Genomic DNA, 115,343 nt, shown 5'->3' with positions numbered 1-115,343 from the left:
TTTGCCGCCTCGAACACGTTGATGCTGCCTAGAAGATTGACGCGCGTGCCGAGCGCCGGGCTGCGGGCACAATCGACCGTCATCAGGCCGACGAGATGGACAATTCCGTTGCATCCATCGGCAGCTTTCGCCACCGCGGCGGCATCGGTGATGTCGCCCGAGACGATGTCGACGCCATCCGTGAAAGATAGTCGTTCCGGCTTCGGAGCCAGGTCGAAGATCCGGACCCGGTGCCCGGCCGCCTGCAATGCCCTGACGGTTCGCAGGCCGACGAAGCCGGTTCCGCCGGTCACAAGGACGAGGCTCATGCAGCCTCTCCCTTGCGAGCAGCGACGGCGCGGCGGGCTGCATGACGGGCGGCGATGGCCCCGAACACGATCGCCGGGCCAACAGTGATGCCTGGGCCGGGATAGACCCCGCCCATGATCGACTGCAAATCGTTGCCGCAGGCGTAAAGGCCTGAGATCGCCGATCCGTCGCGCCGCAGAAGCTGGGCATTTTCGTCGCCGACCAGGCCTATGGCCGAGCCGATATCGCCAGGCCAGAGTTTGACGGCATAATAGGGAGCCCTCTCGAGCGGCCCGAGCGTCGGATTGGGCCCATGCGTCGGATCGCCATTGGCCTTTTCGTAGACGGTGGTGCCGCGGGCGAAATCGGCGTCCGTGCCGGTCCTTGCATAGGCGTTCATCCTGGCCACGCTGTCGTTCAGACCGGCAGCGTCGATGCCGAGCTTTCTGGCGAGTTCGTCGAGCGTCGCGGCCTCGGTCAGGTAGCCATCGGCAAGATAGGGGGCAATGTTCGCACCGCTGGGCCGGATCATCCCCATGCCGTATTTCTTCAGCGCCGCAGCGTCGGCAATCAGATAGGTGGGCACATGGCTGCCGTCCTTGTTCGCCGCATACATGGCCGACACGAACAGGTGGTAGCTGGTGCTTTCGTTGACAAAGCGACGCCCGTCGCGGCCGACCGAGATGATGCCGGGTTTGGAACGGTCGAAGACGAAATGCGGAAAAACCGCCATCGAGCCATCGGCGCGCTTGCGATGCGAGACCGGCGCCCAGAAGCACGGCTGCGCCGCCGTGTCGCCGTGATAGGCGCCCGCGGTAAAGGCGAGATCATGCAGCGTGCCCGTATGACCAGGTGCCGACGGGCTGAATTCGGGCAGTGGTTGCGGCAACTTGTCTGCACGCATGGTCGGGTGACGGGCAAAGCCGCCGGAGGCGAGGATCAAACCGCCCGTGACGTGAATCTGCCGTTCGGTATCCTTCTGACGGAGTGTCACGCCTGTTACGCCGTGAGGCCCGGTCGTGAACGCCAATGCCTCGGTTTCGGTGAGGATGGTGACCCCGAGCTTGCGCGCGGCAAGCAGCATCCTGCCGATGAGAGCATTGCCCATCACCAGCCGCGTTCCGCGGCCATGGCGGATCTTGTCCAGGTAGTAATGTCCGATCAGTCGAGCCGAGTAAGCGGTCGACTTCGCCGATTTGCCGATTTTCATCAGATGGGCGATGTCGTCACGGTCCACCATGAGGCCGCCGAGAATAGTAAATTCCGGGATGGGCGGACGGATGAGATGCAGGTCTTTCCCGAGCGCCGATGCATCGAACGGCAAAGGTTCGAGAGCCCGCCCGAAGGACGTGGCGCCCTCGAGCTCGTAAAGATAGTCGGGGTGAAACGGGCGCGCACGGAATTTGACGTCCGTTTTGTCTTCCAGCGCATCGACCACACCAGTCCCGGCTGCAACAAACGCATCGCGCACGGATTTGGAGCTGTGGTTGCCGACAGCGCGATCGAGAAAGCCTGAAACCTTATCGCGGCTGTCGTCGGCACCCATTGCCTGCGCGTGACGGGTAAGCGGGATCCACGTGGTCGCGGCGGAATAGGAGGTCGTGCCGCCTAGATATTTGGTGCGCTCGACCAAAAGGACACGTGCGCCTTCCATTGCGGCAAAGATGGCGGCAGACATGCCTCCTGCGCCAGCTCCCAGTACGACGACATCGTAATCCGGCCCGACCTCCGTCAATGCATGTTGCATGTGGCAATCCTCCCAAAAGACGAGACAGACCAATCTTCTATGGCCACCATCACAAATAATGGAATGACATTCAAGAATAAAAACCAGTTCCATTTTCGTTATTCGTCTGATACCTCACATTCGATCGGGGAGGATTTGGATGGGACGTGTAATCGACATTGCGGTAATTGGTGCCGGTGCCATCGGCCGTACGCATATCGATACGCTGGCCGGAATGCCCCGTTTTCGCCTGACCTCGATCGTCGACCCGATGCCGGCGGGAGCTGTTCTCGCTGCCTCGCTCGGCCTTCCCTGTCTTCCTTCCGCAGAGGCGTTGATCGATTCGGGTCTCGCTCACGCGGCGATCGTCGCCACGCCGAACGAAATGCATCTTCCCGTATCCGAAGCCCTCTTGCGCGCCGGCATACCCGTGCTTCTGGAAAAGCCGGTCGCCGAAAGCCTGGCTTCGGCTCTGAGGCTGATCGCGATTGCCGACGAGACCGGTCTGCCGCTTCTGATTGGCCATCACCGCCGCCATAACCCGATCATCCGCGCAGCCCATGCGGCGATCCATGCCGGCCGGATCGGTGATCTGGTGATGGCGACCGTAACCTGTTCGCTTGCCAAGCCGGCCGGATACTTCGAGGCCGCGTGGCGTAGAACTCCGGGCGCCGGTGGGCCGTTGCTGATCAACATGGTTCACGAAATCGATCTGCTGCGGCATTTCTTCGGCGAGATTGCGCAGGTCCAGGCGATCGCCAGCCATGCGCGCCGCGGGTTCGCCGTCGAGGATACGGCGGCGGTCAATCTCTCCTTCGTCAATGGCGGGATCGCGACCCTGTGCATATCCGATACCGCGGTCGGCCCCTGGGCCTGGGACCTGACAGCGGCCGAAAATCCGGCACGCTTTCCGGCTCATCCGGTAACCGCCCATCATTATGCCGGCAGCAAAGCTGGCCTCTCGCTGCCCGATCTGACGCTCTGGGAACCGAAGGGCGAGGCGGACTGGACTAAAGAATTGCGGCCGACCGTACTCGATGTCATCCATGCCGACCCCTACGAGCGCCAGCTTTCCCATTTTGCCGATCTGATCGATGGGTCAGGCACACCGATCGTGTCAGTACGAGACGCGACGGCTAACCTGATCGTGCTCGATGCGATCCGCGCGGCCGCCGATACCGGACAGTCCGTCGCAGTTGACCTTTCGCCGCTCGAAAGCCTTAGTGGAACCGTGTTCAACAACGGAATGGGTCCATGAGCAGCGTTCTCGGAAAATCCCTCGCCATCATCGAACTGCTGGTCAATCATCCGGCCGGCCTCACCGTGTCGGCGATCGCCAGCGAAATCGATCAGCCGGCAAGCGGCGTACACCGGACTTTGCAGGAGCTCGCGCGGCTCGGTTATGTGCGCCAGGCGCAGGCGCAGGGCGATTACGCCCTGACCATCAAGCTGCCGGCCATGGGCGTCGGGTTTCTCGGCCGTGCCGGCATTACGGATGTGGCGCAGCCGGTGCTCGACGAACTGGCGGCGCATTCCGGCGAGTTGATCCGGCTTTCCGTCATCGATGGCGACCGTCTGACCTGGGTGGCGGTGGCGCAGGGGGCAACACGTGGCCTCCGTTACGATCCGGGCCAGGAACAGGGCGTGGTCGTGCATCTGGCGAGTTCCGCCGGGGGTAAGGCGTGGCTTTCGTCGATGAGTGATGAAGAGGCGCTGTCGCTTGTCTCCGGCCAAGGGCTTTTGCGACAGGCGGAAGGCACGGGACCGAACGCCCCGCGCAGCCTTACGCTGCTGTTGGAACAACTGGCTGAGGCCCGCGCCCTCGGTTACGCGACGGCGGTGGATAGCTATATCGCCGGCATGGCGGCTATGGCCGTTCCGGTCCGGTATCACGGCCATGGTCAGGTGCTCGGAAGTCTCTCGATCGCCGGCCCGGCCGTGCGGATGACCGCGGAGCGGATGGCGGTGCTCGCACCCCGGCTCCAGGCCGCGGCCATCGAACTCGGCGAGGCAGCCTCGGGATCGCAATATTTTCAGGCAGTCGTGAAGGCGGTTGAGCCGGCCAGAGGAATGGAACGGAAGACCGCGTAGCAACGCGCCGTTCCACTCTCTTGTCCGGGCATGCACGTAAGGCGGGGATGGATGGAACGGCAATCTGTGATTACCATGACCTGTGATGTTCTCGTCATCGGTTCCGGCGCTGCCGGGCTCGCGGCGGCGGTGACGGCAGCGCACTACGGCTGCAAGGTCATCGTCGCTGAAAAGGCTTCTGTTTTCGGCGGTACATCGGCTTGGTCGGGCGGCTGGCTCTGGATACCCCGCAATCCCCTCGCGCGCGCCGCCGGAATAGACGAACCACCGGACGGACCTCGCGAATACCTGCGCAGCGAACTCGGCAACCGTTACGGTGATCCGCGCGTCGCGGCCTTCCTGGACAAGGGTCCGGAAATGGTTTCCTTCTTTCAGGATCATACGGAGGTCCGCTGGGTGGACGGCAATCGCGTGCCGGATTTCCACGACACGCCCGGTGCTCTGAAGGGTGGCCGGTCGGTGACCGCGGCCCCGTATGACGGGCGGCGTCTCGGTCCATGGATCGACAAGCTCCGCCCGCCGCTCGACGTCGCCAGCCTCTGGGGCATGGGGCTCGCAAGCGGTGCCGACATCGGACATTTCTTCAAGGCAACCCGCAAGCCGCGTTCGGGGCTTTACGCAGCGGGCCGGCTCGTCCGGCATTTTCGCGATCTTGCATTGCACCGCCGCGGCATGCATCTCGTCAACGGCAATGCTCTTGTTGCCCGTTTGCTGCGCTCGGCGCTCGATCTCGGCGTTTCGATGATGGAACAGGCGCCGGCAAAAGAGCTGTTGCAGAATGGCGATCGGGTCGTCGGCGCGCGGCTGGGCAATGAAGGTGGCGATACGATCGTTCATGCGGCGCGCGGCGTCGTGCTGGCGACCGGTGGTTTTCCGCATGACCGCGACCGTCTGACTGCGCTCGCCGGATCGGCCGGCGGCGGCGAGGGGCATTTTTCGGCCGCACCCCGCAGCAATACGGGCGACGGATTGCGGCTGGGGGAAACCGTCGGCGCCACCGTTTCGGCCGATCTCGCCTCGGCCATGGCGTTGGCGCCGGTGTCGCTGGTGACACGGCCGGATGGCAGCGTTGCCCATTTCCCGCATCTGATCGAACGCGCCAAGCCCGGCATCATCGCGGTTACAACGTCGGGCAGGCGGTTCGTCAACGAGGCGGACAGTTATCACGACTTCACCAAGGCGCTGCTCGATGCGACGCCGCAGGCAAGCCCGCCCGTTGCCTGGCTGATTGCCGACCACAAGGCACAGCGGCGCTGGGGCCTTGGATGGGCAAAGCCGTTTCCGTTTCCTCTCGGCCCCGCGATCCGTTCCGGCTACCTCAAAAGAGGCCGAACGCTGGCCGAGCTTGCCGCGGTCTGCGGCATTCTCGAAGCAGCTCTCACAGACACGGTCGCGACTTTCAATCGACATGCCGAGCGTGGCGAAGACCCCGAATTCGGGCGTGGCCGGTCCGCCTACAACCGGGTCCAGGGCGATGCCGACCACGCGCCCAATCCATCGCTTGCACCGCTTACTCATGGGCCGTTTTACGCGGTGAAGATCGTGCCCGGATCGCTCGGAAGCTTCGCCGGTCTGCGCACCGATCCGCAGGCGCGGGTTCTGGACGCGGGCGGCGAGGCGATACCCGGGTTGTTTGCTGTCGGCAACGACATGTCGTCGATCATGGGCGGCAATTACCCGTCCGGCGGCATCACACTCGGTCCGGGCATGACGTTCGGATACATCGCCGGTCGGGTTCTGTCCGGCCAGTCCGTCACAGTATCCGAGACAATTTCACAGGAGGAAATGGAATGAGCCTTTATGAACTCGCGACGCTCGACACGGTGATCTTCGGCGCCGGCAAGGCAACGCCTGGGATCGAAGCCTGGGTGGCATCAGGGGAAGGGCGCCTCTGCGGAGCCTGGGGCACCGATATCGGCTCGCTGAACCGTATCTTTCTGCTGCGGGCCTTTGACAGTCTCGATAGTCTCTACGGCGAGCGCGAGCGGGCGTTGCGCAGCGACAACCCCTTCGGCTGCGTCGAGCAACTGGTGTCGCTCAACATGGAAAGCTACCGGGCGCTGGAATTCCTGGCTCCCGTCGAGGCGGGCACGTTTGGCCCGGTCTATGAATTCCGCACCTATCACACCCGGATCAACGGCATCACGCCGACCGCGGAAAAATGGGCCGATGCGGTGCCCGCGCGCGAGGCCTATTCGAAGCTCACCGTTGCCATGTACGGGCTCGACGGCAGACCACGGCTCACCCAGATCTGGCCCTATGCCAGCCTTGCCGCCCGCACAGAGGCACGCGGGAAATCGGTCACCGACGGAAAATGGCCACCGAAGGGCGGGCCGGACTGGCTGACACCTGAAATGACCAGCCAGATCGCCATGCCGCTGCCCTTCTCGCCGCTGAAGTGAAGGCACTGATCGGGCAGGCCGTCGTCGCGACGGCCTGGTATGATACGTCTGGACGTCATCCTACGGCTCTCCGTGTCCGGCGAGCGTTGCTTTTCTCCGTGAAGGCGGACCGGCATCAGTCCTATAGATTGGCCGTATAATCCATTGTTCAAACGCCTGCGGGTGCGCTTAAAGAGACCCCAAGATCTACGGAGGATTTCATGCGCACCCAAGTCGCCATCATCGGTTCTGGCCCTTCGGGTCTCTTGCTTGGCCAATTGCTGACCAATGCCGGTATCGAAAACGTCATTCTCGACAGGGTGAGCAAGGACTACATCCTTGGCCGGGTGCGGGCGGGCGTGCTGGAGGAAGGCATGGTCAGCATGATGGAGCGTGCCGGTGCGGCGGACAGGATGCACAGGGACGGCCTCCCACATGACGGGTTCTCGCTTGCCTTCGACGGCCGCGACCACCGCATAGACCTGTTCGGGCTAACAGGAAAACGCGTGCTGGTTTACGGCCAGACCGAAGTCACCCGCGACCTGATGGATCAGCGCGAAGCCTCCGGCGCAACCACGATCTATAGTGCCGAAAACGTAGCGCCGCATGACTTCGATGGAACGAACCCGTACGTGACATTCGAAAGAGAGGGCGTCAGCCACCGGATCGACTGCGATTTCATCGCCGGCTGCGACGGTTACCACGGCATCAGCCGTAAATCGGTGCCGGAGCACAGTCTCACGACGTTCGAACGGGTCTATCCGTTCGGCTGGCTCGGGATCCTGGCGGATGTGCCGCCGGTCAGCCACGAACTGATCTACGCCAATCACAGCCGCGGTTTCGCACTGTGTTCGATGCGCTCGGCCAGCCGCAGCCGCTACTATATCCAGTGCGGACTGGACGAGAAGATCGAGGATTGGTCGGATGAGCGCTTCTACGACGAACTGCGTCGGCGGCTGCCGGCGGAGCATGCGGAAAGCATGGTCGTCGGCCCCTCATTCGAAAAATCGATCGCGCCGTTGCGGTCCTTCGTTGCCGAGCCGATGCGGATCGGCCGCCTGTTCCTGGTCGGCGATGCCGCCCATATCGTGCCCCCGACCGGCGCCAAGGGGTTGAACCTTGCAACCAGTGACGTGTTCTACCTGTTCGAAGGTCTGCAGGAGTATTTCTCAGAGAAATCAGCCGCGGCAATCGACGCCTATTCGATGCGAGCCCTCAAACGGGTATGGGGCGCCGTGCGCTTCTCCTGGTCGATGACGACGATGATGCACCGCTTTCCCGAAGCCGGCGAGTTCGACCGGAAAATCCAGGAAGCGGAACTCAATTACCTCGTAGGCTCGAAGGCTGCCGCAACAGCACTCGCCGAAAACTATGTCGGCATTCCCTATTAGGCTCCGTCGGAAAGAGTTGTAGGCCGAAGCTGCGGAGCGGCCGCCATACACGCCGATCGCGATCATTGCCCATCGCAAACGTGATAATATGTTGTATTCGTCGACATGCGTCATACACTTGGCAGGATGGTTGGGCGTTCCTGATCGTCGGCATCCGCAATATCGGTTGTGTGTCCCACTGAATATTTTATGTTGAAGTGACAGCAGACGAGAACGATCGATTGGTAGATACGCACGACAGTCCTTTCACCACTCAGAAATCGGTACATCGGCGGAAAGCGTGCAGCGCTTGTGCCAACTGCGATGTGCGCACAATGGCTGTTTGTGCTGCGTTGGCTGACGAGGAACTTTCCGAACTCGACAAGATCATGACCTCTCGGCATCTTGCTCCCAACGAGATGCTTGTGAGTGAAGGCGACCCTTTGCATCGGACCTACAGCCTTACTGCAGGCATGTTGCGACTATCGATCGCGCTCCCCGATGGACGCCGCCAGATCACCGGCTTTCTGCTGCCGGGCGACTATCTTGGCCTGGCGGATGAGGACGTCCATTCCTCCACGGCGGAAGCGATTGGTTCAGTCCAGCTCTGTTCGTTCTCGACGCGCGAAATGCATGCGCTGATGGAACGCTACCCCAAGCTGAAGGACCGGCTGCATTCCTTTACCCGCTCGGCGCTTCGCCAGGCCCGTGATAATCAGATGATCCTCGGGCGCCTGGCGCCGGTCGAAAAGCTTGCGAGCTTTCTTCTGGCGCTGTCTGCAAGGGCTGCGGAGCATAAGCTTTCCGCCAATCCTCTGTCACTGCCAATGTCGCGGACCGACATAGCGGACTATCTTGGGCTGACGATCGAAACCGTCAGCCGCTCCTTCACCAAGCTGCGCAATACTGGCATGATCCGGCTGCCCGATCCGCAAACCGTCGAACTGATCGACATGTCCGCGCTTGAGGCCGTTGCAGGCATCAACGTTCACTGATCTTCGCGCAGACGTCCGTCCGTCAGATGGAGGATGCGGTCAACGATCCCGACCGGCAAGTACGCATGGCTTATGAGGAGGACGGTTCGTCCCACCGTCGCGTTCCTGAGATCACTGAAGAACGAGAGTTCGGTTTCCCGGTCGAGACCGCTGGTCGGCTCATCGAGAACGAGGATCTCCGCCTTGGACAGAAGTGTTCGGGCGAGGCAAAGCCGCCGCGCCTGTCCAACGGAGAGTGTATGACCGGCTTCTCCGACCGGCGTTTCCAGACCGGAAGGCAGACTGCGCACAAAGTCGGCGAGACGCGCCTTGCCGAGAGCGAACCAGCATTCGTCATCGCTCGCTCCGTTGCAGCCGATCCTCAGATTGCCACCGATCGTGCCGATGAAGACCGGCGCGTTCTGTTCGAGCAGGGCGATCCTGGCGTGAAGATCGGACTGCGCGATGTCGCGGATATCCGTACCCGCAACGCGCACGGCTCCCGCGATGGGATCAGCGAGGCGCAGGAGAAGGGCGCCGAGTGTGGATTTTCCGGCGCCGCTTTCCCCCATGATGGCGACGCTGCTTCCGGCGTTCACCGTCAGATCGAGGTTCCGTAGGACAGGCCGCCGCGGATTGTAGCCGAAGGTCAGGCCTTCGATTGAGATACTTCCCCCGGCGGGAAGGGCTGCCGGGTGGAGCGTATCGACGACAACAGGTGGTGTCTCCGCCAGTCTCCTCAGTCGCTCCGCCGCGGCGATCGCGCTACCGAACTTTGCGACCTGACGGGTGACGGCCGCCGTTGCCTCGAAGCTCCCGAGCGAGGCGAGAAGAAGGCCGACGAGAATAGGGCCGCTGATCAGGCCACGTTCCAGAGCCGTCAGCCCGGTCAGCAATGTGCAGACGACTGCAAGTCCTCCCAGGACGGCGATTGCTGCTGACGCCGATGCCGAGGCACGGGCGAGACGCAGCCTCGTCCTTGAAAGATCTGCAGCGATTGCATCGGAGCGTGCCCGCATCCGATCGGCAGCACCGAATGCAATCAGATCGGCGTGGCCGTCGACCATGTCGAACGCCGCCACACGCAGTTCGGTCGAGAGGTCTATGACCCGGGCGCCCAGCCGGCGCGTTCCGCTTGAAAGCATTATCGGAACGACAAACAGCGCTGTCGCCATGACGACCGCGTAGAGGATGGCAGCTGCCGGCAGCATGACGGACAGGAAAACGGTCACTGCCGTTGCTGTGAGTACACCCGTCACGAGCGGACCGGCTGCGACGATGAACACACTGTCGAGCGCATCCACGTCTGCCGTCAGACGGGAAACCGCATCGCCTTTGCGGAGCGCTTGGTTGGCTTGATGCACGCCAGGACCGAGGCGTCTGAACAGCCATTCTCTGATGTCGGCCAGTACTCGAAGCGTCGTGTCGTGACCGACGAGCTTTTCGCCGTAGCGCGACAGGATGCGCAGCATCGACAGGCCTCGGACGGCAGCCGACGGACCGAAAAGATTGAAGCTCATGGTAGCGGTGGTCAGGAATGCCGCGGTCAGGAACCAGCCGGAAATGCCCAGCAGAGCAACGCCCGCGAGAAGTGTCGCAAGCGAAAGGCCCAGGGCAATAGCGAAGCCTGCCAGATGGCGCCGAAACAGCGGGTGGAAAGACAGGAGCGCTCTCATGCGGCAAACTCCCGACCAGAGGAAACGACAGACAGGGTCGGCTTCATTGGCAAGAGATGTCCGTTCTCGAACCGCACTGTCGCGTCCATGCGGGAAGCGACCGTCATCGAATGCGTGGCAATGATCATCGTCCGCCCTTGGGCGAACCCCTGGAGGCGATCGAGCACGGTCGCTTCCGTCTCGGGATCGAGATGCGCGGTCGGCTCGTCAAGCAGGATGATGGACGGATCCGTGAGATAGAGGCGGGCCAGGCCGACGCGATGCGCCTCGCCGCCCGACAGGCCGAGCCCACCTTCTCCGATGCTGGTGGCAAGGCCGTCCGGAAGTCCATCGCTGAACGCGGTGACCAGGGCCAGATCGGCCGCGCGGCGCACTGCGTCGTCACTGGCCCCGGGATCAGCGAGGCGGATATTGTCGGCGATCGTGCCGTGGAAGAGATGCGGTTTCTGACTGACGAAGGTCAGCATCCGGCGGAGGTCGCGCTCATCGATGTCATCGAGCCGGCGATTGCCGAACTCGATTGTTCCCTCAGTGCGCGCAAGCCTTGCCAGCACATTCAGCAGCGTCGACTTGCCGATGCCACTGCGGCCGACGAGAGCGATATGCTGGCCAGCCGGGATGGAAAGTCTGCTCGATGTGAGCAGAATGGAGCAACCGTCCGGCGTTTTGATGCTGAAATTGGTGGCGAGGATCGGGACCGCGGAGGAGACAAGCCGCACCGGTGCCGGAGGGATGATCACAGCCACGGGCATGGGAAGCTCGCCGAATTGCCGCACGATCTCTGCGACCGCCCCCTTGGCATGGGCGCGGTCGTGGTAATGTGCGGCGAGCGATCTAAGCGGAAGATAAACTTCCGGAGCCAGCAGCAGACAGAAAAGCCCGGATTGGAGCGACAACTGCGTACCCGGCAGGTCGACCATGCCGAGATAGCTGAGGCCGACGTAAAGTGCGACGCCGGCAACGCCGAGCGCTGCGAAGAATTCGAGCACCGCCGATGACAGGAACGCGATGCGCAGCACGCGCAGCGTCCGCCGGCGAAGCTGGTCTGTCGCTTCGTGCATGGCTCCAGCCTCGATCTCCATTCGTCCGAACAGCTTCAGCGTGAGGAGACCACCGAGACGATCGGCGAAATATTCCGACAATCGCGACAGCGCATTGGCCTGTGCATCGCTCGCGGCCTGCGCCCCGAAGCCGACAAGCGCCATGAACAGCGGGATCATCGGCGCCGTGAACAGGAACAACAACCCGACTACCCAGTCGAACGGCATCACTGCCGCAGCAAAGACGATGGGCAGCAATGCGGCCTGAATGGTTGCGGGCAGGAACCGTGAGAAGAAGCCGTCCAACGCCTCGACCTGATCGACGACCGTGCTGGCAAGCGCGCCGGACGACCGGTCTTGTCTCCAGTCCGGACGAGGGGCAAGCAGCCGCGTGGTCAGGCTGTCGCGCACCGTTCGCTTGATCTTTTCGGCGGCGAGCGATCCCGCCCACTCGGCAGCAAAGGCAAGCGCGATCCGGAGAACAAGGAGGGAGGCGAAACCGAAGATCTGCGGAAAGAGCTGTTCGAGGGGAACACCATCCTCGATGGCCCGGCCAAGCACCTGCGACAACAGGAGCACCTGCCCGATCAGCAGCAGGCCGGAGAGTATAGGGAGTGCGACCGCGATGCCGAGGGCGATGCCGCCGTGTCGGCGCAGGGCGGAAAGCGCTTTCCGGTCGCCGCCATCTTCACCCATTTCCTGCTCGTCTGTGCTTGTGGTCATCGGTTTCCGCACTGCCCTGATCGTCGTGGGACTATCTAATCCGGCATGCAGGCGGGCTCATTGATTGCAATCAATGCACGGGGCCCGTGCGGTGGATTATGCCGCTTTCAGACCGGGGATTTCGAACCGGAAAACCTGAAAACAGGCGGGTAGACACATGATCGACTTTACGGTTGTCGACCTTTCGCGACTGCAGTTCGCGGCGACGGCAATGTACCACTTCCTCTTTGTTCCGCTGACCTTGGGGCTGTCGTTCCTGATGGCCATCATGGAAAGCGTCTATGTGATGACCGGGCGCGAAATCTGGCGGCGCATGACGCTTTTCTGGGGCACGCTGTTCGGCATCAACTTTGCGCTGGGCGTCGCAACCGGCATCGTCATGGAGTTCCAGTTCGGCATGAACTGGAGCTATTACAGCCACTATGTCGGCGATATCTTCGGGGCGCCCCTGGCGATCGAGGGCCTGATGGCCTTCTTCCTGGAAGCCACGTTTATCGGCATCTTCTTCTTTGGCTGGGACAGGCTTTCCAAAGTCGGCCATCTGGCCGTGACCTGGCTCGTGGCGCTCGGCGCCAACTTCTCGGCCCTGTGGATCCTGATCGCCAACGGCTGGATGCAGAACCCCGTCGGCTCGACCTTCAATCCCGATACCATGCGCATGGAAATCACCGATTTCGCCGCTGTCATCTTTAATCCCGTGGCGCAGGCAAAGTTCGTCCACACGGTCAGCGCCGGCTATGTCACCGGCTCCATGTTCGTCATGGCGATCAGCGCCTGGTTCCTGCTGCGGGGACGCCATCTGGATCTAGCCAAGCGGTCGATGGCGGTCGCTGCGAGCTTCGGCCTCGCCTCGGCTCTTTCCGTCGTCGTCCTTGGTGACGAGAGCGGCTATGTCGCGACCGAGCACCAGCAGATGAAGATCGCTGCGATGGAAAGCATGTGGGAAACAGAACCGGCCCCTGCCGGCCTCAATGTCTTTGCCATCCCGGGCGTCCGCGAGAACAGCTATGAGGTGAAAATCCCTTACGTCCTTGGCCTCATCACCACGCGATCACTCTCCACCGAGGTGCCCGGCATTCTGCCCTTGGTCGAGCGTGCGGAAGTCCGCATCCGCAACGGCATGACCGCCTATGCGGCGCTGGACCAGATTCGTGCCGACCGCAACAATGCTGCTGCCCGCCAGACCTTTGCCGATACCTGGCATGACCTCGGTTATGCACTCCTGTTGAAGCGTTACGTCGATGACGTGCCGGCGGCGACCGACGAGCAGATCGAAAAGGCCGCCTGGGATACCGTGCCGGACGTGCCGACGCTGTTCTGGAGCTTCCGGTTCATGGTTGCGATCGGCCTCTACCTGATCGTCTTCTTCGCGGTGGCTTTCTATCTGGCCTCCCGCCACAGGCTTGGTGAAAACCGCGTGCTTCTGTGGATCGCCCTGTTCAGCCTGCCGCTGCCATGGGTTGCCATCGAACTCGGCTGGCTCGTTGCCGAATACGGGCGTCAGCCCTGGGTGGTCGAGGGAGTGCTGCCGACTTTCTATGCCGCGTCGGGCCTAACCCTCGTGGATCTGGCGATCAGCCTCGGCTTCTTCCTCACGGTCTACACGACGCTTGCCGTCATCATGGTTCTGCTGATGCTCAAAATCATCAAGGCAGGTCCGAGCGAAAGATACGTGCTGATCGACGGCATTCGCGGATCGGCAGTGGTTCCCGAACGCGCCGCCGCTGCGCCGCAACGCTGACCCTCTCATTCGAAAGCAAGGTCCATGTCCCATTTACCTCTCGATTATGAAACATTGCGGATCATCTGGTGGCTGCTGCTCGGCGTCCTCCTGATCGGCTTTGCCATCGCCGACGGCTACGATCTCGGCGTTGGCGCCCTCCTGCCATTTGCGGCCAAGACGGACGAGGAGCGGCGCATCCTGCTCAACCTGATTGGGCCGACCTGGGAAGGGAACCAGGTCTGGCTCGTTCTGGGCGGCGGCGCCATCTTTGCCGCTTGGCCGGCGCTATACGCGGCTTCTTTCTCCGGCTTCTACCTTGCCATGATCGCCATCCTGCTGGCCCTCATCCTCCGGCCGGTCGGTTTCAAGTTCCGCGGCAAGGTCAAGGATCCGCGCTGGAGAAGCACCTGGGACTGGGCGCTGTTCATCGGCGGTTTCGTGCCGGCGCTGATCTTCGGTGTAGCGGTTGGTAACGTGCTGCTCGGTGTGCCCTTTGGCCTCGACGGTACGATGAGGGCCCACTACGACGGCAATTTCTTCGGGCTTCTTCGTCCCTTTGCCCTGGTCGCGGGCCTCACCAGCCTGTCGATGCTGGTCATGCACGGGGCCGTCGTCATCGCCATGCGCTGCGCCGGACCGGTCGCCGAACGTGCAACGCGCTTTGGCCGGATGGCGGCCGCAGCCACCGTTGCTCTCTTCGCGCTCGCCGGCTTGTGGGTCGCCTTCGGTATGGACGGTTATGTCGTCACCAGTGTTCAGGAAGCTGCCGGTCCATCCAATCCGCTGGCGAAAACCGTCGTCACGAAGGCTGGAGCATGGCTGAACAACTACCATGCATATCCCTGGATGATCAACGCGCCGGTTCTCGGCTTCGTCGGGTCGCTCGTCGCCCTGGCAGGACTCGGCAGCCGCCGGTTCAAGATCGCACTCGCTGGATCGAGCCTTGCCATCTTCGGCATCATCTCGACCGCCGGCCTGTCGCTGTTTCCCTTTCTTCTGCCATCGTCGATCGATCCGGCCGTGAGCCTCACGGTCTGGGACGCGTCATCCAGCCACCTCACCCTGTTCATCATGCTGCTGGCGACCGTCGTCTTCCTGCCGATCGTGCTCGCCTACACGGCCTGGGTCTACCACGTGATGCGCGGTCCAGTGAACGCGGCTTCGATCGGTCGCAATCCGAACGCTTACTGAAGGAGATCATTCATGTGGTATTTTTCCTGGATCCTCGGCGTCGGCCTCGCCTGCGTCTTTGCCATCCTCAACGCCATGTGGTTCGAGATGAAGGAAGACCGGCGCCTCTCGGCGCTTCCGGACCCCTCAAACAAGCCAAAACGCAGCGCCGTCGGAGATCCGGCCGCATGAAACCGGATATGGTCGAGCGTCTCGCGGAAATGCCGGTTCCACGATACACATCCTACCCCACCGCCGCGGATTTCAGCGAGGCGGTGGGGCCCAAGGAACAGGCCGCCTGGCTCGGCCAACTTGATCCGGCCGAACCGGTCTCTGTCTATCTGCACGTTCCCTATTGCCGGCAGCTTTGCCACTATTGCGGTTGCCATGCCAAGGCGGTTCGGAAGGCCGAGCCGGTCGAGGACTACCGGACCACGCTGGAGGCAGAGATCGCGCTGGTTGCCGCTCACCTGCCAGCCCGGCTGAAGATCGGCCGCATCGCCTGGGGCGGCGGCACGCCCTCCATTCTGGGCGAGGCAGGCTTGAGCTCCGTTCTCGGTATGCTCAAGAAGCATTTCGACCTGGAAGACGACTACGAGCATTCGATCGAACTCGACCCGCGGATGCTCGGGCGCGATCTTTGCCAAGCGCTCGGCCGGCTCGGGATCAACCGCGCCAGTCTCGGCGTCCAGGATCTCGACACCGTTGTGCAACAGGCAATCGGGCGGGAGCAGCCGGAAGAAAAGGTGGCCGCCGCCGTCCGCGACCTGCGCGACGCCGGCATTTCACGCATCAATTTCGATTTGATCTATGGTCTTCCGAACCAAACCCAGGAAAGCTTGCTGACCACCTGCCGTTCCGTCTTGGACCTTAATCCGGATCGCATCGCCTTTTATGGATACGCCCATCTACCATCACGAAGGGCCAACCAGCGCCTGATCGATAGCGCATCGCTTCCTGGACCCATCGAGCGTTTGCAGCAGGCAAGCGCGATCGCGTCTTTCTTCATCCGCGAGGGCTATCAGGCGATCGGCATCGATCATTTTGCCAAGCCTTCCGATCGGCTGGCGGCTGCCGCAAGAGAAGGTCGGCTCCGCCGCAATTTGCAAGGCTACACGGACGACGATCGCCCGATCCTGCTGGGGTTCGGGTGCTCTTCCATCTCGCGGCTCCCCGGTGGCTACACGCAGTCGGAATCCGGTATCGAGGCTTACAAACGCCATATCGCGGAGGGGTCTCTACCCACGCGACGCGGCCACGCCTTTGTCGAGGACGATCATGAACGCGCGACAATCATCGAACGCCTGATGTGCGATTTCTCCGTCGATCTGGGACAGAATGCCGCCGGTTATGCCGACGAATTGGCCTTGCTGCGACCGTTCGCTCTGAGCGGTCTGTTGACGGTGCGGGCGAACCGCATCTCGATGACGGCAAAGGGGAGACCCTATGTTCGCACTGTTTCGGCGATCTTTGACCGGTTCAGAAGCCAGGGGCAAAATCTGTTCAGCCCGAGCGTATGAACGTCACCACTGAACGTCATCACTGACATAATGAATTTGAGGATTTCGGCTTGAGGAGCGGAAAGCGCGCCCTCACGAAAGGCAGACGGGATGAATATAAGAGAACTTGATTATCAGGAGTGCATGGCATTTCTTTCAAAAACCCGGATGGGGAGACTGTCCTGCGTCCTCGAAGGCCGCCCGTACACGGTTCCGATTTCTTTCATCATTGAGGACGACTGGTTCTACAGCTTCTCGCTCGAGGGCAAGAAGATCTCGTGGATGCGCGAGAATAACTCCGTGTGCATTCTGGCAGACGAAATCTCCAGTCCACAACAATGGCGAACCGTAATCGCAAATGGTCAGTTCAAGGAATTCGATCAGGCTGCCGAATGGCCGAAATATGCGCGTGCATGGTCTCTTCTGCAGTCCAGCAACGCAACCTATTGGTTGCCTGGAGGACTGAAAACAGCAGCGGCCGGGGTGCAAAACAAACCCGTCTACTATGGAATTCGGATCGAAAGCGTCTCGGGGAGAGAGGCCTATCTCCCGACCGAAACCGGACTTGTGTCCGGCATGCATCCGCATTGATGCGCGCGATGTCGCCCGGCTCACGCGCCAGCCGGGCGACATCAAAGCCGTCCGGCTTCGGCTGCCGCCAGACTTAGACTGGCGCTACTCTGCGGGGTGCTGCTTGCGCGAGTGGAACCGTCCCTTCAGCCAGACCAACAGATCATCCAGGAATGTGAACACGACTGGGATGACCAGCAAGCTCAGGAAGGTTGAGGTGATGAGGCCGCCGATCACCACGATGCCCATCGGCTGGCGGAAGCTTGAATCGCCGGATACGAGGCTGAGGGCGGCGGGTAGCATACCGCCGGCCATGGCGATCGTCGTCATCACGATCGGCCGCGCCCGCTTGTGGCAGGCATCCACCAGCGCGTCGTAGCGTGACATACCGGCGCGCCGCGCCTCGATCGCGTATTCGACGAGCAGGATCGAGTTTTTCGACACGATGCCCATCAGAAGCAGCAGGCCGATGACCGCAGGCATCGAGAAGCTTGTTCCCGTCAGCACCAGTGGCAAGAGCGCGCCGCCGAGAGCCAGCGGCAAGGCCATCAGGATCGTGACCGGCTGCAGGAAGTCATGGAAAAGCAGGACCAGCACAGCGTAGACGCAGAAGATGCCGATCGCCATCGCCAATCCGAAACTGCTGAACAGCTCGCTCTGGCGCTTCAACTCTCCCTGCTCGACGAATTTCACGCCCTGCGGAAGGTTCTTGTAGCCGGGCAGCTGCGCTGCCTCGTTCGTCACTTCCGAAAGGCTCCGGCCGTTGAGCTCGATCGTGAGCGAGACGTTGCGCGACCGGTCGAGCCGATCGATCTGGCTGGGGCTAGAGCCTAGCGATATGTCGGCGATGGCGCCGAGCGCGACATTGCCGTCCTTGCCCTCGACCGGGATGAGCGACAGCGCATCCAGCGATTGCCGGCTCGCCGTGTCGAGCATGACCCGGATGGGGACCTGGCGTTCCGGCAGGTTGAGCTTCGACAGGGCCGCATCATAGGCGCCGGCCGTTGCGACCCGAATGGCGTCGGCGATCGCCTTCGAGGTCACACCCAGAGATGCGGCTTCCGCGAGATTAGGGCGGATGGTGATCTCCGGCGATTGGGTCGCGGCCGACGAGGTCACGTTGCCGATGCCGGGTAGCGTGCGCAGATCGGATTCGAGGCTGGCGGCCGCTTTTTCCAGTAGGTCGGAATCGTCGCCGGCCAGCGTCAGCGTCAGCTGCGTACCATTGCCGCCGGATCCGATCTCAAGACGGACGCCGGGCAAGGTTTCCAGCGCCTTGCGCAAATCCGCTTCGATCTGAGATTGCTTGACGTCGCGGTCGTCGATCGACGTGAGGTTGACGACGAGCGTCGCACTGTTGGTGCTGGCATTCGAGGTGCTGTTCATCCCGCCTGTGGAGGCCGTGCCCGTTGCCTGGAAAACCGAGGTGACGTGGTCGCCGCCGGCAATGACCGCGGACGCCTTTCGCGCCGCTTCGTCGGTCGATTCAATGGTCGAGCTTGGAGGCGTCGTGATCGTGACCTGGGTCTGGCTGCTATCGGAAGCCGGAAAGAACCCGGTCGACAGATGGCTGAGCAGCAGGATCGTGAAGGCCAGAAAGCCGACCGTGCCGAGCACTGGTATCCAGCGCCGACGAAGCGCGCCTTTGACGGCCCAGAGGTAGGACCGCATCAGGCGGCCGTCGCCTTCGTGTGTCTTGCCGCTCGGCTTCATGATGTAGGCCGCCATCATCGGCGTCACCAGACGCGCGACGAGAAGCGAGGCGAGGACGGCGACGGAGGCCGTGATGCCGAACTGCTTGAAGATGATGCCGGGAATACCGCCCATGAAGGCTGTCGGCAGGAACACGGCGACCAGGGTGAAGGTGGTGGCGATCACGGCGAGGCCGATCTCATCGGCCGCTTCCATGGCTGCATCCATGGGGCTTTTCCCCATGTTCAGATGTCGCTCGATATTCTCGATCTCGACGATCGCATCGTCGACCAGGATCCCGACCACAAGAGACAGCGCCAGAAGCGTGATCGTGTTCAGTGTATAGTCGAGGAGATACATCACGAGGAACGTCGGGATGATCGACAAGGGCAAGGCAACAGCCGCCAAAAGCGTCGCCCGCCAGTCACGCAGGAAGAGCCAGACCACGAAGATCGCAATCAGCGCGCCCTCATAGACCATATGCATCGACGATTCGTAGTTCTGCTCGATCGGGACGATCGTGTTGTAGGCCTCTTCGATCGTCACTTGCGGATTTTCAGCCGCGAACGACTTCATCTGTTCGCGGATACTGTCCGTGACGGCGACGTCCGAGTAGCCCTTGGACCGCTTGATCTGCGCGGCAATGACCGGCTTGCCGTTGATATAGGCAAGCGAGCTGAGATCGCTGTGGGAATCGGTGACCGTGCCGAGTTCGTCCAGCCGAACCCAGTTTCCCTCCGGCAATGGTATCGGCAGTGCGCGGAGCTGTTCAACGCTGCCGACGGCCGCCAGCGTTCGGACAGACTGGCTTTCGCCGCCGATCCGCCCCTTGCCGCCCGACAGGTCAGACTGCACTGAATCGAGCTGCCCGTTGACGTCGTTTGCAGACAGACTGAGGCCATCGAGCAGATTGGCGTTGAGTTCGACGCGGACCTCCCGGTCGACGCCACCCAGGCGCCCGACTTCGCCGACGCCTTCGACAGCCATCAGGGCACGCGACATATTGTTGTCGATGAACCAGGAGAGTTCCGCCGCATCCAGCGTGTCTGACCGCACCACATAGGTAATCAGCGGCGATGCATTCAGCGACTGTTTGGAAACCGTCGGTGCGTTCATTTCTTCAGGTAAGTCGTCCTGCGCCTGATCGACGGCGCTCTTTACCTCGTCGAGTGCCTCTTGCGTGTTCTTTCCAACTTCGAAGGCGACGGAAATGCTGACGGAACCATCGGTGACCGTCGTGGTCACGGAATCGAGCCGCGTCAGTCCCGTCAGTTCGTCTTCGATCTTGCGGGCGACCTCGGTCTCAAGCTGTGAGGCTGCGGCCCCGTCGAGCGACGCACTGATCTCGATCGTCGGAAGATCCATGTCGGGAAAGTTCTGGATGTCGAGACGGTTGAACGCCCACAGGCCGCAGGCCGTCAGTAGGACGAACAGCAGGATTGGCGGAACGGGATTGCGGATGGACCAGGAGGAAAAATTCACTTCGTCGCCTCCGTCTCGGCTGCGGCGACCGTATCGACCACCCGCACCACGGAACCGTCCGCAAGAAACGCGCCGCCGGAGACGACGACTTCCTCGGTCGTGTCGATCCCCGATACGATCTCGACCCGGTCGCCTTGCCGCCGGCCGGTCTCGACACGCTTGCGTGTTACCGTCGGCTGATCTGTCGCGTTGAGGACGAACGCGTAGGAAAAGCCGTCCCTCAGGGTGACGGCCGTTGCCGGAACTGTCAGCGCATCGGTGGCGCTGAATTCGAAATTGCCGCTGACGAGAATGCCGGTCTTCGGTTGTGGCATTCCGACTGCGGGCTGCAGGGCTACATAGACAGTGACCCGACCGTTGGCGGTCGAGCTCGTGGGCGAAACAAGCCGCACCTCGCCACTGATATCGCCGAGCGGGGTCGGGATGACCGCTTTGGTGCCTTCCTTGACATCGGTCAGCCGCTTGACCGGCAGCTCCGCCTGCCACTCGATGCGGTTCTGGCGGATCAGCTTGAACAGTTCGTCGCCGGCGGTCACCACTTTGCCAAGCGACGCGGACCGTTCAGAGATCACGCCATCGTCGTTCGCGTAGACCTTCGTGCGGTCAAGGGTCAGCTGCGCGGATGCCAGCGCGGCCTTCGACGACGAGAGCGCCGCTTTCGACTTGCGCTCCGTGATCAGATACTCGGTCGTCTGCTGGGCGGAGATCGCACCGGAGCCGGTCAGCCCGCGGGCACGGTCGGCATTCGCGACCGCCTGATCGAGATCGGCCTTTGCCTGCTCGACGCTTGCCTGCTGTTGCTCGAGCTCGGCCTGCGCGGTTTCGGCGTCGAATTGCACCAGCAACTCGCCTTTTTTTACCGTCGCTCCCACATCCGCATTGATGCCGATGATCCGCAATCCGCTGACTTCGGCGGAGATTACCGCTTCATGCCAGGCAGCAAGGCGCCCGCTTGCCGGGATGAGCACCGGCCACTGGGAAGCCTCCGGTTTCGTGACGCTGACAGTGAGCGCGGCCGCGCCGGCGGTCGTCTGCGTCGCGTCCTGTGCCCGGCCTGCCGGGGTGAAAGCAAGACAGACGACGCAGGCAAGCGCCATCGTCGTGAGCGGGTGTGATGTTTTAAGCATTAGTTGAGTTCCCGTGCAGAAGAGGCAGCGGCGGTCGGAATGGACCAGCCTCCGCCAAGCGCTTTGTAGAGGGCTATCCAGTATTGGACGGCGTCGCGCCTGATTTCGATGAGAGTGATGGCCGCCGATTGCGCCGATCGGCGAGCTTCTTCGCGGTCGAGAATGCTGACGCCCCCGGACGCCCAGTTCTGGTCGACCGCGCGGAAATAGCGCTGATAGTTGTCGGCAGCGCTTTTCGCATCCGAAATCCGCCGAAGCGCCGTATCGACCCGCAACATCGCCGTCTCGACTTCGGCAACGGCACTGAGAACGCCCGACTTATAATTTGCGACCGCGAGATCGTAATCCGCAACTGCGCTACGCACCGCCGCCCGTCGTGCTCCGCCATCCAGCAACGGCACCGACAGCGCCGGTCCGAAGGACCAGGGAACAGACCGGCCGGTCACGCTGGACTGGCTGATCGAGATCGATCCGCTGAGGCTGAGGCTGGGGTAAAGATCGGCCTTCGCCGCGCCGACGTCCGAAATCGTTGCGGCGACTTCAGCCTCCAGCGCATTGACGTCGGGCCTCTGTCGCAGGACGTCGGCAGGCACGGCAGTGATCCGCACCGCAGATGGCTGCGGAATACGCCGTTTGCCCTGGTCGAGCAGCCGGCGAACCGCTGGTTCGTCGCCACCCGTCAATTGTGTGATCGATTTGATCAGGATCTCGCACTCGCCGCGCTGGGCCGTCAGGCTTGACGATGAGGCCGCAGCGCTTGCCTTTGCCAGCGCCAGGTCGCCGGTGGAGGTAAACCCCGATTGTGCCGACCGTTCCGTGGCGCGGATGGTGGCCGTCTGCGATGCGAGCTCGTCGCGGTAGAGGCGCTCCAGTTCGCGGCAGGCGCGGTACTGGACATAGTCGTCGCCCACTTCGGCGGCAATCGAAACGCGGGCATCATGCCAGGACCAGACTTCGCCAGCGGCCCGCGATGCAGCGGCGCGCACCTGCTTCTTGGTCTTGCCGAACAGATCGACTTCCCAGGCGGAATCAAGCCCGCCGCTCTTTGTCGTCCCGGCGGTCAGCCTGTTATTGTCGTTACCCTTATTGCCCTCACGGCTTGCCGATGCAGAGCCGTCGAGCGATGGGAAAAGCCCTGACGCGGTGCTGTCGAGCGTAGCGCGCGCCTTGTCTATATTTGCCACCGCCTGCTCGATAGTCGGGTTTTCGCGGTCCGCCATGTACAACAAGGCATCCAGCGAGGGATCCTTGAAGCTTGCCCACCAGGTCACGAGATCGGCTGTTCGACCGCGATGCGGAAGCGTTGCATGCCAGAAGGCGGCAACAGCCGGCGTCGCCGGCTTGAGAGTGCCGATGCTCGTGCAGCCGCTAAGCAGGGCCGCGACGGCCAGGACTGGTAGAACTGAAGAAAGAGTGCTGCGCATCGATTGGACACCGCCTTAACTGAAGGCCGCAGTATAGGGATAGCCATGTTAATGTCGGTCAAGAGCAGGTTAAGTTAGGTAAAACTGCTGTCTTCGCAGCCTCAAGGTCGTAAAGCTGAAGTTATCGAAGGAGCAAGAGCAGGGCATGAACAAGCTACTATTGATCGATGACGATGCCGAGCTGACCAACCTGCTGGGCGAGTATCTGACAGAGGAAGGTTTCGCCGTCGAAACGACCGCGGATGGTCGCGTCGGCGTGGCCGAGGCCATGTCCTCCTCGACCGATCTGATCGTGCTCGACATCATGATGCCGCGGATGAACGGCATCGAGGTTCTCCGCAAGATCCGGCAGGTGAGCGACGTGCCGGTGCTGATGCTGACGGCGCGGGGAGACGATATCGACCGCATCGCCGGCCTCAATCTCGGCGCAGACGATTACGTCTCAAAGCCCTGTTCGCCGGGGGAACTCGCTGCGCGCATTCGCGCCATCCTGCGCCGCTCGGGCCGAACCGAGCGGGACGGCACCGTCAACGAGATCAGGACGGGCGAATTGGTGCTTTATCCGTCGAACCGCAGGGCGATGTGGCGGGCGGCACCCCTGGAACTGACCGGAACCGAGTTCAGCCTGCTGGAAGTGCTTGCCCGCTCCTCCGGCCAGCTCGTCTCCAAGCAGGAGATATCGTTGCGGGCGTTTGCCAAGCCGCTTACCGCGTTCGATCGCCGGATCGACGTCCACATCAGCAGCATCCGGCAGAAACTCGGCGCCCGCCCGGATGGGCAGCCCTGGATCCAGGCCGTGCGCGGCCGCGGCTACCAGTTGCTGGAAGGCTGACCATGCATCGCCTGTTCTGGAAATTCTTCACCGTCGTCTGGTTGGCCATGGCCGGCTCGATTGCGATCCTGTTTGCGATCAGCACGCTGTTCCAATCACCGTTCGAGGAGGAGGTTGCTGGCCGGGAACTTAGCCTGACGCTGGAGACCGCAGCTCAGGTGCTCCAGTCGGATGGCCTGGAGGCGACGGCCAGGCTGGTGGCGGCGGTTCGGCGGACCGGTCGCGACATCCCGGTTACCGTCACGACCGACGGGCCGGCGATCGATTGTGCCGAACAAAATGAGGAGGCGCTCGTTCGGACCGCCGTGCGCGACGGAGAGTGTTATCGCCTGGAAATTGCCGGCGCAGCGCCGAGCATGATGGCTAAAACCTGGCCTCGGGCTGTTCCGTGGCTGGCAGCCCTTCTGGCGGCAGCAGCTGCGGCCTATTGGCTCGCCCGCTATTTCATTACCCCGGTCGAGCAGCTGCGCTATGGGCTGCGCTCGCTTGCCAGGGGAGAACTGGATGTGCGGATCGCCCACAAGATCGGCGCCAAACGCGACGAGATCGCGTCGCTGGCGCACGATCTGGATATCACCGCTGCCCGGTTGCAGGAGCTCCAGATGGCTCAGCAGCAGCTGTTCCACGATATTTCGCACGAACTGCGCTCGCCTTTATCGCGTCTGCAAGCCGCTATCGGCGTTCTGCAGCAAAACCCGGTGCGCCTCGCGGTGATGATCGAGCGAATGAGCCGTGAGGTCGAGCGGCTCGACGAACTGGTGGGCGAGATCCTGACTCTCGCTCGGCTTTCGGATCGCGACACACCGAGGTTCGAGCGGCAGACGCTCGACCTTGTCGATCTCCTGCGTGAGATTGTGGACGATGCCGGCTTCGAGGGACAGGCGCGCGGGGTAACCGTCCAGTATGAGGGCGTCGACACATTCGTGGCTTCCGTCAACGGCGAGCTGATCTACCGCGCGCTGGAAAATGTCATCCGCAATGCCATCACCCACACGGGACCAAGCACCGCTGTCCGTGTGACGTCCAAGGTTTTGGACCGGAAGCTGATCGTGACCGTCGAGGACGACGGCGAGGGTGTGCCGGAGACGGAACTGGAGGCGATCTTCAAGCCGTTTTCGCAAAGTTCAACCGTCACCACCCGTTCCGGCTTCGGCCTTGGGCTTGCCATTACCCGGCGTGCGGCGGAATGGCACGGCGGGGGCGCAAAGGCAGAAAACAGACCGGCCGGTGGTCTGTCCGTCCAAATCACAATTCCGACCTGTGCTGCCCCACGAAAGCTTGTGGCAGCAAATTAATCGCCCATCGCGGTTCGGCCTTGGCAAATCGGTGCCGCCGACTACTTCACCCGGGAGTCGACAACGACAAGGAGACACACAGGATGACCGCCATTCGCCGCATCGTCTTGGCAAGCCGACCGACCGGTCAGCCCGAGGCTGAGAATTTCCGCATCGAGAATTTCGAACTTCCGGAAGCCGCAGAAGGAGAGGTCACCTTGCGATGCCTCTATCTTTCGCTCGACCCTTACATGCGCGGTCGCATGAGCGACGCAAAGTCTTATGCAGCGCCCGTTCCCATTGATGGCGTTATGGAAGGCGAGACGATCTGCGAAGTGGTGAAGTCGCGCCACACAGCCTTTTCGCCCGGCGATATCGTTCGTGCTCGGACCGGATGGACGACCAATGCGGTTGTCCACGGAGATACCCTGACGCGTGTCGAAACGCACGGCGCACCGCTGACGACGGCACTCGGCGTGCTGGGAATGCCAGGCTCCACCGCCTGGAGCGGAATGAAGTTCATCGGGAAGCCGAAGCAAGGCGAGACCGTCGTTGTCGCCGCTGCCTCCGGGCCTGTCGGTTCGCTGGTCGGCCAGCTTGCGAAACTTGCCGGGGCGAGGGCAGTCGGGATTGCCGGTGGACCGGACAAATGTGCGTATGTGAAAGATGGCCTCGGCTTTGACGCCGTTGTCGATCACCGCTCGCAAGATTTTGCGTCCGATCTTGCTGCTGCATGTCCTGACGGCGTCGATGTCTATTTCGAAAATGTCGGCGGGCACGTTTGGGACGCCGTCCTGCCGCTGCTGAACCAGTTTGCCCGTGTCCCCGTCTGCGGGCTTGTCGCGCACTACAATGGCGCCGGATCTGCGGACACGGACAGGCTTCCGATCACCATGTCGGCGGTTCTGAGGCGCAGCCTTCTCATCCGCGGCTTCATCCAGACTGAATTCATCAGCCACTTTGGAGACTTCCTCGATGAGGTTGGCCCGCGCGTCGCGTCCGGCGACATAAAGTATCGGGAAGATATCGTTGACGGCCTCGAACGTGCGCCGGAGGCTTTCATCGGTATGCTCACCGGCGGCAATTTCGGAAAGCTGATCGTGAAAATCGCTGACTGACTGGCTCAAGCAGCCTAATCCGGCCATGAATTCGCCGTGTGTAACAAAGACCAGACCCCGGACCGTGGCAACACCGTCCGGGGCCTGCAAATCCTGGCCTGCCTCGGATCTCTCCGCTTGAATGATGCACTCGCGTTCCGGTCGACTGGCCAGGTGGTGCAGGCGAATTTAGCGTGGATTTCAGCCAGTTGAGTTCGGCAACATTTCGTGGCATCAACCGGCACCATTCACCTTTCGAAAGTCGCTGGTTACGATGCAGTATTCCGTATTGACGCGGCGATGGATCTCGGCTGCGATTATCGCGATCGTGTCCGCTCAGCTCGTTGCCTGTGCCAACAGGCCTTCGGCCTCTGTTCTCGATCCGGTCGCGGTCAACCCGGCATCCAGCCGTCAGCTTACCGTCCTTACTGCGACGAACCGGTCGCGGGACGGCGACGGATACTCGTCCCGCCGTAACGCAGATCCGGCCTTCGAAACGTTCACGGTCGCAATCCCGCCCTCGCACCGGCCGCCGAAGATCGAATGGCCTGTCGGTAGACCCGACGCGTCGACGGACATGGTTGTTTCCGAAAGACGCTCTCTCGACCAAAAACAGTTTCTGGCGTTGGCGGACGCGCCCAACAAGGATGGGGCGGTTGGCATCTTTGTCCACGGGTATAACTATACGTTCCAGGAGGGTCTGTACCGGCTCGCGCAGGTCGCCGCCGATTCCAAGACGGATGGAAGGCCGGTCCTTTTCTCCTGGCCGTCGCAGGGATCCCTTGCCGGATATCTCGCGGATCGTGACGCGGCCCTCGCTTCGCGTGACACCCTGGTCTGGCTCGTCAAATCGATGGCAGCCAAACGCGATGTGAAACGGGTCATCCTGTTCGGGCATAGCATCGGCGGGTTCCTGATCATGGAAACGCTTCGCCAGCTGAAGCTTGAAGGCCGCGGCGACGTCCTCGACAAGTTGGTCGTCGTGCTCGCGGCTCCAGACATTGACGACGATCTGTTCAGGTCGCAGCTGGAGGTCGTCGGTCGGATGCGTACCCCCATCACGCTGTTTGTTTCCAAGGACGACAAGGCGCTCAAGATCTCCAGTTTCATCAGCGGGGAGAAACCGCGCGCGGGATCGCTCAATGTTGATAGCCCTTCGGTGCGCGACGCAGCCTTGCGCTATGGTCTGCGGATCATCGACATCTCGTCGGTCAAGGCAGCAGATGGGGTCGGGCACGACCGGTACGCCAATCTCGCACAACTGGGTCCGCAGCTTGCGCAGGCGGGTGGCGGGGCGGTTTCGGTGCCGGAGGCGGGCGCCTTCGTCTTCGACGTCGCGGCATCGGTCATTTCAAGTCCGTTCAGATTGGCAGGCGCGGTCGTCGGCGGGCGCTGAGCTTGCGGTTTCTGGCGATAGACCAGGGAAGGATGCTTGATCCTTATCTCTCATTCTTGTGTCCGTGCGTGGTCGCACTTGTCGATTGTCACCCTATGTTGCGTGTGTTGAACCGAGAGACACCGATTTGCGCCGAGCATTCCACTTCCTCGCCCTGACGGGCGTTTTCATCGTCATTCTACTCGTCTCGGCGTGGTCATCGCTGGCACTGTGGTACCGTCTGCCATTGCCACTCCCGGCAAGAGCGGTGTTCGCTGCGCTGTTTGCCGCTCTCGGTGTCTGGACCATCGTCTCTGTGATCTGCCACCGATGGCGGGCTCCAACGGGCGTGTTCTCGGTGGCCTTCGCGATCGTGCTTTCGTGGTGGTTCACGCTCGCGCCCCCAGCGGTAGGGGACTGGTCGCCGGACGTTGCGCGACAGGTCACCGGAACGATTTCGGGCGACACGTTGACCCTGAACGGTGTGCGGGACTTTACCTGGAGAAGCGATACCGATTTCACCGAAAACTGGGAAACGAAGACGTATGATCTGACGACGCTGACGTCGGTTGATCTCTTCATGTCCTACTGGTCGGGACCGCTGATGGGCCACATGCTGGTCAGCTTCGGCTTCTCGAATGGCAAGCACGTCGCCTGGTCCGTCGAGGTCCGCCGCAAGCGCGGAGGCGCGTTTTCGCCGATTGCGGATCTCTTCAAGAGCAATCCGCTTGTGATCGTCGCGGCAGAGGAGCGGGATATCATCGGGGTTCGCTCTATTGTGCGCGGTGAGGACGTCCAGCTCTACCGGGTGAACGTCCTGCCACAGACGGCACGCAATCTTCTGGTCGCCTATGTCGAGGATGCAAACAAGCTGTCCCGCCAGCCGCAATGGTACAACTCGCTGATGACGAACTGCACGACTGCGGTTGTGGCCATCGTCAGAACGCTTGGAGGCACGGTCCCTCTCGACTGGCGGCTGTATGTGAACGGCTATCTACCCGAATACGCCTACGATCAGGGCATCCTCGACACTGGGTCCCCGATGGCGGTGCTTAGGAAGCAGTCCCATATTGCCGAGAAAGCCAAGGCGGCGGGCATGTCCGAGGACTTTTCAGAGGCGATCAGGCGAGATCGGGTAACCGAACCGCCTGCAACGAACTAGACGCAGCGCCGGGAGCCTGTCACCTTACGCCGTACAGGCGTTAAGCGTCTGCCAGACATCGTAGGCCGAGATCACCGTCTCCATCTGCGCCGTATGGCCCGTGACGAAATCGTCGCCGTAGATAGTCTCGTCAGGATATTCGGTGATCAGCGTCAGCGGTACGGTATGGCGATCGTCGACGGACGACAGGCACGGGAAGCCGTTGATGATGCGGAAACCCGTCTCGCCGGCATGGGTTTCGTAGAGTGCGATCTGGCGATTGTTGTAATCGAGAATGCCTGGAATTGCGCCGAGATGGCGGGTGACGTGGTCGAGTATGGCTTCGGCCTGCTGCGTCCAGCCGGCGTGGTGGCGCATGATCAGGAAGAAACCCTTCGGCAGCGTCCACATGCCAAAACCGCGCGGCACGTAGCCGGAGAGCGGCCGCGTCCATTCATGCGACGGATAGCCGTGCAGGTTGATATGCAGCTGGGCCTTGCTCAGTTCCTGCGCCGTGAAGCGGATTGCCTTCTCGTTCAGATGCGCGCCGGAGTTTTCCAACGTCCGGTATTCGAGATCGTCGCCGAGCGCCGTGTAGCGGGCGGCGTGATGCATGTGGCGCGGGTTATCGACACGCAGGCGTTGGTGCAGCGCGTAGCCATCCGGGTTCTCGATCGGCGAGATGGTGAAATGGGCGCCGGCACGCTGCTTGAGCGCACGGGCAGCGCGGATCGCGCCGACAATGCCGGTCGTCTCGTTCGGATGCTGGCCGCCGCTGATCATGACCGCCGCGTCGCTGCCTCTGACGTAACGCGCCGAGAGAACGCGGCCGGAGCGCGACCGGGCATCGAATTCCTCTCCGCCGATCTCCGACAGCAGTCTCGACATCTGCGACACGGCCGGTGGCTCGCTGGCCGTGTCGATTGCCTGTTCCGGGCCATCCTGGAAACCTGTGCTCAGCGGCCGGGTTTCGACACGCACGCTGATCTCACCGTTGCTGCGCACGATCTCCGGCACGATCTGGCCGGGCTTCAGGCCACGGTCGCCGAGCGGACGGCCGGACTTCTTCTGGAAGAATTCCAGCAGCGAGAAATAGAAGTCCTCGTGCAGCGCCTCGCGAAGGCTGACGACTTCGTCGCCAACCGCCAGCGGCATGTCTTCCGCCGGATGGGAAACGGCGATGTTGAGTTCTTCGAAATAGGGTTCTTCGTTGCCCCAGTCGTGGTATGCGATCGCCTCGATTGCAAGGCCGAACAGGCGCTCGTAATCCGTCTCCAAGCGCTCGCCGGTGGCGCCATCGCGGCTGATCCAGCCGGTCGGGGAAAGATTGGTTTCCCCGACCGCATCGGTATGCACGCGGTTCGGCGCCTGAACCTTCAGCGTTTCCGTCTCGCCCTTACGCGTAAGAGTGACGTCGTAGACCAGTTCGTCATCGTCGCGGGCAATGAAGTCGATCTTGGCATCTCCGACAAGTGCCGCAAGCGGATAGGCTTCGAGCCGGAAACGGTTGGCGGGGGCGTTGGCATGGATCGGGTAGCGCACCTCGATCGCGGTGACGCCTTCAAGGTCGATCTCTTCCAGAAACGCGAACAGAAGCGGCTTGTAGCCGCTGCGGATCCGCGCCGTGACGCCTTTGTCCTTCAGCGCCTGTTCTGCAGCGCGGCGGCTCTTCGTGTCGTCGAATGTCCAGGCCTCGATGGACTGGCCGGGCGCAGCGCTTGCAACCAGCGTGTTGAGCGTACGCTCCAGTTTGGTTTCAAAGATCGAAGTCATGACGCTTAACCCTTGTTGAATGCCGTGCTGGTTAGCGGGACGTGCGGCCGGTCGGATCGAGGCTGTCGCGCAGCCAGTCTCCGAGGAGGTTGAGCCCGAGCACCGTGAGCAGGATCGCAAGGCCCGGGAAGACGCTGACCCACCATGCGGTCTGCAGATAGGTTCGGCCATCGGCCAGCATGCCGCCCCAGCTTGGAATGGTGGGATCGACGCCGAGGCCGAGGAAGGTCAGGCTGCTTTCGAGCAGAATGTTGTTGGCGACATTGAGCGTCATCAGAACGATCACCGGTCCGATCAGGTTCGGCAGCAGGTGCTGGATGATGATGCGCCAGTCCTTCACCCCGATCGCGCGGGCCGAGAGGACGAACTCGCGCTCCCTCAGCGTCAGCACCGAGCCCCGTACCAGACGGGCATACTGCACCCATTGCGACACAATCAGAAGGATGATCGTGTTGGTCAGGCTTCCGCCGACGATGGCGATGAATGTGATAGCGAGCAGAATGAACGGCATCGCGAGCTGCAGGTCGGCAAAACGCATCACCAGCATGTCCCAGAAACCGCGGTAATAGCCGGCGATCAGGCCTACCAGCACGCCGAAGACGACGGCGCCGATGACGGAGGTGAAGCCGACCAGGAGCGAGATCTTTCCGCCGGCAACGACACGCGCCAGCACGTCGCGGCCCAGCGGATCGGTTCCGAACGGATGAGCGGCGGTCGCAAAGGGTTTGGCGAGCCGCGCCATCAGGTCGATCTTGTCGGCGCCGCCCGGAAACAGCAGGTCGGAAAACAGCACTGCGAGGCAGATGACGACGGTGAGGGACATGCCGAGAACGAATTCGAGGCTTGCGAAGCGCCACCGGCTAGAGGTTTTTGTTGCCATTGCCGGTTACTCCGTGCGGATGCGGGGATCGACGAGGCCATAGGCGATGTCGACCAGAAGGTTGATGCCGACGATCATCAGCGACAGAACGGTGATGACGGCCTGAAGCACGGGAAAGTCGCGGGCGCCGACGGCGTCGAAGGCAAGCGTGCCCAGTCCCGGCCAGTTGAAGACACGCTCGATGACGACGATGCCGCCGAGCAGGCCACCGAACTGCAGGCCGAAATAGGTGATCAGCGGAATGGCGCAGTTGCGCAGCGCGTGCTTGTAGAGAACCTTGCTCTCGCTCAAGCCTTTGGCGCGCGCGACCATGATGTATTGCGACTGCAGCGTTTCCAGCATCGAGGTGCGGACAAGACGCACATTCGTCGCGGTCAGGATCACGCCCATGGTGACGGCCGGCATGACATAGCTCGAAAAGCCCGACATGCCGCTTGGTGGCAGCCAGCCGAGCGTGATGGAGAACAAGAGGACCAGCATGGTGGCGAGCCAGAAATTCGGAAACGACAGGCCGATCAGCGAGAAGATGCGGATGGCCTGGTCGGCAGCCTTGCCGCGCGAGGTGGCAGCCTTGATGCCGAGCGGGATCGAAAGCGCGATCGACACGAACATCGAGATAAAGGCGAGCAGCAGGGTCGCCGGCAGGGCATTGCCGATCAGCATCGAGACCGACGTGCCGCCGGAAAAGCTGCGACCGAAATCGAGCGTGACCAGCCCCTTCATGAACGTCCAGTACTGGACGAGGAACGGCTGGTCGGTTCCGAGCGCTGCGCGAATGCGCGCCAGATCGTCTTCCGTCATGCTGCCGCCGCCCTGGAACATCGTGACGGCCGGATCACCGGTCAGGCGAATGGCGAACGAGACGATGAGCGTGATGGCGATGACGACGAAAATTGCCTGTAGCATTCGCTTGATGAGGAAACCGGCCACTGTGTTGTCCTTAAGGAGAAGTTCGGCCCCGCCCGGGTTGGCCCGGGCGGGGTGGCTTTTCAGATGACTACTCGACGGTGACGTCGGTCAGCTTCAGGCGGTTGTCCGGGGGCGCGATGAAGCCCTTGACCCGCTTGTTGATGCCGAAGATGGCGTTGCTGTTGTAGAGCGGCAGTTCCAGCGCGCGTTCCGACGCATAGGCGCCGACTTCCCGCAGGATCTTTTCGCGGGCCGCACGGTCGGTCAGCGGACGCTGCGATTCCAGCAGCTTGTCCAGCTTTTCGTCCTTATCGTACGGGTTCCACTTTTCGCCAGAGTGGTACATCGAATAGGCGGTGTTGTCGTAGTCGAAGGTCCAGCCGCCCCACTTCTGCTGGAACATCGCGCCGGTCTTGCCCTGCGGGATGATGTCGTTCAGGAGAACGTTGGTCTCATAAGGCTTGATGGTGGCGGTGATGCCGACCATCGACAGGTAGCTCGAAATGACCTGTGCCACTTCGTTCATCGTCGCATCATTGCCGCGGATATCGATCTGCAGCGTCGCACCCGTCTTCACGCCGGCTTCGGCAAGCAGCTTCTTGGCGCCCGCCGGATCGTAAGGGATTGCCTTCAAGTCTGGATCGAAGCCGAAGGAAAGCGCGCTCTGGAAGCTGGTGATCTCTGAGGCCTGGCCGGCGAGGATCGACTTGACGATCGTGCCGCGATCGACAGCCATGATGATCGCCTTGCGCACCTTCGGGTCGGCGGTGATGCCGTCGCGGGTGTTGAAGCGCAGCGCATCGACGGTCGGGCCGGGAACGGAAACGATTTCCAGCTTGTTGTCGCCTTCGATGACCGGCAGCATGCCGATCGGAATGGTCGGCGGGATGACCAGATCGACGCGACCGGCCTGAAGTTCGGCAACGGCGGTCGAGGGTTCTGCGATAAAGCGGAACTGGAGTTCCGACAGCTTCGGCGCACCGCCCCAATAGTCGGCGTTCGCTTCGAGCTTGATATCGACCTTGGGCTGGTAGGACACGAACTTGAACGCGCCCGTGCCGACCGGGTTGAGGTTAAAATTGTCCTCACCCTTTTCCTGGATGTATTTCGGCGGAACGATCATGGCACCGTAACCGGCAAGCTTGGTCAGAAGAACCGGATCGGCAGCCTTGAGCTTCAGGTCAACCGTATAGTCGTCGATGACGTCGATGCTCTCGATCGAGATGTAGTTCGAACGCTGCGGACCCTTGGCACCCTGTTCGCCGAGAAGGCGCTCGAAGGTGAACTTGACGGCGGCTGCGTTGAAGGGCTCGCCGTTGTGGAACTTCACGTTCTGGCGCAGCTTAAAACGGATGCGCTTGCCTTCGTCGAGTTCTTCCCAGGATTCAGCCAGACCCGGAACCAGCTTCAGGTCCGGACCACGATAGGTCAGTCCGTCGAAGATGTTGGTGGCAACGGCTGCCCACTGCACGAGAAACGTATCGATCGGATCCCAGCTGCCCGGATCCTGCGGGCTCGAAATGGTCAGCTTTCCGGCAGCGAAGGCAGGCGCCGACGCAAAGGCAGTCGAGAGCGCAAGCGCCACTGCGGTCGCCTTCAGTCCCCGTTTGATTGTTGTCATTGATCTGTTCCTCTTCAGATGGTTGCGATTGTGTCGCTGGTTTCAGGCGCTCTTCGCGACGAAGTGGCCTGGATTAATTTCCTCGTGCACGAGGATGGCGGGCTCGTCACCGACGCGCCTCACCGGATTGGGAATTTCGCCCTCGATCATCGCCGACTGGCGGGCAACGGTCGGATCGGCGACCGGTACCGCGGACAGAAGGCGACGGGTGTAATCGTGGGCAGGCGTTTCGAAAACCTGGCGTCGTGAGCCAAGTTCCATGATCTGGCCAAGAAACAGAACCGCGACGCGGTGGCTCATTTTCTCGACGACGGCCATGTCATGGCTGATGAACAGGTAGGCGAGACCGCGTTCGGCCTGCAGATCCATGAACAGGTTGATGATCTGTGCCTGGATCGACACGTCGAGCGCCGACAGCGCTTCGTCGGCAATGATCAGCTTCGGATCGGAGGCAAGCGCGCGGGCAATGCAGACGCGCTGCCGCTGGCCGCCGGAAAACTCGTGCGGGTAACGGGTTGCCACGTCGGAGGTGAGGCCGACACGTTCCAGAAGTTCGTCGACGCGGCGGCGGACAGCCTTTGAGTCGGAGATCAGGCTGTGGGTGTTGATCGGCTCTGCAATCGAGAAGCCGACGGTCTTGCGCGGATCGAGCGAGGCGAAGGGATCCTGGAAAATGTACTGCACATCCTGGCGCAGGCGGAAGCGCTCGGCAGCCGACATGGACGAGAACGTGCGACCGTTGAAGGCGATGTCGCCCGACATGGCAGACTGAAGCTGCTGGATTGTCCGGCCGATCGTCGACTTGCCCGATCCGCTTTCGCCAACCAGTGCCAGCGTCTCACCGGGGTTGATGTCGAAACTCACTTTCTGCACGGCGCTCAAGCGATGGGTGGCCTTGCCGAACAGGTTTTTCTTGATGTCGAAGCGGACGTAGAGATCCTTGACCGACAGGAGCGGCGTTGCGCCATTCTTGACCGTGTCCTGGATCCGCTCCTCGCCGACGACGGTCGGCTTGCCATCCTGCAAAATGGTCAGCGGCAGACGCTTGGGGAAAGCCTCTCCCGTCATGCTGCCGAGCTTCGGCACTGCGGAAAGCAGGGCCTGGGTATAGGGGTGCTGCGGGTTGGCGAAGATCTCGCGAACCGGGCCTTCCTCGACTTTCTTACCCTTCCACATGACGACGACATGGTCTGCCATTTCGGCAACGACGCCCATGTCATGGGTGATGAACACCATGCCCATGCCGAGGGTCTTCTGCAGATCGCGCATGATGTTGAGGATCTGCGCCTGGATGGTGACATCAAGCGCAGTCGTCGGCTCGTCGGCAATCAGCAGCTTCGGGCGGCAGGCAAGCGCCATCGCGATCATCACACGCTGCCGCATGCCACCGGAAAGCTGGTGCGGATAGCGGGTCAGAAGTTCTTCAGAGTCGGGCAGTCGCACCATGTCGAGCAGCCGGCCGGCCTCAGTCAGGGCCGCGCTCTTGCTCATCTTCTCGTGCAGGACAAGCACTTCGCAGATCTGGTCGCCGATGGTGAAGACCGGGTTGAGCGAGGTCATCGGCTCCTGGAAGATCATGGCGATCTCCTTGCCGCGGACCGACCGCATCTCTTTCTGACTAGCTTGCAACAGGTCGCGGCCGTTGAACATGATACGACCGGACGCATAATTCGCACCCATCATGTCGGCGAGACGCATGGTCGACAGCGAGGTCACCGACTTGCCCGAACCGGACTCGCCGACGACCGCGACCGTCTGGCCGGCCTCGACGGTAAAGGATAGGTCGTCGACGACGCGGCTCGCGCCGAATTCGACGCTCAGGCGTTCGACCGACAGGAGCGGCTTGCTGTTTTCGGTCATGCTCATGTCCGCGTCTCCGTCTTGCTAGTGGTTCCGGGGTCGTCCGGGGCGATACGGGCAATGACTGCGCCGGCAGTCTGGGAGGATCCGGCCTTTGCCAGTAGGCTGATGATACCGTTAACAGGTGCGGTGACGGCGGTTTCCATCTTCATCACGTCCATCATGGCAACAACCTCGCCTTCACGGACGGCTGCGCCATCCTCGACATTCCATTGCACGAGCAGGCCTGGAACCGAGGCGCGAACAGCGCCGGCATCATTCTCGGCAGCGTCCGGTCCGGCGCTCGATGCCGTCGCAGGCATCTGGCCTAGCAGGCGAAGGAAATTATCGGGAATGCCGATCTCGACACGTTTGCCGTCGATCTCGACATGGCCGCGAAGAAGCCCGCTGGCGGATGCCGGGGCAGGGCGGGCAGCGTCTTCGAGCGTCTCGGCGAAATCCGTTTCGATCCAGCGCGTGTGAACGCGGAAGTCCGTGCTCGAGAAATCCGCATGATCGAGCACCGCACGGTGGAACGGCAGGACGGACGGCACGCCTTCGATCGTGAATTCGCTGAGCGCGCGGCGGGCACGGGCAATGGCCTGATCGCGCGTCGCACCCCAGACGACGAGCTTTGCAGCCAGCGAGTCGAACATCGGCGGAATGACCGAACCTGTCGTGACGCCGCTATCGAGACGTACGCCCGGCCCCGATGGCGCCGTGAAATTCGAGATCTCGCCGGCGGACGGCAGGAAGCCGCGACCGGGATCTTCCATATTGATGCGGAATTCGATCGCGTGGCCACGCGGCTCCGGCATCGTGGTCACGCTGATCGGCAGGCCTTCGGCAATGCGGAACTGTTCGATGACGAGGTCGAGACCGGTAGTCTCTTCGGTGACCGGATGTTCCACCTGCAGGCGGGTATTCACCTCGAGGAAGGAGATGACGCCATCGGCGCTGAGCAGGAATTCGACTGTGCCGGCACCGGTATAGCCGGCCTCCGCGCAGATATCGCGCGAGGCCGCGTGGATCGTTTCGCGCTGCTCGTCCGAGAGGAAGGGGGCTGGCGCTTCCTCGACGAGCTTCTGGTTACGACGCTGCAGCGAGCAATCGCGGGTACCGACGACAACCACATTGCCGTGGCTGTCGGCCAGAACCTGAGCTTCGATATGTCTTGGGCGGTCCAGGAACTGCTCGACGTAGCACTCACCACGACCGAAGGCCGCGACCGCTTCGCGCGTAGCCGATGAGAACAGTTCTTCGACCTCATCGAGATCGCGCGCGATCTTCATTCCGCGTCCGCCACCGCCATGCGCCGCCTTGATGGCGATCGGCATGCCGAATTGCCGTGCGAAAGCCAGGGCCTCGGCAGGCGAGGTGATCGCGCCGTCGCTACCGGCAACCAGCGGTGCGCCGACCTTTTGGGCGATCGCGCGGGCCTGGAGCTTGTCGCCGAGCGCCTCGATCACGTGAGGGGCAGGGCCGATCCAGATCAGCCCGGCATCGATGACAGCCTTTGCGAATTCCGCGCGCTCGGAGAGAAAGCCATATCCCGGATGCACGGCGTCGGCGCCGGAGCGCTTTGCGACGGCGATCAGCTTCTCGATGTCGAGGTAGGTTTCCCGGGCCGTGGCACCGTTCAGGGAATAGGCCTCATCGGCCTGCGCCGCGAACATCGCATCGGCATCGGCGTCCGCGTAGACGGCAACCGAGGTCAGGCCGTAATCCTTGCAGGCCCGAATGATCCGTACCGCGATCTCGCCGCGGTTAGCTATCAGAACCTTCTTCATGGGTATTTTCCTAAGATGGACCGGGGAGCGAAGGCGCTGATCGCGTTGAAACGGATCTTCGCTCCGACAGGGATCTGGCCTGCGAGATCGAGATGATGGCGGGCGACATTGGCAATGACCGGATAACCGCCGGTCAGCGGATGATCGGCAAGGAACAGCACCGGCTGACCGCTCGCCGGCACCTGAAGCGCGCCGCGCACGGTCGCCTCGCTCGGCAACTCTGCGTGGTTCTGGCGCTCCAGCGCTTCGCCTGAAAGACGGATGCCGACCCGGCTTGATTGCGGTGTCACCGACCATTCCTGGGACAGGAAATTCTCGACGGCGCTTTGTGTGAACCAGTCGGTGCGCGGCCCCATCACTACGTCGAGAACGACGGTTTCGCCTGCGACCGGCATGTCGAACGCCGGTAGTTCTGACGCAGCAACAGTCGATCCGGGCGCGGGTGGGAGAATTCCGATAACGGCGCCCGCGCCAGGTGCTGCAGGCCCGATCTGCGCCAGGGTATCCGTCGCCGCGCTGCCGAGAACCGGCGTCACGTCAAAGCCGCCGCGCAGTGCCAGATAGGAGCGCATGCCGGCTGTCGGTTGCCCGAGCGAAACGATGTCGCCGTCATCGAGCGCGATTGCTTCGCCATGGGCTACCGACAGCTTTCGGCCAAAGGTGGTGACAATCGTGATCGGCGTGAATGCACCCGTCACCGCAATCACGCCGCGGCCGCGCATGCGAAAACGGAAGCCGCCAAGCGAGATCTCCAGCGCCGGCGTGCCGACCGGATTGCCGACGAGGCGGTTGGCGGCCTTGAAACTGCTGCGATCGACTGCGCCAGATACGCTGATGCCCTGGTTTGCTTGACCAGCGCGGCCGAGATCCTGAAACAGGACCGGCAGGCCGACGGCCAGAACCTCGATTGCGCAGTTTGAATAGCTTGCCGCGACAGGAGCAGTCGCAGTTTTCGCAGGGGCCGAAACTTCGTAGGCTTTGTCGGCCGCCATATCGCGAAAACGCACGCGACTTCCCGGCTGGAGAAGCGAGGCGGGTGCGCGATCGATATCGAACATGGCAAGCGGCGTCCTGCCGATCAGCTGCCAGCCGCCTGGGCTGGTCTTGGGATAGATGCCGCTGAATTCGCCGGCAAGGCCCACCGCTCCTGCCGGAACTCGTGTCCGGGGAGACTTGCGCCGGGGTACGTTGAGCCGTGGATCGCCGCCCGACAGATAGGCGAAACCCGGTGCAAAGCCCGTGAAGGCCGCGACATACTCGCTTTCGCCATGCATGCGAATGACTTCAGTGACGCTCACTCCCAGGATGGCGGCAACTTCGCCAAGATCTTCGCCATCGTAGCGAACCGGGATTTCGACCAGCGGGCCGGACGCCGCCTTGCGCTCGCCACCCGAGAGTGCGGCAACCGCATCCGTCAGCGCTTCGTTGGAGATCACGCTCGGATCAAAGGAGATCAGAAGCGTCCGCGCTGCCGGAATGATCTCACGGATACCGTCGACTGGGTTGGTTTCCAGCGCATCGAACAGCGCCAGCGCCTCGGCCAGATCGGCGAGTTCGACCAGAATGCTGTCGTCACGCACGGGCAGAAAGCGCATGGATGTATCACGAGGCATGGACGGGGGAGCGATATGCATGTCGGGTTATACGGCCGGCGCGAAGGGCTGGACGGCATGGCCGGACTTTTCCAGAAGCGCGCGCAGCCGCTGCGCGATCACGACTGCGCCTGGGCTGTCGCCATGCACGCAGATGGACTGCGCATCGATCTGCGTCATCGTTCCGTCGATGGCCTCGATCACACCGTCGCGGACCATGCGCAGCATCCGCTGGGCCACGAGTTCGGGATCATGCAGGACCGAGCCTTTTTCGCGGCGGGAGACAAGGTTGCCTTGCGGCGTATAGGCGCGATCGGCAAAGGCCTCGGCAACGACGGTCAGGCCGGCACTACGGGCCTGCTCAACCAGCTGTGAACCGGCCAGCGCCATCAGCACCAGCGAAGGATCGATGGCCCGGATTGCGGCGATCACATCGGCTGCCTGCCGCGCGTCGATGGCGATCGTATTGTAGAGCGCGCCATGCGGCTTCACATAGGTAACCCGGGTGCCGGCCGCCTTGGCCAGGCCCTGCAGCGCGCCGATCTGATAGATCACGTCGCCAATCAGTTCTTCGCTCGAAGGATCCATGTTGCGACGGCCAAAGCCTGCCAGATCGCGATAGCCGACATGCGCACCAATCGCCACGCCACGTTCTGCGGCGGCCTTCACCGTCTTGAGAATCCCTGCCGGATCGCCGGCGTGGAAACCACAGGCAACGTTGGCGCTGCTCACCACGTCGAGCATGGCGGAATCGTCGCCCATCTTCCAGGCGCCGAAGCTCTCGCCCAAGTCACTGTTGATGTCGATGGTCAGCATACTGTCCGCGCGCCCTCATCCTCGTTGACTAGACGCTAACAAAGGCGAACAATGCTGTCCAGAGTGTTGAACAATTTTTATATGTTGCTCTACAGTTAGGCAAATGCGCAATAATGATGCGTCACCCGCGTTTTGCACGGTTTAGTGGACCATGCGGGTTCGAGTTCGGCTCATTTCGCTTGTGGAGGGGTTCGAAGCGCTTTACCGAAAATTGAGGAGATCCGGAGCGAGGGGCAAAGGCTTGGCTGAACGCAAACTGCAAGGCGCTGATAAAGGCGTGCTTTCTGTTCCAGACGGCAACGGTCCAGTGATTGCGCGTCCGGGCGAGCCGGTGCAGACGCTTGCCGAAAGCGTTGCTAGTCGTATCCGCGATCAGGTTATCTCCGGCAGGCTTACCCCCGGCAGCCATCTTTCAGAATTGACTCTCAGCGACGAGATGCAGGTATCACGCAACACGTTGCGCGAAGTATTCCGCATTCTGACCAAGGAAGGGCTGCTGCGATACGAAGCCAATCGGGGCGTTTTCGTTTCGACGCCCAGCATGGCAACAATCATCGATATCTACCGCGTCCGGCGGGTCATCGAATGCTCGGCAATTGCCAATGCGCATCCGCGCCATCCGGGCGTGGCCAAGATGCGGGCGGCCGTCGAGGCGGCGGCACTCTCGCGGGAGACGAAGGACTGGTTGAGCGTCGGGACTGCCGATATCGCATTCCATTCCGCCGTCGTCGAACTCGCGGACAGTTCACGCCTTTCGGCCTTCTACGCACAGATATCGCTGGAACTGCGGCTCGTCTTCGGCCTGCTGCGCGATCCGGAGCTGCTGCATGGTCCGTTCATCGACCAGAACCTCGAGATCCTCAACGAACTGGAAGCGGGTCGCGCGCAGGAAGCATCCATCATGCTCGAGGCCTACCTTCTGCGCGCCGAACGGCTCATTCTGGGCGCCTATGCGCGCGTGACGAAGTAACGCTTTAGTCTTCGAATTCGACCATCACGCCGGGCTTCACCATGCTGGCCAGTTCCTCGGCGTCCCAGTTCGTGAGACGCACACAACCGTGCGAGCCCGCCTTATCGATCAGCGACGGCTCCGGCGTTCCGTGAATGCCATAGGTCGGCTCCGACAGATCGATCCAGACCGTTCCGACAGGATTGTTGGCACCGCTCGGGAGTGTGAGCTTGGACTTGTTTTGTCCCTGCTGGAAGTTGATTTTTGGATTGTATTCATAGGTCGGGTTACGGGCGACGCCGTTGACCTTATGCTTGCCGGAGGGCGAAGGATTATCCTCGCTCCCGATCGTGGCCGGATAAACCGCGACGATAGCATCCTGATCGTCGTAAGCGACCAGCTGTCCTTCCTTGCGGCGAGCTTCTATCCGTTTGACGACGCCGGCCCGGGGCGCGCCAATGTTAGCGACCAAGATGGTTTCCCCGGCCTCAAATTTCGCCGATGGGTTCAGCGCACGCACGAGGTCCACGTCCATATGGAACCGCTCGGCGAGCTTTTCAGCGACGCTGGTAAAGCCAAGATGCTCCATCTTGGCCTGTTCGGCATAATCCTTTGGAATCTCGGCGACGATGTCTGCAGCATCATCGGGATCGATCTGGTATGGACCGACGACATGCTGATCGTCCGCCAGACGCGTAACCACGTCGGGGTCGACTTTCCCGTCGACGGGAAGGCTCTGGAGAGCTTCGAAACCCGCGACAGCCTTGCGAACATTGTTTCCGTCCAGGCCGTCGATCACGCCCGGGGAAGCGCCGGCGCGATCGAGGAGAACCTGAAGGTGAATGATCGCGGGATCCGGGGAAGGCTTCTCCTGCTGCTGGACGGGCTCTGGCGGAACAGCCGCAATATTCGCGTTGTTGACCGCCTCAGCGGTCAATTCCTGCGCTTGCGCGGCTCCGAATGTGATTGAGGATAGAAGCGAGACGAGCAGGATTTTGTTTTTCATGGCGTTAGAAGGCGTGAGTCCGACCGAAGTTCCGTCCATTTAGAAATTCTGGTCGGGCAAGCGGCTTGGACAGCCACAGAACGCGCCAGCCGTTATCCTGACGACGGGTTTACAGCCCGCGAATATCGAGCCGTCCCGACTTCTGCATGTCTTCGAACCAGCGCTTTTCGGCGGCCCAGGCATGACCGTCCCAGCCTTCGAACGAAAAGCCCGCCACGATCACAGGAGGTGCATCTTCCGGGCGATCGAGGAGGGTTTCGAACGCATAGACAAAGCCCGAGCTCAAGGCTGCGTCCGGCGCCGCGCCACGTGCCTCCAGCTCCTGTCGGGCCTGATCGTGAACGGATTGCTCGATATAGCGCACGCGTTTTCCGATGCCCTCCAGCAACGACGTCAGCTCCAAGGCGCCGCATTCGTCGCCGGGATCCGAACTCGGCGGAAAAACCAAGGTAATCAGTGCGGCTTTTCGCATCGCGGGGCGATTGGTGAACTCCGGGTCGGCCAGCCATTCGGTCGCCTGTCCGCCGCGGCTGACGAGAACCAGTTCGGAGATCTCCGTCCCCGAGACGTCCATGAACCCAGCGGTATTGTTGAAGCGCGTGACCCAGTCACAGCGATCCGTCATATGCCCGGCATCGACGAAGTCAGGGCAGTTGCCGATGATCGCGATATGGCTTTCGTCTCGGATGTTTGTCTCGTCCTTCAAGATCTTGCCTTTCCAGACTTGGCTATTGCCTGCCGGTAGAGCGCCATGGTCTCGCGACCGAGATAGGGTCTATCGAAACGGCCGGCGGCCAGCACGGCGCGGTGATGCAGTTGTTCGCGCAGTTGTGGCGACTGGATAAGGGATCGCAATGAGGCTGCGATGGCCTGGGGAAGCGTTCGTTCCGCGAGTAGCCCGGCTCCGGTCGCTCCGACGAATTCCCGCGCGCTCGGATCTTCAGCCGATGCGACCACGGGCCGCCCGAACGCAATCGCCTCCTGGTAAACCAGTCCGAAGCTTTCGTATCGCGACGGTGCCGCAACGATATGAGCCTGCCGATAGAGGTCGTGAAGCATTTCGTCGGGTTGGCGGCCCAGGGCGGTTACCCGTTCGCGCGCACGAGCGCTCATCTGCGACGGCAGATCGACGGACGGCACGCCGAGCAGATTGACGTGAAACGGAGGAAGTGTTCCGGAAGCGACTTCGGCGGCCAGAATTTCTACCGCACCCATCAGCTCTGCAAAACCCTTGCGCTGTTCCGCACGTCCGACGAACAGGATTCTGACAGGTTCCTCTCCAGCCGGGTAGGGCGATGACTGTGCCGTCTTCAGCAATTCAGGCGGCAGCGAAAGACCGATCGTCCGATGCGGTATTTGGCTATCGATCTTATAGAGGTCGACGATCCGTCGACCGTGTTCGTCCGTATTGGAGATCAGCCCGGCGCTCGACCCTGCCTGCTTCTTTTCCAGCAAGTCCGCAGCCGCCGCGTCCAGCTTGTCTCGAACCGGCAGCTCAGCCATCCTGCTCCAGGCAGCGGGCGTCGAATTGCGCGTCACAAGCGCAAATCCGTGGCGACCCGTCAGCAAACTCGCTGGCGCGTACCAGTTGGTTGCTTCCACCACGTCGAAGGGCTTTGCCGCATGATCACGCAAAACGGCCTGTCGGAACCGCAGCGGTGCGGCGGCGTGACCGATCGCAGCCCATTTGCGCAGGCGGCCGATACGGGATTGATCCGGGATATCACAACCGACGACGCGAACGCCGTCTATGTCCTCGGCTCCCGAGCGATCGAGCGTAAAGACAGTCACGTCGCAGCCCTCGCCAGAGAGCGCCATAGCGATCTCCCTAGCCGCCGTCGAAAGTCCGCTTGGAGACGGCGGGTAGTCCCAGGCGAGAAGCGCTGTCCGCATCACGACTTCAGCATCCTCTTGTATATCTCGATATAGTCCCGCGCCATGCGGTCTGCGGTAAAGCGCTCCTCGAACCGGGCGCGGATGCGGCGGCGATCGAGGCTTCCCACCTTGTTGACCGCTTCGACTGCCTGCGCTTCGTTCTCGACAATAAAGCCGGTGACACCGTCTTCCACCACTTCGGAGACCGAACCCCTGTTCCACGCAATCACGGGCGTACCGCAGGCCATCGCCTCGATCATGACCAGACCGAACGGTTCCGGCCAGTCGATCGGAAACAGCAGCGCTGCCGCACCGCGGAGCAACTCGCTCTTGGCCGCATCACCGACCGGGCCGACATACTCGACACCATCGCCAAGCTTCGGCCGGACATAGGTGTCGAAATACAGCGGATTGCCGACGTCAACCGTACCGGCGAGCTTGATGGGGTGACCGCACTCGACCGCAACGTCGATTGCCTTGTCCGGCCGCTTCTGGTCGGTCATGCGCCCGATGAAGGCGAGATAGGACCCGGGCTCGAAGGAGGGCTCGAAGCGGTCTCCGTCGACGCCGTGAAGGACGACGCCGGCGCGGTTGGCTTCTGGGATCCCACGTTGCTGGGACGCTGAAATGGCCGCGACCGGCAGGTCGGGGAAGGCATTGAAGAACAGCTTCCGGTCAAGCTCGTCGACGCGCCAATGGATCGTTGTCAGCGATTTCGAGCGCTGATCGCCCAGCAGGGTCGCGTGAAAGAACTCGCCGTGGAAATGCAGGATGTCGAACTCGTCGAGCCGCTGGCGAACCTCATCCAACGTCACGCTTTCGAGCACTGCCGGTATCGAAGGCGGCACGGTGCCGTGTTCGCTCTCCAGAAACTGCAGGCTCGGCAGGGACCCGATACGGGTGACCGGCGTGGTGCTGTCGGATGCCGCAAACAGGGTAACCTCACAACCCTGGCGTTGCATCGCTACGCAGAGATCGTGGATCACACGCTCCGTTCCGCCATGATCGCGGGGAGGAACGGGGAAGATACTTGGTGCAACCTGCGCAACCCTTATCGGCTTCGGGAGTTCCGGTGCGCATTCTAGCATTTTGTATCCTTGTTGCTCAGAAAGGTTGTGTATGTTCGTTCTTCATGTCGCACTTCAAGGGTGTCTGCGCGGAAATAATGTCGAGTATGGGCTAACGGCCGATACCGGCGGGCATATCCGCTACTTGATGGATCTTGTCGGCGCCTGTGAAGCCTCTGACACCGACTCCAAAATAGTGATCGCAACGCGTGCCTTCGAAGGCCACGGCGAGGACTATCAGCGGCCTTCCGAGGCCGTGAGCCCCCAGATTTCGATTGTACGGTTGCGTACCAACCGCCCCGATTATGTCAGCAAAGAGGATATGCATGCAGAGGTTGCATCCTTTAGCGACGCGCTGATCGCTCACCTTCGCGAACATGGGCTTCCTGACATTGTCCATGCGCATTACGCCGACGCTGCGGTCGTCGCTGCGCGGATCAAAACAGAGTTGGGCATTCCTTTCGTTTTCACGGGGCATTCGCTCGGCAGGGTGAAAATTGCGGCCATGCCGGAAATCGCATCGGATGCATCCATGACGCATCGTCTTGCGGCGGAAGAATGCGCGCTTGCAGAGGCGTCCCTGATCATTGCGTCCTCGCGCGACGAGGCTGAGCTGCAGTACAAAGGATATGACAACTACGACGCCGGCACAATCCGCGTGCTTCCGCCCGGCAGCGACCTCGATGCTTTTCAGGGCGCCCAGTCATCGGAAACTGTCGAGGTCCAGCTCGCTCGTTTCCTCGCTGAACCTGAAAAGCCTGTGTTGCTTGCCATCGCGCGCCCGGTCACCAAAAAGAACCTGATCGGGCTTGTACGGGCCTACGGAAAGTCGCCAGCGCTCCAGGAAGCTGCGAACCTCGTGATCCTCGCCGGCAACCGCTGCGAAATCGACGAGCTCGAACCGGATCTCGCGGACAACCTGCGCGAAATCCTTCATCTCGTCGATACCTACGATCTGTACGGCAAGATCGCCTATCCGAAGATGCATCGACCGGATCTGGTGCCAGCCTATTATGCCTATGCTCGCGATCGCGGTGGCATTTTCGTCAATCCGGCACTCAACGAACCGTTCGGATTGACGCTCCTGGAAGCCTCGGCCGTTGGTCTGCCCTTGATCGCGACAGACAGCGGCGGCCCCAATGATATCGTCGAGACCTGCGGCAACGGTGTGTTGATAGACCCGCGCGACGAGGACGGTCTTGCTTCCGCCGCGCTGAAAATCCTGGGCTGCTCCGAAACGTGGCAGACTTACTCCAAGGCCGGCGAACGTGCTGTCGCCTGTTATGACTGGGCGCGACATACCGAACGGTATCACGGCCTGCTCTCGGAGCTGATCGACAAGCCCGCAGCCAAGACGGAAAAGCCCTCGCAGCTACTGATCAGCGACATCGACAACACTCTGGTGGGATCGGTTCCGCATCTGCATGCCTTTGGCAATTGGCGGCGACAGCAGAGTGGATTGTCGTTCGGGGTCGCGACCGGTCGTTCCTTCCACAGCGCCATGGCCATTCTCGAACAGGAGGATGTGCCGAGGCCGGAAGTCATGATCACCTCGGTCGGATCCGAGATCTATCACCTGAGCGAGAACGGCGTCTCCTACGAGTATGACCGGCATTGGGCCGAGCGCATCGCCGAGAACTGGGACCGAAGCGGCATCGAGAGAGTTCTGCGCAAGGCAGGCTTCCTCACCCCGCAGGCGTCGCTCGAACAGCGCGATTTCAAGCTCAGCTATTTCAGTGACGGCTCGAGCGGCGTCGTGGCACGCATCAAGGAACTGCTGGAAAAGGCCGGTTTGCGCGCGTCGGTGATCCACAGCCATCGACGGTACCTCGACGTCCTGCCGCTCAAGGCATCGAAAGGTACGGCCGTTGACTACGTCCGTCGTGGTGCTGGACTGTCTGAAAACATGGTGTTCGTCGCCGGCGATTCCGGCAACGATATCGAGATGCTTCAGGCCATCCCGCAGTCGATCATCGTCGCCAACTACTCGGATGGACTGGCCACGCTTCCTGCACTCAGCCATTCCTATATCGCCTCAGAAACCCATGCGGCAGGCATCATCGAAGGCGTTCTCCACTTCCGCAGACAGGCGGAGGCTGAATGTCTCTCAGTATCCTGACCCTGGTTCGTGGCCGCGAGCGACATCTCGCCAACCTGATGCGCAGCCTTGGGGAGCAGTCGTGCCTTCCCAAGGAGCTCGTGATCGCCTGGATGCAGCCGGAGCCTTTCGAGGATCTGCCGAGCCTGCCGTTTCCGGTCAAGCACGTGTTCGTCGAGGGAGAGGACTTGCCTCTTGCCAAGGCGCGGAACGCGGCGGCAAACGCGGCGTCGGGGGAAACACTCATGTTTCTCGATGTTGACTGCATCGCGTCGCCAACGGTTGTTGAATCCTACTTTGCCGCCTTGAACGAGCATGACGGGATCTGTCTGAGCGAAGTTCTGTATCTGCCTGCCGAAGTGACCGACTTCCGGGGAGACTACGGTGTGCTCGAGCTCGGCAAACCGCATGTCTCCAAGCCTCGGTTTCCTGAATTCGGCCGTGTCGAGCAGGAACCGGATGGCGGCCAGCTTTGGGGCCTGTCCTTCGCGCTGCGAAAAAGCACGTGGCAAGCGATCGGCGGTATGGATGAGCGCTTCGTCGGTTATGGCGGGGAAGAAACCGACTTCGCCGCATCGGCAGAGCAGGCCGGAGTGAAGACCTACCGGGTGGGTGGCGCGCGCGTCTACCACCAGCATCACCCGGTCCTCATACCGCCTCTGCACAACTTCGACCCGATCCTTCGCAATGCCCGCCTCTTTCAGGAAAAGCATGGCCGCTGGTGCATGGGCTACTGGCTTGGCCAGTTCCGCGAGGCGGGGCTGATCCGATGGGAGGAGGATGGCGATGCGCTGGACGTCCTGCGCTTTCCGGACCCGACTGAAATTGAGGCCGCGCGACAGCCCGGTACCGTTCTGTATTCATAGGAATTATCGAGTATGAAAAAGCCAATCGCGTTTTTCGCCCATCATCAGGGCCGCGGACATGCCAACCGTATTATGGCCATTGCCGAGCATTTCAGCCAGGACAGGCAGGTCTCTGTTCTGACGGCCGGGCCGGACTATTTCGAGTCCGTAAGCTCAAGCGTCGAGGTCGTCGCGCTGCCGAACATGATCGGCGAAACGGTCCCGACCGCGCGGCTGTTCGATGAGCCTACACCATCGGTCATGCACTGCGTTCCCTTGGGCCTGCCGTCGATGCGGAAAACGATGCGCACCATCGTCGAGCATCTCGACGACCGCGATATTGGTCTGTTTGTCGTGGACGTGTCGTCGGAGATCGGAATGTTGGGTCGGATCTGCTCCACCCCAACAGTTCAGATGCGCCTCCACGGCGACCGCAACGACGTCGGTCATATCGGATCCTACGAAGCGATGGTCGGCATTCTGGCGCCGTTCGACGAGCGTATGGAGCAGCAGGACTATCCGCGCCATCTTCGCGACAAGACGTTCTATACGGGTGGTCTTTGCACCACCCGCGATCAGGTTCTGTCCCGTGCAGAGGCACGCCAGAGACTTGGGCTGCCCTCGGATCAGAAGATCGTGCTGGTCATGACAGGTGGCGGCGGCAGCGGCACGCCCTATGCGCCGCTGACGATTGCCGCACGGGCCGTCCCGGATGCGCTGTGGCTCGTCGCCGGTCCTGTTCTGCGGGAAGGCCATGAGACGGATTTCCCCAATTTGAAGGAACTCGGCTGGGTCGACAACGTCACGGACCATATCGCAGCGGCCGATATCGTTGTGGCCTCCGCTGGCGACAACACGGTTCATGAGATTGCGCGTGCGGCCCGGAAATTCGTGGTGATGCCCGAATGGCGGTATTTTTCCGAACAGCATCGCAAGGCATCCGAGCTCGTCCGACTTGGCGCAGCGGTTTCCGCTCCATACTGGCCGGGAGATTACGAGGGATGGCGGGGGCTTCTGCAGCGTGCCGAAGAGCTCGACACGGAAGCACTTGCAACTCTGCACGAGCCGGCCGCTGCGGCCAGGGCCGCAAACTGGCTGGAAGAGCTCTGCGACCAGCTCTGGATGGGTGGTGCGCAGCGTATTGCAAGCCCGTTGCTCAAGGTCGTCTGATCATGGTCACGTTGACGACCGTCCTGCGCTCCGGGGGGCGCTACGAGCCGATCTGGGTGGAACGCCTTGCCCGCGGGGCGAGGCGGCATATTGCAGGCCTTGATCGCATCGTCTGTGTCACGGATTTCAATGAGGCAATGGACGGTGTCGAGACAGTCAAATTTCGCCATGACTGGCCGAAGTGGTGGTCGAAATTCGAGGCTTTCCGTCCCGAGCTCTCCGACGATGTCAACATACTCTGCGACCTGGACACGATCTTCATGTCCTCGGCCAGCGAGCTTGCATCAAAAGGCGATGCCGTTGTGATGGAGGATCATTTCCTGAAGTCTCGAGCGTCGACCGCGTTGATGCGCTGGAACAAAGACGATTTCTCGTTTCTGTACGAGCGGTTCAAACGCGATCCGGATCACTGGATTGCGCCGGGCAGTTGCGGAACCGTTCCCAACTCCGTGCACGGCGACCAGGTCGTGGTCGACCATTTCCTACGCGACCAGCAACCGTTCCCGGGCTTCATCCAAAACGAGTATCCTGATCTACTCGATTTCTACGATCCGGTTCGCAAGAACAGCGGACCGGTACTGATCTTCATTGGGGATTCCAAGCCCGATAACGCGACGGCCGACGTCAAGGACGCATGGCTGAACAGCTAGCACTGTCGGGAAGTGTTGGCTGCTGCCACCTCAGACTGTGAGCACCGCCCCGATTTGAGCCATTGACGCATCCATCTTCAGCACAAGTCCTGTGGGATTATAAGCGACATCAACAGATCCCATCGAGCCCAGGCTCGACTTGATCAGTTTTGATCCGAAACCCTTGTGCTCTGGAACGGCGACGATTGGTCCGTCCACTTCGATCCAGCTAAACTGAAGCCTGTTCTCGCCACCCTGTGGCACGACAGACCACTCGATATCGATATGGCCAACCTCGTTGGAAAGCGCACCGTATTTGACGGCGTTGGTCATCAACTCGTGAAGTACCAGGCCGAAGGACATGGCAGCCTGGGGTCCGAGCATGACGGTCGTCCCACGAACCTTGATGCGGTCGCTGTCCTGCATCCCGATATTGCAGACAGTGTTGGCCACCACATCGCGCAATTCGGCTCCGCGCCAATCCTCTTGCGTCAGCATGTCATGCGCTTTGGAAAGAGCGGAGAGGCGCGACTGGATCTTGTCGCGCGCATCGTCCACCGTCTGGGCATTGCGCAAAGACTGGGTGGTGATGGCCTGCACCACGGCAAGCGTGTTTTTGACCCGGTGCGCGAGTTCGTGCATCAGCAGCTTTTGTGTTTCTTCGGCCTGCTTACGCTCGGTGATTTCGACAGATGCACCCGAAAAACGCACGGGCTCGCCGGAGGAGTCGCGGATAAGACGGCCCTTTGCGTGGACCCAGCGAACACCGCCACCTGGCTGGATGATGCGGTATTCGTTATCGAAGGTCGACTGTCCCTCGAACAACCGCCCCAGTTCCGCTTCGAACGCTGGCATGTCGTCGGGATGGAAATTCCGAGTGTATTCCTCAAGCGGCGCGCCAGCGGCTGCGCGACCCGGTTCTACCGTATAGATCTCGGCGAAGTTGGGGTCGGCATAGATCAGGTTCGTCTTCAGATCCCAATCCCAGATGCCGACCATTGTCGATGCGCCGAGAGCAAGCTGCAGGCGCTCTTCGCTTCGTGAAAGCTTGTCCTGCATGGATTTGAGCTCGGTGATATCGAGCGATACGCCGCACATCGCGACGGCTTGCCCCCGGTCATCGTGGACGAGCTGGCCACGCGCGAGCACCCAGGCCACAACACCGTCGGGACGGATGACGCGGTACTGGACATCGTAGTCCGAGCTTCCTGCCAGGGTTTCCTCCACCGCGGCTTGCATGCGGGGCAAGTCGTCGGGATGGATAGCGCTCTGCAGATCGTCATAGCTGAGGGACTGGTCCCTGTGACGACCGAAGTTTTCCCGGCACACGTCAGAGGTCTGGAGTGCCATCGTCGCGAGGTCGAGCTCCCAATACCCGAGGCTTCCAGCCTCGAGAGTTTCCTTCATCCGGCGCTCGGAGCGAATAGCTGCCTGTTCCGCCTTTTTCGTTCCTGTGATGTCGCGGGAGATGGACAGGATCCGATCGGGCTTGCCGTCTCTTCCAAGGATTGGGGAAACTTTCACTTCCCACCACCGCGAGTTTCCTTTGGCCGTTTCCGCCGTCCCGACAAAGCTACAGCTACGTCCGGAGCGCGCAGCCTCAAGCGCTTCGCGCGCTGCCGCGTTCCCGTCGTCTTTCCAGAAATCAGGCCAAGGACAGTTGCGGATGGTTTCGAAATCGTCGATTTCCATGACGCGCATGCCGCCAGCGCTCATGAACGTAATGTTGCCGGCGAGGTCGATAACCTTGATACAGTCGTCGCTTGCGGACAGGATTTCCGCCATGAGAGCAACGTCCATCGTGTTTGCCAATGCGACTTCGTGCGGTCGCTGGGATACCGTGTTCATTGTGTATCCGATCGCAAGCGTATGGATATCCGTGTCGAAGTCATTGTCGGCCGTTTCTGAACTGCGAGTGCAAGGTAGCCGCGAGACGGCAGTGGGCGAATGTTGCGGGGAGTTTCCGGTAGTTCAATCAGTCTCAGTCACGGTGCAGGCGGCGCGACGATAATGCTGGGTGGAACGCTCAACCCGATGTCGCCGCGCAGAAGTCGCGCGATGTATTCGAGAGCATTCTTCAAGCCGTTCATCGTATACGGCTTTTCGATTACACCGATTGCACCCACGAAATCTTCCGGAATGCGCTTCAGGTTTCCGGTGATGAATACGTACGGGATCCCCCGGTCGGCAAGGTGCCGCCCGACTTCGAGTCCGGTCGGGCCATCGGTCAGATGCACATCGACAAAGGCAAACTCCGGTATCTGGCCTTCCAGAATGGCCAGCGCCTTTTTCCGGTTCATGGCCTGACCGATTACAGAATGGCCCGCCGCCTCGACTTCTTCTTCGAGCTCAAGCGCCAGAAGGGCCTCGTCTTCAACGATCATGATTTTCAAGCTATGCTCCATATCAGCTATCTAGCGGCAAGATGATGCGGACAGTGGTTCGCCGACCCTCTACCTCACGTTCGATCTCGGCCTCGACCTGACGGCAGCACGTCTCCAGCATCAGCCGTCCGAATTCGTTATCCTCTTCGTCGACGTCGACCGGATCGGCCGTATCGCGGACTTCGATGATGAAATGCCCGTTTGGACGATTGACCACGAGGTGGATCTCTCCACCGCCCACGCTCAATCCGCGTCGGACCGCATCGCCAATGAGTTCATTGACGATCAGAGACAGTGGGGAGGCCTTGGCGGCGGGCACAAGAACCGGTGACAGATCCATGGTGATCCGGATATCGTCGCGCCCGAGCGATCCCACAAGGTCGACAACGTGATCGCGGGCAAAGTCGGCGACATCGAAGCGACCGACGTCGTTCGACATGAAGAGCTTGCGTTGCACCGTGCTAAGGGCCTCAACACGGTTGAGGACCGACAGGAGCGTATGCCGGACCGTTTCGTCCCGTGTTTTCCTGGCCTTGAGTTTCACGATCGAAGCGATGGTCAGCAGGTTGTTCTTGACGCGGTGGTCGACCTCGTGGACGAGGGTCGTCTTTGCCTCGAGGGCTTGGGTGAGTTCTGCTGTTCGGGCAGCGACCTCCGCCTCGGCTCTCCGACGCGCCGAAGCGGACTGCATCTCCAACGTCTTGTCGTCCGTGAAATCAAGCTGCGACGCGAAGTAGTAGAGCGGATCGCCCTGATCGTCGAACACAGGGCTGATGAAAAGAGCGTTCCAAAATGTCGAGCCGTCTTTCCGGTGGTTGACGATATCGATCGCGATCGACCTCTGGTCCCTGATCGCTTCCCTTATCTTCTGAACTGCCGCTGGGTCGGTCTCGGGTCCTTGCAAAAAACGGCAGTTGCGTCCCACCAGTTCGTCCGCCGGATATCCGGTCAGGTCACTAAAGGCCTTGTTGGAAAAGATGATCGGATTGTCGTACTGGCGCGGATCCGTGATGATCATCGGCATCCGGGTTGCTTTGAATGCTGCGGAGAAGGGATCCTTGGAAGAATGCTCTGCAAGAAGCTTGTCCCCGGCGTCCTGTGCCCCCCTTTTCGCCGAGATCGAGTCGTTCATGAGCATGCCTAATTTACAATTTGCTTTCCAACGCGTGCTCTTGGCTAAATGTTCCGCGCGGTAAAGCCACACGACGGTTTGGGTGCTTTGTGTCACGCGGCCGCTTCAGACGCCGCATCTAAACAGCGCACAGATCTTGATCGTCGTGCGGGATATTACCGGGACAACACCAAAGACCGATGCAGCGGGAAACGAGCACTCGGCTGACAACCATCTCATATGATCGGTTCGCGCCGATATTCCTGAGCGCCTCTCGCTTGCTGATCAGGCGATTTTCAGTAAGTGTAAATAACTGTAAATAAACGTAAATGTCAGATCCCTGATAGGAACCGCATGGAGCTTTTGCTGTTGTTCGCTTGCTATCAAAGGAGCTGACATTGAAATACTCTGCATACCTCGCGACAGGATTGGTCGGCATACTCGTGCTGACCGGGATCTCCACTGCCAATGCCCAGATGATGGGGGCGAAGCCGCTTTCCAGGGGTGACGTTCAGCTTGTCCAGAAGCAACAGGGCAAACAGCATATGCTCAAGGGCCACCGCGGTATGAAGGAACGCCGTCAGGGCTACCGGCGCCACAGCGACGGATACTGGTACCCGCCCGCAGCATTCGCGTCTGAGGCTCCAAAGAAAAAACCAGGCCGATCCGACAAAGCTCCGTCACCGGTCAGAAAATTCTAGGAGAGAACGCGACTCATGGGCACTCATCCTCGAGCCGTCAACGAGGTAGTGCCGCGTATTGTGCATAGCTGCACTGCAACATGCTGCCTTCCTACATTCGGATAAATGGAATATCCAGTCTTCCAACGAAGCAATGCACCTCCTCCCGCAGAGCTTCGTGTTCCAGGCGACCCACTCCTCCCAATGGGCGTCTGGCAGAACAGCGGCACTCCTCCTCCCAGCCGTTGTTCGATCTTTTCGAAAAGCCTGCCGCACCTCCTCCCGCGGCAGGCTTTTTCGTTCTGGGCGAGCCATAAGGCGCGCTCGACCGGCCTGCGCTTTGGCGCTGCAGCTTGCGCTTTGTGGCAAACAGGGATGTGAACGAAGGCGATGCGGTTCTTCTTTGAGGTTCACCTGTAGTTTTCGACAACCTTATGCCGTACCGAGCGTTTCGATCCTTTACCGACGTCGTCCAGGGAGAAGCGCGTGCCGCAGGAATTTCGTTTTGAGATGCTAGCTAAGTTCGGCTATGCCGCGCGAGGTGTCGTTTTTCTTCTGGTTGCGGCGTTGGCGCTGTTTTCGAGCTTCGGCGGCGGTCGTCCCGAAAGCAAGTCGGCCATATCGTCGTTGCTGGATCAACCGTTCGGCAAGGTGTGGGTCGGGATAATCGGCATCGGGCTTTTCTGTTTTGTGGCCTGGCGGCTTGCCCAGGCTCTGGCCGACAGTGACGGACATGGCAGCGATGCCAAAGGAATGGTCATTCGGGCAAGCCTTCTCGGCAGCGCCGTGACCTATGTCGGTCTCGGGATCTACGCAATCGGGCTTTCGGTCTTTTCGGGCGGCGGAGGCGGTGGTTCTGGAGAGAAGGGCCTGGCGACATGGATCATGTCCCAACCTTTCGGCTCCTACCTCGCCATCATCGCCGGCATTGGACTGTTCGCAGGAGGTGTCGTTACCATGATAAAGGGCCTGACGCGGAAATTCGAGAAGTATATCAGCATCCCGAGCAACGCCAGCTGGCTCACTTATGTCTGTGTATACGGTCTCGTCGCCCGCGGTGTCGTCTTTGCCGTTGTCGGCATCCTGTTTGCCTATGCCGGCTTCAAGGTCGATCCTGATCAAGCTGGCGGCATGGCTGACGCGATGGACTGGTTGAGCGAGCTGCCGGGCGGTGCGACCATCTTCATCGTCATCGCAGCCGGGCTCGCAGCGTTCGGTATCTATAACCTTGTCGCCGCAAGATACCGGACAGTCCGTGGCCCCTCCATGGCAGACGTCAAGCGCACTGTCAGCCGGCCCTTCAACTAGCCGATCGGGACCGTTGACTGGGATCCTGCACTCAGCTGGTCATCGAAATCGCGACCATCATAAACGCGTGAGGGGGTGGGAACGGTCCGTTCCCACCCCCTCATTTGCTATATCCGGCATGCCACGAAAGCAGTGACACGCCGGGCTATTTATTGCGTTAGGCGAGCATGCGCACCTTGGGTTCGCGATCCCAGTACCGCTTTGCAGCGGCCTTCAGGAAGCCGTCCATCCCGACAACACCGTCATCGGTTTCGACGCCGGCTTTCTGCAGCAGTGGCTGGGCCTCGTTCGTATGGCCGATAGCCTTGAGGTGGCCGAACGCATCCATCACCCACTGGACCGCTGCTGCTTCTCGGGTCAGCATGTCGCTGCCTTCCTTCGAGAGGAGAACCGCGACCGCGTCGAAGAGCTGTGACGGCGAACCGGCGAGCTGACCATCGGCTTTCGTTACGTTGCCGTCGGACAGTTTTGCCTTTCCGATCTTAGGCGCAACGACGAATGCGGTGGCGCCAGCCTGGCTGATGGCGTTCTTCAGATCACTCAATGCCTTCGCATCGGTGCCATCAGCAATAAGGATGCCGATCTTTCGACCCTTGACCGTCTCGACCATGTTCTTCTGGATCGACAGGGCTGGCGACGGATCGAGATCGACCGGTTCCCGTGCAGCCGGATTGGCAGCCGGAAGGTCGATTCCGAGACCATCGGCGACCCGCTGCGCCAACTCCTCGTCAACGTTCAGGAGATTACCAATAACGCGCGGCGGAACGTGATCGAACTCGACCTTGGAAAGCTCGAACACGAAAGACGACGCGATATGCGCTTGCTCGGACGCTGTCTGAGACTTCCAGAACATTCGTGCCTGGCTGTAATGGTCGGCAAAGAGCTCGGCGCGGACCCGCAGCTTGTCGCCCTGTTCCTGATCACCTGTCGCCCGTTCGAACGACCGGAAGCCAGTTGCGGGACACTCGCGTGGGCCGCCTTCTTCTCCAGCCATTGAGAGGCTGTTGGGTTCGTAATTGGCACGACCCTTCGGAACGCTCATCTGCATCATGCCGTCACGCTGGAAATTCTGCATGGGGCACTTCGGCGCGTTGATCGGCAGCTGATGGAAATTGGCCGTGCCGAGACGCGATTTCTGGGTATCCAGATAGGAGAACAACCGGCCCTGCAACAGCGGATCGTTGGAGAAGTCGATTCCCGGGACGACGTTCGACGGCAGGAAAGCCACCTGTTCCGTTTCGGCGAAGAAGTTATCGGGGTTGCGATCAAGCACAAGCCGACCGACGATCTTGACCGGCAAAATCTCTTCCGGGATGATCTTGGTGGAGTCGAGCACGTCGTAGGGGAGCTTGCTTGCGAATTCCTCGTCGAAAAGCTGAACGCCGAGCTCCCATTCCGGAAAATCACCACTGTCGATGGCTTCCCAGAGATCGCGACGGTGGTAGTCGTTGTCGGCGGCCTGAAGCTTGAGCGCCTCATCCCAGATCGTCGACTGAACGCCGAGCTTCGGCTTCCAGTGGAACTTCACGAAGGTCGACTTGCCCTCTTCGTTGACGAAGCGGAACGTGTGAATGCCAAAGCCCTGCATCATGCGCAGCGAGCGCGGAATGCCACGGTCCGACATGGCCCATAGAAGCATGTGGGTGGTCTCAGGCATCAGCGACGCGAAATCCCAGAAGGTACCGTGCGCGCTACCGGCCTGCGGATAGGCGCGGTCAGCTTCCATTTTCACCGAGTGAATGAGATCGGGAAACTTGATTGCATCCTGGATAAAGAAGACCGGAATGTTGTTGCCGACCAGATCCCAGTTGCCTTCCTGCGTGTAGAATTTGACGGCGAAGCCGCGAACGTCGCGAGGGGTATCGACAGAGCCAGCGCCGCCTGCAACGGTCGAGAAGCGGACGAAAACCGGAACCTTGTCCCCTACACGCTGAAACACGTCGGCTTTTGTCACGTCCGTGAGGGATTCCGTGAGCTCGAAGTAACCGTGTGCGGCAGAGCCTCTGGCATGCACGATGCGCTCAGGGATGCGTTCGTGGTCGAAATGAAAGATTTTCTCGCGGAGAACGAAGTCCTCAAGCAGGCTCGGACCGCGATTGCCGGATTTCAGACTGTTCTGATTGTCGGAGATCCGAACGCCGTGGTTTGTCGTCAGGTGGGCCTGAGCAGGATGCGAGCCATCGGACGGAACATGCTGGTGGGTCTCGCCGCCTTCACCGCGGTCCGTATCGTATGTCGTCGGGTCAGCCATTGGATGGTCCTTTGCTCGAATTCAATCCAGCAACAGATATGCCCGCGCGACGCTGCGGCAAGCGTCCGTCGGAGAGATTATCCAAGGGATTGCTTTCAAAGCTGCAGGTCAGGCACCGGAGGTGGCTGTGGGCTGAGCTCCCGAGAGTGGTCAGTAAAGGCGTCTCGTAGTCCGCTGTGCCTGCATTCGTGGCCTGACCGGCGTTCGATGAGGCGCTGCGGTGACGCGGGTCCGGCGGGGAGAGATGCCTATCCCACGCAGAACTTTCCCGATTGCTCTCGTAGCAAAGCAAGCCCTTGCTCTGTCACGAGGTTCATCCTCGGGTTGCCGCGGCGCCCCGCGAACAGGTCCGGATACTGGGATGACGTGACAAGTCTCACTTCCGTTCGCGGCAGCTTCTGCAGGTGAACACTTGCACCCTTACGCGCAATATCGACGCCCAGCGCACGAAGCGCGTCAGGTGCCGCGATCCAAAGGGTGCCGCTGATGTTCAGCATCCGAATGGTGTGTCCATGGCAGGTCACGGTGTTCATCGAGCGTCCTCAGCCGTCGCGACGTCAGCCAGGCCGTCGCTCGAAATCGCAACGACGACGGCTTTCGCCGGAGAAACAGGTGTATCTTCAACCGCTCCGAAAAATCCTGACAGCATCCGTAAATCCTTCGTGAACCACCGATTATGTGCATTGCACAAAACTAGACGCCGGTTATATACGTGCCCGACTGTATGTAAACTATCCTTGTGCGGAGCACTCGATGCCTAAGGCGTTGCGATCTATCCTGACCATCACCTGCCTCCTCGCCCTCGTCGGGTGCCAGAAGGAAGAAGCCGCAGCACCTCCGGCGCCGCCTCCATCGCCCGTTGGCGTGGTGACGGTGCAGCCCGAGACCTTGCCGATCACCAGCGATCTGCCCGGCCGTATCGCTCCGACCCGTCTCGCCGAGGTGCGCCCGCGTATCTCCGGGATTATCGTCGAGCGCGTCTTCGAACAGGGCTCCATCGTCAAGGCGGGCGACGTGCTTTACCGCATCGACCCGGCACCGTTCCAGGTTCAGGTCGACAGCGCGCAGGCCACGCTTCGGAGTGCGCAGGCAGCGCAGATGCAGGCTCGCCAGACCGCCGATCGTCAGACCCAGCTCAGCAAATCGAACGTCGCCACTCGCCAGGACCTCGATACCGCGATCTCTGCACTGGCGCAGGCGGACGCTCAGGTCGCCGTCGCCCAGGCCGGCCTTGCCCAGGCCGAGCTCAGCCTGCAATACGCCAATGTCACGGCACCGATCAGCGGCCGCATCGGCCGTGCGCTGATCACGGAAGGCGCCCTGGTCAGCTCGACTGGCTCTGAAAACCTCGCGACCATCCAGCAGCTCGACCCGATCTATGCGGACTTCACCCAACCGGCCGCCGATCTGATCCGCCTGCGCAAGGCGCTGCAGGACGGCAAGCTGATGACGGGACCGAACGAGGCGAACGCCTATCTCATGCTCGACGACGGCACCAAATACCCGGAAACGGGCCGTTTGCTGTTTTCGGAAGCAGCGGTCGATGAAACCACTGGGCAGGTGACCCTGCGCGGTGAATTCCCCAATACCAATGGGGATCTCCTCCCGGGCATGTATGTCCGCGTGCAGATCGAGGAAGGTCTGGAGCGCGACGCCTTCGCCGTGCCGCAGCAGGCCCTGCAGCGCGATTCCGGCGGCCAGGCGAGCGTGCTCGTGGTCGGCGCCGAAGACAAGGTCGAGCAGCGCCGCGTCACCGTCGGTCGTGCGCTTGGCGAACGCTGGGTCATCTCGCAGGGCCTTAAGGCCGGCGACCGCGTGATTGCGGAGGGGTTCCAGAAGACGGCTCCCGGCGCCACCGTCAAGCCTGAGCCCTGGTCCGCGGACAAGCCGGCGACGGAGCAGTCGGCGCAAGGCGACGCCAATGCGGCTCCTGCAGAGCCGGCGAAGAAGTAAGGACCAGGTTACATGGCAAGTTTCTTCATCGACCGGCCGATCTTCGCCTGGGTCGTCGCAATCTTCATTATGCTCGCAGGCGTGCTGACAATTCCGATGCTGCCGATTGCGCAGTATCCGAATGTCGCACCGCCGCAGATCACCGTCTCCACCAACTATCCGGGCGCTTCGCCAGACGATATCTACCAGGGCGTGACGCGTCCGATCGAGGAAGAACTGAACGGCGTTCCCGGGCTGATCTACTTCGAATCGACGTCTGAGTCGTCGGGCCGTGTGTCGATCAACGTCACCTTCGCGCCCGGTACGAATATCGGCGAAGCGCAGGTCGAGGTGCAGAACCGCATCGCCCGCGCCGAACCCCGCCTCCCGGGTGCCGTCACATCGCAGGGCGTGCGCGTCGAGCAGGCAGGCACATCGTTCCTGATGGTCGTGTCGCTGACCTCCACGGACGGCAATACTGACGTCATTGGTCTCGGCGACTATCTGAACCGAAACGTGCTTGGCGAGATCCGCCGCGTGCCCGGTGTCGGCAGTGCTCAGTTGTTCGCCACCCAGCGCTCCATGCGCATCTGGATGGATCCCGACAAGATGGTCGGCCTCAAGCTGACGGCCTCCGATGTTACGGCTGCGATCAGCGCCCAGAACGCCCAGGTTGCCGCCGGTCGTATCGGCGCGACGCCGAACCCGATCGGCCAGCAGATTTCCGCAACCATCAACGTCCAGGGCCAACTGACCAATCCCGAGGCGTTCGGAGCGATCGTGTTGCGTGCCAATCCCGATGGTTCGTCGGTGCGGTTGCGCGATGTCGCCCGCATCGAGGTCGGCGGCGAAAGCTACAACTTCTCCAGCCGCCTCAACGGCAAGCCAAGCGCTGCCATCGGCGTCCAGCTGTCGCCGACTGCCAATGCACTCGATACGGCGAAAGGCGTGCGCGCGGTCATGACCGAGCTGCAGCAGTATTTCCCGTCCGGGATTGAATACGAGATCCCGTACGATACCAGCCCGTTCGTGGAAGTCTCGATCGAGAAGGTCATCCATACGCTGATCGAGGCGATGATCCTCGTCTTCGTGGTGATGTACGTCTTCCTTCAGAACATCCGCTACACGCTGATCCCGACACTGGTCGTCCCGGTGGCGCTGCTTGGCACCTGTGCGGTGATGTATGTCTCCGGCTTCTCCATCAATGTGCTCACCATGTTTGCGATGGTGCTCGCGATCGGCATTCTCGTCGACGACGCCATCGTCGTCGTCGAAAACGTCGAGCGCATCATGGCACAGGAAAAGCTGTCGCCGAAGGAGGCGACCCGCAAGGCGATGGGCCAGATTTCGGGCGCCATCATCGGCATCACGCTCGTCCTGAGTGCGGTGTTCATCCCGATGGCCTTCTTCCCCGGTGCGGTCGGCATCATCTATCAGCAGTTCTCGCTGACCATGGTGGTCTCGATCCTGTTCTCGGGTTTCCTTGCCCTGTCGCTCACGCCCGCACTGTGCGGTTCGTTCCTCAAGCCGATCAAAGGCGATCACCACGAGAAGAAGGGCGTCTTCGGCATTTTCAACCGCGGTTTCGACAAGGCTTCGCACGGCTATTCGCGCACGGTCGGTGGCATCATCAAGCGATCCGGTCGCTTCATGGTCATCTACGTCGCGCTTCTGGTCGGCCTCGGCTGGGCCTATCTGCAGCTGCCGAGCTCGTTCCTGCCCAACGAAGACCAAGGCTTCCTGATCGTCGACGTTCAGGCACCGGCCGAGGCAAGCACCGACCGCACCACCGAGGTCGTCGCGCAGATCGAAAAGATCGCGCTCAGTGAAAAGGCCGTCGAGCGCATTATCGCCATCAACGGCTATTCCTTCTCCGGCAGCGGCCAGAATGCCGCGCTCGCCTTCATCACCCTGAAGGACTGGTCGGATCGCGGTCCCGAGGATTCGGCTGATGCGATCGCAAAGAGGATCAACGGCCAGATCTTCGGCATCCGCGATGCGATCGCGTTCTCGCTGTCGCCGCCGCCGATCCAGGGTCTCGGCAACTCGTCCGGCTTTACCTTCCGATTGCAGGATCGTGCCGGCAACGGCCAGACGGCACTTGGCGCGGCGCGCGACCAGTTGATGGCCGCAATCGCCAAGAGCCCGGTTCTCGCCGGCGTTCGCATCGAAGGCATGCCGGATGCAGCGCAGGTCAACCTTCTTATCGACCGCGAGAAGGCCAACACGTTCGGTGTCACATTCGGTGACATCAACTCGACGATCACCGCAAACCTCGGCTCGTCCTATGTGAACGACTTCCCGAATGCGGGACGCATGCAGCGCGTGCAGGTTCAGGCCGACGGCAAGCAGCGCATGAAGACAGAAGACCTGCTGCGGCTCAACGTCCGCAACGCCAATGGCGGCATGGTGCCGATGGCCTCATTCGCGTCGGTCGAATGGGTCCGGGGCCCGTCGCAGGTTGTTGGCTATAACGGCTACCCGTCGATCCGCATCGCCGGCCAGGCAGCACCGGGCTTCTCCTCCGGTGACGCCATCACCGAGATGGAACGGCTTGCTGGCGAACTGCCGAACGGTTTCGGTTACGAATGGACCGGCCAGTCGCTGCAGGAAATACAGTCGGGGTCGCAGGCACCCGCCCTGATCGCGCTCAGCGTGCTTTTCGTGTTCCTGCTGCTGGCAGCCTTGTACGAAAGCTGGTCGATCCCGATCTCGGTCATGCTCGTGGTGCCGCTCGGGGTCATCGGTTCGGTTGCGGCCGTCATGCTTCGGGGAATGTCGAATGACGTCTACTTCCTCGTGGGTCTGATCGCCATTATCGGTCTGTCGGCGAAGAACGCCATTCTGATCATCGAGTTCGCCAAGGACCTCCGCGCCGAAGGCCGCTCCACGTTTGATGCGACGGTCGAGGCAGCGCATCTGCGCTTCCGCCCGATCCTGATGACGTCGCTTGCGTTCACCCTCGGCGTCGTTCCGATGGCAATTGCCACCGGTGCCAGTGCTGCCAGTCAGAATGCGATCGGCACCGGCGTGCTCGGCGGGATGATCTCGGCGACCTTGCTGGCCATCTTCTTCGTTCCCGTGTTCTTCGTCTTCGTGATGAAAGTCTTCCGCGTGAAGGAGCCGAACCACGAAGCAGAAAAGGCAGCTCCCAAAGCGGCGGAGTAGGGGAGAGCGGGAAGAGGAGGACAAGGATGAGACGAACGAAAGCCGAAGCGGCCGAGACGCGCTGTGCCGTCCTGACCGCAGCCGAGCAGCTTTTTTTCGAGAAAGGCGTCGCCAACAGTACTCTGGACGAAATCGCGGCTGCCGCTGGTGTCACACGTGGAGCGGTCTACTGGCACTTTGCCAGCAAGAGCGACCTGTTCCTCCAACTCTACAACGCGGCGCAGCTTCCCCGGGTCGACATGAGCGACGCTGCCGGCTCGGGTTGCGAGGATACTGATCCGATCTCGGCGGTGGAAACCATTGCTCTCGACTGGTTTGGGATGCTCGCAAGCGACGTCCAGCGTCAGCGGCTCCTCACGATCCTTCTGAGAACGAACTTCGAACATGAGTTCGAACCTGTCCTGCAGGAGATGGACGCCCTCAGCGCTGAGCACACTAAAAACATGGAGCGCATCTTTGCCAAGGCTGAAGACAAGGGACAGCTGTCACCCTTGTGGACTCCTGCCGCGTGCAGCCGCGCCGTGCACTGGCAGATGAAGGGTATCTGTTGGGAGTGGCTGCTGTTTGGCCGGAAGTTCGACCTCGTCATCTTGGGCGGAGACAGCGTCCGAAAGCTGTTCGCGACCTTCAGGCGCTGATCGTGATGGATGGGGAGAAATCGGCAGGCTCGGTCAAGCAAGTGGACATTGTCGCCGGATCTGTCGATGCTATGCTTTCCCCGATGACCGATATCTTCCAGGTCTATACCGACGGTTCGTTCGACGCCACTTCCCGATCTGGCGGCTGGGCGATCGTCGCTTTCAAAGGCGACGTGCAGATCCATGTCGCCTCGGGGACGACCATCGGCAGCTCGAACAATACGTTCGAGGTGCTGTCTGTCATGCGGGCGGCGTCTTGGCTTGAAGCCGAAGCGACGGGAATGGCTGCGGTGATCTGGACCGATTCCGCCCATGTCGTCGAAGGGTGCCATCGATGGCGGTTCATCTGGCGCGGCAACGGCTGGAAGCGGGTAAGATCAAACCCGCACGAACGTCGTCGGCCAATCCCGGATGCAGATGTATGGCGCGAACTGGACGCTTTCCTCGAGCGCAACCCGCTTGTTACAATTCAATTGTGCAAAGGGCATTCCGGAATCTCGGGAAATGAACAGGCCGATGCGGCAGCGAGATCCGCCTTGGGTCTGGGATAAGGCACGTTGCCGGCTCCCGAGCGCGAAAGACCTGCTGAACATGACAGAAGTCATGTGGCGGACTTGCAACTGTGATTGTGCAGTCGCTACTGCAAGATCATCTTTATTAGCTCTTTCCGTTAGCAAACAGCGCGACTCTGATAGTGGATTGAATCACCGATCAGGCATCGGACCACTAAAGGATATGTCATGAACACTCTCTCAAAAGCCCTGGCCACCGTTCTCCTCGCCTCGGCAATCGCAGTCCCGGTGTCTGCCGCAGATCTCGCGCCCATGGAAACTCCGCTTGCCGCACCGGCGACGTCAGGTTTTTACTTTGGTTCGCTGAGCTCCGTAAACTTCCTTGACGATACAGGCTTTGATTTCGGCGCCGCGTCGGTGTCCACCGAGTATGATGTCGGCTACTACAGCGCACTGCGCGCCGGCTATAACTTCGGATCGATGGGCTTCGTTTCGCCGCGCCTCGAGCTTGAACTTGGTTATGGCAGCGCGTCTGTCGACGAACACAGCGTTTCCGGATTTGGCGGCGTTGGTGGTATCGACTCCTACGGCGACGCTCGCTCGTTCCAGGGCTATGTCAATGGCTATCTCGATATCCCGCTTGCAGCTGAAGGCGCAGTCAGCGCGATCACGCCTTACGTCGGCGGCGGTGCAGGTTTCATGAACCTGGAACTGCGCAAGCAGGGCGTCAGCGGAACCGGTACCGGCACGCTGATGGATGATTCCGAGACCCAGTTCGCCTACCACCTTGATGCCGGCGTCGGCATCAATCTGCAGGCTATCGGTCTGTTCACGAACACTTCGCTGTTCGACAACACGACGTTTGATATCGGGTATCGCTTCACAGCTGCCGACGATTTCAACTTCGAGGCCCGCGACGGATCCACGTCGAGCACCGACTTCCGCAGCCATGCTGTGACATTCGGCCTGCGTCGCCAGTTCTGATCTGAGGGTCTGGCCGGTTTCGCGACCGGCCAGACCTATTCTGCTTGAGACGTTTCAGATCTCGCCCTCGGGCTTTTCGCCCTTGGCGTCTTCAAGGCCTTTTTCAGCCTTCTTCAGCAAATCCTCACGGTCCTTGTCGGCATTCTCGCTCGTGCGATCCGCATCGCTTCCGGTCTTTTTGTCGTCACTCATTTTATTCTCCTTCTGGTCAGAGATTCATGATGGCCAGATGGTCCAGAATATAATTCCGACCACCACGATGAACGACAGCGGCAGCGCCAGGAACCGCAGCATGCCAGTGCCTGTGTTGTCCCGGCCCAGCCAGGCGAACCACCAGTCCGGGCCTTGATTTCCGCTCTGTGACATCAGCGCCCTTTCACTTGGTTGTGCCGTATCCGGGCGTACCTGTTTTCTCCGAGGCGTCTTTGCGTTCCTGCTCCGGATTTCGCGTCGTGTCGACGCTTTCCTTGAAGCGCTGGTGCCCATCATTTTCGATCAGCGTTTTGTCGGCGTCCTCGGTAACCGGTGGGTTCTTCACGGTCATTCCTTCCAGTCCTGTCACGACGAGCTCATGAGCCCGTAGATGACGATTGCGATATACAGGCTGAAGGCGCCGAGCACGTATATGCCAAGCACGACGATCACTCCGCGCCCTAACAGTCCCTTCTTCTTTCGGACTTCAGGCGGGTCTCTCATTTTGTCGATACTGGGTTCATCTTCGGGCTTCATCGCATTTCCTTTCATTCAAGGAGGCGAACAGTCCGCGAGCCGCATAGTTCCGGCCGTTTCGAGGCGCAGCGGAATGTGAGGACAATCCGTACGGCATATCCGCCAGTGCCGCCTTCTTTTGAAATTTAAACGCAGAATTTCGGCGAGACGTCGATCTCGCCGAAATCCGGTGTTTACCCTGCGTTTACTGCTGCGGTTCGTGGAACGGACAGCCGTTGAACTTGGCTCTGAAGTCGGCAGAGTGGCGGTAGGTTTCGTTACGTGCCCGGTTGATGCCGCCGAGAGGCTGGTGATCTGCAAGGCCGGTCCAGACGCTGAACCGCATTTCCTCGTCGACCTTCTGCACCTTGGCGTCGCTCCAGCTATCCTGCGGAGCGGCGCTCAAAGTTGCAACGGTCACGAACGGAGCTTCGTCTTCCTTCCATTCTACGGTCGGGTCCTCGATCGGTTGCGCTTCGATATCGCGACAGAGCTGGACCTGGAATTCCCACAGGCCCCGCGTTTCCTGCATTTCCGCCTGGACCGTCTCACGGATGGCGTTCTCGCGGACGCTGGCATCGATTACGGTTCCGGTGCGCTTGGTCAGATCCGGTGAGATCGGCTTCACGCGGAACTTCGCGACGTAGTCACCATAGCGAAACGGCGTGACACTGAAATAGGTCTCGCCGAGCGGATCGACATTCGGCGCGCCGCCGAGGGACTGAATGGTGGGGCTCGTCACGCCGACGGCTTCGAGGCCCTTGTTGACGGTCTGAAGCACGCTGGACATCACGGTCTTTGTGCCTTCCATCTTGTCCGTGGTCTTGGCAAGGAGCTTGAGGCTGGAAAGAAACTTCTTGGGATCCGGCGTCTGGAAGACCGGGCCGTTGACCATCACGAAGTCCTGGTTAGTGCCGTCCGCGCCAGGCAGGCGGGTACCCTCGACGCCGACAACCTTGATCGCCAACCCGCGTGGAAGAGCGACAGCGTCGGGCAAAATGTCGCCGGCGTTTGTGGAAAGACGCATGTAGACCGGATGTTCGCCCGGTTTGGCAAACAGACCTTGCGCGAACTCGGGCGGCAGCCCGTCCTTGACGGTCATTGTACCCTCAAGGATGCCGTGTGCTTTTGCGTGCACGGACCGAACGGCATGGCCGTAATCCTCGGCAGTCTTTTCAAGAATGATGTCGAACTGATCGATCAGACCCGAGATCGTCTCGCGCTCATCAGGTTTGACTGTTTCGAGGTCTGGGGTATAACGGACGGGCGTGGCTGCAATCATCTGGCGCTCCTTCAAAATCGAAAAACGCCAGAATAGTGCACCTGGTTCCAGCGCAAGCTAATATGCTCGCCGGCTGGGGGATGCGGCCCCTCGGGGAGCCGCATCCTGAGTAGTTACTCAGGCGCTACGGGCCTGCTGTGGGTGTTTGCCCTCTTCGAATTCCTCGACGATCTTCGCGCAGAAAGCCGGCAAATCCTTCGGGGTGCGGCTCGTCACGAGCCCCTTGTCGACAACAACTTCCTTGTCGACCCAGATGCCACCAGCGTTCTCAATGTCCTTGCGAACTGTCGGATACGATGTCACCGTCCGGCCATTCAGGACGTCTGCTTCGACGAGAAGCCACGGCGCGTGACAGATGACGCCCACGGGTTTTGCCTGCTGGAAGAATGCGTGCACGAAGGCGATCGTCGCCTTGTCGGCTCTCAGCTTGTCGGCGCCCACGCATCCGCCCGGAATGACGAGGCCGTCGAACTCGTCAGCCGCGACGTCACTGACCGTCTTGTCAACAGTATAGCTGCTCCCGGCGTCGAGGTCGTTGTTGTTCGTCTGGGCCTCGCCGCTTTCAAGGCCGATGACAGTGACCGTGGCACCGGCTGCCTCGACCGCGTCTTTCGGCTGCTTGAACTCGGGCTCTTCAGTGCCGCGCGGAGCAATTAGAATGGCGATTTTTTTGCCTTGAAGGGTCATCGTGTTTCCTCACTTTTCTTGATGTGGAGGAGCGTTAATGACGGTTGGCATGAAAAGTTTCATCCAGCCGAACACTTCGACTTGTCACCTTGCTCTGCCGCCAGTCGAAGTTTCCGGAGGCGCTCGCTTTTTTCCTCCCGACGTCGCCGTTCGTCATCTGCAGTCTCGCGCGCAACGGCATTGGTGTGCTCGAAGGCGGCCGCGCGTTCGCCCATGGTCAGCGTTCTCCTGATCCTTGAAACCATCGTATCCATCTCTGTGATTGCTTCCCCGATACATGGGACTCGTTGAGCGCCTCATCAACATATTGCGCCTGTACGGTAGCGGACCGACACGACACGAAGGCACGTGGGACATCGCAGTTCGCGGAGAAATCCCCATATCAGCCAGGGTGAAATCCGGCTCGTTGCTGTTTGCTCAGTCTGGACAGATGGGGAACATCTTTCGATGTCGGTTGTTCTGTCAATGTGCGCCGCTTTCCGCGGGGCAGGAGATTTAGATGCGTAAACGCGTAGCCATTATTGGATCGGGTCCGACAGCCATATTCGCACTGCAGGACCTTGTGAAATGCAGCGCCTCTCTGGATATCGCAATTTTCGAGCGAACCGACGTCGCCGGCAAGGGAACACCCTACCAGCGGGGCATCAACGACCTCGCGATGCTGTCGAATATACCGAGCATCGAGGTGCCGGCTCTGCCGGTGATGCTCCACGACTGGCTGGCACTCCAGTCCGACGAGTACCTGAACGAGATTGGTGTTGATCGCTCGGGAATCACAGACCGTGCGTTCTATCCGCGTGTCGTGGTTGGCGATTATTTCAGATCTCAGTTCGACGCGATCATCGACGCATCGCGGGCCTCCAGGCATACGGTCGACGTGTTTGAGAACGCATCCGTCGACGACGTTCAGCCTGTCGGTGATCAGTTCAAATTGTGCCTGAGCCCTGAACACGGCGGCGCAGAGGCGCTGTTTGATTACGTCGTCATTGCGACCGGACATAGCTTTCCGTCCGAACCTGAGACGTCGCCCGGCTACTTCGAGGCGCCATGGCCCGCAACCGCATTGCAGAGCATCCCGAGCGGCAAGATCGGAATTTTGGGGACTTCGCTGAGTGCGATCGATGCCGTCATGACGGTCGCGACCAAGTTCGGTGAATTCACCAAAAGCAAGGGTGGCGAACTGGAGTACTCCGTCAACGCGGACGGCCAGGCTCTTGATATCGTGATGATGTCGCGCAAGGGTCTTCTTCCCGAAGCCGATTTCTATTTTCCGATCCCCTATCTTGAGCCGAAGATCTGCACGCAGCAGGCGGTCGATGACCGCATCGCGCTTGGCAGCAGCGGACTGCTCGATGACATTTTCGAGCTGTTTCGCCAGGAACTTGCTGTTGCCGATCCGGACTATTCCAAGGCCATCGGTCTAGACGGCTTGACTGTCGATACGTTCGCCGTTGCGTATTACGGGGTTCGCGACAAGGAAGACCCGTTCGAATGGGCGGCGTCTAACCTTGCCGAAGCCAAGCGGAACTATGCCCAGAAGCACACTGTTCCGTGGCGCTACGCCATTCTCATTACCCATGAGATCATCGAGACGGCGGTCGGCTTTATGAACGCTGACGACCTTGGCCGGTTCAACCGGAACTTCAAGAGCATTTTCGCCGACGACTATGCGACCGTTCCGCACCTGTCGATCGAGCGCCTACTTGCGCTTCATCGGAGCGGTTGTCTTGGTATCGTTGCCCTTGGCGATGACTCGGAGATCGTGAAAGAAGGTCTTGAACGGGGCGCTACTGTCGAAATCGCCGGTACCACCTTGCGCTTCGATACGTTTATCGACGCCACGGGCCAGAAAACTCTGTCGGCGACCGACCTGCCATTCCCATCCCTTATCGAACGAGGGCTGATATCCGAGGCAAAGACGATGACAGCCATTGGCAATCACCGCCGTACGGGCGGGATTGACGTGGACGACCAGTGCCGACCGCTGATCGCGGGCGTGCGACCGGTGAGGCGACTGTACGTCCCGGCTGTCTCATATCTTCTCCACAAACGTCCGTTCATCCAGGGCATCACAAGTGCTGCCGAACTCGGACAGATCGTTGCAGCCTCCATCATTGCCGAGGTGACAAGACCGGTCCGCAGCCGCCGCGTCAGGTCATCCGCCCGTGCACAGGCGCCGGCTGAGATCGCAGCGTAAGATCTGCGTGCTAATGAGCGTTGGTCGACTGAAGTGATAATCCCGCCTCTCGAGGCGGGATTTCTCTTTCAATGCCTGCTCACCTCGACCATACGCGGTTCTCGCTGACGGTGTGGGGTTTTTGATTATGCCAACTGAAACCACTCTAGCTAGGCGGCAGCGGAGAGGCACGGTTACAACCTTGAGCAATGACGTACTGTGGCATCATAACAGCACGATCGCGCCGACCGTCAGCGTGGCCGGCAACCTCTCGGCTGTGACCCGGACCTGCGGATGACGAGCAGCAGGGCTCCCCTAAGATGCGTGTCGGACGAGAAACCTTCAGGACTGACCGAAGGGGAACGCAACGAAGCCTCTGTCTCATTCCTGAGAGCAGATACTTGCTTCTTGAGATGGAAGTCGGCTGGTCGAAGAAAATCAGGCCCTCAAACGCTGAGCTTAATCTCTGCTTCAACCCGCCGTGGCGTTTCGAATGGCATCGATGACAGTTCCGAGAACGTTTTGACCTTCGTCGGTAATCTCCGCTCTTTTTCCGTCGATGCGGATGAGGCCGCCGTCTTCGAGTTCTGCCTGGCCCTTCGAGCTTGCGTGATGACCAGCACCATCGTCCAGAACGACTTCCTTTACGGGGTCACCGCTGAGGAGTTGATGATAGGCCGCAAACACCAGGATGGAACGCGCATCGTCTGAAAGTTTCATAGGGATCTACCGTTTTGCTTGATGATGAAGGGATGGTGCCCCTTCCAATCACACTGTCGATGTTGGGTCGTCTGCGGGGACCTTGCCATCCGGGGTCAGCTCATCGACCGCGCGGGGAAGATCCTTGCTCAGCCGCGAAAGTATCTCATCTCGCGACAGTCCTGTTTTCGCTGCCAGTTCATCGAGAACTTCGGGTCCGATCGCTTCGGCAAGCTGATCCCCATCGATATCCTCGTTGGATCCGGGCTTGACCCAAGATTCGGCCTTCTGACCATATCCGTTCTGCTGGAAGGTTTTCAGGAGGTCACCCAGACCACCACTCAAGACACCGCCGGACGCAAGTCCTCCCAGAATTCCGCCAAGGCCGCCTGCTTCCTTGCCGCCCGTAAGCTTGCCGAGCAGATCCTCAAGACCACTTGTCTGCCGGGGACTGGTCTCCGGAGCGGTGTTCGCTCCAGCCGGTTGGGTCTTGTTCACGCCCCGTAGGAGCTCCGCAATTTTGTCCCTGTTCTGAAATCCAGCAACGGCGAGTACGCCGAGCAGTGCTTTCAATTGACCGCTTGCCATGGTGTTCTCCTCGATTTCGCAGCCATAGCCGGGATGGCGTTAAGGCTTCATGCAAAGCAAACGACCAGTCGGCGGCGAGGTTCCTGCACGGGCACCCGTTGGCCGAACATTTGCTGCGGGGAGAGGGTTCGGGGCGGTTCGGAATAACTCCTAAGGTGAGTTGATGCGGCCTCGAATCCACTGCCGTAGCCCAAAAAAACGAAAACCCCGCCATTGCTGGCGGGGTCTCTCATTTACGCACCCGTGAAGATGTTAGCGGCAAACCCGGCGTGGGCCCGAGTTCGGCTGGTAGGTGTTGTCCGAAGCGCGATACGAGCGGTAACGCGCTGCGCAGCTGCTGCTGCCGTTGCGGTTCTGCGAAGCGATCGCACCACCGATGAGTGCACCTGCAGCCAAGCCGCCGATGATGGCGCCGGTGTTGTTGCGACGACGGTTGTCGTAGCGACGGTCATGGCGGCGGTGGTTGCTGTAACGGTTGCGGCGATCGTAGCGGTCACGACGATCATAGCGATTGTTGTATCGACGCTCGCCACGGGGGACGTAACGGCGGTTGTCGTTGCGGTATTGGACCTGCTGGACGTCAGCCGCCGGTGCAGCCGCGGTAATCGCTGCCTTCGGCATGGCCTGCGCGGGCACGTATCCGGTAAACGCGGTCATGATCGAAATGATTATAATTGCGAGCTTTTTCATCTGTCTCTTTCATTGTTGTAAAACGGAGATAGGGCGAATCTCCCGTATGGGTAGAGCGCTGGTTGAACTTGTGAACACGTCCACGACACAAGCGCTTGCGCAAACACCGGCGTCAGAGTTCGACCGCAGCTGGTGGTCCGCGGAAGGCGTCGAGTCGGTCCGGGGCCTGGAGCCTCACGGGCGCTCCCGATCGCGCTGACTCGTAGATTGCTTCCATCACAACATGATCCTGCACACCTTCCTCGCCGGGCGTTCGTGGCTTGCGGTCCTCGATGATGCAGGTCGCCATGTGGTCGATCTCGGCCGCGAACTGGTTGTTGAGCGCGATCTCGACCTTTTTCTGCACGGATTTTTCGCCGTCCAGTTCGGTGACAGTCAGGCTCTGGCCGTCGTATTTGTAGGCGTTCGCCATATCCACGGTGGCCTTTTCGAAATTGAGGCGCTGATGCTTGTCGTCTCGCGCGCCATAGCTGGTGAAGCAGTTGGCGATGAAATTGGATGGGAAGCGCAAGGTGAACGAGACCGTTTCCTCGACCTCGGCATAGCGAGGGTCACCTTCGGGGCTGTATTGCGTCGCCATGACTTCGACCGGTTCCTCACCTGTGAGGAAGCGTGCGGTGTTCAGGCAGTAAAGCCCAATGTCAGGAAGTGATCCGCCACCGGCAAGAGCCTTCTTGTGCCGCCATTGCTCGGCACCGTTTTCGGCAACCGTCTGAACGTTGATCGCGGACATGCCGACAAGACGGCCATAGGCTTTGCTGCGGACTTTTTCGGCGAGGTAGAGATTGGCGGCTTCGTACTGGATGCGGTAGGCCACCATCAGCTTGACGTTCTGCTCTTCGCAAACCTTGACCATTTCCTGCCCGTCCGCCGAGCTGATCGACATGGGCTTCTCGCAAAGGACATGCTTGCCTGCCCGCGCTGCCCGTTCGACATATTCGCGGTGCATGCTGTTGGGCAGAACGATGTAGACGGCCTTGATGTCCGGATTGGCCTTGATGGCGTCGAAGCTCTCGTAATCGTAACAGGCATCCTCGGCGATGCCGTATTGCCGCGCGACCGCCGATAGCTTCTCCGGCGTTCCGGACACGAGCGCCACGAGTTTCGATTTTTTCGTTTCGCCAAAGGCGGGTAGTATTTCTTCGAGGCTGAGACGACCGAGAGCTACGACCGCAAAGCCGACCCTATCTTCCGGAGGAAGCGGCGTTGACGGGTTTCCGCTCGGGGTCTCATCGGGCCCGCGCCATTCCGGGAACTTGACCTTGCCGTCCTCGACCATGCCGGTGTCCACCTGCGTCGGTGCGGGGTAGCTCTGAGCGCCGGCAACCGTCGTGGACAACACCACCCCCGTTGCGCCTGCGGCTCCAAGTTTCAAAAGATTGCGTCTGTTGAAAGCGCTTGCCTGATCCATGCCGGTCTCCAAATTGCTCGCCGCCTCACAAACAACGCCGTTTCGCCGATGTTCCTTTGCATTCTGCGTTTGTCGGATGCGGAAGGTGGCTTGGGTATGCGGGTCCGGTGTGAGTATTCGTCGGCGCGTGGATGCCAAGTCGTCGCGGCGCCGACCCTTCTCGCAACTCGCCTCTATTTCCCTTTCGAGAATTGCTGGTTGCACCGAGAAGCCTATATCCCCGTGAGGACCTCATGGAAGGAGCTATGCGTGATCCCGAAAAAAGCACCGCCCGTTACTCTCGTCATCTTCGGCGCCACCGGCGACCTGACGCGTCGCCTGCTCATTCCGGCGATCATCAACCTGACACGCAGCGGCCTGGTCGGAGACGATCTCGCTATCCTCGGCGTCGGGATCGATGAAGGCGACGACGAATTTCTGCGCGGTCGGCTCGATGAGTTCCTCACCCATCTCAGCCCAGACGGCGAAGAGCCGACCCGCAAAGACGACGCTTGGTTCAGTCTGCGATCCCGCATTTCCTATATGAGCGGCGATTTCACCAGGGACGATATCTACGAGGCGATTGAAACGCGGCTTGGATCGTCGGCAAATGCTGCTTTCTACCTCGCCGTCCCGCCCGTTCTGTTCGGACCGATCGTCGAGAAGCTGGCAGTGCATGGCCTGATGCAGGAAACCGAGACATGCTTCCGGCGCGTCGCGATCGAGAAACCCTTCGGGACCGATCTTGCCTCGGCGAAGGCTCTCAATGCCCGTATATTGTCGAATGTCGAGGAAACCCAGGTCTACCGGCTGGATCATTTTCTCGGCAAGGAGACTGTGCAGAACCTGATGACGGCCCGTTTTGCCAACATGATCATCGAGGGCCTGTGGAGCAACACCTATATCGACCATGTTCAGATCACGGCGGCGGAGGTTGTCGATGTCGGCAGTCGCGGCAAGTTCTACGATGCGACAGGTGCTCTCCGCGACATGGTTCCGAACCACCTGTTCCAGTTGCTGGCCATGATCGCGATGGAACCGCCGAACAGTTTCGATGCCGAGGCTATTAGAAACGAGAAGGGCAAGGTGCTGAAAGCGCTGCGTGTCTATTCGGCTGAAGAGGCCGCCGCAAACAGCGTGCGCGGCGCCTATGGTTCGGGCGATCTCGGCGGCAAGTCGTTGTCAGCCTACCGGGACACCAAGGATGTCGCGCCCGACAGTCGGACCGAAACCTATGTGGCCCTCAAGCTTTATGCCGACACCTGGCGCTGGGCCGGTGTACCGTTCTACTTGAGGACGGGAAAGGCTTTGACCGCCCGCGACACTGAAATCGTCATCACGTTCAACAAGGTCCCATTTGCCCAGTTTCGCGAAACGGACGTGACGCGTCGTCTGCCGCCCAACCGGCTCGTCATTCAGGTTCAGCCGGATGAAGGGATGAGCATGGAAATCTCGATCAAACGCCCCGGCCAATCCGTCGAGACAGTGCCGGTGACACTGGATTTCCGCTATTCCGACAGGTTCGACATCGGCAACACGACGGGCTACGAATCCCTGATCTACGACCTGTTCATCGGCGATCAGGCGCTGTTTCAACGCGCCGACAGCATCGAATCCGGATGGGCTGCCGTCCAGCCTTTCCTGGACGCCTGGGCAGAAGACGGCTCGGTTCCAGAACCCTACGCCCCCGGCAGCATGGGCCCAGCCTCAGCCGATGACCTTATCCGCAAAGACGGTCGTGAGTGGCATGAACTCGGGGTGGTGCTGCATCAGAGGAAGTGAAGCGGTGATTTTGTGTGAAGACCGTCGGTGTCTAGAAGCCCGACTGGTTTTTGTTTTCCACAGGTCTTCGAAATTTTTCGAAGTTATCAAATGCCGTGCGCGATGAACCCATCCTGTTGATACGATGAGTGGCGGGTAGCGGCCGAGGCAGCCACAACGGGACCAATTCCGTTAGTGCTCGCAGTTGAAGGACAGCTTCTCACGAGACTTACGAGGTAGAACTATTCCGCTTTGGAATGGCCCATCACCAATTTTCATTGGACGTGTCTGTCTCTCCGCGACATCATGATTAAATCTTATACATGCATAAATTTTATGCATATTGGACGTTGTCGTGGTGCTTATCGAAATGCCTCAAAGCCAACAGCCCCTTACCTATCTCGTGCAAGCTGACGAAATGCATGTCCTGCATGTCGAGGAATTCGGGAGCAAAGACGGTGTTCCGGTCGTCATCCTGCATGGAGGGCCAGGTGCCGGCATCTCGCCACAGCAGATCAAGACATTCGATGCCTCTGCGTTCCGCATCATCACTTTCGATCAGCGGGGCGCAGGGAAATCTACCCCTCATGCCGAGCTTACCGGAAACACGACCGATGCGTTGATCGAAGATATTGAGGGTGTCCGCACGGCGCTCGGTATCGAACGGTGGGTGGTCGCCGGCGGTTCCTGGGGCAGCTGCCTGGCACTTGCCTATGGACAGGCGTATCCGCAACGGTGCCTCGGCTTTCGCCTGCACGGAATTTTCCTGGCCGGCCCGGACGATATCGACTGGTGGTTTAACGGTGTCCGCTCGATCTTTCCCGAGGAATGGGAGGAGTTCGCGGACTTCATTCCGGAAAACGAACGCGGTGACCTGCTATCGGCATACCACCGCCGCCTGACGAGCGGAAACCCGCAGGTGGAAGCCGCCGCCGCACTGAGCCTCCGCGGCTTTTCAGCGAAGACGCAGACGTTCCTGCCGGATCCTGCCCATGTCGCCGCCCTAATGGATCCCAAGGCGGCCCTCGCCGTCGCCCGCATCTTCACCCACTACTGCGTCAACGGTGCGTTTCTGAAGCCGGGGCAGCTGCTCGTCGATATCGACCGCATCCGGCATCTTCCCTGCCAGATCGTGCATGGCCGCTACGACACGGTGACGCCGATGCTTTCAGCGTGGCGGCTGCATCGAGCCTGGCCCGAAGCCGGCTTCACCATCGTTACGGAAGCCAACCACCAGTCGACCAAAGGCCCGCTCTTCGACGAGCTCAAGGCCGCATCCGAGAGGCTGTCGCACCAGCTGGCCGACAACCGGGACCAAAATCTGGAGCATAACCATCGATGACGAGAACGATCGACGCATCCGCGATCCTGCCATTCATCGGGATCGGCTCCGTCAAATCGCCGGCGGTATCACCTGATGGGCAGTGGCTTGCATATTTATCGGACGCCACCGGGTTTCACCAGATCTGGATCCGTCCATTTGCGGGAGGGCAGGCACGTCAGCTGACTGAAATGCCGGAACCCATCGGGGCTTTTGCCTTCAACCCGAAGGGACCGCAAATCCTCTTCACAATGGATTGTGGCGGCGATGAGCGTCATCAGCTCTGGCTGCTCACGGACCTGACGGCAGAGCCTGTTGCGCTGACATCCGCCACGACCGTGGTGCATCTTTGGGGAGCCTGGTCGCCTGAGGGAACGCGTATTGCGTATACTTCCAACGCTCGTTCACCCTATGACATGGACGTCCACGTCACCGACATCGCGAGCCGCGAAACGAAGGTTGTCCATGTCGGCAGTGGCATGCGAGAAGTTCTTGCGTTTATGCCTGACGGACAGTCGCTCCTGCTGCGCGAATCCCTGCGCTCCGGCAACGACCAGGACATTTATCGTCTCGATATCGCCACCGGCTCTCTTGCGCCGCTGATGCCGCATGACGGCAAGGCTCGCTATCTTGCCGCCCGGCTTTTCAAGGATGGCACCGGTGGACTGACAATCAGCGATCAGAACCGCGACTTCATGGCCATCTCTCGTTTTTCGGCCGATGGCGGCGAGATCACGCCGGTGCTGGAGTTCGCGGGGCGCGATATAGAGGCGATGGCATTGTCTCCCGGCCGGGACCGCATCGCTTTAGTGGTCAACGAGGATGGCTGGAGCCGGATCGGTATTGCAGATCGCGATGGTGGCAATCTGATCCGTTTCGACCACCAACCCACCGGCGTCATTACCTCTGTCGCCTTTACGCCTGATGGTCGGTCGCTCGTCTTCCCCCTGGAAAGTGCGTCGAAGCCCTCATCTCTCTGGAAGGTCGACCTCGCGACTGGCCAGTTCGACCAACTGGTGGCGCCGCAGACGAACGGCTTCGATGGCGGCGCCTTTATCGAACCGGTTGTCGAGCGGTTCGAGAGCTTCGATGGCCGCTTGATCCCGGCGTGTGTCTACGTTCCGGCGTCGCCGCCTCCGTTGCTGGGATACCCCGTGCTGTTCATCGTGCATGGCGGCCCGGAGATGCAGTGGCGTCCGGATTTTCGCGCTGACGTCCAGTTCTTGCTGAGCCAGGGCGTCATGGTCGTTGCCCCAAACATTCGCGGCAGCACCGGTTATGGCCGCATCTTCCATCAACTCGACGATCGCGAAAACCGGATGGATACCGTGTCCGACCTGCGGGCGATCAGGCTGGCGATCGGCGCCCGCGAGGACGTCGATGACGATCGCATCGGCGTGTTCGGCCGCTCCTATGGCGGGTTCATGGTGCTTTCGGCGTTGACGGAAGATCCGGACCTCTGGTCGCTCGGCGTGGATTTTTACGGCGTCGGCAACTTCCTCACCCATCTGCGCGCAACCGGCCCCTGGGGACGGCAGCAGCGGGTTGCCGAGTATGGCGATCCGACTGTGATGCGCGAAACACTGGAGCGGTTCTCGCCGATCAACCGCATCGACCGGATGAAGGCACCCTTGCTGATCGTCCATGCCAACCGCGATCCGCGCGTGCCGATGGGCCAGAGCGAAGACGTCTATTCCTGCCTGAGCGGCCTTGGACATGACTGCGACTATCTGCGGATCGATCACGAGGGGCATGGTTTCGCCCGGCTCGAGAACCGCCGCACCGTGTTTTCCGCTTTCGCCCGTTTTCTACAGAAACACCTTTAACAGCAGCCTTCTTGGAGAATTTTTACCATGCAGAACAGTGAGCCGATCTGGGATCTCGTCGACGAACACAAGGCGGAATTCGAAGCGCTCAGCGACCGCGTCTGGGGAATGCCTGAAATCGCCTATACCGAATATGCGTCTGTTGCCGAGCACGCAGCCATGCTGCGCGAGCAGGGATTCCGGGTCACCGAGAATGTCGCTGGCATTCCGACGGCCGTGATGGGCGAAGCGGGGGAGGGTGGACCGATCATCGCCATCCTCGGCGAATACGATGCGCTTCCGGGCCTCAGCCAGGAAGCAGGGATCGCCGAGCCGAAACCCCTGCCGGGTAACGGTCACGGCCATGGCTGCGGTCACAATCTCCTCGGCTCTGCCGCCATGCTTGCCGCGACGGCGATCAAGGATTGGCTGGAGAAATCCGGCACGCCGGGCCGTGTCCGGTATTACGGCTGCCCGGCTGAAGAAGGCGGTGCGGCAAAGTCCTTCATGGCACGCGAAGGTGCTTTCGATGGCGTCGACGCGGCGATCACCTGGCACCCGAGTGCCTTCACCGAAGTCGCCCGCGCGCAGTCGCTTGCCAATACGCGCATGGATTTCCGCTTTACCGGCCGCGCCTCGCACGCCGCCGCAGCACCTCACCTCGGCCGATCGGCGCTCGATGCCGTCGAACTGATGAATGTCGGCGTCAACTACCTGCGCGAACACGTGCCGGAATCCAGCCGTATCCACTATGCCATGCTCGATTCCGGCGGCATCGCGCCGAACGTCGTGCAGGCGAAGTCAGCCGTGCGTTACGCCATCCGGTCCCGTGACCTCAAGGGCATGCTCGACCTCAACGAACGCGTGAAGCGCGTGGCACATGGTGCGGCGATGATGACCGACACGACGGTCGAAATCTCCATCATGAGCGCGGTCTCCAATCTGCTCGGCAACCGGCCGCTGGAAGAGGCGATGCAGCGCATTCTCGAACGGCTTGGCCCTGTGCCTTTCGACGCCGCCGACAAGGCGTTTGCCGCTGAAATCCAGGCGACGTTGAGCGATGATGATATCGACAACGCCTATCTGCGCACCGGCCTGCCGCGCCGCGAGGAAACGCCGCTTTGTGATTTCATCGTGCCGCTCGATGTCCAAGGCGAGCCGATGATCGGTTCTACCGATGTCGGCGATGTCAGCTGGATCATGCCGACCGTCCAAGCCCATACGGCGACGATTGCCATCGGCACGCCGGGTCATTCCTGGCAGGTGACGGCGCAGGGCAAGACGCCGGCCGCGCACAAGGGCATGACCCATGCCGCCAAGATGATGGCCGGCACGGCGATCGATCTTCTGGAAGACGCGGAACTGCTGGCAGCCGCCAAGGCCGACCATCAGGCGCGCCTGGGCAAGACGGCATACGTCTGCCCGATCCCGGAAGACGTCAATCCGCCGCTTCAGCCACGCCCGAAAGAGGCTGCCTGAGATCCAACTGCCGGGGGCGGAAAAGCCCTCGGCCTGAAATCAGCGTTCAAGATTCAAAAACCGGGGAACTGAAAGCATGATGACGAAACACTTTGCCAAGCATAAGAGGGCGATTGCCGCCACTGCCGCTGCATTGCTCACCTCGATTGCTCTGCCTACCCACGCTGCGACGCCGGCTTCGGCACTTGTCATGGCATGGAATGTCGATGCGATCAGCACGTTCGATCCGGCTCAGGTCGGCGAGGTCGTCACCAACGAGCTTCTGCAGAACACGTGCGACTCGCTTGTCGACTTCGATCCCAAGGATGAATCCAAGGTCATGCCGCTGCTTGCGAAAAGCTGGGACGTGTCTGAGGATCGCAAGCAGATCACCTTCCACCTCAATGAAGGCATGAAGTTCCCGAGCGGCGAAGCCGCCACTGCGAAGGAGCTCGCCTGGTCAATGCAGCGCGTCGTGATGCTGGGTTACGGCAACGCCGCGACGCTGACCGAATACGGCTTCACCAAGGACACGGTGAAGGACCGTATCGTTGCCAAGGATGACAACACGCTTGTCCTGACGCTCGACAACCCCTATCCGACCAACCTCATCCTGCAGGCGATCGGTGCGAACCGCGTTTCGGCGCTGCTGGATCAGGCGACGCTGACCAAGAACGAAGTCAACGGCGATTTCGGCAACAAGTATCTTGCCACCAACACCGCCTGCGTCGGGCCTTACAAACTCGTGCAATGGAATGCCGGTGAATCTATCGTACTCCAAGCCAACGACGATTATTACGGCAAGGCGGCCAAGCTCAAGCGCGTGCTCATTCGCCACGTCGCCGAGCCGGGCACCCAGCGCCTGCTGCTCCAGAAGGGTGACGTCGATATCGCCCGTGACCTGTCGCCGGACGATCTGGCCGATCTCGACGGCAAGCCCGGCCTGAAGGTCGAACGTGTCCTGAAGCCGCAGCTGTTTTTCTGGACTTTCAATGCGCTCGATCCGGTTTTCAAGGACGAGAAGGTGCGCCTCGCGATGCGGTACCTGATCGACTATGACGGCCTTGGCAAGTCGGTGATGAAATATCTCGGCGTGCCGCGTGCAAGCTTTGCACAGCTCGGCGCCACCGGTGCGCTCGATGCCGAACAAGGCCAGCCCTTCAAGCTCGATATCGAAAAGGCCAAGGCGCTTCTGACTGAAGCCGGCTATCCCAATGGCTTCGAGGCAAACGTGCTGATCGGCACGCTGCCGCACTCGGCGCCGATCGCGCAGAGCATCCAGCAGAACGCCTCCAAGGTCGGGGTTAAACTGAACCTTGAGCGCATGGCCAATTCTCAGTTGTTTGCCCGTATTCGTGGCCGCGAATTCCAGACTGGAATGCTCGCCTGGCAGACCAGTGTACCGGATGCGCACGGCAACGCCTCGCGCCTGATCTACAATCCGGACAACCGCCCGGAAGCCAAGCTGACGCAGATTCCGGCCTGGCGCTCAGCCTACCAGAACGAAGACTTCAACAAGCGGATCAAGGAGGCGCTTCTCGAAGGCGATCCGGAAAAGCGCAACCAGATCTACTACCAGCTGCAGAAGGACACGATGCAGCAGGGGCCGTCGGCGATCATGTTCCAGATGTATAATATCCTCGGCATCAGCGATAAGGTTCAGAACTGGACCTGGAACGGTTTCCGCGTCTACTACGATATGGCCTCCAAGTAGGGCGAGTCATCATGGCGGACATCACCCACTCGGTTCCCCGCAGCGATGCGGGGAACGGTACGAAGCCTAATCCGGTCCTCGTCGTGCTCAGCATTCTGGGCAAGACGCTGCTACCGGTCTTCGTCACCCTTTTTGGCCTCGCGGCGCTCACATTTTTCATCGGCAGAATGCTGCCGATCGACCCGGTTGCCTCCATCCTCGGCGATAATGCCACGCAGGAGGCGTATGAGAAGATGTCGGCGGCGCTCGGCATGGATAAACCGCTCTGGTACCAGTTCGGTGTCTATCTCAAGGGCATCGTGGTTCTCGATTTCGGCGACGCACTGACGACGGGCAAGCCCGTGATCGACGATATCGCGCGCGTCTTCCCGGCAACGATCGAGCTTGCCACGCTGTCGATCATCATGGGGACAGGCCTCGGGATTCCGGCTGGTGTCCTGTCTGCCATGTACCGTAATTCCTGGCTCGACAACGTCATCCGCTTCACGGGCCTGATCGGTTATTCGGCCCCGAATTTCTGGCTCGGCCTTATGGGATTGGTGCTGTTTTACGCGACGCTCGGCTGGATCGGCGGGCCCGGTCGTATCGATTTCATCTACGAATTCGATATCGAGCCGATCACGGGCTTCTACCTGATCGACACGGCGCTCGTCGGCAATTGGGAAGTGTTTCGCAATGCCTTCGGCCACATCATCCTGCCGGCTTCGATCCTCGGCTTTGGCGCGCTTGCCTATATCAGCCGCATGACGCGCAGCTTCATGATCGAGCAGCTGAGCCAGGAATATATCGTCACCGCGCGTGTCAAAGGCCTGTCCTGGGCGAGAACCGTCTGGATCCATGCCTTCCGCAATGTCGCGGTTCAGGTCATGACCGTCGTTGCGCTCTCCTACGCCTTCCTGCTCGAGGGTGCGGTGCTGACGGAAACGGTGTTCGCCTGGCCAGGCTTCGGCCGCTACCTCACCAACGCACTTCTCGTCGGTGATATGAATGCCGTGGTTGGCTGCTCGCTTCTCGTCGGTGTCATCTTCGTGACGCTCAACCTGATCTGCGATCTTCTCTATCGCGTCTTCGACCCCAGAACCCGCTGAGGCCGCCATGACTGACAAAGCCATCACCCCTTCGACCGCGCTGCCCGCCAATGCCCGAACGGGACTTGGCGCCTGGCTGCGCGCACCGGTTCCGACCTCGCCCTCGCATGCCCGCATGCAGCAACTGTGGCTGCAATGGAGGCGGTTGCGCGCCAATGGTTCCGCCCTGTTCGGATTGTGCGTTATCGTCTTCCTGCTGATCGCAGCGACGTTTGCACCGCTTCTCGCGACGCACGACATCTATGATCAGAACCTCGCGGCACGCTTGCTCGCACCATCCGCGCAGCATTGGCTGGGAACGGACGAACTCGGCCGCGACGTCTACAGCCGGCTTTTGTTCGGCGCCCGCATCACCCTCTATATCGCGCTTTTGACCACTGTCATCGTCGCACCAATCGGGCTTATCGTCGGCACCACCGCGGGCTATCTCGGCGGCTGGGTGGATACGGTCCTGATGCGCATCGTCGATGTGTTTCTCGCTTTCCCCAACCTCATCCTCGCGCTTGCCTTCGTCGCAGCGCTTGGTCCTGGCATCGAGAATGCGATCATTGCCATTTCGCTCGCCTCATGGCCGCCGATCGCCCGCCTTGCCCGTGCCGAAACGCTTACCGTTCGGCACTCGGACTATATCGCCGCCGTACGCCTTCAGGGCGCATCCAGCCTTCGCATCATCTTCAGCCACATTATGCCGATGTGCATTCCTTCGGTCGTGGTGCGCGTCACCCTCAACATGGCAGCGATCATCCTGACGGCGGCGGGCCTTGGCTTTCTCGGTCTCGGCGCCCAGCCACCGAGCCCCGAATGGGGCACGATGCTGTCATCCGGCCGCGAATTCGTGATGACCAGCTGGTGGATCGCCGCCATTCCCGGCACCGCCATCCTCATCACCAGCCTTGCCTTCAACCTGTTGGGCGATGGCCTGCGCGACGTATTGGATCCCCGCAATGGATAAGCCGCTGATCGACGTCAAGGATCTGACGATCCGCTTCGAGACCCCGCAACGCAGCTTCGATGCCGTGCGCGGACTGTCCTTTACCATCGGCCGGGAAAAGGTCGGCATCGTCGGCGAGTCCGGATCCGGCAAGTCACAGACCGGCCGCGCCCTTTTGAAGCTGACGCCGAAAGTCGCGAAGATCACCGCCAGCCATATGCGCTTCAAGGATACCGATCTGCTCGCAGCCAGCGAAAGGGATATGCGAAAGATCCGCGGCAACCGCATTTCGATGATCCTGCAGGACCCGAAATACTCGCTCAACCCATTGATGCGCATCGGCCAGCAGATCGTCGAAGCGTACCGCCTGCATCACAATTCGCCGAAAGCGGAAGCGAAGGCCAAGGCGCTCGCCATGCTGGAATCGGTGCAGATCCGGGATCCGGAACGTGTCTTCAAGCTCTATCCGCATGAAGTCTCCGGGGGCATGGGCCAACGCGTCATGATTGCCATGATGCTGATCCCCGAGCCGGACCTGATCATCGCGGACGAGCCGACCTCCGCCCTCGACGTGACGGTCCGCCGTCAGGTGTTGACCATTCTGGATGAACTGGTAACGCGCCGCGGCACCGGCCTGATGTTCATCAGCCACGACCTTAACCTCGTGGCGGATTTCTGCGATCGGGTACTGGTCATGTATGCCGGTCGCATCATGGAAGACCTGCCGGCGAAGGACCTGCACAAGGCGCAGCACCCCTACACGCAAGCCCTGCTGAAAAGCCTTCCGCGGCTTGATGTCGAGGCAGACGAACTGACGGTGCCGGTACGAGATCCCGACTGGCTCGATGGTCCTGTCTATCGCAATGGAGTTCTGGCATGATCGCAGCAAGACCCCTTATCGAGGCGATCGGTCTCTCCATCAGCTTCGGCCCGCACCATGCGCGCAACCGCGTTGTCGACGACGTTTCGTTCCGGATCGCAAAAGGCGAAGCCTATGGCCTGATCGGTGAATCCGGCTGCGGCAAGTCGACCATTCTGAGGGCATTGTCGGGCCTCAACAGCGATTACCACGGCGCTTTGACGCTTGCCGATCGCGAGCTGCCGAAGAAGCGCAGCAAGGATTTCTTCCGCCGCGCGCAAATGGTTTTTCAGGATCCCTATGGCTCGCTTCATCCGCGCAAGATCGTCGAAAAGGTTTTGTCGGAACCGTTGCGCATCCACGGCTTCGATCGACATTCCGAACGCATCGCTGAGACGCTCGATGCCGTTGGCCTTGGTGCGTCCTTCCGGTATCGCTATCCACACGAGCTTTCGGGTGGCCAGCGCCAGCGTGTGGCGATCGCGCGGGCGCTGATCGTTGAACCGGAAATCCTGCTGCTCGACGAACCGACCTCCGCACTCGACGTCTCGGTGCAGGCGGAAATCCTCAATCTCCTGAAGCGTCTGCGGAGCGAGCGAAACCTTACCTATCTGATGGTCAGCCACGACCTCGCCGTTATCGCTCATATCTGCGAGCGCGCCGGCATGATGTACAAGGGGCGTATCCTCGAGGAGCTGACGTCGCAGCAGATCCGACAGTCCGAAGCGAAGGAAGACTATACGCGGGAGTTCCTTCAGGCGAGTGTTGAGGCCGTTGCCCGCTCTCTGGAGGTGGCGGCATGAGCGCTGCCTCGTCCGTCGCCAATCCAGGCAACGAGTGGGAATGGCACGGGAGCGAGACCGAGGCGGGATTCGATGGCAATGGTCTCGATGTGTTGCGTGCCTTTGCGGCAACCCAGGCGACCGACATGCTTCTCGTCGTTAGGCATGGAAAGCTGGTTCTGTCGCTTGGCGAACCGGACCGCAAATTTCTCTGCCATTCGATGCGCAAGAGCTTCCTCGCCGCCCTGATCGGCTTCGAGGTCGAGCAAGGGCGGATCGATCTTTCCGCGACGCTCGAACATCTCGGCATCAACGACCGCGAAGGCCTGAGCGATATAGAAAGGCAGGCAACGGTCTATGACCTCCTGACGGCACGCTCCGGCATCTATCACCCTGCCGGATACGAGACGCCCTGGATGCGGCGCATCAAGGAGCCACGCCACTCGCACGCGCCGGGAACGTTCTGGTGCTACAACAACTGGGATTTCAACGCCCTCGGCACGATCTTCGAGACGCTGATGGGCGAAACCGTGCACGAGGCATTCGCGCGCCGGATCGCTGGACCGATCGGCATGCAGGATCTCACGCTTGCAGGCGATGAGCCGGATGGCTGGCACGAAAGCTTCGACATCAGCGAGCACCGCGCCTATCCGTTTCGCATGTCGAGCAGAGATCTCGCACGTTTCGGACAGCTGTATCTGCAGCAGGGCGTGTGGAACGGCGCGTCGGTTCTGCCACCCGGTTGGGCCCAGCAATGCGTCATGCCTTACTCGCATGCCGGCACGCATGGTGGTTATGGCTATATGTGGTGGCTGGAGCGGGAAGGCGTCTTTCTGCCGGGCGTTGTGACGCCGAAAGGAAGTTACGCGGCAATGGGTGCCGGCGGCCATTATTGCCTCGTCATCCCGGCACTCGACATGGTGGTCGTCCATCGCGTCGACACCGAAATACAAGGGCGTGAGGTCACGCGTTTCGGCATGGGGAAATTGTTGCGTCTGCTTCTTGCAGCCATGAGCAATACGTCCTGATCGCATCTCCACCGCCCCACGATACCTCGTCCTGAAATGCGCTCCTCGGCGCGAAAAGGATTGCTTTCCCATTTCCAGCAACGGGCCTTCCAACATGACCGTCATCGAAACCATATCGAACTGGTGCTGGTCACCACCGACCAGCAGCGACACGGCCCGCCGTCTGGCGCGCGACGCGATCGTCGATACGCTCGCCTGCCTTTACGCTGGTCGCAACGACATGAGCACGCGTGCCGTTGCCGATGCGTTCGGACGGCAATCGGACGGAGAGGCAGCACTCGTCACCGGTGGGCGGCATTCGCCATCCGTCGCGGCTTTGGTCAATGGGACAGCGGCACACGCACTCGACTACGACGACAATTTCCGCCCGGGCATGAGCCACGCGTCGGCAGTCATCTTACCGGCATTGCTGGCCGTTGCCGATCGCGTGAGCGCGAGTGGCCGCATGCTGTTGGATGCCTATCTCGTTGCGCTACAGGCACAGGCATTTGTGGGGAGTGGTGTCGCGGGTTCCCATTACACCGCCGGATGGCACGGGACCTCGACCGTCGGCAGCATCGGCACGGCTGCCGGCGTCGCGACGCTGCTGGGGCTCGATGCCGCCGGTATCGCGCGGGCCCTGTCGCTGGGCGCCAGCATGGCGTCTGGCACAAAGGGCCAGTTCGGCACGCCGGTCAAACCCTTCCACGCCGGCATGGCGGCACGGAATGCCGTGGAGGCCGCTTTGCTCGCGGCGCAAGGACTACGCGGCCGCCTCGATATTCTCGAAGGCGAGCAAGGCTTCCTCGAAATGTTCGGTGGCATCCAGCCTCTCGGATACGACACTGATCATATCGTCCAGACAAAAGAACACACAATCGAAACATCAGGTGTAATGCCGAAAATGCATCCATGCTGCGGTTCGACACACATAATAATCGATGCGGCCCTCGACCTGATGCAGACGGAGCAATTCGACATCGACGAAATTGTCTCGGCCGAATGCCATGTCGGCATCGCAAATTACCGAAACCTTGCCTATCCGGAGCCGAGGGACGAGATGCAGGCGCGGTTTTCCATGCAATACTGCCTGGCCTTGGCGCTCCGCCGGAAGACGCTATCTCTGTCGGATTTTACGCCCGCTGCGATCGGACGTTTTGCAAGCGATCCGCTGCTGGCGAAGATATCCATGACACACTACAGCGCTGAGGAGGAGGCTGCCGCCAAATCCAGTCTACCGCACAGGCTGAAGATAACACTCGCAGACGGAAAGGTGCTGGAAACACAACGCGCAGCCGCGCGCGGCGGTCTCGCCGATCCCTTCTCCGGTGATGCGCGTCGAGCAAAGATCAGCAACTGCCTGGATGATCTCGAGGATATCGACCTCATCCAGGCAAAACTCGATCAGCTTGACGATCAGCCCGACCTGAAATTTCTGGAGTTGCTTTTTGATCGCCGTGCCACGGCTGCCTGAGGCCGTTTATGGCAGCGCAACCCGGTCGGCGAGCATGCCGACCGCCTCCGCCCGGCTCCAGAACCGGCCAACGCTTTTGCATCGTAGCCGGAAGGAGCGGTAGAGCCTGATCTCAACGATCATATCATAGGCAGGATCGGCAGCTCTCACGAGTTGCCTGTTCTTGAGCTCGTTGACGGCAAGACTCTCCGGAATCCAAGCCACACCATGGCCCGCAACGGCCATGGCCTTGAGGGCAGCGGACATGGCGTTCTCGTAAACGGTATTGAGTTGGAAAGGTGCTCTTTCGAAGATCGCTTGTGGCAGTGCCTGCGCAAAGAACGAACTGTCCCGATAGCTGAGATAATTCACCGGCGCCCCGCCGATCGTGAGTGGGTGGATCGGCTTACCTGCCTCGTCCGGGGCGGAAATGGCAATCACGCGTTCCGAGCCCAGCGTCAGATAGGGGTGCTCCGCGAGATCGCGGATCGCCGGCACGCTTTCATGCGCATAGGTCAGAAGGAAATCGCATTCGTTGCGGAGCAGCTTGGAGACATTTCCGGAAAATGAGGAATAGGCTTCCGAAAACCGCGTCCGGAACGGCTCCCCCAGTGCCTCGACCTTCTCCATCCAGAGCGGGAAGAATGTTAGGACCAGAGTACTCATCGTTGCGAAGGAAACTACTTCTTCAGGAGCGCTGTGAGTTCGCAGCGTATCCTCGCGCAGCGAGGAAATTGTATCGACTGCCTTGCGAGCCCGCGGCAGAAAGCTTTCGCCGGCCGGTGTAAGCCGCACCGGATAGGTCGAGCGATCGACCAGCGTCAGTCCCGCCCATCGCTCAAGCTGCATGATGCGGCGGCTGAGGGCTGACTGTGTGATATTCCTGTCCTTGGCTGCGGCCGTAAAGTTCAAGAAATGGCCGAGAGACAGGAAGTCCTCTAACCATCTGACTTCCATAGAAAACCTCTGTATTGCTTTCCAAACAAACCATTACACGGCGCCTCGCGACCGGCAAGCGGTTACATTCGGCGATCAAGGCCACCTCCGCTATCTGCTGTGTCGATCAAGTGCTGACAGGTTGAAAGTTGATTGAAGGTAGACGCCGTCATTCGATGTTCGATGCGATAGCGGAACTTTAAGGGCCTCTGCCCAGCTTTTTGCAGGGCGGATGATGGTCGATCCTGCGACCAGAAACAATCACCACCCTACTGGCCAGTCGAGCCGCCGCTACGCGTGTCTACCTCACCGTACCCACTGCATCCCGTCGATCTGGATGTCTTGTCCCGTGAGGAAGTTCGGCTCCGATGTCGCGAGGAAGGTGACCACGCTTGCCACATCCTGTGGCGTGCCGACGCGCTTCATAGCAATGCCGGCGGCGAGTTGGGCTTCTCGGGCGTCGATCATGGCGTTCGAGCGTTCCGTCTTGATCACACCCGGGCAGATGGCGTTGACGACGATTTCGGGGGCGAGTTCCTTGGCGAGCGCCCGGGTCATGCCGAGAATGCCGGCCTTGGCTGATGTATAGGCGAATTTGCTGACAGCGCTGGTCACGCCACCGGTGTGGGCGTTCATCGACGACATATTGATGATCCGGCCGCCGCCGTTGCGGCGCATAAGGGGTACGGTCGGCTGGATATAATTGAAGGCACCCTTGAGATTGATATCGATCGTCGTGTCGAACTCGTCCTCGGTGATCTCCTCGATCCCCTTCGGCATCGGCTTTCCGGCATTGTTGAACAGCACGTCGATACGGCCCCAGTGCGCATCGACTTCGGCGACGATCTCAGCGGCGCGTCGGTAGTCGCGCACGTCGGCGACGAAGGTCAGTGCCTGGTGGCCGAGATCGGCAATTTCGCCGGCGGTGCGAGCCAGATCGTCCTCGATCAGGTCGACTAGCACGATATCGAAACCGTGCTTTGCCAGATCCAGCGCGCAGGCGCGACCGATGCCGCGTCCGCCACCGGTGACGAGAGCCACTTTGCGTGTCGTGTCAGCCATCGGCATTCTCCTTGGCAAAGCGGGCAATGTCGGCATGGGTGCCGAACCATACGTCGTCGTGCTGCGTGATGTGCCGGATCAGCTCTTCGAGGATGAAGATGCGCGAGCGGTAACCGGAGACATGCGGATGCATGGTGAGCAGAAACAGGCCGCCTTCCTGATAGGCACGGTCGAACTCGCGCTTGAAGATATCGAGCACGGCCGGCGGCGGCGTGTAGGGGCGGTGGGCGGTAAACCGGTTCATGTTGAAATAGACGGCGTCGTCGCGGATCCACTCGACCGGTAGCTCGACCATGCCGGTCGGTACGCCATTCTCGACCAATTCATAGGGATCGTCATCGGCCATCAAGGATGAATCGTAGAGTAGACCCAGTTCGCGTTCGATCTCCAGCGTCACGGCGGAGAAATCCCAGGAAGGGGTGCGCATGCCGACGGCACGGACGCCGGTGATCTTTTCCAGCGTATCGGCGGCGCGCAGATGCAGTTCGCGTTCCTTCTCCGGCGGAACCTGCGTGTTCACCTCGTGGATCCAGCCATGCAGGCCGATCTCGTGGCCCTCGGCGATGACTCGTTTCTGCTCCTCCGGATGGAGGAGGGCGGCAACCGCCGGCACGAAGAAGGTGGCGGGCACGTCTGCCGCCTTCAGCGTTTCCAGAATGCGCGGCACGCCCCGGCGATTGCCGTACTGGCCCCATGACAGGCGACCGATGGATACGCCGCCGTCGCGCAGTTCGTTGGTCTCATGGTCGCTGTCGAAAGAGAGTGCGACGGCGCAGCGGGCGCCATTCTTCCAGGTCTTCGGCTTCAGCGAACGGCCGGCCCGCACCTTGTCGACCTTGCCGCGCCAGGTCGCTTCGTCCCATTCCCAGGGTTCCATATCCCGTCCTCCGTTTAAGTCATTCGGCTGCCTGCGGCAGCACCGGTACGGCCGCCAGCAGTCGCTGCGTGTAGGCGTGCTGCGGATCCGCATAGATTGCGCCGGCGTCACCCTCCTCGACGATCCGGCCCTGATACATGATGGCGACGCGGTCGCAGAGGTGGCGCACCACCGACAGATCGTGACTGATGAACACCAGCGACAGGTCGAGTTCGGCGCGAAGGCGGATCAGGAGGTTGATGATCTGCGCCTGGATCGATACGTCGAGCGAGGCGACCGGCTCGTCGCAGACGATCACATCCGGCTGCATGGCGAGCGCTCGGGCAATGGCGATGCGCTGGCGCTGGCCGCCAGAAAACTGGTGTGGAAAGCGGTTGGCGAAGGTTGGGTCGAGACCGACGGCCGCCAGCCATTGTCCGACATAAACCGCCGCCTCGGCACGGCTCACCAGACGGTGGGCGAGCGGCCCCTCGGCGATGATGTCGCCGATGCGCATGCGGCCGTTGAGCGAGGCAAACGGATCCTGAAAGATCGTCTGGATGCGGGTGGTGATCTTTTTTGGCGCGCGACCGGCGCTCATCACGGGTTGGCCGTTGAGGCGGATCGTGCCCGATGTGGGCACGGTGATGCCGGCTGCCATACGTCCGAGCGTCGATTTGCCGGAACCGGATTCGCCAACCAATCCTAGAACTTCACCACGCTCGACGGTCAGTGAGACGCCGGCGACGGCGTGGACCACGTTTGTTGGTTGCGACAGGCCGGATTTGATCGCCAGGTTCCTGAACAACCCGGCCGGCTTTTCGAAGCGTTTCATGACATCGTCGATGACCAGATAGGGACTTCCGAGGGGCGGCAGGTTGGCGGTTGCCGATTTGCGCGGCGGTGGTGCCGCGTCTGCGATACCGCTGCCGCGCAACAGAAGTTCGCCGGGTTTGGCGCGCGAGGGCAGGGCATCGAGCAGCGCGCGCGTATAGTCGTGCTGCGGTTTCGTCAGCACGCCGAGTGCCGGGCCGATCTCGACGATGTTGCCGGATTTCATGACCGCGACGCGGTCGGCAATCGAGGAAACGATGGCAAGGTCGTGGCTGATCCAGATCAGCGCCGTGCCAAGCTCGGAGACCAGCTCCTTCATCTCGGCGAGGATTTCCGCCTGGATCGATACGTCGAGCGCCGTCGTCGGTTCATCGCAGATGATCAGTTTCGGTCGGTGCAGAAGCGCTATCGCAATCGCCACGCGCTGGCGCATGCCGCCGGAAAACTGGTGCGGAAAGAAATCCACCTTGCGTTCAGGGTCGCTGATGCGAACCTGGGCCAGCGCCTTGATCGCCCGCTCACGGGCCTCGGCGCTGCCGATGTTCTCGTGGGCTTCCAGCGCCAGCTTGATCTGTGTGCCGATGCTCAGGACCGGGTTCAACGTCATCATCGGGTCCTGGAAGACCATCGAAATGGTCTTGCCGCGGATGGCGCGCAGCTCATGGGAGGGCAGGCCCACCAGTTCGCGACCTTCGAGCTTGATCGATCCTTCGACGATGCGGCCGGGTTCGTCGATCAGGCCGATGATGGAAAAGCCGGTGATCGATTTGCCGGAACCGGATTCGCCAACGAGGCCCAGCACCTCTCCGGGGGCGATCGAGAAGGAGACTCCATCGACAGCCTTGACCTCGCCGCGGCCGCTCGGGAACCAGGTCTTGAGGTTGGTGACTTCGAGAAGCGGTGTCGCCGGTGTTGTCACTGTATCGGTCATCGGCGGAGCCTCGGGTTGAGCTGGTCGCGGATCTGGTCGCCGACGAGATTGAGTGAGACGATGAAGATGATCAGCGCCAGGCCGGGATAGATCGAGATCCAGTAACGACCAGAGAGCAGATACTGGAAACCGTTGGCAATCAGCATGCCGAGCGACGGGTAGGTCGGCGGCAGGCCTACGCCGAGGAAGGACAGCGTTGCTTCAAGCGAAATCGCGCTGGCGATCTGCACGGTGGCGACCACGATCAGTGGTGGCAGCGAGTTGGGCAGGATATGCCGCAGCACCACACGCCAGGGTGACAGCGGGATGGACAGCGCCGCCTCGATATAATCCTTCTGCCGTTCGGCCGCCGCCGCACCATGGGCGGTCCGGGCAAAATAGGCGTATTGGGCAAAGATCAGCGCGAGGATCAGCTGGTAGCGACCCTGGCCGAGAATGGCGGCGATGACGAAGGCGAGCAGAATGGCCGGGAACGACAGCTGCAGGTCGACGATGCGCATGACAAGGCTTTCGAAGCGACCGCCGATATAAGCGGCGGCACAGCCGACCACGGCACCGATGACGAACGCGGTGCCGCTGGCGATGACGCCCATCTGCAGCGAGATCCGCAGTCCGTAGATGATGGCGGACAGAAGGTCGCGGCCTTGCGAGTCCGTTCCAAGCCAGTGGGTGTAGCCGCCGGTCCCGACATAGCCCGGCGGGCGCCGTGCGTCTCGCAGCACCAGATGCGCGAGGTCGTAAGGATCCTGAGGCGTCACCAGCGGCGCAATCAGGGCGATGAACACGATGACAAACACGAACACCGCAGCGCCGGTGGCGACCTTGTTGCGGCGGAATTCATTGAGAAAACGGGAGAGTGGAGTGTCGCGCATCAGGCACGCCCCTTTCTCAAGCGTGGATCGAGCAGCGCATAGGTGAGATCGACCACGAAATTGATGACAATGAACAGGAGGGCGACGAACATCAGGTAGGCGACCATGACCGGTCGATCGAGCGAGGTGATGCTGTCGATGATGAGCTTGCCGAGGCCCGGCCAGGAAAAGATCGTTTCGGTGACGACGGCAAACGCAAGCGTCGAGCCGAGTTCGAGGCCGAACACTGTGACGAGCGGAATGGAGATCAGCCGCAGCACATGCCGGCTCAGCACCGTAAATTCCGAAAGGCCGGCGGCGCGAGCAAATTTCACCGTGTCGCTCAGCATCAGTTCGCGGGTGCCGGCGCGGGCAAGCCGGATCATCAGCGAGAACTTGAACAGAGAGAGGTTCAGCGCCGGCAGGATCATGTGGGAGAAACCGTCACCGGTCAGAAAGCTGAAGTCGACGCCGAACAGGCTGGCAGTCTCGCCGCGTCCACCGGCCGGCATGCAGCCGCATTGCACGGCAAACACCATGATCAGCATCAGGCCGAACCAGAAGGTGGGGACGGAAAAGCCGAGGATGGAAAGCGCCATGATGGCACGCGAGATGGGGCTGTGCGGCTTGTAGCCGGCATACATTCCGATCGGAATGCCGACGAGGCTGGCAAACAGCACGGCCGCCAGCGTCAGTTCGAGCGTTGCCGGGAGACGGGTCAGGATCAGTTCGCTGACCGGCATGTTGTAAACGAAGGAGCGGCCGAAATCGCCGTGCAGGATGCGCCCGACAAAGGTAAAATATTGCTGCCAGAGCGGCTGGTCGAGACCATATTGAGCGATGACCGCGGCGCGGATGTCTTGCGTCGTATCCGGCGAGATCAGCACGTCGATCGGGTTGCCAACGGCATAGACGCCGCAGAATACCAGGGCCGACATGGCAAGGACCACGATCAGCGCCTGCCACAGCCTTTGCAGGATGAATCCAAACATTCGTTCCCTGTTCTCCCGTCTCGTGCGGGGTTCGAAAATGTGATGCGGGTCAGGCGGTGGTCAGTGCCAGTCGCCTTCCAGCAGCGCGCGGGTTTCGGAAACGGCGACCTCCCAGATCGCAGCCATGTCTTCATCGGGGCGTTGGTAGAGGCCGTGATAATTGCCGTCGCCGAGCAGTTCACGCTTCTGCGCAGCGCCGACGCGGGCAAGCGCCGCGTAGTCGATCTGTGGCTTGGCAGTCGTCGGCTGACGCGCGTCGGTGGTGCGTGTCCAGGGGAAGTTCTCCATCCAAGACGCGTGCGATGCGGCGGGATCGGTCTGCTGCACCTTGGCCAGCGTCTGCGGCGCCCGCCACCAGTCGTGGAATTTGACCGATGCGTCGGGGTGGGCATTCAGCCATTCGGAAATCACCACCGTCGCCGGCGTGTTGCCGCCATGCCCGTTGACGATCAGGATCCGCCGGAAACCGGAGCGGTAAATGCTGTCGAGCAGATCCTCGATGACGCCAATATAGGTGGCGAGCGATAGCGTCAGCGTTCCCGGAAACGTTGCGAACGAGGAGGCAAGGCCATAAGGCACGACCGGAAAGACTGGAATGCCGAGCGGCTCGGCAGCATCGACCGAGACCTTTTCAGCCAGGATCATATCGGTCGCGAGACTGAGATAGGCGTGCTGCTCGACGCTGCCGATCGGTAAAATACAGCGATCATCTTTTGCGACGCGCTCTTCGACTAGCATCCAGTTCATGTCGGCAATCTTCAATTCGCTACCCTCGTTCTCAAACTTCGCGCAACTGCGCAAAGAACGTTCTGTTTTCCGCATGGCCGCACAATATTTGTGCTTTCCGATGCTTTGTGTCGCAGGAAGCAAAGTTCCATACGGGACTAAAAAAAGAAATTGACAGCCATTTAAACGATCGTCAAGTTCCATACGGGACTAAACCTCACGAAGCTCGAAAGCGACCGAAGAGTGCGACAGACGCGTGGACCGACACTGGAGACCCTGCTGCGGGAGGGCGGAAAAGCCGCCGCCGGCACGCATGGCGTCGAGGACCTGGTATCCGTGAAACTGTGGAAGAACCCCTGCTGGTTGTCGTTCCGGTTCAACTTTCTGGCGCTGCAGTTCAACGAGCCGATCTACCGACTGATCGAAAAGGAACACGGCCTGGCGCGGCCGGAATTCGTCGTCATCTATTCGCTCGGCCTGTCCGACGGACTGACGGCCAGTGCCATCTGCAATTCCTCGGGCTTTCCGAAGAACACGATCAGCCGGGCGATCCAGAAGCTGATCGACAAGAACATCGTCCGTCGCGAAATCGACCAGGCGGACCTCAGAAGTTTTGTCCTCTACATCACCGAGGAGGGCAGACGCATCGTCGATCAGGCCATGCAGCCGATGGTGGAGCGCGAGAGAGCCATGATCTCGTCGCTGACGCCTGCCGAACAGCTGATGTTGTCGGAACTGCTCGCCAAGGTCGTCGTCGATTCACCCAACTGGCCACCAATGACAACAATAGAGGAGAACGAAGAATGACGGCTTCCAGGACATTCCGCACCATCGTGCTCGCCGCAGCATTGCTCGGCGGCGTTTCGAGCGCAGCACTTGCCGCCGACCTCACCATCGGCGTGCGCGCCGGTCCGCTGTCGATCGATCCCGATTTCACCGCCGCCGGCACTCACGCCGAGGCGATGAAGCACATCTACGACTCGCTGATCAAGTCGGGCAACAATCTCGAACTCGAGCCGGGCCTTGCCACCAGCTGGACCGCGATCGACGACACGACCTGGGAATTCAAGCTGCGCCCGAACGTCAAATTCCATGACGGTTCGGACTTCACCGCCGAGGACGTCAAATTCTCGATCGAGCGTATTCCGAAAGTCGCTGGCCCGAACCCGACAACGATCTACGTCCGCCGCGTCAAGGGCGTAGAAATCGTCGATCCGCTGACGATCCGCGTCAAGACGGACGGACCGGCGCCAACCCTGCCCAACGATTTCATCCGTCTGTTCGTGGTGTCGCATATCGCTGCCAAGGATTATTCCGACAGCGCCGAAAAGGCGTCGGAAGGTTTCAATTCCGGCAAGGCCGCGATCGGGACCGGTCCTTACAAGTTCGTGTCCTGGACGCCGAAGGAGCAGCTGGTTCTTCAGAGCTTCGATGGTTACTGGGGCGGCAAAGAGCCGTGGGACAAGGTCATCCGTAAGGAGCTTCCCAACGACGCCGCCCGCGTTGCACAGCTGAAGGCCGGCCAGGTCGATCTGATCGCCCGTATTCCGGCATCCGACGTGCCGACGCTGGAAAGGGATTCAAAGCTGACGATCGTTCGCCAGGACAGCGTCTACCTGTTCAACATGGCTTTCGACTTCCGCGAAAAGTCGCCGCAGGTGACCGCCAAGAACGGTTCGCCGCTTCCGAAAAACCCCTTCATCGATCCGCGTGTTCGTGAGGCCTTCGATCTTGCAATCGATCGCGAAACCATCACCGAGATCGCCATGGAAGGCATGGGCACCGTCCAGTCGCAGCTCGTGACGCCCAACATCTTCGGCTACAATCCGGATGTGAAGCCGGCACCTTCCGATGTCGAGAAGGCAAAGAAGCTGCTTGCCGACGCCGGTTATCCCGATGGTTTTAAGGTGACGTTCTCCTTCACCAACGACCGCCTGCCGGGAGACAAGGACACCGGCACGACGATCGCCCAGATGCTGACTGCGATCGGCATCCAGGTGGAAGCCAACGCACAGCCCGGCGCCGTCTATTTCCCGGCCAACACACGCGGCGATTATTCGCTGACCATGTCCGGCTGGGGCACGCTGACGGGTGAGGCGAACTACACGCTCTCGTCGCTGGTCCATACCAACGATCCGACGAAGAAGCTCGGCGCCTTCAACATCCGCGGTTACTCCAACCCTGAGATGGACAAGCTGATCGAGGCGGCCGGTGTCGAGATGGATGCGGGCAAGCGCGAACAGTACCTGAAGGACGCCAACGCGCTGGTCGCTTCCGATCGTCCCAATCTGTCGATCGCTTCGATCGTATCCGCTTGGGGCATGAAAAAGACCATCACCATCGTGCCGCGTTCGGACGAAGACACACTGGCCATGAACATCAGGCCTGCGAAATAGCCTCCACGCCAACCGGAGGTAAACTTGGCCGGGCAGTTCTGCTGCCCGGCTTTTTTATTCATGGGAAGGAGAAGATCATGGGCAAGATTGCACTGGCAATCCATGGCGGCTGCGGCGTGATGGCAAAGCTCGGCCTCAGTGAGGCGGAATGGGAAGCGGCGCGCGTCGATCTCGGTCATGCGTTGAAAGCCGGATGGGCGGTGCTGAGCACCGGCGGCTCGGCGCTTGACGCCGTGCAGGCGTCGGTCGTGGTGCTGGAAGACAGCCCCCATTTCAATGCCGGCTATGGCGCAGCCCTCAATGCCGCCGGCGAGCACGAACTCGACGCCTCAATCATGGATGGCGCGACCCTCGAAGCAGGCGCCGTGACACTGGTGCGGCGCATCCGCAATCCCGTCAAGGCGGCGCGGCGGGTGATGGAAAAGGGCGAAGCCGTGCTGATGGGCGGCCACGCGGCCGACGAATTTGCGAAGGTCGAGGGGCTGGACGTCGTCGAACCCAATTATTTCACCACCGAGAAACGCGTGAAAGCGCTGGCTGCGATGAAGGCGCATGCGGCGGCCGGCACGGCTGCAGCGGCAAGCGAATCCGAAAAACACGGCACGGTGGGTGCCGTCGCGCTCGACAGTGCCGGACATCTGGCGGCAGCAACCTCCACCGGCGGCTATAACAACAAGCCAGTCGGCCGCATCGGCGATACCCCGATCGTCGGCGCCGGCACCTATGCCCGTGACGGTCTCTGCGCGGTGTCGGGCACCGGCAAGGGCGAGTTTTTCATCCGCTATGCCGTCGGCCATGAAGTCGCAAGCCGCATCGGCTATCTCGGCGAAACGGTGGAGCAGGCGGCGTCGAAGGTGATCATGGAAGACTTGAAGCCGCACGCTATCGGTGCCGGACTTGTGGCCGTCGGAGCCGACGGAACGATCGCCACACCTTACAACACCGACGGCATGTTTCGCGGCTGGGTCACACCTGACGGCGAATTCTTCGTTGCTACCCACGACGTGGTGTTCAGGATCGAGTAAGGCGACCCGGAGATTGCGGAGGCCGCTGTTACGGCGGCCTCGCGGCGCTTAGATTGCGCTGGCGATCTTGTCGGCGATGTAGAGTTCGCGCAGTTTGAGCGTCAGAGTCCCCGGCTTGCCGTCGCCGACGGGTTCACCGTCGATGCGGGTGACCGGCATGACGAAGTTGGTGGCGGATGTGATGAAGGCCTCCGAGGCATTCATCGCTTCATCGGGTGTGAAGGCGCGCTCGTCATAGGGAATGCCGGCTTTTTCGGCGAGATCAAGCACGCTTGCGCGCGTGATGCCGTGCAGGATTGCATTCGACAGCGGGCGGGTGATCAGCCTGCCAGTCTTGTCGATGATATGGGCGGTTGCCGAGCTTGCCTCCGTGACGAAGCCGTCCTCCACCAGCCAGGCGTCATCAGCGCCTTTCTCCATCGCCTGCATCTTGGCCATCGAGGGATAAAGCAGTTGCACGGTCTTGATGTCGCGGCGCTCCCAGCGCCAGTCGGGCAGCAGAGCGACGGACAGGCCGGTTGCGAGCTTGGGGTTCTCGATCACCGACTTTGCCTGGGTAAAGAGAACCAGCGTCGGTGTCGGATCCTTCGGAAAGGCGAAGTCGCGATCGGCGGGGCCGCGCGACAGCTGGAGGTAGATCAGGCCTTCCTTGAGTTCATTGCGTCTGATGATCTCGCGATGAACCTCCAGAAGTTCGCTGGCCGAAATCGGCAGGTTCAGGCCCAGTTCCCCGATCGAGCGCTTCAGGCGGGCGGCGTGGCCGTCATATTCAAGAAGCTTGCCGTCGATGACGCCGGTCACTTCGTAGATGGCGTCTGCGAACAGAAACCCGCGGTCGAACACGGAGACCTTAGCGTCGGCCTCGGGCAGCCATTCGCCATTCAAATAAACGATACGGGACAAGGCAATCTCCTTCAGTATGTCGGGAATTCAAAACACATCGCCGGCGGCTCGCTTCAGTTCGGCGATGAAGCCGTGCAGCAGACGCGAGCGCGGCACGCCTTTGCGGGTAATCAGGACGGCCGCGACTTCGCGGGGCGGCTGGAAGGGCAGTTGCACCAAGCCCTCCGATGACTGGTAGGCGGCGCTATAGGGATCGACGACCGCTGCCCCGACGCCTGCTCCGGCCAGAACCGCAGCCGTTGCGCAGTAGCGCACCTCGACCCGCGGCTCATAGTCGTTACCTTCGCGATCGAAGGCATCGCGCAGCATCTGGCCCATGCGCGATTCAGCTTCGAGGCCGATGAAGCCGTGTTCGGAGAGATCGCTGACCGTCACCTCCTGCCGGCTGGCGACCGGGTGGTCCTTCGGCACAAGCGCGACCATATGGGTACGCGACAGGATCTCTACATTCACGGAAGGATGACGCTCGAGCGCGATCGCCAGACCGACATCGGCGGCGCCGCTCTGCACAGCTTCGATGACGTGTTCGAGCCGGCGAACATCGTAGGCAACAGACACATCCGGACGGTCCTTCAGGAACCGTGCGAGCGCCACCGGTGCGACCGTATTGCCAAGCGGCGGCGTCGACATGACGCGCAGCCGTCCCGATGTGCCGTGCCTGATGGAGCGGGCGCGGGCGGAAAAGCTGCGCAACATGCTGAAGACCGGACGCACCTCTTCAAACAGAAGCGTCGCTTCCTCGGTTGGCTCAAGCCGCCGGTGCAGGCGCTCGAACAGCGTTATGCCGAGCTGGTTTTCCAGCTGGCGGATGCCGTTCGAAACGGCGGGCTGGGAAATGCCCAACTGCTCGGCGGCCTCGACGGTCGTTTCGCAGCGCATCATGGCCCCGAAGATCTCGAGGAGGCGCAGGGAGATATCCGGTTTCTGCTCGATTTCGGTCATGGCGTTCAGGTGAGAACTGCGCCAAGCGCCATCGCGACGGCGGCCTGGGTCGGGTCGATCACGCGGATGCCGAGCTCCTCTTCCAGTCTGCGGCGATGGCCGGACATGCCGGCACAGCCCAGCACGATCGCGCCGGCGCCCATCTGGCGCAATTTCAGCCCGGCCTTCACGAGTGCCGCGTAGCTTTCCTCCCCATGGCCGCTATCGGCGACGCTGATCGCGCCTTCAAGCGCGACCTCGCCGGCAAGCCTGCCATCGACGCCGAGGCGGCGAAGGTTGCGCATGTGACGGGGGATCGAACCTTCGGCGACTGCGATGACGCCGAAGAGATCCGCAAGCGCCAGCGCGCTCAGCACGCCCGCATCCTGGATGCCGTAGACCGGCTTTTTGGTGATCGACCGGGCAAGGTCCAGCCCGGGCTGCGAATAGCAGGCGAGCACATAGGCTGATGCATCCGGTCGGGTTTCTATCAGGTCGGCGGTGCGCAGTGACGCTTCATCCACATGGCGCTGGCTGACGACGCCGGGCGGACCCTCATCGATCGTGACGCATTCGATGACGGGACCACCCGGAAACTGCATCGGGGAGAGCGCCACGCGCAGGCCTTCGGTGACGCTTTCCGAACTGTTCGGGTTGATGACGAGGATCGGGCCGACTTTTCTCATGGGGCGATCTCCACGCCGAAGTTCTGCGCCGGATCGAATTCCTTGGCGCGGTAGCCGGGCTTGCCCGTCAGGTCGACAGGGCTGCGGGCAATGAAACGGCCACGACCACGGTCCGCCATCAACTCGCGGTTCTCGACGATGACATCACCGCGGTTCATGGTGAGGACTGGCCAGCCTTCGATCTCCATGCCCTCAAACGGTGTGTAGTCCATATTGTCGTGCTGATCGGCAAGCGTTGCCTTGCGGCGGGCTTCCGGGTCCCAGATGCAGATATCGGCTTCGTAGCCGGGTGCGATCGATCCCTTTTTAGCCATACCGAATGTCTTGGCCGCATTGGTGCTTGAGAGTGCAACGAACTGCTGCAGCGTGATGCGGCCTTTAGCGACGCCCTCCGAAAACAGATAGGGCAGGCGCATGGCGATGCCGGGCATGCCGTTGGAGATCTTCGGGTAGTGCGCATCGGCACCATTGGCAAATTTTCCGCTGGCATCGAAACGGTAGGGCGCGTGGTCGGAGGAGACGCTTTCGAACGTGCCTGACTGCACATGTCGCCAGAGCGCTTCCTGCGTTGCCGCGTCGCGGAGCGGTGGAGAGCAGATGAATTTCGCCCCTTCCATGCCGGGCCGATCGAGATCATCACGGGTCAGCGCCAGATATTGCGGGCATGTTTCGGCAAACAGTTTCGTGCCGGCGAGCTTTTCGCGCTGGACGATGGCAGCGCCGCCAGCCGTTGAGACGTGGACGATGAAGAGTGCTGCATCGACCAGCTTTGCCAGCGAGACGGCCCGGTTGATCGCTTCTTCCTCCGCAAGCTCCGGACGGCTGATCGCGTGGTATTTTGGCGCGGTCAGCCCGGCCGCCGCGAGCCGCTTGTTCATCCACTTCACCATGTCGTTGTTTTCGGCATGGACCATGGTGAGCGCCCCATGGGTTTTGGCAATCGTCAGGATATCGAGCATGCCGCCGTCGCCGATATTCATCAGGTCGTAGGTCATGAAGACCTTGAACGACGTGATGCCCCGCGCAAATACGCCCGGTAGCTCTGCAAGGACATCAGCCGAAGGGTCGGAAATGATCAGATGATAGGAATAGTCGAGCACCGAGTGCGGCGCGGCGCGGCCGTCATAGGTGGCGATGACTTCGGCAATCGACTGGCCGCGATGCTGAGCCGCGAACGGGATGAATGAGGAATCGCCACCGAAGGCGGCGGAGACCGAGCCCGAATAGTAGTCGTCGGCGGTCATCACGCCCGCGGAGCTTTCCTGGGCGATATGGGCATGCGCCTCGATGCCGCCGGGAACGACCAGCTTGCCGCCGGCATCGATCCGGCGGCTTCCTCCAGCGATCTTCTCGCCGATCGCCGCAATTCGACCGTCGGTAATGCCGATATCGCCATCGAATATGTCGGATGCGGTGACGATGCGACCGCCATGAATGACCGTATCAAACGCTGTCATGTCGGTCTTTCCTTACACTTCGATGATCACGCCGGTCTGGCTCGTCAGGCGACCGTAATGCTCGATACGACGATGGCGCTCGAAATCAAAGATCGTCTTCTTGCCGAAGTCGCATTTGGAGAAATCGCATTCGGCGATGATGAGCTCGTCTTCCTCGGTCACGGCGCGGGCGAGAACGAACCCGTCCGGATCGACGATAATCGAGCCGCCCATCAGCGGGTGGCCGTCCTCATTGCCGGCCTTGGCGACGCCGACGACATAGGTCGAGTTCTGGTAGGCGCCGGACTGCATGGAGAGGTCGGAATGGAAAAGCCGCTTCTCCAAACCTTCGGCGCTCATCTGGCTGTTCACCGACGGCGTGTTGTAGCCGATCGTGACCAGCTCGACGCCCTGCAGGCCCAGGCAACGGAAGGTTTCCGGCCAGCGGCGGTCGTTGCAGATCGCCATGCCCATGATGACGCCTTCGTTACGCCAGACGTTGAAGCCGAGATCACCGGGTTCGAAGTAGCGCTTCTCGAGATGCTGGAAGGCGCGCTCGGTATCGTATTCGGAATGACCGGGAAGATGCACCTTGCGATACTTGCCGACGATATTGGCTTGCCGATCGGTAACGATCGAGGTGTTGTAATAGTGTCCGTCCGGCGTCTTCTCGCCGTAGCCGAAGGTGATGGCGATGTTGAGCTCGCGGGCGCGATCGAACAGCGGCTGCGTGGCGGCGTTCGGCATTTCCGTCTCGAACCAGAAATCGATTTCGGCCTGGTCTTCCATGTACCAGCGGGGAAAGAAGGTCGTGAGCGCCAGCTCTGGGTAGACGACCATGTCTGCGCCCTTGGATGCGGCTTCATCGAGAAGCGCAATCATGCGGATGACGACGCTTTCGCGGCTATTGGCTTTCTGGATGGCGCCGAGCTGGGCACCTGCGATCTTCATGATGGTCATCGGAGTTTCCTTTCGAAAGCGATCAGGCGGCAAGGCGCCGCTGGAAATGACTGACGAGGCGCACCAGCGGCCACAGCAGCACGAGGTAGATGAGAGCTGCCAGCACCAGCGGCGAGGCATTGTAGGTGACCGACCGCGCCATGCCGGCATTGTAGAGAAGCTCGGACAGCGAGATGACGGAGGCAAGCGAGGTGAGCTTGACGACTTCCACAGTGTTGGACAGCAGGTCCGGCAGCACGTTGGGGATGGCCTGCGGCAGGACGACATGAGCAAGCGTCTGTACCGGGCTGAGGCCAGTCGACTGGGCAGCTTCCCACTGTCCCTTGGCAACCGAGATCAGACCCGCGCGATAGACCTCCGCATAATAGGAGGAGTTGTTGAGCAGGAATGCGATGACGACGGCGTAGAACGGCGAGATGTTGATCCCGGCGAAGGGCAGGCCGGCATAGATGAAGATGAGCAACACCAGCGGCGGCAGGGCGCGGAAGAGATCGGTATAGGCGATCGAGATCCAGCGCAGCCAGCGGCGCTCGCTCATATTGCCGAGCGCGACGAACAGGCCGCCGATCAGGCCCAGCAGAATGACGGCGCTGCACAGCTTGAGCGTCATCCAGAGGCCGGACATCATCAACGGCAACGATTGGCGCATGATGTCGATATTGAAGAACTGGTCGATGAAAATATCCATGTCAGCCTCCTATCGCTTCTTCCAGGCGGTCCGGCTTTCCAGCCAGCGGGCGAAGACCACCATCGGCAGGAAAATCACCAGATAGGCGGCGACCGACATAGTGAGCGGCGTGGCACTGCCGGAAAAACTCTGCGCCGTCGTGGCGCTCGACAGGATTTCCGACACGCCAATGGCCGAGCCGAGCGCGGTCATTTTGGTGATGGCGAGCACGCGGTTGACGAGCGGCGGTATGGCAAGGCGGACGGCCTGGGGCAGCGCGACATAGGCAAGCGTGCGGGTAAAACCGAGCCCGGTTGCTATGCCTGCCTCCCACTGACCCTTTTCGACAGAGGAGAACCCGGCCCAGAATATTTCTTCGGCAAAAGCTGCAAGGGTCGCCGCCAGAACGAGGAACAGAACCATTGGTCCGGACAGCTGGATGCCGATCGACGGGAACCCGAAATAGAGGATCAGGATGACGACCAGAGGCGGCAGTGCGCGAAAGATATCGGCATAGCAGATGATGAAGAAATTGAGCGTCTTGACGCCATAGCTGCGCAGGCAGGCGAGCGCGAGGCCGGCCAGGATGCCAGCCACGATCACCGCCGAGGCAATCTGCAGGGTGACCCAGATTCCGGCAATGATGTCAGGCGTATATTTCGCCATCACCACCGGGTTGTAGAAGGTTTCGAGGAACCGGTCCATCGCCGTTACCCGGAAACGCGCGAAAGGAATGCGCGGGTGCGATCGGCCTTCGGGTTGCCGAATAGCTCGTCCGGCGTGCCTTCTTCGACGACGACACCGCCATCCATGAAGACAACCCGGTCCGCGGTCTCGCGGGCAAAGCCCATCTCGTGGCTGACGACGACCATCGTCATGCCCTTGGATTTCAGGTCCTTCATCACCTTGAGGACGGAACCGACCAGTTCGGGATCAAGCGCTGAGGTTGGCTCGTCGAACAGCATGACTTTCGGGTCGAGCGCCAGCGAGCGGGCGATCGCCACGCGCTGCTGCTGGCCCCCGGACAGTTCACCGGGATAGGCGTCGGCCTTGTGCGCCAGGCCAACCTGTTCGAGCATGTCCATCGCCCGCGCATCGGCTTCTGCCTTCGAGCGCTTCAGCGCCTTGCGCTGGGCAAGGGTGACGTTCTTGAGGACACTCATATGTGGGTAGAGGTGAAACCCCTGGAACACCATGCCGATCTGCAGCCGCATTCGGTCGAGATCGCGGCGGGTACCAGCCATGATGTTGCGGCCGTTGACGATGATATCGCCCGACTTTGGTTCCTCGAGCCGGTTGCAACAGCGCAGCATCGTGCTCTTGCCGGAACCGGATGGCCCGATGACGAACACGAGTTCGCCCTCGGCGACCCTCAGGTCAATCTTCTTGAGGACGGTGGTGGTCCCGAAGCGCTTTTCCAGCGCGACGACTTCGAGCATTGGGCGATTGGTCATTGTGGTACCTCCGGCAGGCACGATGCGGACAGATTTGCCGGCTGGATTCCAACCGCGATCTCATGTGGGAGAGACGATTGGCGGCCGGCTGCCGCATCCTGTCTGATCAAGGGGGAGGGCAGGCGACTGAAGCGCCTGCCCGTGCTGCAGAGCGTTACTTCAGGTTATCGCAGGAGGCCTTGTGGTCATCGTCCTTGTAACCGTCGAAGCCGGGCGTCCCGAAACCCTTGGTCGGGGTGACGATCGTCGTGCCTGCTTCTGGCGTGACGCCGAACCACTTGACCGAAAGCTTCGCCATCGAGCCGTCTAGCTTCAGGCATTCCATCGCACGATCGACGAGATCGCGGTTCTGCTCGTCGCCTTTGCGGAAGGAAAGCGCCCAGACAAGGCCAGTTTCGTATTCGAAGGAAAGTTTCAGGCGTGGGTTCTTCTTGACCGCCCATGCAGCGGCAGTGTTGCCGGCAAGGTTCGCATCGGCGCGTCTAGCAATGACGGCTGCCACGGCGTCGGTATTGGTACCGTAGCTTTCGACCTTCCAGCCGAATTCCTTTTCCTTCTCCCGCAGGAAGCTGTCATAGGCAGAGCCCTTGTTGACGGCGATCGTCTTGCCCTTGAAGTCTTCCAGCGTCTTGTATTCAGGCGCATTGGCCGGCACGACGAAGCCGAAATTGGTGTCCATGAAGCCTTCGGTGAAGAGAAGGTTGGCGGCGCGCTCCTTGTTCACGGTGACCGGTGCGACAAGGAAGTCGTAGGTGCCGGCCTGAAGTGCTGGGATGAGGCCGGAGAACTGCGCTCCGGTCAGATCGACTTTCTTGCCCAACCGTTCGCCGATCAGGTTTGCCATATCGACGTTGAAACCCTCGATCTTGCCGTCGAGTGTTGGCATCGCGTGCGGCGCGAAGGTCGCGTCGATCGCGGTCTTGATCGTGTCTCCGAGGGAGTAGGCTGGCGTGCAGGCAAGCAGAGTAGCTAAGCCGACAAAGCCGGCCCTGATAAATGGTTTCATCGATGTTCTCCTACTGGCGGCTCCAGGCCTTTGCGGCCCTTGTTATCGCCAGTGTTCCACCGAACCTGCTGCGCTGCAATATAATTGATTATTATAATCGAACTAGAATTATATGATTGTCGAATAGTGATTGGGTCGATCGTCGTCGTTGTCGCAACCGGCCAATGGCGCATATTGCGTCAGCTCTGAAGAGGCTGAGGCTCTTTCGGAAGAAGTTCGCCTTCGATGCGGTAGTGCAAACCATCCGTGCGGTAGTCCACGTTGGCGACGCCGTTGAAATAGGTCGGCACAACGCGCTCCATCAGGCGGGAGCCAAAGCCGCGCCGCGTCGGTTCGCTCACGGCCGGCCCCTTGCTTTCGATCCATGTGAAGGCAAAGCCGTTTTCGCCGGGCGCCGTCCAGCGGATCTCGACCTTGCCGTCGGCCGTACTGAGCGCGCCATATTTGGTGGCATTTGTCGCAAGTTCATGGATTGCCAGTGCCAAACCCATGGAAGGTTGTGCTTCGAGCACCATCGGAGGCCCGAAGATATCGAAGCGGTCGGGACTGTCCTGGTGCGGTTCGACGGATGTCCGTACAATCGTCTCGACATCTGCTGCGGACCAGTTCGTTGCCGTCAGCGTATCCTGTGCCCGGGCAAGTGCGTCGATGCGGGCCGACGCCATTTCACCGGCAAGCTTCACGTCTGTCGCATTGCGCAGGCTCTGGGATACGACGGCTTGAACCATCGCCAGCGTGTTCTTCATTCGGTGGGACAATTCGCGCTGCAACACACGCTGTTGGCGCTCCCGTTCCTTTTGCTCGGCAAGAAGGCGCTGCTGTTCGCGCACCAGGTCTTCGCTGCGCAGGCGTTCTTCCTGAAGATCGTCGACCGCCTTGTGCATGACCTGGATCAGCAGAATGTCCACGATGACCACGCACGCGTAGAAGGTCAGAGCAACGAGGACCGACCCGTTGATCTCGAACATCGCAAACGGCGGTATAAACCAGTACCAGGCAGCCACGCCACAGGCCACGGCGCAAACGGCCCCGGGCCAGACGCCCGCCAGAAACGTCGTCAGGATTACCGCGGGGAAGAAGGTAAGATACGGGAAGCCCGGCGGCAGGAGATGGTCGCATAGAAACCGCGCGTAGAGCGCAAGCCCGAACGCTGCAACCGCCACTCCCCAGCGCTTTCCCGGGGAATCGCGGACGTGGTCGCTCATCTCGAACAATTGCATACGTAAGGGCTTCATTCCAAGTGGGTTCCCGCGGCGTTGCTTGTTCTTGGCTTGTTCGGGGTGTTCCGTCAATCAGCAACTAGAAAGGTACGTAATGTCCGACGGGATAAGGGACAAGTTTGGCAACACCGGTGAAAGCACGGCGTATGCGGACAACAAACGTGACGAGCACGTTGAGGCATCAGAGGCGCGATATGCGGGGACAGGAGGCGCTCCGCGAGACTGACAGATCGTCAGCCTCCGACGCGGGGTTCTGACAAAAATTCGCGGGCCCACAGTACGGGCCCGCGCTATCGTCGATCAAGTCAAACCGTAAAGCCTCAAGGCCTTCGCGCCGCCAGAATGAGTCGCTCGAAGAACTTCAGCTGCTCGTCGCAGGTCTGGGCGACCGTCTCAAATATCAGCCGGTCTTCCCGCCGGATTGCCGCAATCTTCTTCGTCAGGGCCGAAATCACCCTTGCCGGCATCTTGGCAATGGTCATCGCAATCGCCTTCGGTCCGGCTTCGAGTTTGGCGATACCGAGATGGCCTGCTGCAAGCTGCAGCCTGGTTGTGCGCAACAACAGCAGCGTCTCCTGCGGCAATTCGCCGAAGCGATCCTCGAACTCTTCCTCCAGATCATTCACGTCGCGCTGTGAGGATGCCCGCAGAAGTCTGGCATAGAGATTGAGCCTGACAGCCGGATCCGGCACGTAATCCGCCGGTATCGTGCCCGCGACGTCAAGATGCAGGATTGCGCGCTTTCTGGTGGCCGAAAGTCGTTTTCCCAGTTTCGCGACGGCACGCGCGAGGAGCTTCTGGTAAAGGCCAATGCCGATGACCTTCATATGCCCAGCCTGATCCTCGCCGGCGATGTCGCCCCCGCCGCGCAGATCGAGATCGCGCAGACTGATCGCAAGCCCGGCGCCCAGGCGGTCGTTCTCTACGAGTGTCAAAAGCCGCAAGCGCGTTTCCTCGGGCAGTTCTGCACCTTCTTCCGTCAGAAGCGTGGTCATGCCCTGCGCGCCTCCACGGCCGACCCGTCCACGCAACTGGTGCAGCTGGGCCAAACCGAACCGCTCCGCATTCCAGATGAACATCGTATTGGCGCGCGGCACATCGAGGCCGTTTTCAATAATGTTGGTGGCGAGAAGGACATCGCCATCGCCGTCCGCGAAACCGACGATCGCTTCGTCGATCGTCGCCGCCGGCATCTTGCCGTGCGCGACCTTAACCGCGAGCTCGGGAACAATTTTGCGCAGGATCGCCTCGACGGCTTCGATATCCTCGATGCGCGGCACCACGACGAAGCTTTGTCCACCCCGGCGGTATTCTCGCATCAATCCGGTGCGCATCGATGCGTTGTCGAATGCTGCAAGCGATGTGCGAACGGGTCGGCGCCGGGCGGGCGGAGTCGTCAGGAGGCTGACCTCCTGAACTCCGACCATTGCCGACTGCAAGGTGCGTGGGATAGGTGTTGCCGACATGGCGAGCGTGTGGAGGGTCGGCGCGAGCGCGCTCATGGCCCGTTTATCCTTGAGCCCGAACCGATGTTCCTCATCCACGATCAAAAGCCCGAGATGCGCAAAGCGCACGTCTTTTGCAAGGATCGCATGGGTCGCGACGATAACGTCGATTTCACCCTCGGCCAACGCCGCCTTGACCTGCTTCGCCTCGCTTGGCTTGACGAGCCGTGACAACATTCCGACAGAGATGCCTGTTCCTTCGAAGCGTCGCTTGAAGGTGGCGAAATGCTGACGTGTGAGAACAGTCGTTGGGGCGATGACGACCACCTGACCGCCCGCAAGTGCTACCGCTGCTGCGGCCCGCAGTGCGATCTCCGTCTTGCCGAAGCCGACATCGCCGCAGACAAGGCGGTTCATCGCATGCCCGGACGCGAGATCGGAAAGCGTGGCCTTGATGGCTTCGGCCTGATCTGGTGTCTCGGCGAAAGGGAACCGTCGGATGAAGGCTGAAAATTCGGCGCGGGGGGGAATGAACGTCTCGGCCGGCGAGGCCTGCCTGTGCTTTGCGATGGTCGAAAAATGACGCGCCGTCGATTTGATGTCCGCGACGATCTTCTCGTGCTTCTTTTGCCAGGCGTCGGTGTGAAGACGATCGAGCGAGACCGCCTCGGGTTCGGAACCGTAGCGCCACAGCTTTCCGAATTCTTCCATCGGAACAAGCACGGAAGCACCTTCGCGATATTCCAGACGGGCAGCGTCACGCGCGACACCTGCAACGGCGATGCTCTCCAGATCTTTTAGAATGCCAATGCCGTGATCTTCGTGGACGACGACGTCGCCGATCCGAAGATCTGGTTCGCCAAGAAAGGAAGTTGCACTGGAAACATGTCGGTGTTCATCGCCCGCGGCGATGACAGCAACATTTTGCGCGACGTCGAGGAACCCGTGATCGAGGGCGCAGGCAAGCTTCAAAAGCGCGCCGGATTTGGCGTCCATCACCTGCGTCCAGCTGTCGACGGACCGAGGCGATACACCAGTTGCTTTCGCGACACGGCGGCAAAGCGCCTCTGATGCCTTGCCATGCCCGGAAATTACAACCTTCATTCCATCGCCCAGGCGTTCCTGTGCAAATTTGACCAATGCCTTGCGCGGGTCCGCATCCGACGCGCCGGAAGGCAGGTCACCCCCTTGTTCGAGATCCAGTGCGCTGGTCTGCACGCCGGTGAAGCGCTGTTCCCACTCCTCGCTGTCAAGATAGAACGAGCAAGGAGAGGATGCTCCGGTCTTACCGAATTCCGTGCGGGACTGGCGGGCGTCGTCGATGATTTCCAGATTCCGTACGACCCGGTCTGCTGCGCCCGGAGCCGCAGTCAAAGCGGCATTGCCGAGGATATCGAAAACCGTCACCATGTCCGGGTAAAGGCGGGAAAGCTGGCGCTCCATCGTCTCAGATTTTGGAGCAGGGGCTACCGCAATGACGTCTGCGAGTATGGCTTCGGATGCCGGACCGAAGCTCAACCGTTCAAGGTAGCTCTCGGTTCGCTGCGAGACGCGGTCAAATCCACGCAATTCGGTCACGTGATCGTCTTCCGACAGGACGATGCGCATTGGGCCCGGGGCGCCGGCGGGATAGATGTCGATCATCCCGTCGCGCACCGCCAGTTCGCCGGGATCGTCGGCAACGCCCTCTTCCACATAGCCTGATCGTCTGACGAAATTCAGGAATGCCTCGCGATCGAATGGCTCGCCGACCACCAGTTCGATCTGGCCATCTGCGATGACCCCCGCCGGCGGAATGCGCTGCAGCGTCGCGTCGATCGATGTCAGCAGCAGTCGCGGCGTGTCGCTTGGCCTGGTCCATATCCGCAATGCGTCCATGCGTCGACCCATGCAGTGCCGCGAGGGCGGAACCCGATCATAGGGAAGGCAGTCCCAAGGCGGCAGAACAATGAATTGGACCGAGGGAAAGAGCGCTGCCATGGCATCCGCTGTTTTTTGCGCAGCATTTTCGCTCAATGCCACATAGCAGAGCGAACGACCGGAGCTCCGGAGCGATGCCTCAAGCCGGGTTGCCACCAAACCCGGCGGTAGTTTCAGATGCGGGGTCTGTTCCGATGCGGGGAGGGGAGAGGGGGCGTTTTCATTTCGGGACTCAACGATACTCACATGAACCTGCCATTCTCGCGTCAGCAATTTTATCAGGCTGCAAGAACTTAGTTTGTCGCGCCCTGTTCCCTTCGAACTTTGAGTTTTCTCTTCACGCGGTCAGGCCGCCATGACGGTGAGACATCAGCGACCGGATGCCGCGTTGCCGTGCACGGAACAGGTCGATGACGAGCGGGTTATTCGACCTCACGGATAGGAGAACCATGTGAAAGTGTTCATTTACGGCACCCTGAAAAGAGGCTTTGCGCTTCACGATAAGGGGCTTGGGAATTCGGAATATATCGGGGATGTAGTGACGGTCGAGCCCTACCCCCTGTTGATAGCAGCACCATTCTACGGGCCGATGATGCTCGAACAACCGGGAACCGGTTTGCAGGTGACAGGGGAGTTGTTTGAAGTCCCTGAAAACGATCTGCCGGTTCTGGATAAGCTGGAAGACGTTGGTGAAGAGGGAAGTTTCCGGGCAATGCTCAAGGTTCAGGCATCGGGTGGCGGTCTCGTTCATGATGCCCTTGTCTTTCTGAAAGACGAGAACTGGCTCGACCCCATCCATTCCGGTTTCCTGTCCGCCTATAACGACCGCAGATTTATCCCGCCATGGGACCGGTAACGACAAGACAAGAGGGACGTCACGATGCGCTACGAGGCAAAGCCCGGCGATGTCAGCCTATTCGAAAATGAAAAAGCCGGCCACGAGCGCGCACCGGACCACCGCGGCTATTTCATCGCTCACAGAGATATCAAGGCCGGAGAAAAGATCGAAATGGTGCTGTGGGCCGGAAGGCCGAACAGTTCGCGCTCCTTTGGTGGCAGACTATCCGACGACCAGAAGGGGAGCGCGTCGGCGGTTCCCGATCCGGTTGATCTGTTTGGCAACCCTTTGCCAAAGTCACCGAAAGGATGACACTGCGCACTCGTTCGATTTGACGTCTCAAACCACGGCGGTGCTCTCGCTCCGCGTCTCGGTGGAGGAACTATGGCTCCGGTTGCTGGTTACGGGGCGAGTCAACGAGAGAGATACAGTGATGAAATTTGGACTTCTTGGCGTCGCGTCGGTCGCGACCGCGGTATTCTTGAGCAGCGCAGCCTATGCACAGCAGGGCGATGGAACCGAAGTCCAGATCACGACCAACGTGTTCAAGCCGAACAAGATTCCGGCAACCGCGGAACGGATCGCCACGTTGAAGGCGCCGGAAGGTTTCACCGTTGAGCCTTTCGCCCAGGGTCTCGGAAACAGCCGCATCATCGCCGTGTCGGATAAGGGCTATATCTATGTCAGCCGCCGCGAGGAAGGCGACGTGCTGCTGCTGAAGGACGAGAACGGCGACGGCAAGGCCGACGGCGCACCGGTGAAAGTGGCAGCGCGTGCGCAGGCCCACGGTCTGGCAATCAAGGATAACAGGCTGTACCTCGTCACGGTCAAAGAGGTGTTCGTCGCGGACATCAAGGACGACGGCACGCTCGGGCCACTTGAAATGATCATTGGCGATCTGCCGGATTCCGGACAGCATCCCAACCGCGTCATGGAGTTCGGTCCTGATGGCATGCTCTACATCAGCGTCGGTTCCACCTGTAACGCCTGCAACGAAAGCAATGCCGAAAACGCAACGGTGCTCCGGACGACCCCTGATGGCAAGAGCCGCACCATCTTCGCGTCCGGCCTTCGCAACACGATCGGCTACGACTGGAACCGCGAGACCGGTGAACTTTGGGGGCTCGACCATGGCATCGATCTCCTCGGTGATGAGGTGCAGGCAGAAGAGCTCAACCTCATCGAACAGGGAAAGCAATATGGCTGGCCGCATGTTTACGGAGCAGGCGACATCTATCCGCAGTCGACACCGGTCGGCGGGGTGACCAAGGAGGAGTGGAAGGCGCAGAGCGATCCGATGAAACTCGGCTACACGGCACACGCAGCCCCCATGCAGATGAAATTCTACAGCGGAACGTCGTTTCCGGCCGAGTTCTCGGGCGATGCGTTTGCAACCATGCGCGGATCCTGGAATCGTAACCCGGCATCCGGATACGAGATTGTTCGCATTCACTTCGAAAATGGCAAGCCGAAATCCTTCGAACCTTTCGTCACCGGCTTCCTCAGCGATGGTGGCAAGACGCATTTTGCACGACCGGTCGGACTGGCCGTCGCCAAGGATGGCGCCTTGCTGATGGCCGACGATGCAAACGGTGTCATCTACAGGGTGGCTTACACCGGCGACGCGCAAAAGGCACAAGCGCAGCCCGCTGCGCCCGCTGAACCTATGAAGGCGCAGGCCGCCAAAGGTATCGATGTGCCACTTGCCATGGATCGCCCGGAGACCAAGACGGAAGGCAGCGTATCCGTCTCGTCCTCGTCTTTTGACAACGACGAACTTATGCCGCAGCGTCATAGCGAATATGCCGAGAGTGTCTCACCGGCGATCAGCTGGAAGACCGTCCCGAAGGCTGCGTCCTACGCGATCATCGTAGAGGATCCAGGCTCCTCACCGACCAAGCCGTTTGTTCACTGGCTGGCATGGAATATCCCGGCGACGGTGACGTCCCTGCCGGAAGGGTTGCAGGAACAGCTCCGCCTCGTCGAACCGGAAGGCGTCCTTCAGGGCCGCAACACATCCGGCAGTCACGGCTATTTCGGACCGAAGCCGCCGGCCGGCGACCAGGCGCATCACTATCACTTCCAGGTTCTTGCGCTCGACGAGATGCTGGCTCTTCCCCCGACATCCGACCGGGATGCTCTTCTCGCCGCAGTGGCCGGTCATGTGATCGGCAAGGGTGAGATCGTGGGTCGCTACCAGCAGAAGGTCGATCCTGCGAAGAAGTAAGGCTTCGTCCGATCACGCCCCGCTGCAACGCTGAGCAGCAAGCGATGTTTTTGGAGGAGGAGGCCGTATTGGAATCAGGCGGCCTCTTCTTCGATTGCGAGGTCTCGCAACAGGGTGTGGATCTGCTCGCCGCTTAGCCGCGACGGATCGAAACCGCTTGACGAGCCGACGTCGGCGAAGCGCTTTGCGTGGGCTTCGGATGTCCCGATAAAACCCATTGCCCAGTTCGGGAAATACCGATTGCTGATCGGGTCCACGGCCAGCAGCGAAACTTCGCCGTGGCGTTCGTCCTGCTGGATGCGCTCGAATGCGGCTTCTACCCGCTCGAGCGGACCTTCCAAAACCTGGGCGAAGCAGCCCGCGTTGAACAGAAGCGCCCCGGTGATCTCGTCACGCAGATTGTTCACCCGGCTTTTCGCCAGGATCTCGTCGACGTTTGAGCTAAACGCCGCGCCATCGTCGCCGATCTGGTTGCGGCTGTAGTAGACCAGGCGATACAAGCTGTTATCCATTATCAGTTCCCCTCTATAAAATGTGTTGTGCCAGGAACGCCGGAATCTGATCCGTGCCCATGGGCCGTCCCGTCAGGTAGCCCTGCACATGGGTGCAGCGTTCGCCTCGAATGCGCGCCAACTGTTCCGCCGTCTCGACGCCTTCAGCCGTGATCGACATCCCAAGGCTCGTCCCGAGACTTGCGATTGATCGCAGGATCGCCTCGCTGTCTGCGTCGTCACAGGCGACAAACGAGCGATCGATCTTCAGTTTGTTGAACGGAAACTTCTGCAGGTAGCTCAAGGACGAATAGCCAGTGCCGAAATCGTCCATGGAGATTCTGACGCCAAGCGCGCGCATGGCATTAAGCGTCTGGATGACGTTATCCGTGTCATCGAGCAGGGCGCCCTCGGTAATTTCGATTTCCAGGCGATGGGCTGGCAGTCCCGAGTGCCTTAGCGCCGATGCGACCGTTTCCAGCAGTGTGTCCGCTTTGAACTGAAGCGGCGAGACGTTGACGGCGACAATCATATCATTCGGCCAGGACATGGCCTCCAGGCAGGCCGTGCGCAACACCCATTCGCCGATCTTGACGATCAGGCCGTTTTCCTCCGCAAGCGAGATAAAGGAAAGAGGCGGGATGTTGCCTTTGACGGGATGTTCCCAGCGGAGCAGGGCCTCAAAGCCATCCACGCGTTTGGTCGAGACATCGAGGAACGGCTGATAGTTCAGCTTGAACTGCTTCAGGGCCAGCGCGCGGCGGAGATCGATCTCCATTTCCCGACGTCCGAGGAGTAGAGCGTCCATCCCACTTTCGAACATGCGGTAACGTCCGCGCCCGGCCTTCTTTGCCTCATAGAGAGCAAGATCACCGTTGCGGAGCAGGTCGTCTGGCTGGAGCGCATCAGCGCCAAAGGCGACCCCGACGCTTGCGCCGATATTGATTGTGTGACCGTTCAGAACATAGGTGCGGCCGACAAGGTCCACGATCCGCGAAGCGAGTTTTTCGGCCGCAGCAAGATCATCGACATCATGCTGGAGGATCACGAACTCGTCCCCGCCAAGACGCGCAACGACATCGCTTTTGCGGCACGCGGCCTTGAGGCGGTCGGCCACCTTTTTCAAAAGAAGGTCGCCTGTTGCATGTCCCAGCGTGTCGTTGACCATCTTGAAGCGGTCAAGATCGAGGCAGTGGACGGCGATCGATGAAGATTTAAAACCGTTGCTCAAAGCGGACGACAGGTGCGACAGCAAGGCGTTCCGCTTGGCAAGGCCCGTCAGTTCGTCGACATCGGTCTTGATGGCGATGCCCTGGTTCTGCGATGCAGGTCGCAGGTCAACGAGATACTGCCCGTCGTCGAAAGAGACGAACGCGGCATCGAAGCTCTCACCGCTGTGGATGGACGTGACTGAAACCGGGGCGCAGCTGGTGTCGGGCAGGTCTGTGCCCAAGCCCGTAAAAAGCGCGTGGACGGCGCCCCCGGGAAATGCGCCGAATGAGACTTCGCTCGCCTGGTTGGCGTAGACGACGAGACCATCGGATCCGACAACCAAGACCGGGCGCGGCAGCAACTCAAGTATTTTCTCGGTGTTGAGAAGCTGAAACGGATGAGGTTCCAATGTGTGGAGGATAGACGTCACAGCGTTCATGGTCGGTT

100 protein-coding genes (1 of these 100 cut by a window edge) are annotated in these 115,343 nt (G+C 60.8%); 46 read left to right on the top strand and 54 right to left on the bottom strand.

Going from position 1 to position 115,343, the window contains the following annotated elements:
• A protein-coding gene (locus tag AC0JZ8_RS22570) for an NAD-dependent epimerase/dehydratase family protein (protein ID WP_471893632.1) crosses the window boundary here: on the bottom strand, positions 1-308 show its beginning. It extends 580 nt beyond the left edge of the window; 308 of the gene's 888 nt are visible here — the first part of the coding sequence; its start codon is at positions 306-308; the stop codon falls past the left edge of the window.
• Positions 305-2,035, bottom strand: coding sequence for an FAD-dependent oxidoreductase (locus tag AC0JZ8_RS22565; protein ID WP_471893631.1), 1,731 nt, complete (start codon positions 2,033-2,035; stop codon positions 305-307). The genes AC0JZ8_RS22570 and AC0JZ8_RS22565 overlap by 4 nt, the downstream gene beginning before the upstream one ends.
• A 139-nt stretch (positions 2,036-2,174) precedes the next feature.
• Between AC0JZ8_RS22565 and AC0JZ8_RS22560 the strand changes: the two genes are divergently transcribed.
• From AC0JZ8_RS22560 to AC0JZ8_RS22535, 6 genes are all read left to right on the top strand, one after another.
• On the top strand, positions 2,175-3,272 hold the full coding sequence (locus AC0JZ8_RS22560) for a Gfo/Idh/MocA family protein (RefSeq protein WP_471893630.1): 1,098 nt from the start codon (positions 2,175-2,177) through the stop codon (positions 3,270-3,272).
• The gene (locus AC0JZ8_RS22555; RefSeq protein ID WP_471893629.1) at positions 3,269-4,105 is read left to right on the top strand and encodes an IclR family transcriptional regulator; all 837 of its coding nucleotides are present in this window, start codon (positions 3,269-3,271) and stop codon (positions 4,103-4,105) included. The genes AC0JZ8_RS22560 and AC0JZ8_RS22555 overlap by 4 nt, the downstream gene beginning before the upstream one ends.
• Before the next feature lie 51 nt (positions 4,106-4,156).
• Positions 4,157-5,899 (top strand): FAD-dependent oxidoreductase, encoded by a 1,743-nt coding sequence (locus tag AC0JZ8_RS22550; RefSeq protein ID WP_471893628.1) that lies wholly within the window; start codon positions 4,157-4,159, stop codon positions 5,897-5,899.
• Positions 5,896-6,507: an NIPSNAP family protein gene (locus AC0JZ8_RS22545; protein ID WP_471893627.1), complete on the top strand. Its 612-nt coding sequence runs from the start codon at positions 5,896-5,898 to the stop codon at positions 6,505-6,507. The genes AC0JZ8_RS22550 and AC0JZ8_RS22545 overlap by 4 nt, the downstream gene beginning before the upstream one ends.
• A 200-nt stretch (positions 6,508-6,707) precedes the next feature.
• Positions 6,708-7,877, top strand: a complete 1,170-nt coding sequence (gene pobA / locus AC0JZ8_RS22540; protein WP_062459363.1) for a 4-hydroxybenzoate 3-monooxygenase — start codon at positions 6,708-6,710, stop codon at positions 7,875-7,877.
• A 314-nt stretch (positions 7,878-8,191) separates the two neighbouring features.
• Positions 8,192-8,851: a helix-turn-helix domain-containing protein gene (locus tag AC0JZ8_RS22535; protein ID WP_082471789.1), complete on the top strand. Its 660-nt coding sequence runs from the start codon at positions 8,192-8,194 to the stop codon at positions 8,849-8,851.
• On the opposite strand, the gene cydC is transcribed toward AC0JZ8_RS22535, so the two are convergent.
• Both cydC and cydD read right to left on the bottom strand, forming a co-directional pair.
• The gene (gene cydC / locus AC0JZ8_RS22530) at positions 8,845-10,506 is read right to left on the bottom strand and encodes a thiol reductant ABC exporter subunit CydC (protein ID WP_471893626.1); all 1,662 of its coding nucleotides are present in this window, start codon (positions 10,504-10,506) and stop codon (positions 8,845-8,847) included. The two genes, AC0JZ8_RS22535 and cydC, sit on opposite strands and share 7 nt — an antisense overlap.
• Positions 10,503-12,269, bottom strand: a complete 1,767-nt coding sequence (gene cydD, locus AC0JZ8_RS22525) for a thiol reductant ABC exporter subunit CydD (RefSeq protein ID WP_471893625.1) — start codon at positions 12,267-12,269, stop codon at positions 10,503-10,505. The genes cydC and cydD overlap by 4 nt, the downstream gene beginning before the upstream one ends.
• 160 nt (positions 12,270-12,429) lie before the next feature.
• Here cydD and AC0JZ8_RS22520 point away from each other — a divergent pair, with 160 nt between their 5' ends.
• The 5 genes from AC0JZ8_RS22520 to AC0JZ8_RS22500 all read left to right on the top strand — a co-directional run bounded on the left by AC0JZ8_RS22520 (position 12,430) and on the right by AC0JZ8_RS22500 (position 17,252).
• On the top strand, positions 12,430-14,010 hold the full coding sequence (locus AC0JZ8_RS22520; RefSeq protein ID WP_471893865.1) for a cytochrome ubiquinol oxidase subunit I: 1,581 nt from the start codon (positions 12,430-12,432) through the stop codon (positions 14,008-14,010).
• A 24-nt stretch (positions 14,011-14,034) separates the two neighbouring features.
• Positions 14,035-15,183 (top strand): cytochrome d ubiquinol oxidase subunit II, encoded by a 1,149-nt coding sequence (gene cydB, locus AC0JZ8_RS22515; RefSeq protein ID WP_471893624.1) that lies wholly within the window; start codon positions 14,035-14,037, stop codon positions 15,181-15,183.
• A gap of 12 nt (positions 15,184-15,195) precedes the next feature.
• Positions 15,196-15,354 (top strand): cytochrome bd-I oxidase subunit CydX, encoded by a 159-nt coding sequence (cydX, locus tag AC0JZ8_RS22510; RefSeq protein WP_471893623.1) that lies wholly within the window; start codon positions 15,196-15,198, stop codon positions 15,352-15,354.
• Entirely contained in the window at positions 15,351-16,682 is a 1,332-nt protein-coding gene (gene hemN / locus AC0JZ8_RS22505; RefSeq protein WP_471893622.1) for an oxygen-independent coproporphyrinogen III oxidase, read from the top strand. The genes cydX and hemN overlap by 4 nt, the downstream gene beginning before the upstream one ends.
• 123 nt (positions 16,683-16,805) lie before the next feature.
• Positions 16,806-17,252 (top strand): pyridoxamine 5'-phosphate oxidase family protein, encoded by a 447-nt coding sequence (locus AC0JZ8_RS22500; protein ID WP_471893621.1) that lies wholly within the window; start codon positions 16,806-16,808, stop codon positions 17,250-17,252.
• 84 nt (positions 17,253-17,336) lie between these two features.
• Here the strand turns inward: AC0JZ8_RS22500 and AC0JZ8_RS22495 are convergent, their stop codons facing one another.
• The 3 genes from AC0JZ8_RS22495 to AC0JZ8_RS22485 are packed head-to-tail and all read right to left on the bottom strand — an operon-like array spanning position 17,337 to position 22,956.
• Positions 17,337-20,405 carry an efflux RND transporter permease subunit gene (locus AC0JZ8_RS22495; protein ID WP_471893620.1) on the bottom strand — a complete coding sequence of 1,023 codons (3,069 nt, stop codon included), beginning with the start codon at positions 20,403-20,405 and terminating at the stop codon, positions 17,337-17,339.
• Positions 20,402-21,532, bottom strand: a complete 1,131-nt coding sequence (locus tag AC0JZ8_RS22490) for an efflux RND transporter periplasmic adaptor subunit (RefSeq protein ID WP_471893619.1) — start codon at positions 21,530-21,532, stop codon at positions 20,402-20,404. Before AC0JZ8_RS22490 ends, AC0JZ8_RS22495 begins: the two co-directional genes overlap by 4 nt.
• Positions 21,532-22,956: an efflux transporter outer membrane subunit gene (locus tag AC0JZ8_RS22485; RefSeq protein ID WP_471893618.1), complete on the bottom strand. Its 1,425-nt coding sequence runs from the start codon at positions 22,954-22,956 to the stop codon at positions 21,532-21,534. The genes AC0JZ8_RS22490 and AC0JZ8_RS22485 overlap by 1 nt, the downstream gene beginning before the upstream one ends.
• Positions 22,957-23,101: 145 nt before the next feature.
• Between AC0JZ8_RS22485 and AC0JZ8_RS22480 the strand changes: the two genes are divergently transcribed.
• The 5 genes from AC0JZ8_RS22480 to AC0JZ8_RS22460 all read left to right on the top strand — a co-directional run bounded on the left by AC0JZ8_RS22480 (position 23,102) and on the right by AC0JZ8_RS22460 (position 28,696).
• Positions 23,102-23,788: a response regulator gene (locus tag AC0JZ8_RS22480; protein ID WP_113111543.1), complete on the top strand. Its 687-nt coding sequence runs from the start codon at positions 23,102-23,104 to the stop codon at positions 23,786-23,788.
• Between the two features lie 2 nt (positions 23,789-23,790).
• On the top strand, positions 23,791-25,083 hold the full coding sequence (locus tag AC0JZ8_RS22475) for a HAMP domain-containing sensor histidine kinase (protein ID WP_062578202.1): 1,293 nt from the start codon (positions 23,791-23,793) through the stop codon (positions 25,081-25,083).
• A gap of 83 nt (positions 25,084-25,166) precedes the next feature.
• Complete coding sequence (locus tag AC0JZ8_RS22470; protein WP_471893617.1) at positions 25,167-26,180, top strand: NADP-dependent oxidoreductase; 1,014 nt, start codon at positions 25,167-25,169, stop codon at positions 26,178-26,180.
• 253 nt (positions 26,181-26,433) lie between these two features.
• The gene (locus AC0JZ8_RS22465; protein ID WP_062459413.1) at positions 26,434-27,555 is read left to right on the top strand and encodes an alpha/beta hydrolase; all 1,122 of its coding nucleotides are present in this window, start codon (positions 26,434-26,436) and stop codon (positions 27,553-27,555) included.
• A gap of 127 nt (positions 27,556-27,682) precedes the next feature.
• Entirely contained in the window at positions 27,683-28,696 is a 1,014-nt protein-coding gene (locus AC0JZ8_RS22460) for an Lnb N-terminal periplasmic domain-containing protein (protein ID WP_471893616.1), read from the top strand.
• 24 nt (positions 28,697-28,720) lie between these two features.
• Here AC0JZ8_RS22460 and AC0JZ8_RS22455 read toward each other — a convergent pair whose 3' ends face one another.
• From AC0JZ8_RS22455 to AC0JZ8_RS22420, 8 genes are all read right to left on the bottom strand, one after another.
• Positions 28,721-30,448 carry a M14 family metallopeptidase gene (locus AC0JZ8_RS22455; protein ID WP_471893615.1) on the bottom strand — a complete coding sequence of 576 codons (1,728 nt, stop codon included), beginning with the start codon at positions 30,446-30,448 and terminating at the stop codon, positions 28,721-28,723.
• 31 nt (positions 30,449-30,479) lie between these two features.
• The gene (locus tag AC0JZ8_RS22450) at positions 30,480-31,328 is read right to left on the bottom strand and encodes an ABC transporter permease (RefSeq protein ID WP_062459423.1); all 849 of its coding nucleotides are present in this window, start codon (positions 31,326-31,328) and stop codon (positions 30,480-30,482) included.
• Positions 31,329-31,334: 6 nt separating this feature from the next.
• Positions 31,335-32,258, bottom strand: a complete 924-nt coding sequence (locus AC0JZ8_RS22445; RefSeq protein WP_209899138.1) for an ABC transporter permease — start codon at positions 32,256-32,258, stop codon at positions 31,335-31,337.
• A gap of 67 nt (positions 32,259-32,325) precedes the next feature.
• On the bottom strand, positions 32,326-33,858 hold the full coding sequence (locus tag AC0JZ8_RS22440; RefSeq protein WP_471893614.1) for an ABC transporter substrate-binding protein: 1,533 nt from the start codon (positions 33,856-33,858) through the stop codon (positions 32,326-32,328).
• A gap of 42 nt (positions 33,859-33,900) precedes the next feature.
• Positions 33,901-35,718 (bottom strand): ABC transporter ATP-binding protein, encoded by a 1,818-nt coding sequence (locus tag AC0JZ8_RS22435; protein WP_471893864.1) that lies wholly within the window; start codon positions 35,716-35,718, stop codon positions 33,901-33,903.
• 2 nt (positions 35,719-35,720) lie between these two features.
• Entirely contained in the window at positions 35,721-37,487 is a 1,767-nt protein-coding gene (locus tag AC0JZ8_RS22430) for an acetyl/propionyl/methylcrotonyl-CoA carboxylase subunit alpha (RefSeq protein WP_174197640.1), read from the bottom strand.
• Entirely contained in the window at positions 37,484-39,082 is a 1,599-nt protein-coding gene (gene pxpB, locus AC0JZ8_RS22425; protein ID WP_471893613.1) for a 5-oxoprolinase subunit PxpB, read from the bottom strand. The genes AC0JZ8_RS22430 and pxpB overlap by 4 nt, the downstream gene beginning before the upstream one ends.
• Positions 39,083-39,127: 45 nt before the next feature.
• The gene (locus AC0JZ8_RS22420) at positions 39,128-39,895 is read right to left on the bottom strand and encodes a LamB/YcsF family protein (RefSeq protein WP_471893612.1); all 768 of its coding nucleotides are present in this window, start codon (positions 39,893-39,895) and stop codon (positions 39,128-39,130) included.
• A gap of 307 nt (positions 39,896-40,202) precedes the next feature.
• Here AC0JZ8_RS22420 and AC0JZ8_RS22415 point away from each other — a divergent pair, with 307 nt between their 5' ends.
• A complete protein-coding gene (locus tag AC0JZ8_RS22415) occupies positions 40,203-40,865 on the top strand; it encodes a GntR family transcriptional regulator (protein ID WP_471893863.1) in 663 nt (220 codons plus the stop codon).
• Between the two features lie 4 nt (positions 40,866-40,869).
• On the opposite strand, the gene AC0JZ8_RS22410 is transcribed toward AC0JZ8_RS22415, so the two are convergent.
• The 4 genes from AC0JZ8_RS22410 to AC0JZ8_RS22395 form a co-directional block, all read right to left on the bottom strand.
• A complete protein-coding gene (locus tag AC0JZ8_RS22410) occupies positions 40,870-41,850 on the bottom strand; it encodes a L,D-transpeptidase family protein (RefSeq protein ID WP_471893611.1) in 981 nt (326 codons plus the stop codon).
• Between the two features lie 109 nt (positions 41,851-41,959).
• Positions 41,960-42,556: a hypothetical protein gene (locus AC0JZ8_RS22405; protein ID WP_471893610.1), complete on the bottom strand. Its 597-nt coding sequence runs from the start codon at positions 42,554-42,556 to the stop codon at positions 41,960-41,962.
• Complete coding sequence (locus AC0JZ8_RS22400) at positions 42,553-43,743, bottom strand: glycosyltransferase family 4 protein (protein WP_471893862.1); 1,191 nt, start codon at positions 43,741-43,743, stop codon at positions 42,553-42,555. The genes AC0JZ8_RS22405 and AC0JZ8_RS22400 overlap by 4 nt, the downstream gene beginning before the upstream one ends.
• Entirely contained in the window at positions 43,743-44,813 is a 1,071-nt protein-coding gene (locus AC0JZ8_RS22395) for a glycosyltransferase family 4 protein (protein ID WP_471893609.1), read from the bottom strand. The genes AC0JZ8_RS22400 and AC0JZ8_RS22395 overlap by 1 nt, the downstream gene beginning before the upstream one ends.
• 31 nt (positions 44,814-44,844) lie before the next feature.
• On the opposite strand from AC0JZ8_RS22395, the gene AC0JZ8_RS22390 reads away from it, so the two are divergent.
• From AC0JZ8_RS22390 to AC0JZ8_RS22375, 4 genes are read left to right on the top strand one after another with little or no spacing between them, the layout of a single operon-like run.
• Positions 44,845-46,911, top strand: a complete 2,067-nt coding sequence (locus AC0JZ8_RS22390; protein ID WP_471893608.1) for an HAD-IIB family hydrolase — start codon at positions 44,845-44,847, stop codon at positions 46,909-46,911.
• Positions 46,893-47,756 (top strand): glycosyltransferase family 2 protein, encoded by an 864-nt coding sequence (locus tag AC0JZ8_RS22385; RefSeq protein WP_471893607.1) that lies wholly within the window; start codon positions 46,893-46,895, stop codon positions 47,754-47,756. Before AC0JZ8_RS22390 ends, AC0JZ8_RS22385 begins: the two co-directional genes overlap by 19 nt.
• 12 nt (positions 47,757-47,768) lie before the next feature.
• Positions 47,769-48,905 carry a glycosyltransferase gene (locus AC0JZ8_RS22380; protein WP_209899180.1) on the top strand — a complete coding sequence of 379 codons (1,137 nt, stop codon included), beginning with the start codon at positions 47,769-47,771 and terminating at the stop codon, positions 48,903-48,905.
• A 2-nt stretch (positions 48,906-48,907) separates the two neighbouring features.
• Entirely contained in the window at positions 48,908-49,555 is a 648-nt protein-coding gene (locus AC0JZ8_RS22375) for a hypothetical protein (protein ID WP_062459464.1), read from the top strand.
• Between the two features lie 30 nt (positions 49,556-49,585).
• Here AC0JZ8_RS22375 and AC0JZ8_RS22370 read toward each other — a convergent pair whose 3' ends face one another.
• The 3 genes from AC0JZ8_RS22370 to AC0JZ8_RS22360 all read right to left on the bottom strand — a co-directional run bounded on the left by AC0JZ8_RS22370 (position 49,586) and on the right by AC0JZ8_RS22360 (position 53,050).
• Positions 49,586-51,382 carry a sensor histidine kinase gene (locus AC0JZ8_RS22370; RefSeq protein WP_471893606.1) on the bottom strand — a complete coding sequence of 599 codons (1,797 nt, stop codon included), beginning with the start codon at positions 51,380-51,382 and terminating at the stop codon, positions 49,586-49,588.
• 137 nt (positions 51,383-51,519) lie between these two features.
• The gene (locus AC0JZ8_RS22365) at positions 51,520-51,927 is read right to left on the bottom strand and encodes a response regulator (protein WP_062459470.1); all 408 of its coding nucleotides are present in this window, start codon (positions 51,925-51,927) and stop codon (positions 51,520-51,522) included.
• A gap of 13 nt (positions 51,928-51,940) precedes the next feature.
• Positions 51,941-53,050 (bottom strand): PAS domain-containing protein, encoded by a 1,110-nt coding sequence (locus AC0JZ8_RS22360; RefSeq protein ID WP_062460446.1) that lies wholly within the window; start codon positions 53,048-53,050, stop codon positions 51,941-51,943.
• Positions 53,051-53,427: 377 nt separating this feature from the next.
• Here AC0JZ8_RS22360 and AC0JZ8_RS22355 point away from each other — a divergent pair, with 377 nt between their 5' ends.
• Together AC0JZ8_RS22355 and AC0JZ8_RS22350 are read left to right on the top strand one after the other, a co-directional pair.
• Complete coding sequence (locus tag AC0JZ8_RS22355; RefSeq protein ID WP_156461779.1) at positions 53,428-53,730, top strand: hypothetical protein; 303 nt, start codon at positions 53,428-53,430, stop codon at positions 53,728-53,730.
• Between the two features lie 465 nt (positions 53,731-54,195).
• A complete protein-coding gene (locus tag AC0JZ8_RS22350) occupies positions 54,196-55,017 on the top strand; it encodes a DUF1206 domain-containing protein (protein WP_062459479.1) in 822 nt (273 codons plus the stop codon).
• Positions 55,018-55,174: 157 nt separating this feature from the next.
• Here AC0JZ8_RS22350 and AC0JZ8_RS22345 read toward each other — a convergent pair whose 3' ends face one another.
• The gene (locus AC0JZ8_RS22345; protein WP_471893605.1) at positions 55,175-57,268 is read right to left on the bottom strand and encodes a catalase; all 2,094 of its coding nucleotides are present in this window, start codon (positions 57,266-57,268) and stop codon (positions 55,175-55,177) included.
• A gap of 248 nt (positions 57,269-57,516) precedes the next feature.
• Positions 57,517-57,801 carry a hypothetical protein gene (locus tag AC0JZ8_RS22340; protein WP_062578156.1) on the bottom strand — a complete coding sequence of 95 codons (285 nt, stop codon included), beginning with the start codon at positions 57,799-57,801 and terminating at the stop codon, positions 57,517-57,519.
• 220 nt (positions 57,802-58,021) lie between these two features.
• On the opposite strand from AC0JZ8_RS22340, the gene AC0JZ8_RS22335 reads away from it, so the two are divergent.
• The 5 genes from AC0JZ8_RS22335 to AC0JZ8_RS22315 all read left to right on the top strand — a co-directional run bounded on the left by AC0JZ8_RS22335 (position 58,022) and on the right by AC0JZ8_RS22315 (position 64,502).
• Positions 58,022-59,221, top strand: a complete 1,200-nt coding sequence (locus AC0JZ8_RS22335) for an efflux RND transporter periplasmic adaptor subunit (protein ID WP_113111521.1) — start codon at positions 58,022-58,024, stop codon at positions 59,219-59,221.
• A gap of 12 nt (positions 59,222-59,233) precedes the next feature.
• Positions 59,234-62,368 carry an efflux RND transporter permease subunit gene (locus AC0JZ8_RS22330; protein ID WP_209899193.1) on the top strand — a complete coding sequence of 1,045 codons (3,135 nt, stop codon included), beginning with the start codon at positions 59,234-59,236 and terminating at the stop codon, positions 62,366-62,368.
• Between the two features lie 26 nt (positions 62,369-62,394).
• Positions 62,395-63,006, top strand: a complete 612-nt coding sequence (locus tag AC0JZ8_RS22325) for a TetR family transcriptional regulator (protein WP_062459490.1) — start codon at positions 62,395-62,397, stop codon at positions 63,004-63,006.
• 5 nt (positions 63,007-63,011) lie between these two features.
• Positions 63,012-63,557 carry an RNase H family protein gene (locus AC0JZ8_RS22320; protein WP_471893861.1) on the top strand — a complete coding sequence of 182 codons (546 nt, stop codon included), beginning with the start codon at positions 63,012-63,014 and terminating at the stop codon, positions 63,555-63,557.
• A 189-nt stretch (positions 63,558-63,746) separates the two neighbouring features.
• Entirely contained in the window at positions 63,747-64,502 is a 756-nt protein-coding gene (locus AC0JZ8_RS22315) for an outer membrane protein (RefSeq protein ID WP_471893604.1), read from the top strand.
• Positions 64,503-64,556: 54 nt separating this feature from the next.
• On the opposite strand, the gene AC0JZ8_RS22310 is transcribed toward AC0JZ8_RS22315, so the two are convergent.
• From AC0JZ8_RS22310 to AC0JZ8_RS22285, 6 genes are all read right to left on the bottom strand, one after another.
• On the bottom strand, positions 64,557-64,694 hold the full coding sequence (locus AC0JZ8_RS22310) for a hypothetical protein (protein ID WP_156461778.1): 138 nt from the start codon (positions 64,692-64,694) through the stop codon (positions 64,557-64,559).
• Positions 64,695-64,718: 24 nt separating this feature from the next.
• Positions 64,719-64,868: a hypothetical protein gene (locus AC0JZ8_RS22305; RefSeq protein ID WP_156466530.1), complete on the bottom strand. Its 150-nt coding sequence runs from the start codon at positions 64,866-64,868 to the stop codon at positions 64,719-64,721.
• A 10-nt stretch (positions 64,869-64,878) separates the two neighbouring features.
• Positions 64,879-65,046, bottom strand: a complete 168-nt coding sequence (locus AC0JZ8_RS22300; protein ID WP_325264804.1) for a hypothetical protein — start codon at positions 65,044-65,046, stop codon at positions 64,879-64,881.
• A 14-nt stretch (positions 65,047-65,060) separates the two neighbouring features.
• A complete protein-coding gene (locus AC0JZ8_RS22295) occupies positions 65,061-65,231 on the bottom strand; it encodes a hypothetical protein (RefSeq protein ID WP_156461775.1) in 171 nt (56 codons plus the stop codon).
• A 184-nt stretch (positions 65,232-65,415) separates the two neighbouring features.
• A complete protein-coding gene (locus AC0JZ8_RS22290; RefSeq protein WP_471893603.1) occupies positions 65,416-66,492 on the bottom strand; it encodes a catalase family protein in 1,077 nt (358 codons plus the stop codon).
• 117 nt (positions 66,493-66,609) lie between these two features.
• A complete protein-coding gene (locus tag AC0JZ8_RS22285; RefSeq protein WP_471893602.1) occupies positions 66,610-67,179 on the bottom strand; it encodes a type 1 glutamine amidotransferase domain-containing protein in 570 nt (189 codons plus the stop codon).
• A gap of 499 nt (positions 67,180-67,678) precedes the next feature.
• Between AC0JZ8_RS22285 and AC0JZ8_RS22280 the strand changes: the two genes are divergently transcribed.
• Positions 67,679-69,376: an FAD/NAD(P)-binding protein gene (locus AC0JZ8_RS22280; protein ID WP_471893601.1), complete on the top strand. Its 1,698-nt coding sequence runs from the start codon at positions 67,679-67,681 to the stop codon at positions 69,374-69,376.
• A gap of 450 nt (positions 69,377-69,826) precedes the next feature.
• On the opposite strand, the gene AC0JZ8_RS22275 is transcribed toward AC0JZ8_RS22280, so the two are convergent.
• From AC0JZ8_RS22275 to AC0JZ8_RS22260, 4 genes are all read right to left on the bottom strand, one after another.
• Positions 69,827-70,075, bottom strand: a complete 249-nt coding sequence (locus AC0JZ8_RS22275) for a hypothetical protein (protein WP_471893600.1) — start codon at positions 70,073-70,075, stop codon at positions 69,827-69,829.
• A gap of 48 nt (positions 70,076-70,123) precedes the next feature.
• The gene (locus tag AC0JZ8_RS22270; RefSeq protein ID WP_471893599.1) at positions 70,124-70,642 is read right to left on the bottom strand and encodes a YidB family protein; all 519 of its coding nucleotides are present in this window, start codon (positions 70,640-70,642) and stop codon (positions 70,124-70,126) included.
• A gap of 252 nt (positions 70,643-70,894) precedes the next feature.
• On the bottom strand, positions 70,895-71,332 hold the full coding sequence (locus AC0JZ8_RS22265) for a BA14K family protein (RefSeq protein WP_062459505.1): 438 nt from the start codon (positions 71,330-71,332) through the stop codon (positions 70,895-70,897).
• Between the two features lie 112 nt (positions 71,333-71,444).
• Positions 71,445-72,743, bottom strand: coding sequence for a Gfo/Idh/MocA family protein (locus AC0JZ8_RS22260; protein WP_174197655.1), 1,299 nt, complete (start codon positions 72,741-72,743; stop codon positions 71,445-71,447).
• A 249-nt stretch (positions 72,744-72,992) separates the two neighbouring features.
• On the opposite strand from AC0JZ8_RS22260, the gene zwf reads away from it, so the two are divergent.
• The 11 genes from zwf (at position 72,993) to AC0JZ8_RS22205 (ending at position 86,922) form a co-directional block, all read left to right on the top strand.
• Positions 72,993-74,504, top strand: coding sequence for a glucose-6-phosphate dehydrogenase (gene zwf / locus AC0JZ8_RS22255; RefSeq protein WP_471893598.1), 1,512 nt, complete (start codon positions 72,993-72,995; stop codon positions 74,502-74,504).
• Between the two features lie 334 nt (positions 74,505-74,838).
• Positions 74,839-75,825, top strand: a complete 987-nt coding sequence (gene pip / locus AC0JZ8_RS22250) for a prolyl aminopeptidase (RefSeq protein ID WP_471893597.1) — start codon at positions 74,839-74,841, stop codon at positions 75,823-75,825.
• Positions 75,822-77,630: a S9 family peptidase gene (locus AC0JZ8_RS22245; protein WP_471893596.1), complete on the top strand. Its 1,809-nt coding sequence runs from the start codon at positions 75,822-75,824 to the stop codon at positions 77,628-77,630. The genes pip and AC0JZ8_RS22245 overlap by 4 nt, the downstream gene beginning before the upstream one ends.
• 27 nt (positions 77,631-77,657) lie before the next feature.
• Positions 77,658-79,088, top strand: coding sequence for a M20 family metallopeptidase (locus AC0JZ8_RS22240; RefSeq protein ID WP_430245542.1), 1,431 nt, complete (start codon positions 77,658-77,660; stop codon positions 79,086-79,088).
• Positions 79,089-79,164: 76 nt separating this feature from the next.
• Entirely contained in the window at positions 79,165-80,781 is a 1,617-nt protein-coding gene (locus tag AC0JZ8_RS22235; protein ID WP_471893595.1) for an ABC transporter substrate-binding protein, read from the top strand.
• Positions 80,782-80,792: 11 nt separating this feature from the next.
• The gene (locus AC0JZ8_RS22230) at positions 80,793-81,869 is read left to right on the top strand and encodes an ABC transporter permease (RefSeq protein WP_471893594.1); all 1,077 of its coding nucleotides are present in this window, start codon (positions 80,793-80,795) and stop codon (positions 81,867-81,869) included.
• A 7-nt stretch (positions 81,870-81,876) separates the two neighbouring features.
• The gene (gene nikC, locus AC0JZ8_RS22225; RefSeq protein WP_092663178.1) at positions 81,877-82,821 is read left to right on the top strand and encodes a nickel transporter permease; all 945 of its coding nucleotides are present in this window, start codon (positions 81,877-81,879) and stop codon (positions 82,819-82,821) included.
• Entirely contained in the window at positions 82,814-83,680 is an 867-nt protein-coding gene (locus tag AC0JZ8_RS22220) for an ABC transporter ATP-binding protein (protein ID WP_471893593.1), read from the top strand. The genes nikC and AC0JZ8_RS22220 overlap by 8 nt, the downstream gene beginning before the upstream one ends.
• Positions 83,677-84,462, top strand: a complete 786-nt coding sequence (locus AC0JZ8_RS22215; protein WP_471893592.1) for an ABC transporter ATP-binding protein — start codon at positions 83,677-83,679, stop codon at positions 84,460-84,462. Before AC0JZ8_RS22220 ends, AC0JZ8_RS22215 begins: the two co-directional genes overlap by 4 nt.
• Positions 84,459-85,469 (top strand): serine hydrolase domain-containing protein, encoded by a 1,011-nt coding sequence (locus AC0JZ8_RS22210; RefSeq protein WP_471893591.1) that lies wholly within the window; start codon positions 84,459-84,461, stop codon positions 85,467-85,469. Before AC0JZ8_RS22215 ends, AC0JZ8_RS22210 begins: the two co-directional genes overlap by 4 nt.
• Before the next feature lie 94 nt (positions 85,470-85,563).
• The gene (locus AC0JZ8_RS22205) at positions 85,564-86,922 is read left to right on the top strand and encodes an MmgE/PrpD family protein (RefSeq protein ID WP_471893590.1); all 1,359 of its coding nucleotides are present in this window, start codon (positions 85,564-85,566) and stop codon (positions 86,920-86,922) included.
• Between the two features lie 6 nt (positions 86,923-86,928).
• Here the strand turns inward: AC0JZ8_RS22205 and AC0JZ8_RS22200 are convergent, their stop codons facing one another.
• The 7 genes from AC0JZ8_RS22200 to AC0JZ8_RS22170 all read right to left on the bottom strand — a co-directional run bounded on the left by AC0JZ8_RS22200 (position 86,929) and on the right by AC0JZ8_RS22170 (position 94,293).
• Positions 86,929-87,858 (bottom strand): LysR family transcriptional regulator, encoded by a 930-nt coding sequence (locus AC0JZ8_RS22200; protein ID WP_471893589.1) that lies wholly within the window; start codon positions 87,856-87,858, stop codon positions 86,929-86,931.
• 285 nt (positions 87,859-88,143) lie between these two features.
• Positions 88,144-88,899, bottom strand: coding sequence for an SDR family NAD(P)-dependent oxidoreductase (locus AC0JZ8_RS22195; protein ID WP_471893588.1), 756 nt, complete (start codon positions 88,897-88,899; stop codon positions 88,144-88,146).
• Positions 88,892-89,776 (bottom strand): polysaccharide deacetylase family protein, encoded by an 885-nt coding sequence (locus AC0JZ8_RS22190; RefSeq protein ID WP_471893587.1) that lies wholly within the window; start codon positions 89,774-89,776, stop codon positions 88,892-88,894. The genes AC0JZ8_RS22195 and AC0JZ8_RS22190 overlap by 8 nt, the downstream gene beginning before the upstream one ends.
• A gap of 19 nt (positions 89,777-89,795) precedes the next feature.
• The gene (locus AC0JZ8_RS22185; RefSeq protein ID WP_471893586.1) at positions 89,796-91,520 is read right to left on the bottom strand and encodes a dipeptide ABC transporter ATP-binding protein; all 1,725 of its coding nucleotides are present in this window, start codon (positions 91,518-91,520) and stop codon (positions 89,796-89,798) included.
• The gene (locus AC0JZ8_RS22180) at positions 91,517-92,392 is read right to left on the bottom strand and encodes an ABC transporter permease (RefSeq protein ID WP_471893585.1); all 876 of its coding nucleotides are present in this window, start codon (positions 92,390-92,392) and stop codon (positions 91,517-91,519) included. The genes AC0JZ8_RS22185 and AC0JZ8_RS22180 overlap by 4 nt, the downstream gene beginning before the upstream one ends.
• The gene (locus AC0JZ8_RS22175; protein WP_471893584.1) at positions 92,392-93,363 is read right to left on the bottom strand and encodes an ABC transporter permease; all 972 of its coding nucleotides are present in this window, start codon (positions 93,361-93,363) and stop codon (positions 92,392-92,394) included. Before AC0JZ8_RS22175 ends, AC0JZ8_RS22180 begins: the two co-directional genes overlap by 1 nt.
• Positions 93,364-93,423: 60 nt before the next feature.
• Positions 93,424-94,293, bottom strand: coding sequence for a creatininase family protein (locus AC0JZ8_RS22170; RefSeq protein ID WP_471893583.1), 870 nt, complete (start codon positions 94,291-94,293; stop codon positions 93,424-93,426).
• Positions 94,294-94,332: 39 nt separating this feature from the next.
• Between AC0JZ8_RS22170 and AC0JZ8_RS22165 the strand changes: the two genes are divergently transcribed.
• The 3 genes from AC0JZ8_RS22165 (at position 94,333) to AC0JZ8_RS22155 (ending at position 97,510) form a co-directional block, all read left to right on the top strand.
• Positions 94,333-94,896: a MarR family winged helix-turn-helix transcriptional regulator gene (locus tag AC0JZ8_RS22165; RefSeq protein WP_082476359.1), complete on the top strand. Its 564-nt coding sequence runs from the start codon at positions 94,333-94,335 to the stop codon at positions 94,894-94,896.
• Positions 94,893-96,485: an ABC transporter substrate-binding protein gene (locus tag AC0JZ8_RS22160; RefSeq protein ID WP_062459230.1), complete on the top strand. Its 1,593-nt coding sequence runs from the start codon at positions 94,893-94,895 to the stop codon at positions 96,483-96,485. The genes AC0JZ8_RS22165 and AC0JZ8_RS22160 overlap by 4 nt, the downstream gene beginning before the upstream one ends.
• A 77-nt stretch (positions 96,486-96,562) precedes the next feature.
• The gene (locus AC0JZ8_RS22155; protein ID WP_471893582.1) at positions 96,563-97,510 is read left to right on the top strand and encodes an isoaspartyl peptidase/L-asparaginase family protein; all 948 of its coding nucleotides are present in this window, start codon (positions 96,563-96,565) and stop codon (positions 97,508-97,510) included.
• A gap of 48 nt (positions 97,511-97,558) precedes the next feature.
• Here AC0JZ8_RS22155 and AC0JZ8_RS22150 read toward each other — a convergent pair whose 3' ends face one another.
• From AC0JZ8_RS22150 to AC0JZ8_RS22100, 11 genes are all read right to left on the bottom strand, one after another.
• The gene (locus AC0JZ8_RS22150) at positions 97,559-98,413 is read right to left on the bottom strand and encodes a D-amino-acid transaminase (RefSeq protein WP_471893581.1); all 855 of its coding nucleotides are present in this window, start codon (positions 98,411-98,413) and stop codon (positions 97,559-97,561) included.
• Between the two features lie 27 nt (positions 98,414-98,440).
• Entirely contained in the window at positions 98,441-99,355 is a 915-nt protein-coding gene (locus AC0JZ8_RS22145) for a LysR family transcriptional regulator (protein WP_471893580.1), read from the bottom strand.
• Between the two features lie 5 nt (positions 99,356-99,360).
• Positions 99,361-100,020, bottom strand: coding sequence for an aspartate/glutamate racemase family protein (locus tag AC0JZ8_RS22140; protein ID WP_174197657.1), 660 nt, complete (start codon positions 100,018-100,020; stop codon positions 99,361-99,363).
• On the bottom strand, positions 100,017-101,477 hold the full coding sequence (gene hydA, locus AC0JZ8_RS22135) for a dihydropyrimidinase (RefSeq protein WP_471893579.1): 1,461 nt from the start codon (positions 101,475-101,477) through the stop codon (positions 100,017-100,019). Before hydA ends, AC0JZ8_RS22140 begins: the two co-directional genes overlap by 4 nt.
• Positions 101,478-101,489: 12 nt before the next feature.
• Complete coding sequence (locus AC0JZ8_RS22130) at positions 101,490-102,416, bottom strand: N-carbamoyl-D-amino-acid hydrolase (RefSeq protein WP_471893578.1); 927 nt, start codon at positions 102,414-102,416, stop codon at positions 101,490-101,492.
• 22 nt (positions 102,417-102,438) lie between these two features.
• On the bottom strand, positions 102,439-103,104 hold the full coding sequence (locus AC0JZ8_RS22125) for an amino acid ABC transporter permease (RefSeq protein WP_471893577.1): 666 nt from the start codon (positions 103,102-103,104) through the stop codon (positions 102,439-102,441).
• Between the two features lie 9 nt (positions 103,105-103,113).
• Positions 103,114-103,788, bottom strand: a complete 675-nt coding sequence (locus AC0JZ8_RS22120) for an amino acid ABC transporter permease (protein WP_471893576.1) — start codon at positions 103,786-103,788, stop codon at positions 103,114-103,116.
• Between the two features lie 5 nt (positions 103,789-103,793).
• A complete protein-coding gene (locus AC0JZ8_RS22115; RefSeq protein WP_471893575.1) occupies positions 103,794-104,537 on the bottom strand; it encodes an amino acid ABC transporter ATP-binding protein in 744 nt (247 codons plus the stop codon).
• A gap of 154 nt (positions 104,538-104,691) precedes the next feature.
• Entirely contained in the window at positions 104,692-105,543 is an 852-nt protein-coding gene (locus AC0JZ8_RS22110) for a transporter substrate-binding domain-containing protein (RefSeq protein ID WP_471893574.1), read from the bottom strand.
• Between the two features lie 179 nt (positions 105,544-105,722).
• Entirely contained in the window at positions 105,723-106,778 is a 1,056-nt protein-coding gene (locus AC0JZ8_RS22105) for a sensor histidine kinase (RefSeq protein ID WP_471893573.1), read from the bottom strand.
• 305 nt (positions 106,779-107,083) lie between these two features.
• A complete protein-coding gene (locus tag AC0JZ8_RS22100) occupies positions 107,084-110,086 on the bottom strand; it encodes a DEAD/DEAH box helicase (RefSeq protein WP_471893572.1) in 3,003 nt (1,000 codons plus the stop codon).
• 493 nt (positions 110,087-110,579) lie between these two features.
• Here AC0JZ8_RS22100 and AC0JZ8_RS22095 point away from each other — a divergent pair, with 493 nt between their 5' ends.
• From AC0JZ8_RS22095 to AC0JZ8_RS22085, 3 genes are all read left to right on the top strand, one after another.
• Complete coding sequence (locus AC0JZ8_RS22095) at positions 110,580-110,984, top strand: gamma-glutamylcyclotransferase family protein (RefSeq protein WP_062459546.1); 405 nt, start codon at positions 110,580-110,582, stop codon at positions 110,982-110,984.
• A gap of 24 nt (positions 110,985-111,008) precedes the next feature.
• Positions 111,009-111,278, top strand: coding sequence for a hypothetical protein (locus AC0JZ8_RS22090; RefSeq protein WP_471893571.1), 270 nt, complete (start codon positions 111,009-111,011; stop codon positions 111,276-111,278).
• 121 nt (positions 111,279-111,399) lie between these two features.
• Complete coding sequence (locus AC0JZ8_RS22085; protein WP_471893570.1) at positions 111,400-113,193, top strand: YbhB/YbcL family Raf kinase inhibitor-like protein; 1,794 nt, start codon at positions 111,400-111,402, stop codon at positions 113,191-113,193.
• A 74-nt stretch (positions 113,194-113,267) separates the two neighbouring features.
• On the opposite strand, the gene AC0JZ8_RS22080 is transcribed toward AC0JZ8_RS22085, so the two are convergent.
• Both AC0JZ8_RS22080 and AC0JZ8_RS22075 read right to left on the bottom strand, forming a co-directional pair.
• Entirely contained in the window at positions 113,268-113,705 is a 438-nt protein-coding gene (locus AC0JZ8_RS22080; protein WP_471893569.1) for a BLUF domain-containing protein, read from the bottom strand.
• A 13-nt stretch (positions 113,706-113,718) separates the two neighbouring features.
• Positions 113,719-115,335 (bottom strand): putative bifunctional diguanylate cyclase/phosphodiesterase, encoded by a 1,617-nt coding sequence (locus AC0JZ8_RS22075; protein ID WP_471893568.1) that lies wholly within the window; start codon positions 115,333-115,335, stop codon positions 113,719-113,721.
• Positions 115,336-115,343 lie beyond the last annotated feature (8 nt).

This window comes from Velazquezella soli (genome assembly GCF_977018685.1).
This window is presented reverse-complemented; position numbering and strand designations above follow the sequence as displayed.

What these genes read in the sequence shown, in the direction of transcription:
- AC0JZ8_RS22110 (WP_471893574.1), bottom strand. Translation starts at nt 105,543, where the DNA reads ATGAAACCATTTATCAGGGCCGGCTTTGTCGGCTTAGCTACTCTGCTT.
- AC0JZ8_RS22220 (WP_471893593.1), top strand. Translation starts at nt 82,814, where the DNA reads ATGGATAAGCCGCTGATCGACGTCAAGGATCTGACGATCCGCTTCGAG.
- AC0JZ8_RS22120 (WP_471893576.1), bottom strand. Translation starts at nt 103,788, where the DNA reads ATGGACCGGTTCCTCGAAACCTTCTACAACCCGGTGGTGATGGCGAAA.
- AC0JZ8_RS22080 (WP_471893569.1), bottom strand. Translation starts at nt 113,705, where the DNA reads ATGGATAACAGCTTGTATCGCCTGGTCTACTACAGCCGCAACCAGATC.
- AC0JZ8_RS22370 (WP_471893606.1), bottom strand. Translation starts at nt 51,382, where the DNA reads ATGAACACGGTATCCCAGCGACCGCACGAAGTCGCATTGGCAAACACG.
- AC0JZ8_RS22555 (WP_471893629.1), top strand. Translation starts at nt 3,269, where the DNA reads ATGAGCAGCGTTCTCGGAAAATCCCTCGCCATCATCGAACTGCTGGTC.
- cydB (WP_471893624.1), top strand. Translation starts at nt 14,035, where the DNA reads ATGTCCCATTTACCTCTCGATTATGAAACATTGCGGATCATCTGGTGG.
- cydX (WP_471893623.1), top strand. Translation starts at nt 15,196, where the DNA reads ATGTGGTATTTTTCCTGGATCCTCGGCGTCGGCCTCGCCTGCGTCTTT.
- AC0JZ8_RS22240 (WP_430245542.1), top strand. Translation starts at nt 77,658, where the DNA reads ATGCAGAACAGTGAGCCGATCTGGGATCTCGTCGACGAACACAAGGCG.
- AC0JZ8_RS22265 (WP_062459505.1), bottom strand. Translation starts at nt 71,332, where the DNA reads ATGAAAAAGCTCGCAATTATAATCATTTCGATCATGACCGCGTTTACC.
- AC0JZ8_RS22565 (WP_471893631.1), bottom strand. Translation starts at nt 2,035, where the DNA reads ATGCAACATGCATTGACGGAGGTCGGGCCGGATTACGATGTCGTCGTA.
- AC0JZ8_RS22320 (WP_471893861.1), top strand. Translation starts at nt 63,012, where the DNA reads ATGGATGGGGAGAAATCGGCAGGCTCGGTCAAGCAAGTGGACATTGTC.
- AC0JZ8_RS22395 (WP_471893609.1), bottom strand. Translation starts at nt 44,813, where the DNA reads ATGCTAGAATGCGCACCGGAACTCCCGAAGCCGATAAGGGTTGCGCAG.
- AC0JZ8_RS22285 (WP_471893602.1), bottom strand. Translation starts at nt 67,179, where the DNA reads ATGACCCTTCAAGGCAAAAAAATCGCCATTCTAATTGCTCCGCGCGGC.
- AC0JZ8_RS22480 (WP_113111543.1), top strand. Translation starts at nt 23,102, where the DNA reads ATGAACAAGCTACTATTGATCGATGACGATGCCGAGCTGACCAACCTG.
- AC0JZ8_RS22380 (WP_209899180.1), top strand. Translation starts at nt 47,769, where the DNA reads ATGAAAAAGCCAATCGCGTTTTTCGCCCATCATCAGGGCCGCGGACAT.
- AC0JZ8_RS22290 (WP_471893603.1), bottom strand. Translation starts at nt 66,492, where the DNA reads ATGATTGCAGCCACGCCCGTCCGTTATACCCCAGACCTCGAAACAGTC.
- AC0JZ8_RS22455 (WP_471893615.1), bottom strand. Translation starts at nt 30,448, where the DNA reads ATGACTTCGATCTTTGAAACCAAACTGGAGCGTACGCTCAACACGCTG.
- AC0JZ8_RS22340 (WP_062578156.1), bottom strand. Translation starts at nt 57,801, where the DNA reads ATGAACACCGTGACCTGCCATGGACACACCATTCGGATGCTGAACATC.
- AC0JZ8_RS22130 (WP_471893578.1), bottom strand. Translation starts at nt 102,416, where the DNA reads ATGACCATCATGAAGATCGCAGGTGCCCAGCTCGGCGCCATCCAGAAA.
- hydA (WP_471893579.1), bottom strand. Translation starts at nt 101,477, where the DNA reads ATGACAGCGTTTGATACGGTCATTCATGGCGGTCGCATCGTCACCGCA.
- AC0JZ8_RS22295 (WP_156461775.1), bottom strand. Translation starts at nt 65,231, where the DNA reads ATGAAGCCCGAAGATGAACCCAGTATCGACAAAATGAGAGACCCGCCT.
- AC0JZ8_RS22390 (WP_471893608.1), top strand. Translation starts at nt 44,845, where the DNA reads ATGTTCGTTCTTCATGTCGCACTTCAAGGGTGTCTGCGCGGAAATAAT.
- cydC (WP_471893626.1), bottom strand. Translation starts at nt 10,506, where the DNA reads ATGAGAGCGCTCCTGTCTTTCCACCCGCTGTTTCGGCGCCATCTGGCA.
- AC0JZ8_RS22170 (WP_471893583.1), bottom strand. Translation starts at nt 94,293, where the DNA reads ATGGAACTTGACGATCGTTTAAATGGCTGTCAATTTCTTTTTTTAGTC.
- AC0JZ8_RS22160 (WP_062459230.1), top strand. Translation starts at nt 94,893, where the DNA reads ATGACGGCTTCCAGGACATTCCGCACCATCGTGCTCGCCGCAGCATTG.
- AC0JZ8_RS22090 (WP_471893571.1), top strand. Translation starts at nt 111,009, where the DNA reads ATGCGCTACGAGGCAAAGCCCGGCGATGTCAGCCTATTCGAAAATGAA.
- AC0JZ8_RS22140 (WP_174197657.1), bottom strand. Translation starts at nt 100,020, where the DNA reads ATGAGAAAAGTCGGCCCGATCCTCGTCATCAACCCGAACAGTTCGGAA.
- AC0JZ8_RS22420 (WP_471893612.1), bottom strand. Translation starts at nt 39,895, where the DNA reads ATGCTGACCATCGACATCAACAGTGACTTGGGCGAGAGCTTCGGCGCC.
- AC0JZ8_RS22205 (WP_471893590.1), top strand. Translation starts at nt 85,564, where the DNA reads ATGACCGTCATCGAAACCATATCGAACTGGTGCTGGTCACCACCGACC.
- AC0JZ8_RS22125 (WP_471893577.1), bottom strand. Translation starts at nt 103,104, where the DNA reads ATGGATATTTTCATCGACCAGTTCTTCAATATCGACATCATGCGCCAA.
- AC0JZ8_RS22545 (WP_471893627.1), top strand. Translation starts at nt 5,896, where the DNA reads ATGAGCCTTTATGAACTCGCGACGCTCGACACGGTGATCTTCGGCGCC.
- AC0JZ8_RS22300 (WP_325264804.1), bottom strand. Translation starts at nt 65,046, where the DNA reads ATGACCGTGAAGAACCCACCGGTTACCGAGGACGCCGACAAAACGCTG.
- AC0JZ8_RS22180 (WP_471893585.1), bottom strand. Translation starts at nt 92,392, where the DNA reads ATGCGCGACACTCCACTCTCCCGTTTTCTCAATGAATTCCGCCGCAAC.
- AC0JZ8_RS22315 (WP_471893604.1), top strand. Translation starts at nt 63,747, where the DNA reads ATGAACACTCTCTCAAAAGCCCTGGCCACCGTTCTCCTCGCCTCGGCA.
- AC0JZ8_RS22430 (WP_174197640.1), bottom strand. Translation starts at nt 37,487, where the DNA reads ATGAAGAAGGTTCTGATAGCTAACCGCGGCGAGATCGCGGTACGGATC.
- AC0JZ8_RS22075 (WP_471893568.1), bottom strand. Translation starts at nt 115,335, where the DNA reads ATGAACGCTGTGACGTCTATCCTCCACACATTGGAACCTCATCCGTTT.
- nikC (WP_092663178.1), top strand. Translation starts at nt 81,877, where the DNA reads ATGACTGACAAAGCCATCACCCCTTCGACCGCGCTGCCCGCCAATGCC.
- AC0JZ8_RS22105 (WP_471893573.1), bottom strand. Translation starts at nt 106,778, where the DNA reads ATGAAGCCCTTACGTATGCAATTGTTCGAGATGAGCGACCACGTCCGC.
- AC0JZ8_RS22450 (WP_062459423.1), bottom strand. Translation starts at nt 31,328, where the DNA reads ATGGCAACAAAAACCTCTAGCCGGTGGCGCTTCGCAAGCCTCGAATTC.
- AC0JZ8_RS22085 (WP_471893570.1), top strand. Translation starts at nt 111,400, where the DNA reads ATGAAATTTGGACTTCTTGGCGTCGCGTCGGTCGCGACCGCGGTATTC.
- AC0JZ8_RS22475 (WP_062578202.1), top strand. Translation starts at nt 23,791, where the DNA reads ATGCATCGCCTGTTCTGGAAATTCTTCACCGTCGTCTGGTTGGCCATG.
- AC0JZ8_RS22235 (WP_471893595.1), top strand. Translation starts at nt 79,165, where the DNA reads ATGATGACGAAACACTTTGCCAAGCATAAGAGGGCGATTGCCGCCACT.
- AC0JZ8_RS22535 (WP_082471789.1), top strand. Translation starts at nt 8,192, where the DNA reads ATGGCTGTTTGTGCTGCGTTGGCTGACGAGGAACTTTCCGAACTCGAC.
- AC0JZ8_RS22550 (WP_471893628.1), top strand. Translation starts at nt 4,157, where the DNA reads ATGGAACGGCAATCTGTGATTACCATGACCTGTGATGTTCTCGTCATC.
- AC0JZ8_RS22145 (WP_471893580.1), bottom strand. Translation starts at nt 99,355, where the DNA reads ATGACCGAAATCGAGCAGAAACCGGATATCTCCCTGCGCCTCCTCGAG.
- AC0JZ8_RS22490 (WP_471893619.1), bottom strand. Translation starts at nt 21,532, where the DNA reads ATGCTTAAAACATCACACCCGCTCACGACGATGGCGCTTGCCTGCGTC.
- hemN (WP_471893622.1), top strand. Translation starts at nt 15,351, where the DNA reads ATGAAACCGGATATGGTCGAGCGTCTCGCGGAAATGCCGGTTCCACGA.
- AC0JZ8_RS22375 (WP_062459464.1), top strand. Translation starts at nt 48,908, where the DNA reads ATGGTCACGTTGACGACCGTCCTGCGCTCCGGGGGGCGCTACGAGCCG.
- AC0JZ8_RS22410 (WP_471893611.1), bottom strand. Translation starts at nt 41,850, where the DNA reads ATGAAAAACAAAATCCTGCTCGTCTCGCTTCTATCCTCAATCACATTC.
- AC0JZ8_RS22200 (WP_471893589.1), bottom strand. Translation starts at nt 87,858, where the DNA reads ATGGAAGTCAGATGGTTAGAGGACTTCCTGTCTCTCGGCCATTTCTTG.
- AC0JZ8_RS22245 (WP_471893596.1), top strand. Translation starts at nt 75,822, where the DNA reads ATGACGAGAACGATCGACGCATCCGCGATCCTGCCATTCATCGGGATC.
- AC0JZ8_RS22215 (WP_471893592.1), top strand. Translation starts at nt 83,677, where the DNA reads ATGATCGCAGCAAGACCCCTTATCGAGGCGATCGGTCTCTCCATCAGC.
- AC0JZ8_RS22360 (WP_062460446.1), bottom strand. Translation starts at nt 53,050, where the DNA reads ATGAACGACTCGATCTCGGCGAAAAGGGGGGCACAGGACGCCGGGGAC.
- AC0JZ8_RS22330 (WP_209899193.1), top strand. Translation starts at nt 59,234, where the DNA reads ATGGCAAGTTTCTTCATCGACCGGCCGATCTTCGCCTGGGTCGTCGCA.
- AC0JZ8_RS22485 (WP_471893618.1), bottom strand. Translation starts at nt 22,956, where the DNA reads ATGCGCAGCACTCTTTCTTCAGTTCTACCAGTCCTGGCCGTCGCGGCC.
- AC0JZ8_RS22115 (WP_471893575.1), bottom strand. Translation starts at nt 104,537, where the DNA reads ATGACCAATCGCCCAATGCTCGAAGTCGTCGCGCTGGAAAAGCGCTTC.
- AC0JZ8_RS22155 (WP_471893582.1), top strand. Translation starts at nt 96,563, where the DNA reads ATGGGCAAGATTGCACTGGCAATCCATGGCGGCTGCGGCGTGATGGCA.
- AC0JZ8_RS22175 (WP_471893584.1), bottom strand. Translation starts at nt 93,363, where the DNA reads ATGTTTGGATTCATCCTGCAAAGGCTGTGGCAGGCGCTGATCGTGGTC.
- AC0JZ8_RS22270 (WP_471893599.1), bottom strand. Translation starts at nt 70,642, where the DNA reads ATGGCAAGCGGTCAATTGAAAGCACTGCTCGGCGTACTCGCCGTTGCT.
- AC0JZ8_RS22190 (WP_471893587.1), bottom strand. Translation starts at nt 89,776, where the DNA reads ATGGAACCCTGGGAATGGGACGAAGCGACCTGGCGCGGCAAGGTCGAC.
- AC0JZ8_RS22195 (WP_471893588.1), bottom strand. Translation starts at nt 88,899, where the DNA reads ATGGCTGACACGACACGCAAAGTGGCTCTCGTCACCGGTGGCGGACGC.
- AC0JZ8_RS22400 (WP_471893862.1), bottom strand. Translation starts at nt 43,743, where the DNA reads ATGCGGACAGCGCTTCTCGCCTGGGACTACCCGCCGTCTCCAAGCGGA.
- AC0JZ8_RS22345 (WP_471893605.1), bottom strand. Translation starts at nt 57,268, where the DNA reads ATGGCTGACCCGACGACATACGATACGGACCGCGGTGAAGGCGGCGAG.
- AC0JZ8_RS22465 (WP_062459413.1), top strand. Translation starts at nt 26,434, where the DNA reads ATGCAGTATTCCGTATTGACGCGGCGATGGATCTCGGCTGCGATTATC.
- AC0JZ8_RS22435 (WP_471893864.1), bottom strand. Translation starts at nt 35,718, where the DNA reads ATGACCGAAAACAGCAAGCCGCTCCTGTCGGTCGAACGCCTGAGCGTC.
- AC0JZ8_RS22325 (WP_062459490.1), top strand. Translation starts at nt 62,395, where the DNA reads ATGAGACGAACGAAAGCCGAAGCGGCCGAGACGCGCTGTGCCGTCCTG.
- AC0JZ8_RS22100 (WP_471893572.1), bottom strand. Translation starts at nt 110,086, where the DNA reads ATGGACGCATTGCGGATATGGACCAGGCCAAGCGACACGCCGCGACTG.
- AC0JZ8_RS22560 (WP_471893630.1), top strand. Translation starts at nt 2,175, where the DNA reads ATGGGACGTGTAATCGACATTGCGGTAATTGGTGCCGGTGCCATCGGC.
- AC0JZ8_RS22440 (WP_471893614.1), bottom strand. Translation starts at nt 33,858, where the DNA reads ATGACAACAATCAAACGGGGACTGAAGGCGACCGCAGTGGCGCTTGCG.
- AC0JZ8_RS22230 (WP_471893594.1), top strand. Translation starts at nt 80,793, where the DNA reads ATGGCGGACATCACCCACTCGGTTCCCCGCAGCGATGCGGGGAACGGT.
- AC0JZ8_RS22275 (WP_471893600.1), bottom strand. Translation starts at nt 70,075, where the DNA reads ATGAAACTTTCAGACGATGCGCGTTCCATCCTGGTGTTTGCGGCCTAT.
- pxpB (WP_471893613.1), bottom strand. Translation starts at nt 39,082, where the DNA reads ATGCGCTTTCTGCCCGTGCGTGACGACAGCATTCTGGTCGAACTCGCC.
- AC0JZ8_RS22210 (WP_471893591.1), top strand. Translation starts at nt 84,459, where the DNA reads ATGAGCGCTGCCTCGTCCGTCGCCAATCCAGGCAACGAGTGGGAATGG.
- AC0JZ8_RS22500 (WP_471893621.1), top strand. Translation starts at nt 16,806, where the DNA reads ATGGCATTTCTTTCAAAAACCCGGATGGGGAGACTGTCCTGCGTCCTC.
- AC0JZ8_RS22280 (WP_471893601.1), top strand. Translation starts at nt 67,679, where the DNA reads ATGCGTAAACGCGTAGCCATTATTGGATCGGGTCCGACAGCCATATTC.
- AC0JZ8_RS22310 (WP_156461778.1), bottom strand. Translation starts at nt 64,694, where the DNA reads ATGAGTGACGACAAAAAGACCGGAAGCGATGCGGATCGCACGAGCGAG.
- AC0JZ8_RS22470 (WP_471893617.1), top strand. Translation starts at nt 25,167, where the DNA reads ATGACCGCCATTCGCCGCATCGTCTTGGCAAGCCGACCGACCGGTCAG.
- cydD (WP_471893625.1), bottom strand. Translation starts at nt 12,269, where the DNA reads ATGACCACAAGCACAGACGAGCAGGAAATGGGTGAAGATGGCGGCGAC.
- AC0JZ8_RS22335 (WP_113111521.1), top strand. Translation starts at nt 58,022, where the DNA reads ATGCCTAAGGCGTTGCGATCTATCCTGACCATCACCTGCCTCCTCGCC.
- AC0JZ8_RS22260 (WP_174197655.1), bottom strand. Translation starts at nt 72,743, where the DNA reads ATGGATCAGGCAAGCGCTTTCAACAGACGCAATCTTTTGAAACTTGGA.
- AC0JZ8_RS22385 (WP_471893607.1), top strand. Translation starts at nt 46,893, where the DNA reads ATGTCTCTCAGTATCCTGACCCTGGTTCGTGGCCGCGAGCGACATCTC.
- AC0JZ8_RS22185 (WP_471893586.1), bottom strand. Translation starts at nt 91,520, where the DNA reads ATGACCGATACAGTGACAACACCGGCGACACCGCTTCTCGAAGTCACC.
- pobA (WP_062459363.1), top strand. Translation starts at nt 6,708, where the DNA reads ATGCGCACCCAAGTCGCCATCATCGGTTCTGGCCCTTCGGGTCTCTTG.
- AC0JZ8_RS22305 (WP_156466530.1), bottom strand. Translation starts at nt 64,868, where the DNA reads ATGTCACAGAGCGGAAATCAAGGCCCGGACTGGTGGTTCGCCTGGCTG.